Source organism: Curtobacterium sp. MMLR14_010 (genome assembly GCF_001865015.1).
GTDB lineage: Bacteria > Actinomycetota > Actinomycetes > Actinomycetales > Microbacteriaceae > Curtobacterium.
In genome coordinates this window covers 4,182-98,720 of record NZ_MJGV01000002.1, presented here as the reverse complement: position 1 = coordinate 98,720, position 94,539 = coordinate 4,182, and the positions used below count along the sequence as shown (strand labels likewise).

General features: G+C 71.2%; 82 protein-coding genes. 46 read left to right on the top strand and 36 right to left on the bottom strand.

The features are described from left to right. The first annotated feature begins 158 nt into the window (after nucleotides 1-158). Together BIU98_RS00545 and BIU98_RS00540 are read left to right on the top strand one after the other, a co-directional pair. Nucleotides 159-1,901 (top strand): dihydroxyacetone kinase family protein, encoded by a 1,743-nt coding sequence (locus tag BIU98_RS00545; protein ID WP_071269667.1) that lies wholly within the window; start codon nucleotides 159-161, stop codon nucleotides 1,899-1,901. After that, nucleotides 1,898-2,380: a ribose-5-phosphate isomerase gene (locus BIU98_RS00540; RefSeq protein ID WP_071269664.1), complete on the top strand. Its 483-nt coding sequence runs from the start codon at nucleotides 1,898-1,900 to the stop codon at nucleotides 2,378-2,380. Before BIU98_RS00545 ends, BIU98_RS00540 begins: the two co-directional genes overlap by 4 nt. Before the next feature lie 119 nt (nucleotides 2,381-2,499). On the opposite strand, the gene BIU98_RS00535 is transcribed toward BIU98_RS00540, so the two are convergent. Beyond that, nucleotides 2,500-3,972, bottom strand: coding sequence for an FGGY-family carbohydrate kinase (locus BIU98_RS00535; protein WP_071269661.1), 1,473 nt, complete (start codon nucleotides 3,970-3,972; stop codon nucleotides 2,500-2,502). A 160-nt stretch (nucleotides 3,973-4,132) separates the two neighbouring features. Between BIU98_RS00535 and BIU98_RS00530 the strand changes: the two genes are divergently transcribed. From BIU98_RS00530 to BIU98_RS00520, 3 genes are all read left to right on the top strand, one after another. Further along, nucleotides 4,133-5,206: an outer membrane lipoprotein carrier protein LolA gene (locus BIU98_RS00530; protein WP_071269658.1), complete on the top strand. Its 1,074-nt coding sequence runs from the start codon at nucleotides 4,133-4,135 to the stop codon at nucleotides 5,204-5,206. A gap of 77 nt (nucleotides 5,207-5,283) precedes the next feature. After that, nucleotides 5,284-6,207 (top strand): ABC transporter ATP-binding protein, encoded by a 924-nt coding sequence (locus BIU98_RS00525; RefSeq protein WP_071270477.1) that lies wholly within the window; start codon nucleotides 5,284-5,286, stop codon nucleotides 6,205-6,207. Next, complete coding sequence (locus BIU98_RS00520; RefSeq protein WP_071269655.1) at nucleotides 6,194-7,069, top strand: ABC transporter permease; 876 nt, start codon at nucleotides 6,194-6,196, stop codon at nucleotides 7,067-7,069. Before BIU98_RS00525 ends, BIU98_RS00520 begins: the two co-directional genes overlap by 14 nt. Before the next feature lie 29 nt (nucleotides 7,070-7,098). Here BIU98_RS00520 and BIU98_RS00515 read toward each other — a convergent pair whose 3' ends face one another. Together BIU98_RS00515 and BIU98_RS00510 are read right to left on the bottom strand one after the other, a co-directional pair. Continuing rightward, a complete protein-coding gene (locus tag BIU98_RS00515; protein ID WP_071269652.1) occupies nucleotides 7,099-8,130 on the bottom strand; it encodes an NADP-dependent oxidoreductase in 1,032 nt (343 codons plus the stop codon). A gap of 151 nt (nucleotides 8,131-8,281) precedes the next feature. Continuing rightward, nucleotides 8,282-9,196, bottom strand: a complete 915-nt coding sequence (locus BIU98_RS00510; RefSeq protein ID WP_071269649.1) for a metallophosphoesterase — start codon at nucleotides 9,194-9,196, stop codon at nucleotides 8,282-8,284. Between the two features lie 69 nt (nucleotides 9,197-9,265). Between BIU98_RS00510 and BIU98_RS00505 the strand changes: the two genes are divergently transcribed. The 13 genes from BIU98_RS00505 (at nucleotide 9,266) to BIU98_RS00445 (ending at nucleotide 26,754) form a co-directional block, all read left to right on the top strand. Continuing rightward, the gene (locus BIU98_RS00505; protein ID WP_083392837.1) at nucleotides 9,266-10,264 is read left to right on the top strand and encodes a low specificity L-threonine aldolase; all 999 of its coding nucleotides are present in this window, start codon (nucleotides 9,266-9,268) and stop codon (nucleotides 10,262-10,264) included. A gap of 131 nt (nucleotides 10,265-10,395) precedes the next feature. Beyond that, complete coding sequence (locus BIU98_RS00500) at nucleotides 10,396-11,835, top strand: DUF4832 domain-containing protein (protein ID WP_071269647.1); 1,440 nt, start codon at nucleotides 10,396-10,398, stop codon at nucleotides 11,833-11,835. 151 nt (nucleotides 11,836-11,986) lie between these two features. After that, nucleotides 11,987-12,493 (top strand): hypothetical protein, encoded by a 507-nt coding sequence (locus tag BIU98_RS00495; RefSeq protein ID WP_071269645.1) that lies wholly within the window; start codon nucleotides 11,987-11,989, stop codon nucleotides 12,491-12,493. A gap of 36 nt (nucleotides 12,494-12,529) precedes the next feature. Continuing rightward, on the top strand, nucleotides 12,530-13,540 hold the full coding sequence (locus tag BIU98_RS00490) for a LacI family DNA-binding transcriptional regulator (RefSeq protein WP_071269643.1): 1,011 nt from the start codon (nucleotides 12,530-12,532) through the stop codon (nucleotides 13,538-13,540). Between the two features lie 73 nt (nucleotides 13,541-13,613). Beyond that, nucleotides 13,614-14,723 (top strand): LacI family DNA-binding transcriptional regulator, encoded by a 1,110-nt coding sequence (locus tag BIU98_RS00485; protein WP_071269641.1) that lies wholly within the window; start codon nucleotides 13,614-13,616, stop codon nucleotides 14,721-14,723. Nucleotides 14,724-15,042: 319 nt separating this feature from the next. Further along, entirely contained in the window at nucleotides 15,043-16,365 is a 1,323-nt protein-coding gene (locus tag BIU98_RS00480) for an ABC transporter substrate-binding protein (RefSeq protein WP_071269639.1), read from the top strand. A gap of 79 nt (nucleotides 16,366-16,444) precedes the next feature. Then, a complete protein-coding gene (locus BIU98_RS00475; protein ID WP_083392867.1) occupies nucleotides 16,445-17,299 on the top strand; it encodes a carbohydrate ABC transporter permease in 855 nt (284 codons plus the stop codon). Beyond that, nucleotides 17,296-18,174: a carbohydrate ABC transporter permease gene (locus tag BIU98_RS00470; protein WP_071269637.1), complete on the top strand. Its 879-nt coding sequence runs from the start codon at nucleotides 17,296-17,298 to the stop codon at nucleotides 18,172-18,174. The genes BIU98_RS00475 and BIU98_RS00470 overlap by 4 nt, the downstream gene beginning before the upstream one ends. Nucleotides 18,175-18,334: 160 nt before the next feature. Beyond that, nucleotides 18,335-20,632: a family 78 glycoside hydrolase catalytic domain gene (locus BIU98_RS00465; protein ID WP_071269635.1), complete on the top strand. Its 2,298-nt coding sequence runs from the start codon at nucleotides 18,335-18,337 to the stop codon at nucleotides 20,630-20,632. A 49-nt stretch (nucleotides 20,633-20,681) separates the two neighbouring features. Then, on the top strand, nucleotides 20,682-21,854 hold the full coding sequence (gene rhaI, locus BIU98_RS00460) for an L-rhamnose isomerase (protein ID WP_071269633.1): 1,173 nt from the start codon (nucleotides 20,682-20,684) through the stop codon (nucleotides 21,852-21,854). Between the two features lies 1 nt (nucleotide 21,855). Then, on the top strand, nucleotides 21,856-23,940 hold the full coding sequence (locus tag BIU98_RS00455) for a bifunctional rhamnulose-1-phosphate aldolase/short-chain dehydrogenase (RefSeq protein ID WP_083392866.1): 2,085 nt from the start codon (nucleotides 21,856-21,858) through the stop codon (nucleotides 23,938-23,940). Nucleotides 23,941-23,944: 4 nt separating this feature from the next. Further along, a complete protein-coding gene (locus BIU98_RS00450) occupies nucleotides 23,945-25,435 on the top strand; it encodes a rhamnulokinase family protein (protein ID WP_071269631.1) in 1,491 nt (496 codons plus the stop codon). 86 nt (nucleotides 25,436-25,521) lie between these two features. Next, nucleotides 25,522-26,754: an alpha-hydroxy acid oxidase gene (locus BIU98_RS00445; RefSeq protein WP_071270465.1), complete on the top strand. Its 1,233-nt coding sequence runs from the start codon at nucleotides 25,522-25,524 to the stop codon at nucleotides 26,752-26,754. A 27-nt stretch (nucleotides 26,755-26,781) separates the two neighbouring features. Here the strand turns inward: BIU98_RS00445 and BIU98_RS00440 are convergent, their stop codons facing one another. Together BIU98_RS00440 and BIU98_RS00435 are read right to left on the bottom strand one after the other, a co-directional pair. Beyond that, nucleotides 26,782-27,372: a hypothetical protein gene (locus BIU98_RS00440; RefSeq protein ID WP_071269629.1), complete on the bottom strand. Its 591-nt coding sequence runs from the start codon at nucleotides 27,370-27,372 to the stop codon at nucleotides 26,782-26,784. After that, on the bottom strand, nucleotides 27,372-27,989 hold the full coding sequence (locus BIU98_RS00435) for a hypothetical protein (RefSeq protein ID WP_071269627.1): 618 nt from the start codon (nucleotides 27,987-27,989) through the stop codon (nucleotides 27,372-27,374). The genes BIU98_RS00440 and BIU98_RS00435 overlap by 1 nt, the downstream gene beginning before the upstream one ends. Nucleotides 27,990-28,097: 108 nt before the next feature. On the opposite strand from BIU98_RS00435, the gene BIU98_RS00430 reads away from it, so the two are divergent. Next, the gene (locus BIU98_RS00430) at nucleotides 28,098-29,030 is read left to right on the top strand and encodes an ABC transporter ATP-binding protein (RefSeq protein WP_071269625.1); all 933 of its coding nucleotides are present in this window, start codon (nucleotides 28,098-28,100) and stop codon (nucleotides 29,028-29,030) included. Next, complete coding sequence (locus tag BIU98_RS00425) at nucleotides 29,027-30,238, top strand: ABC transporter permease (RefSeq protein ID WP_071269623.1); 1,212 nt, start codon at nucleotides 29,027-29,029, stop codon at nucleotides 30,236-30,238. The genes BIU98_RS00430 and BIU98_RS00425 overlap by 4 nt, the downstream gene beginning before the upstream one ends. Nucleotides 30,239-30,330: 92 nt before the next feature. On the opposite strand, the gene BIU98_RS00420 is transcribed toward BIU98_RS00425, so the two are convergent. From BIU98_RS00420 to pnuC, 5 genes are all read right to left on the bottom strand, one after another. Further along, complete coding sequence (locus BIU98_RS00420) at nucleotides 30,331-30,660, bottom strand: transcriptional regulator (RefSeq protein WP_254787745.1); 330 nt, start codon at nucleotides 30,658-30,660, stop codon at nucleotides 30,331-30,333. After that, a complete protein-coding gene (locus BIU98_RS00415) occupies nucleotides 30,642-31,082 on the bottom strand; it encodes a chemotaxis protein CheY (protein ID WP_071269621.1) in 441 nt (146 codons plus the stop codon). Before BIU98_RS00415 ends, BIU98_RS00420 begins: the two co-directional genes overlap by 19 nt. Nucleotides 31,083-31,173: 91 nt before the next feature. Then, complete coding sequence (locus tag BIU98_RS00410; protein WP_071269619.1) at nucleotides 31,174-31,845, bottom strand: hypothetical protein; 672 nt, start codon at nucleotides 31,843-31,845, stop codon at nucleotides 31,174-31,176. Between the two features lie 61 nt (nucleotides 31,846-31,906). Beyond that, nucleotides 31,907-32,602 (bottom strand): hypothetical protein, encoded by a 696-nt coding sequence (locus BIU98_RS00405; RefSeq protein WP_071269617.1) that lies wholly within the window; start codon nucleotides 32,600-32,602, stop codon nucleotides 31,907-31,909. A 52-nt stretch (nucleotides 32,603-32,654) separates the two neighbouring features. Continuing rightward, nucleotides 32,655-33,320 carry a nicotinamide riboside transporter PnuC gene (gene pnuC, locus BIU98_RS00400; protein WP_071269615.1) on the bottom strand — a complete coding sequence of 222 codons (666 nt, stop codon included), beginning with the start codon at nucleotides 33,318-33,320 and terminating at the stop codon, nucleotides 32,655-32,657. A gap of 361 nt (nucleotides 33,321-33,681) precedes the next feature. Between pnuC and BIU98_RS00395 the strand changes: the two genes are divergently transcribed. From BIU98_RS00395 to BIU98_RS00380, 4 genes are all read left to right on the top strand, one after another. After that, a complete protein-coding gene (locus BIU98_RS00395; protein WP_071269613.1) occupies nucleotides 33,682-34,236 on the top strand; it encodes an alternate-type signal peptide domain-containing protein in 555 nt (184 codons plus the stop codon). A gap of 79 nt (nucleotides 34,237-34,315) precedes the next feature. Continuing rightward, nucleotides 34,316-34,909 carry a TasA family protein gene (locus BIU98_RS00390; RefSeq protein WP_139200486.1) on the top strand — a complete coding sequence of 198 codons (594 nt, stop codon included), beginning with the start codon at nucleotides 34,316-34,318 and terminating at the stop codon, nucleotides 34,907-34,909. Next, nucleotides 34,906-35,799, top strand: coding sequence for a hypothetical protein (locus BIU98_RS00385; protein WP_071269609.1), 894 nt, complete (start codon nucleotides 34,906-34,908; stop codon nucleotides 35,797-35,799). The genes BIU98_RS00390 and BIU98_RS00385 overlap by 4 nt, the downstream gene beginning before the upstream one ends. Continuing rightward, a complete protein-coding gene (locus BIU98_RS00380; protein ID WP_083392836.1) occupies nucleotides 35,787-36,431 on the top strand; it encodes a signal peptidase I in 645 nt (214 codons plus the stop codon). Before BIU98_RS00385 ends, BIU98_RS00380 begins: the two co-directional genes overlap by 13 nt. Here BIU98_RS00380 and BIU98_RS00375 read toward each other — a convergent pair. Continuing rightward, the gene (locus BIU98_RS00375) at nucleotides 36,398-37,972 is read right to left on the bottom strand and encodes a Mur ligase family protein (protein WP_071269607.1); all 1,575 of its coding nucleotides are present in this window, start codon (nucleotides 37,970-37,972) and stop codon (nucleotides 36,398-36,400) included. The genes BIU98_RS00380 and BIU98_RS00375 overlap by 34 nt on opposite strands. A gap of 152 nt (nucleotides 37,973-38,124) precedes the next feature. Here BIU98_RS00375 and BIU98_RS00370 point away from each other — a divergent pair, with 152 nt between their 5' ends. Both BIU98_RS00370 and BIU98_RS00365 read left to right on the top strand, forming a co-directional pair. After that, nucleotides 38,125-38,652 (top strand): hypothetical protein, encoded by a 528-nt coding sequence (locus BIU98_RS00370; protein WP_071269605.1) that lies wholly within the window; start codon nucleotides 38,125-38,127, stop codon nucleotides 38,650-38,652. Nucleotides 38,653-39,082: 430 nt separating this feature from the next. Continuing rightward, the gene (locus tag BIU98_RS00365; protein ID WP_071269603.1) at nucleotides 39,083-40,591 is read left to right on the top strand and encodes a cryptochrome/photolyase family protein; all 1,509 of its coding nucleotides are present in this window, start codon (nucleotides 39,083-39,085) and stop codon (nucleotides 40,589-40,591) included. Nucleotides 40,592-40,685: 94 nt separating this feature from the next. Here BIU98_RS00365 and BIU98_RS00360 read toward each other — a convergent pair whose 3' ends face one another. Beyond that, the gene (locus BIU98_RS00360) at nucleotides 40,686-41,090 is read right to left on the bottom strand and encodes a VOC family protein (RefSeq protein WP_071270459.1); all 405 of its coding nucleotides are present in this window, start codon (nucleotides 41,088-41,090) and stop codon (nucleotides 40,686-40,688) included. 81 nt (nucleotides 41,091-41,171) lie between these two features. Between BIU98_RS00360 and BIU98_RS19200 the strand changes: the two genes are divergently transcribed. Both BIU98_RS19200 and BIU98_RS00350 read left to right on the top strand, forming a co-directional pair. Further along, entirely contained in the window at nucleotides 41,172-41,840 is a 669-nt protein-coding gene (locus tag BIU98_RS19200) for a hypothetical protein (RefSeq protein ID WP_071269601.1), read from the top strand. Nucleotides 41,841-41,889: 49 nt separating this feature from the next. Beyond that, nucleotides 41,890-43,221, top strand: coding sequence for a GNAT family N-acetyltransferase (locus BIU98_RS00350; RefSeq protein WP_083392835.1), 1,332 nt, complete (start codon nucleotides 41,890-41,892; stop codon nucleotides 43,219-43,221). 201 nt (nucleotides 43,222-43,422) lie between these two features. On the opposite strand, the gene BIU98_RS00345 is transcribed toward BIU98_RS00350, so the two are convergent. The 5 genes from BIU98_RS00345 to BIU98_RS00325 all read right to left on the bottom strand — a co-directional run bounded on the left by BIU98_RS00345 (nucleotide 43,423) and on the right by BIU98_RS00325 (nucleotide 49,553). Beyond that, nucleotides 43,423-44,421 carry an ABC transporter permease gene (locus BIU98_RS00345; protein WP_071269599.1) on the bottom strand — a complete coding sequence of 333 codons (999 nt, stop codon included), beginning with the start codon at nucleotides 44,419-44,421 and terminating at the stop codon, nucleotides 43,423-43,425. After that, complete coding sequence (locus BIU98_RS00340; protein ID WP_071269597.1) at nucleotides 44,418-45,353, bottom strand: ABC transporter permease; 936 nt, start codon at nucleotides 45,351-45,353, stop codon at nucleotides 44,418-44,420. Before BIU98_RS00340 ends, BIU98_RS00345 begins: the two co-directional genes overlap by 4 nt. Next, nucleotides 45,350-47,134: a dipeptide ABC transporter ATP-binding protein gene (locus tag BIU98_RS00335; RefSeq protein ID WP_071269595.1), complete on the bottom strand. Its 1,785-nt coding sequence runs from the start codon at nucleotides 47,132-47,134 to the stop codon at nucleotides 45,350-45,352. Before BIU98_RS00335 ends, BIU98_RS00340 begins: the two co-directional genes overlap by 4 nt. Beyond that, complete coding sequence (locus tag BIU98_RS00330) at nucleotides 47,131-48,798, bottom strand: ABC transporter substrate-binding protein (RefSeq protein ID WP_071269593.1); 1,668 nt, start codon at nucleotides 48,796-48,798, stop codon at nucleotides 47,131-47,133. Before BIU98_RS00330 ends, BIU98_RS00335 begins: the two co-directional genes overlap by 4 nt. A 173-nt stretch (nucleotides 48,799-48,971) precedes the next feature. Further along, a complete protein-coding gene (locus tag BIU98_RS00325; protein WP_071269591.1) occupies nucleotides 48,972-49,553 on the bottom strand; it encodes a TetR/AcrR family transcriptional regulator in 582 nt (193 codons plus the stop codon). 77 nt (nucleotides 49,554-49,630) lie between these two features. Between BIU98_RS00325 and BIU98_RS00320 the strand changes: the two genes are divergently transcribed. Further along, on the top strand, nucleotides 49,631-50,371 hold the full coding sequence (locus tag BIU98_RS00320; RefSeq protein ID WP_071269589.1) for an SDR family NAD(P)-dependent oxidoreductase: 741 nt from the start codon (nucleotides 49,631-49,633) through the stop codon (nucleotides 50,369-50,371). Nucleotides 50,372-50,461: 90 nt separating this feature from the next. Here BIU98_RS00320 and BIU98_RS00315 read toward each other — a convergent pair whose 3' ends face one another. The 6 genes from BIU98_RS00315 to BIU98_RS00290 form a co-directional block, all read right to left on the bottom strand. Further along, nucleotides 50,462-51,343: a DUF3106 domain-containing protein gene (locus BIU98_RS00315; RefSeq protein ID WP_254787744.1), complete on the bottom strand. Its 882-nt coding sequence runs from the start codon at nucleotides 51,341-51,343 to the stop codon at nucleotides 50,462-50,464. A gap of 509 nt (nucleotides 51,344-51,852) precedes the next feature. After that, on the bottom strand, nucleotides 51,853-53,151 hold the full coding sequence (locus BIU98_RS00310) for an FAD-binding protein (RefSeq protein ID WP_071269587.1): 1,299 nt from the start codon (nucleotides 53,149-53,151) through the stop codon (nucleotides 51,853-51,855). 11 nt (nucleotides 53,152-53,162) lie between these two features. Further along, complete coding sequence (araA, locus tag BIU98_RS00305; protein ID WP_071269585.1) at nucleotides 53,163-54,710, bottom strand: L-arabinose isomerase; 1,548 nt, start codon at nucleotides 54,708-54,710, stop codon at nucleotides 53,163-53,165. Beyond that, nucleotides 54,707-55,423, bottom strand: a complete 717-nt coding sequence (locus BIU98_RS00300; protein ID WP_071269583.1) for an L-ribulose-5-phosphate 4-epimerase — start codon at nucleotides 55,421-55,423, stop codon at nucleotides 54,707-54,709. The genes araA and BIU98_RS00300 overlap by 4 nt, the downstream gene beginning before the upstream one ends. Continuing rightward, on the bottom strand, nucleotides 55,420-57,090 hold the full coding sequence (locus BIU98_RS00295) for a xylulokinase (protein ID WP_071269581.1): 1,671 nt from the start codon (nucleotides 57,088-57,090) through the stop codon (nucleotides 55,420-55,422). Before BIU98_RS00295 ends, BIU98_RS00300 begins: the two co-directional genes overlap by 4 nt. Nucleotides 57,091-57,714: 624 nt before the next feature. Further along, nucleotides 57,715-58,752 (bottom strand): LacI family DNA-binding transcriptional regulator, encoded by a 1,038-nt coding sequence (locus tag BIU98_RS00290; protein WP_083392833.1) that lies wholly within the window; start codon nucleotides 58,750-58,752, stop codon nucleotides 57,715-57,717. 174 nt (nucleotides 58,753-58,926) lie between these two features. Between BIU98_RS00290 and BIU98_RS00285 the strand changes: the two genes are divergently transcribed. Beyond that, on the top strand, nucleotides 58,927-61,023 hold the full coding sequence (locus tag BIU98_RS00285) for a glycoside hydrolase family 127 protein (RefSeq protein WP_071269579.1): 2,097 nt from the start codon (nucleotides 58,927-58,929) through the stop codon (nucleotides 61,021-61,023). Between the two features lie 109 nt (nucleotides 61,024-61,132). On the opposite strand, the gene BIU98_RS00280 is transcribed toward BIU98_RS00285, so the two are convergent. Then, a complete protein-coding gene (locus BIU98_RS00280) occupies nucleotides 61,133-62,188 on the bottom strand; it encodes a substrate-binding domain-containing protein (RefSeq protein WP_071270450.1) in 1,056 nt (351 codons plus the stop codon). A gap of 187 nt (nucleotides 62,189-62,375) precedes the next feature. On the opposite strand from BIU98_RS00280, the gene chvE reads away from it, so the two are divergent. The 3 genes from chvE (at nucleotide 62,376) to mmsB (ending at nucleotide 66,442) form a co-directional block, all read left to right on the top strand. Beyond that, entirely contained in the window at nucleotides 62,376-63,509 is a 1,134-nt protein-coding gene (gene chvE, locus BIU98_RS00275) for a multiple monosaccharide ABC transporter substrate-binding protein (protein WP_071269577.1), read from the top strand. 214 nt (nucleotides 63,510-63,723) lie between these two features. Continuing rightward, on the top strand, nucleotides 63,724-65,286 hold the full coding sequence (gene mmsA, locus BIU98_RS00270; protein WP_071269575.1) for a multiple monosaccharide ABC transporter ATP-binding protein: 1,563 nt from the start codon (nucleotides 63,724-63,726) through the stop codon (nucleotides 65,284-65,286). Continuing rightward, the gene (gene mmsB, locus BIU98_RS00265) at nucleotides 65,261-66,442 is read left to right on the top strand and encodes a multiple monosaccharide ABC transporter permease (protein ID WP_071269573.1); all 1,182 of its coding nucleotides are present in this window, start codon (nucleotides 65,261-65,263) and stop codon (nucleotides 66,440-66,442) included. Before mmsA ends, mmsB begins: the two co-directional genes overlap by 26 nt. A gap of 100 nt (nucleotides 66,443-66,542) precedes the next feature. Here the strand turns inward: mmsB and BIU98_RS00260 are convergent, their stop codons facing one another. Continuing rightward, nucleotides 66,543-67,880: an alpha-amylase family glycosyl hydrolase gene (locus tag BIU98_RS00260; RefSeq protein ID WP_071269571.1), complete on the bottom strand. Its 1,338-nt coding sequence runs from the start codon at nucleotides 67,878-67,880 to the stop codon at nucleotides 66,543-66,545. 66 nt (nucleotides 67,881-67,946) lie between these two features. Here BIU98_RS00260 and BIU98_RS00255 point away from each other — a divergent pair, with 66 nt between their 5' ends. The 3 genes from BIU98_RS00255 to BIU98_RS18720 all read left to right on the top strand — a co-directional run bounded on the left by BIU98_RS00255 (nucleotide 67,947) and on the right by BIU98_RS18720 (nucleotide 69,767). Next, nucleotides 67,947-68,345 (top strand): DUF3253 domain-containing protein, encoded by a 399-nt coding sequence (locus BIU98_RS00255; RefSeq protein WP_071269569.1) that lies wholly within the window; start codon nucleotides 67,947-67,949, stop codon nucleotides 68,343-68,345. Between the two features lie 38 nt (nucleotides 68,346-68,383). Continuing rightward, nucleotides 68,384-69,484 carry an SDR family oxidoreductase gene (locus tag BIU98_RS00250; protein WP_071269567.1) on the top strand — a complete coding sequence of 367 codons (1,101 nt, stop codon included), beginning with the start codon at nucleotides 68,384-68,386 and terminating at the stop codon, nucleotides 69,482-69,484. 106 nt (nucleotides 69,485-69,590) lie between these two features. Then, nucleotides 69,591-69,767 carry a CsbD family protein gene (locus tag BIU98_RS18720; RefSeq protein ID WP_139200483.1) on the top strand — a complete coding sequence of 59 codons (177 nt, stop codon included), beginning with the start codon at nucleotides 69,591-69,593 and terminating at the stop codon, nucleotides 69,765-69,767. 60 nt (nucleotides 69,768-69,827) lie between these two features. On the opposite strand, the gene BIU98_RS00245 is transcribed toward BIU98_RS18720, so the two are convergent. Next, complete coding sequence (locus tag BIU98_RS00245) at nucleotides 69,828-70,901, bottom strand: spore photoproduct lyase family protein (RefSeq protein WP_071269565.1); 1,074 nt, start codon at nucleotides 70,899-70,901, stop codon at nucleotides 69,828-69,830. Nucleotides 70,902-70,946: 45 nt separating this feature from the next. Here BIU98_RS00245 and BIU98_RS00240 point away from each other — a divergent pair, with 45 nt between their 5' ends. Together BIU98_RS00240 and BIU98_RS00235 are read left to right on the top strand one after the other, a co-directional pair. Further along, nucleotides 70,947-71,246, top strand: coding sequence for a biopolymer transporter Tol (locus tag BIU98_RS00240; protein ID WP_071269562.1), 300 nt, complete (start codon nucleotides 70,947-70,949; stop codon nucleotides 71,244-71,246). Nucleotides 71,247-71,255: 9 nt separating this feature from the next. Next, the gene (locus BIU98_RS00235) at nucleotides 71,256-71,711 is read left to right on the top strand and encodes a hypothetical protein (RefSeq protein ID WP_071269560.1); all 456 of its coding nucleotides are present in this window, start codon (nucleotides 71,256-71,258) and stop codon (nucleotides 71,709-71,711) included. A 144-nt stretch (nucleotides 71,712-71,855) separates the two neighbouring features. Here the strand turns inward: BIU98_RS00235 and BIU98_RS00230 are convergent, their stop codons facing one another. The 4 genes from BIU98_RS00230 to BIU98_RS00215 all read right to left on the bottom strand — a co-directional run bounded on the left by BIU98_RS00230 (nucleotide 71,856) and on the right by BIU98_RS00215 (nucleotide 77,190). Further along, nucleotides 71,856-73,703: a beta-galactosidase family protein gene (locus BIU98_RS00230; RefSeq protein WP_071269558.1), complete on the bottom strand. Its 1,848-nt coding sequence runs from the start codon at nucleotides 73,701-73,703 to the stop codon at nucleotides 71,856-71,858. A gap of 108 nt (nucleotides 73,704-73,811) precedes the next feature. Further along, nucleotides 73,812-75,146 (bottom strand): sugar ABC transporter substrate-binding protein, encoded by a 1,335-nt coding sequence (locus BIU98_RS00225; RefSeq protein ID WP_139200482.1) that lies wholly within the window; start codon nucleotides 75,144-75,146, stop codon nucleotides 73,812-73,814. Nucleotides 75,147-75,280: 134 nt separating this feature from the next. Further along, nucleotides 75,281-76,090 (bottom strand): carbohydrate ABC transporter permease, encoded by an 810-nt coding sequence (locus BIU98_RS00220; protein ID WP_139200512.1) that lies wholly within the window; start codon nucleotides 76,088-76,090, stop codon nucleotides 75,281-75,283. A 164-nt stretch (nucleotides 76,091-76,254) separates the two neighbouring features. After that, nucleotides 76,255-77,190 carry a carbohydrate ABC transporter permease gene (locus BIU98_RS00215; protein WP_071269552.1) on the bottom strand — a complete coding sequence of 312 codons (936 nt, stop codon included), beginning with the start codon at nucleotides 77,188-77,190 and terminating at the stop codon, nucleotides 76,255-76,257. Nucleotides 77,191-77,356: 166 nt separating this feature from the next. On the opposite strand from BIU98_RS00215, the gene BIU98_RS00210 reads away from it, so the two are divergent. Continuing rightward, entirely contained in the window at nucleotides 77,357-78,388 is a 1,032-nt protein-coding gene (locus tag BIU98_RS00210) for a LacI family DNA-binding transcriptional regulator (protein ID WP_254787743.1), read from the top strand. Nucleotides 78,389-78,879: 491 nt separating this feature from the next. Here BIU98_RS00210 and BIU98_RS00205 read toward each other — a convergent pair whose 3' ends face one another. Then, on the bottom strand, nucleotides 78,880-80,382 hold the full coding sequence (locus BIU98_RS00205) for an alpha-N-arabinofuranosidase (RefSeq protein ID WP_071269550.1): 1,503 nt from the start codon (nucleotides 80,380-80,382) through the stop codon (nucleotides 78,880-78,882). 235 nt (nucleotides 80,383-80,617) lie between these two features. On the opposite strand from BIU98_RS00205, the gene BIU98_RS00200 reads away from it, so the two are divergent. The 3 genes from BIU98_RS00200 to BIU98_RS00190 are packed head-to-tail and all read left to right on the top strand — an operon-like array spanning nucleotide 80,618 to nucleotide 83,921. Then, nucleotides 80,618-81,985, top strand: coding sequence for an extracellular solute-binding protein (locus BIU98_RS00200; RefSeq protein WP_071269548.1), 1,368 nt, complete (start codon nucleotides 80,618-80,620; stop codon nucleotides 81,983-81,985). Nucleotides 81,986-82,039: 54 nt separating this feature from the next. Beyond that, nucleotides 82,040-83,005 (top strand): carbohydrate ABC transporter permease, encoded by a 966-nt coding sequence (locus BIU98_RS00195; RefSeq protein WP_083392830.1) that lies wholly within the window; start codon nucleotides 82,040-82,042, stop codon nucleotides 83,003-83,005. Nucleotide 83,006: 1 nt separating this feature from the next. Further along, a complete protein-coding gene (locus tag BIU98_RS00190) occupies nucleotides 83,007-83,921 on the top strand; it encodes a carbohydrate ABC transporter permease (RefSeq protein ID WP_071269546.1) in 915 nt (304 codons plus the stop codon). A 212-nt stretch (nucleotides 83,922-84,133) separates the two neighbouring features. On the opposite strand, the gene BIU98_RS00185 is transcribed toward BIU98_RS00190, so the two are convergent. Beyond that, nucleotides 84,134-84,877 carry a hypothetical protein gene (locus tag BIU98_RS00185; RefSeq protein WP_139200481.1) on the bottom strand — a complete coding sequence of 248 codons (744 nt, stop codon included), beginning with the start codon at nucleotides 84,875-84,877 and terminating at the stop codon, nucleotides 84,134-84,136. Nucleotides 84,878-84,921: 44 nt separating this feature from the next. Beyond that, nucleotides 84,922-85,752: a siderophore-interacting protein gene (locus tag BIU98_RS00180; protein WP_071269542.1), complete on the bottom strand. Its 831-nt coding sequence runs from the start codon at nucleotides 85,750-85,752 to the stop codon at nucleotides 84,922-84,924. Nucleotides 85,753-85,811: 59 nt separating this feature from the next. On the opposite strand from BIU98_RS00180, the gene BIU98_RS00175 reads away from it, so the two are divergent. Then, on the top strand, nucleotides 85,812-86,834 hold the full coding sequence (locus BIU98_RS00175; protein WP_071269540.1) for an ABC transporter substrate-binding protein: 1,023 nt from the start codon (nucleotides 85,812-85,814) through the stop codon (nucleotides 86,832-86,834). 53 nt (nucleotides 86,835-86,887) lie between these two features. Here BIU98_RS00175 and BIU98_RS00170 read toward each other — a convergent pair whose 3' ends face one another. Further along, a complete protein-coding gene (locus BIU98_RS00170; RefSeq protein WP_071269538.1) occupies nucleotides 86,888-87,154 on the bottom strand; it encodes a hypothetical protein in 267 nt (88 codons plus the stop codon). A gap of 132 nt (nucleotides 87,155-87,286) precedes the next feature. Here BIU98_RS00170 and BIU98_RS00165 point away from each other — a divergent pair, with 132 nt between their 5' ends. Further along, a complete protein-coding gene (locus BIU98_RS00165; protein WP_071269536.1) occupies nucleotides 87,287-88,273 on the top strand; it encodes an alpha/beta hydrolase in 987 nt (328 codons plus the stop codon). Here BIU98_RS00165 and bla read toward each other — a convergent pair. Beyond that, nucleotides 88,239-89,243: a class A beta-lactamase gene (gene bla, locus BIU98_RS00160; protein ID WP_083392827.1), complete on the bottom strand. Its 1,005-nt coding sequence runs from the start codon at nucleotides 89,241-89,243 to the stop codon at nucleotides 88,239-88,241. The genes BIU98_RS00165 and bla overlap by 35 nt on opposite strands. Before the next feature lie 170 nt (nucleotides 89,244-89,413). Then, entirely contained in the window at nucleotides 89,414-90,895 is a 1,482-nt protein-coding gene (locus BIU98_RS00155) for a mannitol dehydrogenase family protein (protein ID WP_071269534.1), read from the bottom strand. Nucleotides 90,896-91,031: 136 nt separating this feature from the next. Between BIU98_RS00155 and BIU98_RS00150 the strand changes: the two genes are divergently transcribed. Both BIU98_RS00150 and BIU98_RS00145 read left to right on the top strand, forming a co-directional pair. Then, the gene (locus tag BIU98_RS00150) at nucleotides 91,032-91,673 is read left to right on the top strand and encodes a TetR/AcrR family transcriptional regulator (RefSeq protein WP_071269532.1); all 642 of its coding nucleotides are present in this window, start codon (nucleotides 91,032-91,034) and stop codon (nucleotides 91,671-91,673) included. 73 nt (nucleotides 91,674-91,746) lie between these two features. Continuing rightward, nucleotides 91,747-94,503 (top strand): MMPL family transporter, encoded by a 2,757-nt coding sequence (locus BIU98_RS00145; protein ID WP_071269530.1) that lies wholly within the window; start codon nucleotides 91,747-91,749, stop codon nucleotides 94,501-94,503. Nucleotides 94,504-94,539: the final 36 nt, after the last annotated feature.

The window sequence follows — 94,539 nt, the reverse complement described above, 5'->3', positions numbered from 1 at the left end:
CGTCAAGGTCTCCATCATCCCGAGCATGCGCAGCTGAGTCCCGAGCACGCACGAGTGCAGGCCGACCATGCACGAGTGCAGGCCGACCATGCACGCCTGACCCTCTCGCTGCAGCGGCAGGCGCACACTGAACACCCGAGACGAAGGACAGCGCTGTCATGACCACGATCCACGACCACCCGGAGGACTTCGCCGAGGACCAGCTCGCCGGCTGGCTCGCCCTCTACGCCGACCGCGTGCGCGGCGTCCACGGCGGCGTCGTCGGCCTGCCGACCAGGGGCGCCGAGCCGCAGGTCGCGGTCGTCGTCGGCGGCGGCTCCGGCCACTACCCCGCGTTCTGCGGCGTCGTCGGCCCGGGCTTCGCCACCGGCGCCGTCGTCGGCAACATCTTCACCTCGCCGTCGACCGCCCAGGTCTACGCGGTCGCGAAGGCCGCTGACCAGGGCAAGGGCGTCGTGCTCTCGTTCGGCAACTACGCCGGCGACACGATGAACTTCGGGCTCGCCGCCGAACGCCTCCGCGCCGAGGGCATCGACACCCGCGTCGTCGTGGTCACCGACGACATCGCCAGCGCCGACGAGGAGTCCAAGCGCCGCGGCATCGCGGGCGACTTCTCGGTCTTCAAAGCGATGGGCGCTGCCGCCGCCGAGGGCGCGTCCCTCGACGAGGTCGAGCGGGTCGGGAACGCGAGCAACACCGCCACCCGCACGATCGGCGTCGCGTTCTCGGGCTGCACGATGCCCGGGGCCACCGAACCGCTCTTCACGGTGCCGGAGGGGCACCTCGGCCTCGGACTCGGCATCCACGGTGAGCCCGGCATCGAGGACGTCCCCCTCCTCAGCGCGACCGACCTGGCGAGCCTCCTCGTCGAGCGGCTGCTGGCCGACCGCCCGGACAACGCCGGCACCCGGGTCGCCCCGATCCTCAACGGCCTCGGCGACACGAAGTACGAGGAGCTGTTCCTGCTCTGGGGCCGCGTGCTCCCGCTCCTCGCCGACGCCGGCATCGAGGTCGTCGAGCCCGAGGTCGGCGAACTCGTCACGAGCCTCGACATGGGCGGCTGTTCGCTGACCCTGCAGTGGCTCGACGACGAGCTCGAGCGCCTCTGGCGCGCCGACGCCTACACGCCCGCCTACCGCAAGGTGGCCGCCCCGGTCGACGCGCTCCTGCCGGCCGAGGCCGCTGCTGAGGCCGAAGAAGCGGCGACCGTCGTGCCGGACGCGAGCGGAGCCTCCAGGTCGGCCGCACAGACCGCGCGAGCCGCCGTCGAGGCGGTGGACGCGCTCCTCCGTGAGCACGAGGAGCAGCTCGGCCGCATCGACGCGATCGCCGGGGACGGCGACCACGGTCGTGGCATGGTCAAGGGGATCGGTGCGGCCCGCAAGGCGGTCGACGCGCTCGGGCAGGAGGCCGGGGTCGCCTTCGTCCTCGGACGCGCCGGTGACGCGTGGGCCGAGTTCGCGGGCGGCACCTCCGGGGTCCTGTGGGGTGCGGCACTCGAGGCCTTCGGTCGGTCGCTGCGCGACGACCGCGAGACGATCGAGGCCGCCGACGTCGTCGAGGCAGCCCAGGCCTTCGCCGACTCGATCGTGCACCTCGGCGGGGCGTCCCGCGGGGACAAGACGATGCTCGACGCACTGCTGCCGTTCGTCGACGCGCTCCGGTCGGAGGTGGCGTCTGGACGCGCGCTCACCGACGCGTGGCAGGCTGCTGCCGTCGTCGCCGTGTCGGAGGGCGAAGCCACCGCCGACCTCAAGCCGAAGGTCGGGCGTGCCCGGCCGCTGGCGGAGAAGAGCCTGGGGACGCCCGACGCGGGCGCCACCTCGATGGGGATGATCCTCACGCGCGTCGGCGACGTGCTCGCCGCCCGCGCTGCTGACAAGGAAGGAACACACGCATGACGTACCGTCTCGTGATCGGCTCGGACGATGCCGGGTTCGACTACAAGGAGATCCTCAAGCAGGACCTCGAGGCCGACGAGCGCGTCTCGTCGGTGACCGACGTGGGCGTCGACGCCGAGGGGCACACCGCCTACCCGCACGTCGCCGTCGACGCCGCCCGCATGGTGGCGAACGGTGAGGCCGACCGGGCCATCCTGTTCTGCGGCACCGGGCTCGGCGTCGCGATCGCGGCGAACAAGGTGCCCGGCATCCGGGCCGTCACCGCGCACGACTCCTACAGCGTGGAGCGCTCGATCCTGTCGAACGACGCCCAGGTCCTCTGCATGGGCCAGCGCGTGATCGGCGTGGAGCTCGCCCGGCGCCTGGCGAAGGAGTGGCTCGGCTACGAGTTCGACACCTCGAGCGCCAGCGCCGACAAGGTCAACGCGATCTGCGAGTACGACGGCAGCGCGCCCGCCGGCGTCGACGCGCAGGCGTAGGCGTAGGCGCCCGGATCGCGCGGATCGCGCGGATCGCGCCCCGCTGCAGACATCGCGCCCCGTCACCACGGGGCGCGATGTCCGTCCCGGGGCGCGATGCCCGTCCGCGGGCCGCGCGCTCACCGACTCCGAGCGGCCAGCCGGTGCACGACGGCCTTCGTCGCCTCGTACAGCTCGCGGTAGTCGCGGTACCCGGCCTCGTACGCCGCGGCCCGGTCGGGGTCCGGCTCGATGACGCTCGCGGGCGGGTTCCACACCGCGATGTCGACCTCGGTGACGAGCGCCGCCGCCAGGAACGCCGACCCGTAGGACGCCCCGACGGTCACCGAGGGGATCGTCTGCGGCAGCCCGGTGACGTCGGTGACGATCCGGGGCCACAGCCGCCCGAGCAGCCCCCCGCCGGCACCGACGAGCTCCCGCACGGGCACCCCGGCCGCCCGCAGCGTCTCGATGTTGTGCCGCACCGCGAACGCCGTCGCCTCGAGCGTCGCCCGGTACAGGTCGCCCCGCGTGTGCCGCACGGTCAGCCCGGCGATCACCCCGCGGGCGTCCGGGTCGGCGATCGGCGTCCGCTCCCCCGCGAAGTACGGCAGCATCAGCAGCCCGTTGGCCCCCACGCCCGAGGCGTCCGCCTCCGCGAGCATCGTCGACCAGTCCGCGTCGACCAGACGCCGCAGCCAGTCCGTGACCGCCCCGGAGGTCGCCGTCCCCCCGGACACGCACGGCTGGTCCGGGTGGGTGCCGACCGTCGTCCACATCCCCGGCACGCGCGTCGGCTCGGCCGTCGGCGTGATCATGAACATCGTGGTGCCGTACTGCAGGGACATCCGGCCCGGCACCGACGCCCCGACGCTGAGCCCCTCGGCCCAGGCGTCGATGGTCCCGGCCGTCACGGGGATGCCGGCCGGGAGGCCCGTGGCCGCGGCCGCCTCGCTGGTGACGGCCCCGGCAGCGTCACCGGACCAGAGCAGGCGGGGCATGGGCAGACCGGGTGCGACGAGCGCGCACCACTCCGGGATCCAGGTGTTCGTGTGGACGTCGTAGAGCGGCGTGCTCTGGCTGGCGGAGTGGTGGTCGAGGACGTACTCCCCGGTGAGCAGCTCGACGACCCGGGAGGACGGCATCGTGAACCGCTCGGCTCGCGCCCAGACGTCCGGTTCGTGCCTGGCGACCCAGGCGAGCTTCGCGCCGGCGGCCTGCGTGCTGAGCGCCGAGCCGCACCGGGCACGGACCACGTCCTCGCCGCCGAGCTCCTCGGTGAGGTCGTCGAGCATGTCGGCGGTGCGGGTGTCGACGCCGTAGAGGATCGCGGGGCGCAGGGGCTCCGACGCGGCATCGGTGAGCAGCACGCACGGGCCGATGCCGCTCACGCCGACGGACTCGACCCGGGCGTCGGGCACGATCGCGAGGAGCTCCCGCGTCAGGTCGCAGAAGTCGCTCCACCACAGCGCGGAGTCCATCTCGACGAGACCCTGCTCGGGACGGTCGACCTCGTGGTGGCGTCCGACCTCGGCCAGGATCGTCCCGTCCAGCCGGACGAGGAGCGCCTTCGTGCTCGACGTCCCGATGTCCAGACCGAGCACCGCCCGCATGCCGTCTCCCTCGCCGCCACCGACCGTCGCCCGGCCAGGCCACGAGTCTACGAAGCGACGGCACCAGCCCGAGGACACAGCCGACTGTCGGTTGCCCGACCTAGTCTGCTGACCACCCCGCGCTCCCGCCGAGGGGCTCCACCATCCGAGGAGATGGACGATGAAGAAGTCCGCCTGGCTGCCCGCCGTCATCGCACCGGTCGTCGTCGCCGGCGCCATCGCCGCTCCGACGCTCGCGAGCGCCGCGAACGACCCGATCGCGGGGACGAACCCGACCGCCGCCGACGTCATCGCCAGCGTCGCGAAGTCCTCCGACGCCCAGTACTCCGGCAAGCTCTCGCAGACCAGCGACCTCGGCCTGCCCGAGCTCCCAGCCGGTTCCGGTGGGTCCTCGCTCGAGGGCGACGCCTCCGACGCCCTCTCTCTCCTGACGTCCTCGCACACCGCACGCGTCTACGTCGACGGTGCGACGAAGCAGCGCGTCCAGGTCACCCAGCAGCTCGCCGAGCAGGACCTCGTCCGCAACGGCTCCGACGTCTGGACCTGGGACTCGAAGGCCCGCGAAGCCACCCACGTCACGCTGCCGGACCACGTCAAGGAGTCCTTCCAGGACGGCACCATGACCCCCGCCGACCTCGCGAAGCAGGCGATCGCCGCAATCCGCCCGAGCACCACGATCTCGAAGCCGACCACCACGTCGGTGGCCGGACACGACGCCTGGCAGCTCGTCCTCACGCCGAAGTCGGCCGACACCCTCGTTGGCAGCGTCGAGCTGGCCGTCGACAAGCAGACCGGGCTCCCGCTGCGTGCCGCGATCCAGGCCGACGGCCAGTCCGAGCCCGCGGTCCAGGTCGGCTTCACCAGCCTCGACTACGGCGCACCGGCCGCCCGGCTGTTCGACTTCACCCCGCCGTCCGGGGCTGAGGTCACCACGAAGGACCTCTCCGACGCCGCTGACCACGCGGGCTCGCACCGCGGTGCGCACGGCACGGGCACGGACGACGCCCCGACCTTGACCGGCAGTGGCTGGTCGACGATCGCCGAGCTCCCGGCCGGCACCGCCGACCAGGGGTCGCTCGGTGCAGACGCCCAGGGGCTCCTCGGCCAGCTCACGCGCTCCGTGGACGGTGGCCGAGCCATCCAGACCTCGCTCGTGTCCGTCTACCTGACCGACGACGGCCGCGTGCTCGCAGGTGCCGTGCCGGTGTCGAGCCTGGTCGCCGCCGCGAAGTGAGCACGACCGACACCGCCGACGCCTCCGGCCCGGCGACGCCGGACGCAGCCGCACCGGCGTCCGGCACCGACCTCGCGATCCGCACCACGAGCCTGGCGAAGGTCTTCCGCAAGCAGCGTGCCGTCGACGGGATCGACCTCGTCGTCCCGCGCGGCGCGGTCTTCGGGTTCCTCGGGCCGAACGGTTCCGGCAAGACGACCACGATCCGGATGCTCCTCGGGCTGTCCTCGGCCACGAGCGGCTCGATCGAAGTGCTCGGAGAGTCCATGCCGGCAGGGCTCCACCGGGTCCTCCCGCGGGTCGGGGCCCTGGTCGAGGGACCCGCGTTCTACCCGTACCTGTCCGGCCGGGCGAACCTGTCCCGGTTCGACGCAGCTGACCCGACCTCGGACTCCCGCACCCGCAAGGACCGAGTCGCCTCCGCGCTCGACCGCGTCGGGCTGTCGCACGCGGCCGATAAGAAGGCGCACGCGTACTCGCTCGGCATGAAGCAGCGCCTGAGCCTGGCGAACGCCCTGCTCACCCCGCGCGAGCTCCTGGTGCTCGACGAGCCGACGAACGGCCTCGACCCCCAGGGCACGCGCGAGGTCCGCAACCTCATCCGTTCCCTCGCCGACGACGGCACCACGGTCTTCGTGTCGAGCCACCTGCTCGCCGAGATCGAACAGGTCTGCACGCACGCCGCGGTCATGCGCACCGGCAGGATCGTCGCGCAGGGCACGCTCGACGACCTCCGCTCAGCCGGTGCCCGCACGGTCACGGTCCGCACGCCCGACCTCGGGCAGGCCGGCACCGTGCTGACGCGCCTCGGGCTCACGCCGCGGCACGACGGCGGCGCGGACGTCCTGGTGGCGGACCTGCCCGCCGAGGTGCTCCCGGAGACCATCGCCGCCGAGCTCGTCCGGGCCGACGTCCGGATCCGCGGGCTGACCGTCGGCGGCGGCACGCTCGAGGACCTGTTCGTCGCACTCACCGGAGAGGGATTCGATGTCGCAGCCTGACGCGGCCGTCGTACCGACCACGCCCGCCGTCGACGCCGAGCCCCGCCGCGCCCGTCCGTTCGCCCTGCTCGGGTCCGAGATCGCGCTCGTGTTCCGCCGTCGCCGCACCTGGGCGATGCTCGGGGCGCTGGCGCTCGTGCCGATCCTCATCGCGGTGGCGGTCCGACTGACCACCGGCGGGGACTCCGGAGGCCCGGCGTTCCTCGGCGACATCACGAACAACGGGCTGTTCGTGTCGTTCACGGCACTGACCGTGTCGATCCCGCTGTTCCTGCCCCTCACCGTCGGGGTGGTGGCGGGCGACACCGTCGCGGGTGAGGCCAGCCACGGCACCATCCGCTACCTGCTCGTCGCCCCGACCGGGCGCCTGCGGTTCATCCTCGTGAAGTACGCGGGAGCGGTCGCCTTCTGCCTCGCGGCGACGCTCGTGATCGTGCTCGTCGGTGCCGCGATCGGTGCCGCCCTGTTCCCGATCGGCCCCGTCACGCTGCTCTCGGGCACCCAGGTCGACGGCTGGTCCTACGCCGGCCGCGCCCTGCTGCTGGCGCTCTACGTCACCCTGTCGATGCTCGGGCTGTCCGCGATCGGGCTGTTCGCGTCGTCGCTGACGAACGTGCCGGTGGGCGCCATGGCGTCGACGGTGGTGCTGGCCGGGGCGTCCCAGGTGCTCGACCAGCTCCCGCAGCTCGACTGGCTGCACCCGTTCCTGTTCTCGCACCAGTGGCTCGGGTTCGGCGACCTGCTGCGGGACCCGATCGCGTTCGACTCGTTCGGCAGCAACGCGCTGCTGCAGCTCGGCTACGTCGCGGTCTTCGGCACCCTGGCGTACGGGCGCTTCGCCACGAAGGACGTCCTGAGCTAGACGCTGCAGGACGCCCTCCGGGTGGGCGCCTAGGACGCCTCGGGGTGCGGAACGGCGCGCTCCACGGGGTCGTGCAGGTCGCGGGACTTCTCCGACTTGTACCAGTGCAGGCGCGACCCGGTCTCGACCGGCTGCATGCCGACGACGACCTTGCCGCGGGAGTGCATCTCGGCCAGGTCCTCGTACGCGTCGACGATGTACTCGAACGGGTAGTACCCGGAGATGATGAACTGCACCTTGTGCCGCTGCACGAGGTCGCCGAGCCGCGTCAGCATCTCGGATGCTTCCTGGTCGTCACCGGGGGCCCGGAGGAACCGGATCTCCAGGTCACGGCGCTGCTCGCTCGTGACGAAGCGCTTGTCCCCGACACCGAGGTCCGCGGCGAGGGCGACGTTCTCGTTGTGCTCGCGGTTGTCGATGAACGCGGTGACCGGGCGTCCGTCGGCGATCTCGCGGATGCGGTCGAGCTCGCCCTCGCCGTAGGACACCGGGAGGACGCCGATCTGCCGCAGGGCGTCGTGGTTGCGGGGGCTGCCGAGGCCGATGACCGTCGCCCCGGTCTCCTTGGCGAGCTGGCACTCGATGTGCCCGACGCCGCCGGCGGCCGCGCTGATCACGACGGTGTCGTCCGGGCCGAGCTTGAGCGACCGGACGATGGAGAGCGCGGTGCACCCGGCGAGGTACAGGCTGCCGGCGACCTCGAACGTCATGCTCGAGGGCTTCTTCACCACGGCGCCCCGCGGGACGGTCACCCAGGTCGCGTGCGACCCGCCGTGGGGCGCGTGGCCCATCACCTCGTCGTTGACGTGCAGGTCGCGGACCTCGGAGCCGCGGGCGACGACGACGCCGGCGAAGTCCACGCCCTGGCGGGCCGGGAAGTCGAGGTCGACGAAGTCCTTGAGCTTGCCTTCGCGGAGGAACCGCTCGATGTGGTTCAGGCCGGCGACCGAGACCTCGACCACGACCTCGCCGGGTCCTGGCTTCGGACGTTCGATGTCGACGAGCTGGACGACGTCGAAGTCGCCGTACCGGTCGTACTGCACAGCGTTGCCGTGTCGCATGGGGCACTCCTTCGTTTCCTTGCGCTCCGGCTTACACGAGAACCGGGCCGTCGTCCCGGACGCCCGGGGTCCTCACGGGCGCGCCGCGCGTCCGTCGAGGACCCGCAGCGGTCGGTCCGGCGTGCGTCGACCACCCCGCGGCCGACGCGGGTCAGCGCGCCCCGGCCACGTCGATGATCCGCGCCACCGAGGCCGCGTCGTGGTGCACGGCGATCGTGTCCGAGTCGGGCATCGGCACCCGCACCGGCGTCGACCAGAGCGTGCCGTCCTCGGCGAGGTCCACGACGAGCGCTCCGGTGCCGACGTAGGCCGACTCCTCGCCGTACGGACCGATGACGTCGGTGTCGTTCGCGACGCCCGGCGCGACGAGCACTGGCACGCCCCCGACCGAGCCGGCGGAGTGGTGGTGGTAGTGGCCGGCGAGGACGACCCGCACGTCGCTCCCCCGCACCGCGTCGGCCAGGTCGCCCGGGTTCTGCAGCCGCAGGGCCGCGTGCAGGGCGGTCGGGGCCGGCAGCGGCGGGTGGTGCAGCACGACGACGGAGCCGTGCGGCGCGGGGTCCCCGGCGAGCGCCGTCCGGAGGTGGTCGAGCGACTCGTCGCTGACCGCCCCGTACCCGGCGCCGGGGACGCTGGTGTCGACGGTGACGACCCGACGACCGGCGACGACCGACTGCCCGCGGACTGGGACCGTCGGCGGCTGGTACTCGAGCGTGTGCATCAGCGGCGAGCCGCCCTCACCGAGGACGTGCCCGTTCGCCAGCACCTGCCGGAAGCCCTCGCGCTGGTCGTGGTTGCCCGGCACGACCACGAGCGCGGCACCGTGACGTGTGGCCCAGTCCCCCACCCGGTCGCGCAGCGCTTGGTACGACGCCGGTGAGCCGTCCTCGGACAGGTCACCCGAGACGACGACGAGTCCCACGCCCTCGACCACCTCGAGCCGGTGCAGCAGCGTGTCGAGCGCCGCGGTGGTGTCGACGGTGCCCTGGTGCAGGGCGCCGTCGCCCGTCAGGTGGGTGTCCGACAGGTGCAGGATGCGGAGGGTTCCGGGAGCGGGTGGCTGCATGGCGCCAACGCTAGCCGCGGTGCCCGACGCCAGCCCGCGGTGCACGACGCCAGCCGCTAGCGTTGTCGGGTGATCGACCTGCGCTCCGACACCGTGACCCGCCCCACCCCCGAGATGCGCGCCGCGATGCTCGACGCCGAGGTCGGCGACGACGTCTACGGCGAGGACCCCGAGACCACCCGCCTCGAGCAGGACGTCGCCGCCCTGCTGGGACACCCGGCGGGGCTCTTCACGCCTTCGGGCTCGATGGCGAACCAGCTCGGGCTCCGGCTGCTGGTCGGTCCCGGCGAGGAGCTCGTCGCCGACGTGCAGGCCCACGTGGTCCGTGCCGAGCTCGGTGCCGCCGCGGTCTTCTCCGGCATCACGACCCGCACCTGGGCGTCGGAGCACGGCCGTCTCGTGGCCGACGCCGTGCGGGACATCGCCGAGCCGAACGCCGGTGCCTACTCGGTGTCGACGACCGCGATCGCCCTCGAGAACACGCACAACTTCGGCGGCGGGACGGTGCAGCCGCAGGACGAGGTGCTCGCCGTGCAGGCCTTCGCGCAGGAGCACGGCATCGCCCTGCACCTCGACGGCGCGCGGCTGTGGAACGCGCACGTCGCCTCGGGCCGTCCACTCCACGAGCTCGCCGCGGGCTTCGACACGGTCTCCGTGTGCCTGTCGAAGGGCCTCGGGGCACCCGTCGGGTCGGTGCTGGTCGGCTCCGTCGAACACATCGCCGCCGCGCGGCTCTGGCGGAAGCGCTACGGCGGGGGCATGCGGCAGACGGGCATGCTCGCCGCTGCCGGGCGGTTCGCCCTGCAGCACCACGTCGGTCGGCTCGCGGACGACCACGCGAACGCGCGGGTGCTCGCCGGCGCGCTCGGGGTCGAGCCCGCGACGGTCGACACGAACATCGTCTTCGCCGACGTCGCCGACCCGCCCGCGTTCGTCGCCGAGGCCGCTGCCCGTGGCGTGCGGCTGATGCAGCTCGGCCGGACGAAGGTCCGCGTCGTCACGCACCTCGACGTCACGCGGGAGGACACCGAGCGCGCCGCGGAGGCCCTGGCGACCATCGCACGCTGATGACGGGTCCGCGCACTGCTCTTGCGCACTTCTGATTGCTTCACGTACCTTCACATCAGAATCACGCAGGATCGCCGCGATCAGGGGTCGCGGTGTCGAGGTCCACGCGTGGCCGAGAGAGGGACTCCTCCATGCTCCACCACCGCATCGTCGCGGGGGCTGTCGCAGCCGCTGCCGCTCTGACGCTCGCCGTCCCGACCGCCGCCTCCGCCGCGACGGCGACACACCGCCCACCGTCGCACTCGACGACGATCTCCTACACGGCGAGCAACGCCGTGATCCCGAACCCGGAGCGTGGCTTCGACCACACGACGGCGACGCACTACCGCGCGGACGGCACCGGCTACACGCCGCTCGACCTCGCGACGCTGCGCTCCTACCGCGCCGACGGCGTCACGCAGATCGTGCGCGTGTTCTACATGGAGAAGTTCGTCGACCAGGCCCGGCTCGACCCCGCGTGGCTGAAGCTCGTGCAGCGGGACTACGACACCGCGCGCCAGGCCGGCGTCGGCGTCATCACCCGCTTCGCCTACGTCCAGGGCGGCGACTACCCGTACACGGCACCGTACGGCGACGCCGACCTGCCGACCGTGCTCGGGCACATCAAGCAGCTCACGCCGCTCCTCCGCCACAACGCCGACGTCATCCCGACCCTGCAGGAGGGCTTCATCGGCCTCTGGGGCGAGGGCTACTACACCGACCACTTCGCCAGCGACCCGACGAACCCCGGCGTCCTGACCGAGGCCGACCAGGCCGCACGCCGCCAGGTGCTGCGCGCCGAGCTCGCCGCGCTGCCGAAGAGCCGCTCGGTGCAGGTCCGCACGATGGCCACGAAGCAGGCGGCCCTCGGTCTGCCGTCCGGCACCGCCGGTGCACTCACGCCGGCCCAGGCCCACGACGGCTCCGCGAATTCCCGCGTCGGCCACCACAACGACTGCTTCCTGGCCTCGCCGGACGACTTCGGCACGTTCCTGTCCGACCCGCTCTCGCTCGACCAGGACTACCTGGCGGCGGACTCGCGGTACGTGCCCGTCGGTGGCGAGACCTGCACGGTGAACCCGCCGCGGTCCGAGTTCCCGTCCGCCTCGGCCGAGATGGCGAAGTACCACTACAGCTACCTCAACCTCGACTACAACCAGGACGTCCTCGCCACGTGGGGTGACGCCGGGATGACCGAGACCGCCAAGCGTCTGGGCTACCGCTTCACGATGACGAAGAGCACGGTCACCACCGGCCGCACGCCGTCCGTCTCGGTCTCCGTCCGCAACGACGGCTGGGCCGCCCCGTACAACGCCCGACCGGTGCAGGTCGTCCTGACCAACGGCAAGCGCACTGTCTCGGTGCCGGTGCGCACGGACGTCCGCTCCTGGCAGCCCGGCAAGACCGTCACCGTCTCGGCACCGCTGCGCGGTCTGCCGAAGGGCACCTGGTCCCTCGCGCTGGCCCTGCCGGCAGCCGAGCGGAGCACCTCCCGCAACCCGGACTTCGCGGTCCAGACCGCGAACGTCGGCACCTGGGACGCACGGACGGGCCGCAACCAGCTGGACCAGACCGTCACCGTCCGTCGCTGACGGCCGACCACCGGACTGGAGGCGCGCCTCCAGTCCGGTGGGACCGTCCCGCCACCGGGACGGTCACCGCACCCAACGGGGGGACAACCCCACCCCCGATCCGGGTGAGGGCCGTATTTCACCGGCTGCATCCCGGAGCGACGATGGGTGCATGACCGAGAACGCATCCCCCATCACCACCCGTTCCGAGCGCTCCGCCCTGACCTCCGGGCTCGCCGTCCTCGGCATGGGCCTCATCGTCGCCACCCTCACCGGGTGCAGCCTGCTGGAGCCGTACCAGAAGGAACAGCAGCACCACTACGCCACGTACTCCGACGCCCCGTCGAAGGCGAACTCGGAGGACCTGGCGTGGTTCATGCCGACGTGGGTCCCCGAGGACGCGAAGGACATCGACGTCCGCCTCGACACCGAGGAGCCCGGGTACGTCATCGCCTTCGACTCCGCGTCGGGCGTCGACACCACTGCCTGCACGCCCCTCGACGGCCCCCACGGCGGACCCGCGATGTCCGCCGGGTTCCTGCCCGAGACCCTGCCGACGACCGGCCTCATCACCTGCGGCGACGGTCGCGCCACCGCCGAGGTCGACGGCCGCTGGTACGGGTGGACCACGAAGGAACCCGTCGCGACCGACACGAACGACACCCTGCGGACCGACTGACGGCCCACTGGACCCTCCGACTGTCAGGATGACCGCATGACGGTGAGTGTTCGAGAGGTCGCGGCGCTCGCCGGCGTGTCCCTCGGCACGGTGTCGAACGTGCTGAACCGCCCCGAGAAGGTCGCCCCCGGCACCGTCGTCCGGGTGCAGAACGCCATCGCCGAGCTCGGCTTCGTGCGGAACGACTCCGCCCGCCAGCTCCGTGCCGGGCGGAGCTCGACGGTCGGGCTCATCGTGCTCGACGGCGGCAACCCGTTCTTCACGGACGTCGCCCGCGGAGCGGAGGACGCTGCGATGTCGAAGGGCCTCGCCGTCCTGATCGGCAACTCGGACGAGTCCACCGACCGCGAACGCACCTACGTCGACCTGTTCGAGGAGCGCCGGGTCGCCGGGCTGCTCATCTCCCCCGCCGGTGACGACCTCTCCCGGCTCGCACGGCTCCGCGACCAGGGCACCGCCGTCGTGCTCGTCGACCGCCGGGCCGACGACGAGCCGTTCGCCTCCGTGTCCGTCGACGACGTCGCGGGTGGCCGGATCGCGGTCGAACACCTGCTCGCGATCGGTCGGCGTCGGATCGCGTACGTCGGCGGCCCGTTCGGCATCCGCCAGGTCGTCGACCGGCACGCGGGAGCCCTCGCCGCGACCACCGCAGCGGGTGCGTCCCTCGAGGTGCTGGCGACGACGTCCCTGTCCGTGCTCGAGGGCCGTCGCGTCGGCGAGGAGCTCCAGCGCCGTCCCGCGTCCGAGCGCCCGGACGCCGTGTTCGCCGCGAACGACCTGGTCGCGGTCGGGCTCGAGCAGGCGTTCGTCATGCGTGGCTCCGTCGCCGTCCCGGACGAGATCGCCATCGTCGGCTACGACGACATCGCGTTCGCCGAGGCCGCCGTCGTGCCCCTGACGTCGGTCCGGCAGCCGGCGCAGGACCTCGGACGGCGGGCGATCGACCTGCTGGTGCGGCAGGTCGAACAGGGGCAGGACATCGACCTCGAGCAGGTCGAGTTCACCCCGGAGCTCGTCGTCCGGCAGTCGACCGTCCGGGACCGCTGACCCCTGCGGCCGCGGGTGCCCGGCTGCGGCCGCGCTGCCTGGCTGCGCCGCGCGCTCCGTCTACGATCAGGGGATGGCCCACCCCCCGCGTCGCGACGGGCCGCCGAGCGTCCACCACGTCGCCGCGCGCGCCGGGGTGTCGCTCGCCACGGTCTCCAACGTGCTGAACCACCCGGAACGTGTCCGCCCCGCCACGGCCGAGCGCGTGCACGCCGCCGTCGCCGAGCTCGGGTACACGCCCAACCGCAACGCCAGCGCCCTCGTCTCCGGCAGCAGCAGCGCGATCGGCCTCGTCGTGATGTCGCTCCGCAACTCGCTGTTCAGCGACATGGTCAGCGGCGCCCAGCTCGCTGCCCGCGCGCAGGACCGCACCCTGCTCATCACCAGCAGCGAGGACGACCTCCGCGCGCAGGGCGACCACCTCGCGTCCCTCGAGAGCTCCCGCGTCTCCGGGATCCTGCTCGCCACGATGACCGAGTCCCGGGACCAGGTCGAGCTCACCCGCCGCCACGGCCGACCCGTCGTCTACGTGAACTACGAGCCCACTGAGGTCGACGCCTGTTCCGTCGTCGTGGACAACGAGCAGGCGGGCTTCATCGCCACCGAACACCTCATCTCCCAGGGGTGTCGACGCATCGGGTTCGTCAGTGCCCGGCTCGACCTCCAACCCGTGCGCCGTCGGCGGGCGGGGGTCCTCCGTGCCGTCGCCGCCCACCCCGGGGTGACCCTGGTCGACGTCGACGCCGGGGACATCGACCCTCCGGGCGGCACCGACGCCGGAGCCCGGATCGCGCGGATGCCGGCGGACGAACGGCCCGACGGGGTCCTCGGGGTGACCGACCTGCTCGCGATGGCGGTCGTGACCGAGCTCCGGGCCGCGGACATCCGGGTCCCCGAGGACATCCCGGTGTCCGGCTGCGACCACAACTCGATCGCCTGGGGCGGGGCGGTGCCGCTCACCTCGGTGACGATGCACGGCGCCGAGATGGGAGCCACGGCCGTGGAACTGCTCCTCGCCGAGCTCACCGACGCACCCGACACGCACGTGCACCGGACCGTGGTGATCGGCAGCGAGCTGGTCCCCCGGGAGAGCACCATCGGGCGCTCGGCTGCGGCGGCGGCTGCCGGTGCTGCCCGTGCGGAGGCCGCCTGCTCGAGCGACCTGCGGCGCTCGGAGCCCTGACCGCGGATCACAGGCTGGTCCCGCGCGCGTTCCTTCCCCTGGCGCCTGCGATGGGAAGCGGTTCCGCGCGTCGGTGGTGGGAACGAACGACCATCCAAGCGCGATCCGACCTCCTCAGCACGATTCGACCTCCCATGCGGGACTCACCAACACCGCGCCGCCGAAGCCGATCTCGCCCGACCGATTGACACGCTTCAATCCACGTGGTTCCATTCCGATTGAAACGTTCTAACAGCACCACCCGGGCACCGCGACGATGCGCTCCCCGGTCCGTTCCACCCGGGCGTCCCACCACCCGGGCCCTTACGAGGAGGTAAGGATGTCAGCTCGTTCCCTGACCACCCGGTTGCTCGCCATCGGCGGCGCCACGGTCCTCATCGGCGGTCTCGCCGGCTGTTCGTCCGGCGGTTCGGCCGACACCGGCGGCGGCGGCGACGTCGAGATCACCTACCAGGCGGACAACTCCCCGGCGACCGCCGCCACCGCGAAGCCGCTCATCGCCGCGTTCGAGAAGGCGAACCCCGGCGTCACGGTCAAGTTCGACACCCGACCGCAGGGCACCGAGGGCGACAACCTCGTGAAGACCCAGCTGTCGACCGGCGAGATGGCCGACGTCTTCAACTACAACTCCGGGTCGCTGATGCAGGCACTCAACCCGGACAACACCCTCGTGGACCTCTCCGACCAGAGCTGGACGAAGGACGTCGACGAGCAGTTCACCAAGGTGGTCAGCACCGACAAGGGCGTGTACGGCGCCCCGATCGGCACCAGCTTCGGCGGCGCGGTCATGTACAACAAGAAGGTCTACGCCGACCTCGGGCTGAAGGTCCCCACCACGTGGGACGAGTTCATCAGCAACAGCGAGGCGATCAAGGACGCGGGCAAGGTTGCCCCGATCATCCAGACCTACGGCGACACCTGGACCAGCCAGCTGTTCGTGCTCGGCGACTTCGCCAACATCACGGCGCAGCAGGCGAACTGGGCGTCGAAGTACACCGCGAACAAGGAGTCCTACGCGAAGGACCCGGCCCTCGCGGGCTTCGACCACCTCGCCGAGGTCAAGGAGAAGGGCCTCGTGAACGAGGACTTCGCTTCGGCCACGCAGGCGAACGGCCTGAAGATGCTCGCCGACGGCACCGGGGCGCAGTACCCGATGCTGACGAACGCCATCTCCACGCTGCAGCAGGACAGCCCGGACGCGGTCGACGACATCGGCGCGTTCGCCCTGCCGGCCGAGGACGCCGACGACACCACGCTGACGATCTGGGAGCCGAACGGCCTGTACATCCCGAAGACGACCGAGGGCGACAAGCTGGCGGCCGCCAAGAAGTTCATCGCCTTCGTCAACTCCTCGAAGGGCTGCGCCATCCAGAACGACACCGGCACGCCCGGCGGCCCGTACGTCATCTCGACGTGCACCCTGCCGGACGACGTGCCCGCGATGCTCGATGACCTCCAGCAGTACATCGACGAGAGCACAGCCACGCCGGCCCTCGAGTTCCTCTCCCCCATCAAGGGCCCGAACCTCGAGAAGATCTGCGTGCAGGTCGGCTCCGGGATCTCGACCGCCGCCGCCGGCGCGAAGCAGTACGACCAGGACGTCGTGCAGCAGGCGCAGCAGCTCGGCATCAAGGGCTGGTGAGGACGTGACCGCGACGCTCACGACGGCGGTGGCCCCACCGCAGACGACGAAGGCAGGACCGGGCCCGGCACGCGGGAAGATGCGGTCGTTCTACCCCGCGTGGTTCTTCATCCCCGCGATCGCGCTGTACGTCGTGTTCTTCGCGGTCCCGACCTTCGCCGGGTTCTGGTTCTCGCTGACGCGCTGGACGCTGTTCGACCAGACCTTCATCGGGTTCGACAACTTCGTCCGGTTCTTCCAGGACCCCCAGCTCGTCTCGGGGTTCATCCACACGTTCGAGTACGGGTTCGTGACGAGCGCGGCGAAGGTGGTCCTCGGACTCGCCCTCGCCCTGCTCCTCACGTCCCCGGTGCTCGGGCGCGGCTACCTCCGGGCGGTCGTGTTCTTCCCGGTGCTCGTGTCGACCATCGGCATCGGCATCACCTTCAAGGCCCTGCTCGACCCCTTCCACGGGATCGTCAACGGGCTCCTCGGTTCGGTCGGGCTCCCCACGCCGGGATGGCTGACCGACCCCGCCCTCGCCCTGTGGAGCGTCGCGGCGGTGGACGTCTGGAAGGGCGTCGGCATCGCGACCCTGATCTTCATCGCGGGCATCGTCGCGATCCCGCAGGAGTACTTCGAGGCCGCGCGCGTCGACGGTGCGAGCGCGTGGACGATCTTCCGGAACATCACCCTGCCGTTGTCCCGACCGGCGATGGGCACCGTCATCATCCTGTCGCTCATCGGTGGCCTGCGGTCCTTCGACCTCATCTGGGCGATGACCGGCGGCGGACCCGGCTTCACGAGCGACGTGATCGCGAGCGTGATCTACAAGCAGTACCAGGCGGGCTTCTACGGCCTGTCGACCGCCGGCAACGTCGTGCTCTTCGTCGTCGTCACGGCGATCATGGTGCCGGTCTCGTGGCTGCTGAACCGGAAGGAGCCGGAACTGTGAGCGCCGTCACCGCAGCACGCCCCACACGACAGCCACGGAGGCGCCACCCCGGCACCGTCCGTCGGTGGATCATCGGCATCGTCGCCATCGTGGTGTCGTTCGTCGTGTTCCTGGTGCCGTTCGTCTTCGTCCTGCTGCAGGCGGCGAAGTCCCCGGCCGAGGCGAACCAGCTCGGCTTCACCCTGCCGACGGACTGGCAGCTGTGGCAGAACCTGCGGGCGGTGTTCCAGAGCGGCGAGTCCGGCATCGTCCGGGCGTTCGTGAACAGCGCCGTGCTGACCGTCGGCAGCGTGCTCATCATGGTGGTCTTCTCCGCGATGGTCGGCTACGTGCTGCAGCGTCGTCCTGGCCGGTGGAACGGGCTGATCAACTTCTTCGTCCTGGCCGGGCTCATCGTCCCGCCGGCGATCGTCCCGACGATCTGGGTGCTGCAGGGGCTCAACCTGTTCAAGACCATGGGCGGGATGATCCTCATCGAGGCCACCTTCGGCCTGTCGTTCTGCATCCTGCTGTTCCGGGCGTTCGTGGCGACGATCCCGAAGGAGCTCGACGAGGCCGCCGTGCTCGACGGCGCCGGCCCGATCCGCCTGTTCTTCGGGGTGGTCCTGCCGCTCCTCAAGCCGGTCATCATCACGGTCGTGCTCGTGCAGTCCGTCGCGGTGTTCAACGACTTCGCGAACCCGCTGTACTTCCTGCCCGGGTCCGAGAACGCCACGGTCCAGCAGACGCTCTACGCGTTCCAGAGCCAGTCCGTCAGCCAGTTGAACCTGCTGTTCACCGACGTGCTCCTCATCACGATCCCGCCGCTCATCCTCTACGTCTTCTTCCAACGCCAGATCGTCGCCGGCATGACCAGCGGCGCCGTCAAGGGCTGACGCCCACCCCGGCCAGGAGGCCCGACCCGCCCCGCGCAGGTCGGCCCACCACCGCCAGCCCCACGGACACACGGACACACGGACACACGGACACACGGACACACGGACACACCGACTCAACGACGCGGCCGTCGACGACGACGACCGCCGGAAGGACACCATGACCACCTGGACCGCACCCTTCATCGCGGCCGACGCCGACGCCGCCTTCGGCAGCGCGCCGATCCTCCGTCGGGAGTTCACCCTCGACGCGGGCCACGGCGCCGTGACCGCTGCGACCCTCGACGTCAGCGCCCTCGGCGTCGTCGAGGCCTGGCTCGGCGGCACCCGCGTCTCGGACCACCTGCTCCAACCCGGGTGGACGAGCTACGAGTGGCGCATCCGCGTCGTCTCGCACGACGTCACCGAGCACCTCACCGCCGCACCGGGCAGCGCCGCCGTGCTCGCCCTGGTCCTCGGCCGCGGCTGGGCAGCCGGTCGGCTCGCGTGGGGCGGCGGTGGCGGCTGGTACACGGACGAGCGCGCCGGGTTCGCCGAACTGCACGTCACCTTCGCCGACGGCCACGAGCAGACCCTCGCGACGGACACCGACTGGCAGGCGTTGCCGAGCCCGATCACCGACGACCAGCTCTACGACGGCCAGGACGTCGACGCCCGGGTGGACGACACCACGTGGAAGCACCCCGGGCAGGTCCAGCACGCAGCCGGCGTCCACACGGTGTCGATCGGCGACCGCGAGCTCGTGGACGACACCGTGCCGCCCGTCCGGCCCCTGGCGGAGATCGCCCCGGTCGACGTCTGGACGAGCCCGTCCGGCGCGACCCTCGTCGACTTCGGCGTGAACCTGGTCGGGTGGGTGCGAGTCACGGCGAGCGGCCCCGCCGGCACCGTCCTGACGCTCCGGCACGCCGAGGTGCTCGAGCACGACGAGCTCGGCACCCGCCCCCTGCGCACCGCGAACGCGACGGACCACTTCACGCTGAGCGGCAGCGGCGCCGACGCCCCGGACGTCTTCGAGCCCCGCTTCACCTTCCACGGCTTCCGGTACGCCGAGGTCGACGGGTGGCCGGGTTCGCTCGACGACCTCCGCGCGGCCGTCACCGCCGTGCAGGTCGGCAGCGACCTCACCCGCACGGGCAGGTTCACGTCGAGCCAAGAGCTGCTGAACACCTTCCACGAGAACGTCGTGCGGGGCATGCAGGGCAACTTCCTCAGCGTCCCGACGGACTGCCCGCAGCGCGACGAGCGGCTCGGGTGGACGGGCGACATCGCCGCGTTCGCCCCGACGGCGTCGTACCTGTTCGACACCAGGGCCTTCCTCGGCGACTGGCTCCGCGACGTGTGGCTCGAGCAGCAGCACGCCGACGGGGTCATCCCGTTCGTGGTGCCGGACGTGCTGAAGTACTCCCCCGCCGAGGACTTCGGCGTCCCCGACGCCACCGCGATCTGGTCGGACGCCGGGGTCTGGGTGCCGTGGACGCTGTACCAGGCGTACGGCGACACCGCGGTGCTCGAGGAGCAGTTCGACTCGATGACCGCGCACCTGCGTCGGATCCGCGACCACCTCTCGCCGCAGGGCCTCTGGGACACGGTCTTCCAGTTCGGCGACTGGCTCGACCCCGACGCCCCGCCGGAGGACGCCGCGAAGGCGAAGGCCGACCCCGGCGTCGTCGCGACGGTCTGCGCGTTCCGGTCGGCGACGCTCGTCGCCGAGGCGGGCGCCCTGCTCCCCGGCCACGAGGCGGAGACGAGCGAGGCCCGGGAGATGGCCACGAGCCTCCAGGCCGCGTTCCGGGAGCACTACGTGACGGACGGACGCATCCGGTCGGACTGCACCACGGTCTACGCGCTCGCGATCGTGTTCGGGATCCTCTCCGACGAGGACACCCGTGCGGCCGGCGACCGGCTCGCCGAGCTGGCGGCCGAGTCCGGGTACCGGATCTCGACGGGCTTCGCGGGGACGCCGTTCATCACGGACGCGCTGACGCAGACCGGGCACCTCGACGACGCGTACCGGCTGCTGCTGCAGACGGAGTGCCCGTCGTGGCTGTACCCGGTGACCATGGGCGCGACGACGGTGTGGGAGCGCTGGGACTCGATGCTGCCCGACGGCACGATCAACCCGGGCGAGATGACCTCGTTCAACCACTACGCACTCGGTGCCGTGGCGGACTGGATGCACCGGGTGGTCGGTGGCCTCGCGCCGCTGACGCCCGGGTACGAGACGGTGCTCGTCGCGCCGCAGCCCGGTGGTGGGCTGACCTGGGCGGAGACCTCGCTCGACACCGTGCACGGGCACGTCGCCGTGCGGTGGGAGCTCGTCGACGGGGAGCTGCTCGTCCGGGTGACCGTGCCCGAGGGCGTCACCGCGGTGGTCCGGCTGCCCGGGCTCGCAGAGCAGCAGCTGGCGGGTGGCACGCACGAGCTGCGCGCGCCGGCCGCGGTCCCGGTGCCCTGATGTCCCGGCCGCAGCAGCACGAACCACTCGCACACGAGGAAGTGACACGATGACATCCACCCCGAGCTTCGCCGGCATCGCCGACCAACTGGCACGACAGCAGATCGAACTGCCGTCATGGGCCTTCGGCAACTCCGGCACCCGCTTCAAGGTGTTCACCACGCCGGGCACCCCGCGGGACCCGTACGAGAAGATCGCCGACGCCGCGCAGGTGCACCGGTACACCGGGCTCGCCCCGACGGTGGCGCTGCACATCCCGTGGGACCTCGTGGACGACTTCGCTGACCTGCGACGCCATGCCGAGGAGCAGGGTGTGCGGCTCGGGACGATCAACTCGAACACGTTCCAGGACGACGACTACAAGTTCGGCGCGCTGACCCACACCGACGCGGTCGTCCGGCAGAAGGCGATCGACCACCACCTGCGCTGCATCGACGTGATGGACGCCACGGGCAGCCGCGACCTGAAGATCTGGCTCGCGGAGGGCTCGAACTACCCCGGCCAGGCCGACATGCGCGAACGCCAGGACCGCCTGCACGAGTCGCTCAGCACGATCTACGACCGTCTCGGCGACGACCAGCGCCTGGTGCTCGAGTACAAGTTCTTCGAGCCGGCGTTCTACCACACGGACGTCCCGGACTGGGGCACCAGCTACGTGCAGACACTCGCCCTCGGCCCGAAGGCGATGGTGTGCCTCGACACCGGCCATCACGCCCCCGGCACGAACATCGAGTTCATCGTGATGCAGCTGCTGCGCCTCGGGAAGCTCGGGAGCTTCGACTTCAACTCCCGCTTCTACGCCGACGACGACCTGATCGTCGGCGCAGCCGACCCGTTCCAGCTCTTCCGCATCCTGGTCGAGGTCATCCGCGGCGGCGGGTACGACAACGCCGACGTCGCGTTCATGCTCGACCAGTGCCACAACGTCGAGGACAAGATCCCCGGCCAGATCCGCTCGGTGCTGAACGTGCAGGAGATGACGGCGCGCGCGCTGCTCCTCGACCGCGTGGCCCTGACCGCGGCGCAGGAGGCCCACGACGTCCTCGGCGCCAACGAGGTCTTCATGGACGCCTTCCAGACGGACGTCCGAGCGGACCTGGCGCGCTGGCGCGAGTCGCGCGGGCTGCCGGCGAACCCGATGCGCGCCTACCTCGACTCCGGCTACCAGCAGTCGATCGCGGCCGACCGCGTCGGTGGCGTGCAGGCCGGTTGGGGTGCGTGAGATGACAGACACGCAGGAGGCACGGGTCGACCCCGCCCCGCAGCCCACGACCGCAGACGCGACGGTCACCGCGCTCATCGCGCGCTCGAACGCGCTCGGCTTGGACCCGCGCATCACGAACCACGCCGGCGGCAACACCTCGGCGACGGGCACCGACACCGACCCCGTCACGGGCGACCCGGTGGAGCTGCTCTGGGTGAAGGGCTCCGGGGGCGACCTCGGCACGCTGACCCCGACGGGCCTCGCCGTTCTGCGGCTCGACCGGGTCCGGGCGCTCCGGGGCGTCTACCCGGGCGTCGAGCGCGAGGACGAGATGGTCGCCGCGTTCGACCACTGCCTGTTCGGGAAGGGCGGCGCTGCCCCGTCGATCGACACGGCGATGCACGCCCTCGTGCGGGCCCCGCACGTCGACCACCTGCACCCGGACGCCGGCATCGCGATCGCCACCGCCGTGGACGGCCCGGCCCTGACCGAGCGGATCTTCGGCGAGCAGGTCGTCTGGGTGCCGTGGCGTCGACCAGGGTTCCAGCTCGGGCTCGACATCGCCGCCGTTGAGCGCGACCACCCCGAGGCGATCGGCACGATCCTGGGCGGCCACGGCATCACGGCGTGGGGCGCCACGAGCGACGAAGCCGAGGCGAACTCGCGCTGGATCATCGACACCGCCGAGCGGTACATCGCCGCGAACGGGAAGCCGGAGCCGTTCGGCCCCGTGCGCCCGGGCTTCAGCGCGCTCCCGACCGAGGAGCGCCGGGCGCGTGCGGCCGCCCTCGCCCCCACGATCCGCGGCATCGCCGGCCACGACAAGCCCGTCGTGGGGCACTTCACCGACACGGACGTCGTGCTCGACTTCCTGGCGAGCGAGCAGGCGCCGCGCCTGGCCGCCCTCGGCACGAGCTGCCCGGACCACTTCCTCCGCACGAAGGTGGAGCCGCTGGTCCTCGACCTGCCCGCCACGGCCTCCGTCGAGGACGCGATCGAGCGACTGAAGGTCCTGCACGAGCAGTACCGCGCGGACTACCAGGCCTACTACGACCGGCACGCCGACCAGACGAGTCCGGCGATCCGCGGTGGCAACCCGCTCATCGTGCTCGTGCCCGGCGTCGGGATGTTCTCCTACGGCAGGGACGCCCAGACCGCCCGGGTCGCCGGCGAGTTCTACACGAACGCGATCAACGTCATGCGGGGCGCCGAGTCGCTCAGCAGCTACGCCCCGATCGACGAGGCCGAGAAGTTCCGCATCGAGTACTGGGCGCTCGAGGAGGCGAAGCTCCAGCGGATGCCGGCCCCGAGGGTGCTCGCGACGCGCATCGCCCTGGTGACCGGTGCCGCGTCGGGCATCGGCAAGGCCATCGCGACGCGCCTGGCGGCCGACGGCGCCGCGGTCGTCATCGCGGACCTCGACCTCGGGAAGGCCCAGGCCGCCGCCGCCGAGATCGGCGACACGGACCGCTGCGTCGGCATCGCCGCGGACGTCACGAGCGCCGCAGCCATCGAGCGGGCGGTGCAGGAGACGCTGCTGCACTTCGGCGGCCTGGACCTCGTCGTGAACAACGCCGGGCTCTCGCTGTCCAAGAGCCTGCTCGACACCACCGAGCAGGACTGGGACCTGCAGCACGACGTCATGGCGAAGGGCTCGTTCCTGGTGTCGAAGGCGGCCGCGAAGGTGCTCATCGAGCAGGGCCTCGGCGGCGACATCGTGTACATCTCGTCGAAGAACGCGGTGTTCGCGGGGCCGAACAACATCGCGTACTCCGCCACGAAGGCGGACCAGGCGCACCAGGTCCGACTGCTCGCGGCCGAGCTCGGCGAGCACGGCATCCGCGTGAACGGCATCAACCCCGACGGGGTCGTCCGCGGCTCCGGCATCTTCGCGAGCGGCTGGGGAGCGAACCGCGCGGCGACCTACGGCATCGACGAGCAGGACCTCGGGGCGTTCTACGCCCAGCGCACGATCCTCAAGCGCGAGGTCGTGCCCGAGAACGTCGCCAACGCCGTCGCGGCCATCTGCACGGCGGACTTCTCCCACACCACGGGGCTGCACGTGCCCGTCGACGCCGGCGTGGCCGCCGCGTTCCTCCGGTGACCCGGTGAGCACGGGCGGCAGCGTCGCGGCGGTGGACCTCGGTGCGACGAGCGGGCGGGTCGTGGTCGGCCACGTGGACGCCGACGGGGTGCGGACGGAGCAGGTCGCCCGGTTCCCGAACGGCCCCGTCACGCGGACCGAGGGCGGTCGGGACACCCTGCACTGGGACGTCGAGGAGCTGTCCCGGCAGATGACGCTCGGTCTGCGCGAGGCCTTCCACCGCCACCCGGCGATCGCCAGCATCGGGATCGACTCGTGGGCGGTCGACTACGGGCTGCTCCGCGACGGGCGACTGCTCGGGCCACCGGTGCACTACCGCGACGACCGGCACGAGCGCGGCGTCGGGATCGTGCACGCCCGGATGGGCCCTGCGGAGCTGTACGCCCGCAACGGCCTGCAGCAGCTGCCCTTCAACACGCTGTTCCAGCTCGCGGCCGACCCCGCGCGCGGACGTGCCGACCGGGCGCTCCTCGTCCCCGACCTGCTCGGCTTCCGGCTCACCGGGGTCGAGGCCGCCGAGCGCACGAACGCGTCCACCACCGGGCTGCTCAGCGCGACCACGCGTGGGTGGGACCCGGCGCTGCTGGCTGCTGCGAGCCTCCCGGCCGAGCTCCTCCCCACCCTGCGCGACCCGGGCGACCGACTCGGGCCCCTGCTGCCGTCCGTGGCGGCCGCCATCGGCGCCGGGACCGGTCCACACGGTGCCGCGGTCACGCTCGTCGGGTCGCACGACACCGCGAGCGCGGTCGTCGCGGTCCCCGCGACAGCACCCGACTTCGCCTACATCTCCTCCGGCACCTGGTCGCTCGTCGGCGTCGAACTCGACGCCCCGGTCCTCACCGACGCGGCGCGCGCAGCGAACTGCACGAACGAGGGCGGCGTCGACGGCCGGGTCCGGTTCCTGAAGAACGTGTCCGGCCTGTGGCTGCTGTCCGAGAGCGTCCGGACCTGGGAGCAGGACGGTTCCACGATCGACCTGGAGGCCCTGCTCGCCTCAGCCGCGGCCGTCACCACCGCGGTCCCCGTCTTCGACCCCGCGGACGCGTCGTTCACGCCGCCGGGTGACATGCCGGCACGCATCGCCGCCTGGTGCACCGCGCGCGGGCTCGCGGCCCCGGTGGCCCGTGCCGAGGTCGTGCGGTCGATCCTGGAGTCACTCGCTGCGGCCTACGCCGACACGCTGCGGACCGTCAGCACCGTCACCGGCACGGACGTCCGACAGGTCCACGTCGTCGGCGGTGGCTCGCAGAACCGTCTGCTCTGCCAGCTCACGGCCGACCGGACGGGGCTGCCCGTCCTCGCCGGGCCCGTCGAGGCCACGGCACTCGGCAACGTCCTGGTGCAGGCGCGGGCCGTCGGGCTCGCCGGACTCCGTGGGGCGTCGCTGGAAGCCCTCCGAGCGCTGGTCGCCCGGACCGTCGACCCGGTTCGGTACCTCCCGAAGCGCGAATCGCCCGCTCATCCATCCGCCACGAGACATAGGATGTCTGCATGACCTCGACCGACGACCAGCACCGCGTCGACCCCGCGACGGGAGCACCGGCAGCGACTCCGGGCACGGCCTCGAGCGCGCGGACGCGGATGAAGCGGCAGCTGCCGACCGTGCGCGACCTCGCGCCGCTCATGCAGTTCAAGAAGCCGGACCTCAACGCCCGTCGGCGTCGGCTCGACCAGGCGCTGACGATCTGGGACCTCCGGGCGATCGCCGAGCGACGGACCCCGCGGGCAGCGTTCGACTACACAGAGGGCGCCGCCGAGGCCGAGATCTCCCTCGCCCGCGCGCGACAGGCGTTCGAGGACATCGAGTTCACACCCGCGGTCCTCCGCGACGTGTCGACCGTCCGCACTGACTGGGACGTCCTCGGCGCTCCGGTGGCGTACCCGTTCGGCATCGCGCCCACCGGCTTCACGCGGATGATGCAGACCGAGGGCGAGCGCGCCGGGGCCCGAGCCGCAGGCCGCGCGGGCATCCCGTTCGCCCTGTCCACGATGGGCACCACCGCGATCGAGGACGTCCGCGACGCCAACCCCCACGGACGCAACTGGTTCCAGCTCTACATGTGGAAGGACCGCGAGAAGTCGATGGCGCTGGTCTCCCGCGCCGAGGCGGCCGGCTTCGACACGCTGCTCGTCACCGTCGACGTGCCCGTCGCGGGAGCGCGCCTCCGCGACAAGCGCAACGGGTTCTCGATCCCGCCGCAGCTCGGCGTGAAGACGATCGTCAACGCGATCCCCCGCCCGTGGTGGTGGTTCGACTTCCTGACGACCGAGCCCCTGGCGTTCGCATCACTCGACCGCTGGTCCGGGACCGTCGGCGAGCTCCTCGACCACATGTTCGACCCGACCGTCACGTACGAGGACCTCGCCTGGATCCGCACACAGTGGAAGGGCAAGATCGTGGTCAAGGGCGTGCAGTCCCTGGCGGACGCCAAGCGCCTGGCCGCGATGGGCGTCGACGGCATCACCCTGTCGAACCACGGCGGACGCCAGCTCGACCGCGCGCCGGTCCCGTTCCACCTGCTGCCCTCCGTGGTGAAGGAGGTCGGCATGGACACCGAGGTGCACCTCGACACGGGCATCATGTCCGGCGCGGACGTCGTCGCGGCCGTCGCACTCGGCGCCCGGTACACGATGGTCGGGCGGGCGTACCTCTACGGGCTGATGGCCGGGGGCGAGGCCGGCGTCGACCGGATGATCCAGATCCTGTCCGAGCAGATCGAGCGGACCATGCGGCTGCTCGGCGTCGCGTCCCTCGAGGAGCTCGAACCCGGCCACGTCACCCAGCTGCAGCGCCTGGCCCCGATCCCCCGCTGACGGAGACGAGTCCTAGGGTCGGGGTGCCTAGTCGCGGGGCAGGGTCCAGGCGGTGCCCGCGGTCGGCGGGAGTCCGTCAGCGTGGGTCCCGGTCCGCGCGCGGTGGCGCAGCTCGGCGAGGACGACCGGGATGGTGCGCAGCCCCCGCCGCACGTCGATCGTCGTCACCACGAGCAGGCCGACCAGGAACACGACGCCGATCCACCAGATCGCGGTCTGGGTCAGGGCGAGCCCGACGCCGAGCAGCGTCATCACCCCGAAGAGTGCAGGCCCCAGCCATCGGAAGCGACGGTACTGCCGGTGCCACTGCTCGAACATGGCGGTCCACGGCTCCGTGGCGACGTCAGCCGGCACCACGCCCGACTTCATCGCGCGCTGCATCCGCACGAGTTCCGAGGGTCCTCCGGACCGGCGCCGCGCTCGACCGATGTACACGCCGAAGAACACCGTCATGGCGCCCGCGTAGAAAAGCGTGCCGATCAGCCGCGCCACGAGCGGCTGATCGGCCGGGAACACGACGTACCCGATCCCGAGCCACAGTGCTGCGAGCACGACGAAGAGGACCGGGAGCAGCACCGGCATGGGCATGCTGCGGAACCGCTCGAGCGCGGCTGACATCAGCTGGCGTCGTTCGGTCGGGGTGCCTCGTCGCCGGGCAGGGTCCAGGTGGCACCGGCGGTCGGCTGCGGCGTCCCGGGAGCCGAGCCCGCCGGCGCCGAGGTGATGGGGCGACGACGCAGCTCGTCGAGCGAGGAGTCCAGGTTCCGGAGCGCTCGACGGGTCTCCCAGACGGAGTAGGCGCAGAGCCCGGCGAACAGCACGAGGAACAGCCACCAGACCGGGCTCACCGAGAACGCCAGGGTCACACAGAGCGCAGCGAACACGACGAACATGATCGGGACGGCCCAGCGGTTGCGGCGGTACCGGACCCGGTAGCGCTCGAGTTCCGGGATCCACGTCGCCGTGTCAGCGTCGGCCGGGACATCGCCGGTGCGGATCGTGCGCTGCATCGCCGTGACGGCATCCGCCCCGCCGGCCTTCCGGCGACGCACGGCGATCAGGATGCCGAACACGACGGTCATGCCCGTCGCGTAGAACAGGGCACCGATCAGTCGCGCGACCACGTGCTCGCGCGACGGGTTCCCCGCCAGCCCGAACAGGAAGTACAGCCCGCCCACCACGACGAACAGGATCGGCAGCAGTGCCGGGAGCGGCAGACGCCGGATGCGGTCCATGTGAGTTCCTCTCAGTCAAGGACAGCCTGCCCGTGCCGGGTCGGCGGTGCCTGGGAAGCTGAGCCACACGCGGGGCCGGTAGGGTCAACGCAGCGGGAAGGGGGCTCCATGGCCGGGGCGAGCATCAGCGTGCAGGACTTCGTGATGCGGTTCGGGGACCGCGCCGTGGTGGACGGTCTGTCGTTCGACGTCACCCCCGGTGAGACCTTCGGGCTCCTCGGCAGCAACGGCTCGGGGAAGACCACGACGATCCGCGCGCTCCTCGGCATCACCGCTCCGACGTCCGGCACGCTGACGATCGACGGGCACCCCTACCGTCCGGCCACCGGCGGCATCGGGTACCTGCCCGAGGAGCGCGGGCTCTACCGCAAGGAGTCCGTCCTCGACGTGATGACCTACTTCGCGGCCCTCCGCGGGATGAAGCGCCCGGCCGCGACCGCGTGGTCGATGGACTACCTCGCCCGGGTCGGTCTGGCGGACAAGGCCAAGCTCCGGGTCGACAAGCTCTCCGGTGGGCAGCAGCAGAAGGTGCAGCTCGGTATCACGATCATGGACCGCCCGCGGCTGCTCATCCTCGACGAGCCGACGAAGGGCCTCGATCCGGTGAACCGCCGGCTCCTGCTCGACCTGGTCGACGAACGGAAGGCCGACGGCGCGACCGTCGTCCTCGTGACGCACCACATGGACGAGGTCGAGCGGCTGTGCGACCGGATCCTGCTCCTCAAGGACGGTGACGCCGCGGCGTACGGCACCATCCCCGAGGTGCAAGACGCATTCGGCGGTGCGGTCGCCAAGGTCTCCCTGAGCGGTCCGGTCCCCCGCTCCCCCCTCTACAAGCTCGCGCGGCACGAGGGCCACGTCGCCTACCTCGTCCCGTCGACGACCGCGGCGGCGGACGGGTCGGACATCCTCGCCGCCCTGGTCGGCGCCGGCGTGCACGTGACCGGCTTCGAGATGCGCCGGATCCCCCTCGACGAGATCTTCGTGCAGGTCTACGGCCACGACGCCCTCGCCGACGAGACCGCCAGGAGCACACGATGAGCCGCATCGGCACCGTCATCCGGTTCGAGTTCACCCGCGCGGTCAAGAAGCCGGCGTTCTGGATCGGCACGCTCGCGCTGCCCCTGGTCGTCGTCCTCGTGTCGCTGCTGGTCGGCGTCGGACAGGCCGCCGGCACCGACTCCGCACTCTCGCGGTCCTCGGCGACGAAGACCCCGTTCCACTACGTCGACCGGTCGGGCCTCGTCTCCGAGTCCGTCGCCGCACGGTGGGGCGGGACCCCGTCCGACGACGAGTCCGGGGACCGCGCTGACGTCGTCGCCGGCCGGCTCGACGCCCTCGTCGTGTTCCCGGCGAAGCCCTCGACCGAGTCGATCCGGATCACCGCGACGGACCGCGGGCTGTTCGAGAACACCGCGTACGCGGACCAGGCGCAGCGGGTGCTCGAGCAGAGCGTGGCCGCGGGCATCGACGACCACGAGGCCGTCGAGCTCCTGCGCTCACCACCGACGACGGACGTCACCGCCTACGCCGACGGCCGGGTCGCCCCCGGGTGGCTGTCGATCGTGCCGCCGCTGCTGTACGTCGCCGCGTTCTTCGGGCTCGTGATCCTGCTCGCCGCCCGCATGGTGACGGTCGTCGTGGAGGAGAAGGAGAACCGGATCTCCGAGATGATCCTGACCACGGTGACCGCCGGTGACCTCATCCGCGGCAAGGTCGTGGCGATGCTCCTGGTCTGCCTGGTGCAGATCGGCGTCTTCCTGGTGCCGGGGCTGCTGTCGCTCGTGGTGGTGGTGCCCCTGCTCGCCGGTCGGGTCGGGCACGTGACGATCGACCCGTGGCGGATGCTCGTCGGAGCCCTGCTGCTCGTCGGTGGGGTGCTGCTGGCCTCGGCGCTGTTCGTCGCGGTCGGCGCAGCGGTCCCCTCGATCAAGGACGCCTCCGCCCTGCAGTCCACCGCCATCTTCGCCCTGGTCATCCCGGTGTACGCGGCGTTCTTCGTGATGACGAGCCCGTCCAGCCCGGTCGTGGCCTTCTTCACGTACTTCCCCACCTTCACCCCCATCACCGCGATGGTCCGGAACGCCGTCGGGGCGCTGTCCCCGCTGGAGTCCGTCATCTGCATCGTCGAGGTCTTCGGGGTGGCGGTCCTGCTGCTCTGGTTCGCGCAGTACCTGTTCCGGCACTCCGTCGCCCAGTACGGCTCCAAGGTGACGCTCCGCCAGATCGCGTCCTGGCGACGCTCCTGACCGGTCACGTCACCGACGTGACCGGATGACGGACGGGAGGCCCGGTGCCAGCTGGCACCGGGCCTCCCGTCCGTCACGTGGTGACCCGAGCGCTACTGGTCGCTGCCCGCGATCTGCCGCAGGGCGTCCAGGTGGCCGCGCCAGGCGGCGCGTCCGTCGCGGGTGAGCGTGAGCGACGTGCGCGGTGTCCTGCCGACGAAGGCCTTGCCAACGGCGACGTACCCGGCGGACTCGAGTGCGGCGACCTGCTTGCTGAGGGCCGAGTCGGTGATCTCCACGGCGTCACGGACCTCGCGGAACCCGAGCGTGCCGGCGCGGTCGAGCGCGGCGACGATCGAGAACCGCACGGCGTTCTGCAGCAGGTCGTCGAGCCGGTGCCGCGGGTGGGTGCCCTGCTCGAGCGTCACGAGCGGGACTCCCACGCGGCGCAGGCGAGTGCGACGACGAGCACCAGGCCGGACGTGATGCCGGACCACAGCACCGAGCCGTGGACCCAGCCGACCACGGCGATGGCGGCGCAGTACGTGAGCGCCCAGCTCGCGATGTAGACGGTCCATCGCCGGCTGCTGGCGAAGGCCGAGCGGCCGCGGATCGCGAGCATGAAGCCGATGAGCACGGCGAAGAGCGCCGCGAGCGTGCCGACGTAGACCGCGGCGAACGCGGTGCCCGTCGTGAGCCCCATCGCCAGCGTGCCGAGCGAGGTGGTGACCCCGAGGGCCGTGATGAACGCGATGTACGGCCAGCGCACGGCGTCGTGCGCTCGGCGGCTGAGGCGGTCTGCACGGTCGAGCATCGCGCGGGCGCCCGCCGGGTCGATGCCGCCGGTGGTGGTGGTGTCGGTCATGGTGTTCCCTCCCGTTGCCACCAGTCTGGCAAGTACTTTCCGATTTGGCAAGTACTTTCCGGTTGGCGGTTCTTCTTCGGGGAACGCGGGGTCAGACCGGGAGGATCGGGGACGTCGGGACGGAGCCGAGGTCCCATGCCGGCACGTGGCGCCGACCCCAGCCCGACCGGAGCGCACGGACGGCGTGGTCGAACTCCGCCAGGGCGTCGAGGTGCGGACGGACGAGCAGCTGGATCTGCAGGCCCTCGTAGACCGCGAGCAGCTGTGTCGCCGCGCGTCCGGCCGGGACGACGATCGTCTCGATGCCGGCGTCGAGGTCCCGCTGCAGCCCGACGGTGAGCCCGACGACGTAGTCCTGGTAGCGCTTCCGGAACAGCTCGGCGAAGCTCGTGCCGGCCCCCGCCATGTTGATCACGCCGGCCAGCACGCGGACGCGGCCCGGGTCGGCGACGTCCTCGGCGAGCATCTGCCGGACGTGCTCGATGGTGCAGGTCGGGGTGCGACGACGGGTCGAGACGCGCATCGCGGTCCAGTGGTCGTACGTGACGAGCAGCAGCGCGTCCCACGTCGGGAAGGCCCGGGAGACGGCGTCGAGCGGCAGTCCGGCGACGTCCGCCACGACCGCGGCGTCGACGTCGTTGAACGGGTGCAGCCGGTAGGCGCGGATCGCGGCACGGACGAGGCGCTCGGCGATGGTCTGTTCTGGCAACGGCTGCTCGGCGTCGAGCGTCCCGTCGGCGAGTCCCTCGGTGAGTGTCTGCACCCGATCATCACACCGCATCCCGGGGGGTGCCGTCGTGTCCCAGTGCGGGGGGTGTTGTGCCTCAGCTGTCGGGCAGGCCGAGCTTCGAGCCGCGGGGGTCGCGGTTCCGGGTGGGCGCTGCTGGCGGTGGGTCGTACGGGGGCGTCGCCTCGGCTCGGCGGCGGGCGGCTTCGGCGCGAGCCAGGCCGAGCAGCGCGTTGATCGCGGTCGACGACTGCATGAGGGCGAGCACCGACGGCAGCAGCAGCAGCAGCACGAGGTGGTCGGTGGACGCCTCGCCGACGACGAGCAGGCCCACCCAGGCGATCAGCCAGCCGACGGGGAGCCACCGCGTCCGGTCGAACACGACGACTCCGACGCCGACCGACCCCTCGACCTGTCGGTGCACCAGGTCCCGGTCCTCGGGGAGCATCGCCGGCGGTCGCGGACCGAACTGCTGACCGATGCGCTCGGAGCGTCGCCAGTCACCGGTCAGGGCCGCGGGCTGGGAGGCGTCCGGGGTCGATGCCGTGCGCAGGAACGTGGCGGCGAGGCAGCCCACGGCGGCGGCGAAGGCCACGATCGCGACGAGGGCGAGGGCGAGCGGTGCCTCGAGCACGGAGTGCCAGAGCAGCTGCGCGACGACGCCGACCGTGCCGAGCGCCGTGGCGACGACGCCGCAGACACGGGTCCGGCGGCGGACGCGCGCGGGGTCGAGGAACTCGGTGCGGCGTGCGCGGTACACGCGCCACCCGGTGACGACGGCTGGCTCGGTCATGCCGCCATCATGCCCTGCGGGTGGCCGGTCGCTCCGGCGGCCTGCTCGCTCGTCAGCCGACGGTGACCGGGGCGGCGGACGGGCGGGTGCGTTGCCGCATCCAGACGAAGAACCCGGTGAGGGTGAAGACGCCGTAGACGACGTACATCAGGCCCGAGGCGTAGTAGCCGGCCGAGAACAGCAGCGGCACGCCGACCAGGTCGACGGCGACCCAGACGAGCCAGAACTCCACCCAGCCCTTCGCCATGCCGTACGTCGCGAGCAGGGACCCGACGAAGATCCACGCGTCGGACCACACGGGCTCGTAGGACCCGAGCGCGCGGAACACGGGGGTGAGCAGGGCCGTGCCGCCGACCAGGGCGACCACGAGCAGCCCGCGCGTCCGCCACGAGGCCCAGCGCGGGTCGATCACGGTGACCGACTCCGCAGGGCGGTGCGTCCAGCGGTACCAGCCGTAGACGCTGACGATGATGAACATCACCTGGCGGCCGGCCTGGCCGAGCAGGTTGACGGGGTTCGGGGTGTCGAAGAGCGCGCCCATGAAGACCGTGAAGAGCAGGGCGTTCCCGACGATGCCGACGGGCCACGCCCAGATGCGACGGCGCATCCCGCCGAGCGCGCTGAGCAGCCCGAAGACGTTGCCGATCACCTCGCGCCAGAGCACCGTCTGGTCCCCGATGACGATCTGCGCGTCGAACAGCCAGCGCACGATGCCCATGGTCCCCTCCTCGTTCCCGGTCGATGCAACCGCATGGGCCTGAACGGCATTCCTCGGCGATCGGTGTCAGAACGGGGTACAAAGTACGTCCGCACTCCTGGGGACGAAAATCACCCCCGTTTTGGGTCCATTCGGACGCATCGTCTTTGTTGTCAGCACTTTGGGGGACGGGTAGCGTCCATGTCAGACGGAATCCAGCCCGCCCGAGCCGCCCTGAGCTCCGGAGCTCGGCGGTCCCGCTCGGCACCGGTCAGCCGCGGCCCTCGTACCACGGGGTCGATGACACCGTCCCGCCTGCACGCAACCCGAACCACCGTGCCGGCGGCCTCAGCGCTTCCCGGAGCGCAGGAACGGATCCACCATGCACAAGATCGTCACCGGTGCCCTCGCAGGCGCCGCCGGCATCGCGCTGCTCCTCGGCGGCGCGGGCAGCTTCGCGCTCTGGAACGCCAACGCCTCGAGCGCCGCGTCGTCCATCAGCTCCGGCACCCTGACCCTGACCGCGGCGAACGACGGCGTGTGGACGGACCTGACCAACGGCCGCTCCGCCACGATCAACCCCGCCTCCGTGCTCATGGTCCCCGGCAACAAGTACCAGTTCACGCAGACCCTGAACATCGCCGCGACCGGCCAGGACCTCAAGGCGAACCTGACCTACGCGAACCAGAGCATCACGGGCGACTCCGGGCTGATCGCGGCGACGACGAAGACCCTCGCGGTCACGTCGTCGAGTGCGTCGGTCGTGCAGGCGACGTCCCCGGCCAACACCTTCGTGGTCTCCCCCGCCGCCGGCACCTCGGCGGTCAAGGTCGTCTTCACGATCGAGCTGCCCCAGTCGGCCACCACCGGCCAGAACGGCACCGTCAACGTCGGTGCGCTCGCGTTCACGCTGACGCAGACCGCGATCGGCTCCTGACCACCGGCGCGGTCGGTCCCTGATCCGTCGACCGCGCCGGTCCCACCACCACGACCACGTTCACCGGGGGGTGACGGAGATGACCAGTCCGACCGCACCGCGCCGTCGCCACCGTGCGCCGGCCCGGCACCGCTGGGTGTGGGTCACAGCACTCGCGCTGGCGGTCGCCGTGGTCGCGTCGGTGCTCGGCACCGGCGGGACCTACGCGCTGTGGAACGCCTCGGCGAGCACGAAGTCGTCCGTCGTCAGGTCGGGCACCGCGACCATCACCGTGAGTCCCCTGTCGCCGATGTACCAGACCGCGATCGGCCCGGGGTCGAGCACGACGGGGACGTTCACCGTGCGGAACACCGGGACGGTGCCGCTCTCGATGCGGGTGGCCATCACCGCGACGAAGGTGTCCTACGCCGACACCACGGACGCCGTCGTCCTCGGCGCCCAGACGCTCCGACTCGCCTCGATCGGCTCGGCCTCCGAGTGCCACGCCGGGATCTCCGGTGCCACCGGCCCGCTCGCCACCTTCGACACCGGGAGCGGCTACTTCACGCTCCCCGCCGGCGCGTCCGGCATGGGCTGCATCGAGATCGTGCTGGCGACGGACGCGCCGCAGAGCGTGTCGGGCGCCGTCACCGACTTCACGATGACCGTGACCGGGACGCAGGTCGCGCCGTGAGCCGCCGTGTCCGCGTGCTCCTCGCCGCGATGCTGAGCCTGGCGCTGGTGGTCGGCGGTTCGAGTGCCGCGTGGGCGCTGTGGTCCGCGAGCGCGAAGGCCACGTCGAGCACGACGATCGGCAAGCTCGCCGCCGGGATCAAGGGCGCCGAGGACCTCACGACGACGTTCTCCAGCACGGTGACCTCGCTGACCAAGCCCCTGACGTTGATGAACTCGGAGAACCTCCGGGGGACCACGACGACCTCCGTGCGGGTCACGAGTGACAGTTCCTCCGCACTCGCGCAGGCCATCGACGTCGTCGCCTGGCCGGTGCCCACGACGGCGGACTGCACGGACGGCGCGACCGTCGGCAGTGGATCGATCTCCGGGACCTGGGCGTCGCTGCCGAGCATGACCACGACGCTCGCCGCCCACTCCGAGGTGGTGTGGTGCACCAGGAGCACGCCGCGGGCATCAGCTCCGGCCTCGGCGACGGCCAACGTCATCGTCACCCTCACGACGAGCTGGGGCCCCTGGGTGTCCGCACCGTTCTCGGGCGGCTTCTACCTCAACACCTCGGCGGCGACCGCTGCGACCCCCGCTCTCACCTGCACGGACCACGACGACAACTACGTCGACCTGACGTGGCCCGCGTCCTCGCGACCGCCCGACACCTGGTACGCCGCCTACGTGGGCGACACGAGGGTCGGTCAGCCGTCGCAGGAGTACTCCGCTGCCGCGATCCAGCTCGCGCCGAGCGACTTCCCCGCCTCCGTCCCCACCGGCACCGCGACCGTCGTGGTGAAGGTGATCGACAGCTCCGGGGCCCCGACCACGACCGTCGCGGGCAGCGGACCGGTCACCCGCTTCACCAAGAACGACGGGGCGGCGATCCGATGCGGCGCCTGACCCCGGCCCGACGGCGCACCGGCTGGCGTGCCGTCCTCCATGCGCTCGCGCTCGGCCTCAGCACCGGCCTGCTCCTGGTGGTGGTCGGGCTCGCCCTCGTGGTGATCGTCATCCCGAAGGCCACGGGGTCCACCCCGCTGACCGTCCTGACGCAGTCGATGGAGCCGACGCTCCCCCCGGGCACACTGCTCGTCGTGCGGCCGACCCCGGTCCAGGACATCCGTGTCGGCGACGTCGTGACCTACCAGATCGCATCGGGACAGCCCGAGGTGGTCAGTCATCGCGTGACGTCGATCGCGACCGCGTCGGACGGCACCAGGAGCTTCGTGCTGCGGGGCGACAACAACGCGGTCGCCGACGCCGCCGCCGTGGTGCCCGGCCAGGTGCGCGGTGTCGTCTGGTACAGCGTCCCCGGGATCGGTTGGGTCAACCAGCTCGTCAACGGGTCGCGGACCTGGCTGGTCCCGACGATCGCCGCCGTCCTGCTCACCTACGGCGCGGTGATGATCATCACCGGCACGGTCTCGGCGGCCCGGCGTCGTCGGCGCCGCGCTCGACGCTCAGGGCCGCGGCACGTCGCGGGGTACCGGCGGACGGGTCAGCCGCACGGGACGGTGTCCTCCGCGGGGTGACCCGCCTCGGCGAGCGCCACGCGGGCGTCCTCGAACGACGAGTACGGCACGTGCTCCCCGCGGACGTCCCGGTAGTCGGTGAGGCCCGGGCCTGCCCAGTAGACGACCCCGTCGTCCCCGATCGCGGCGAGCGCCGTCCGGATCGCGGTCGCGGGGTCCGGCTCCTCGACGATCAGGGCGTCCGAGCCGACCGAGCGCGCCCCGGCCAGGATCGCGGCGCGGATCGGGGCAGGGTCCTCGAAGCGCGGGTGGTGGTCGGCGACCACGACGACGTCAGCCGCGGTCGCCGCGACGACGCCCATGCCGTGCCGCTTCGTCGGGTCACGGTCCCCGTCGGCGCCGAGGACGATCGCCACGCGGGCGGGTGCCACCGCGCGGACGGCCTCGAGGCTCTTCGCGAAGGCGTCCGGCGTGTGCGCGAAGTCGACGAACACCCGCGGGCCGGTGGGTGCCGAGGCGTCGGACATCCGCCCGGGGACGACGACCTCGAGCCGGTCGCCGACCGCGGCTCGGAGGCGCTCGGGCTCGACGCCGGCGCGGATCAGCATCGCCATCGCGAGGCCGGTGTCCGCGGCCATGTGCCGGCCGAGCAGCGGCACCTCGGTGACGATGTCCGCGCCGCCCGGCCCGGTCAGTCGGAAGCGTGTGCCGTCCAGCCGCTGCTCGAGCACGGTGACCCGCCAGGTCGCGTCCTGCTCGGGCAGCGACGTGATCGTCTCGACGGGGACACCCGCGTCGCGGACGATCGTCCGGCCTGCGGCGCTGTCCACCGAGACCACACCGCGGTGCGCGTGCTCCGGCGTGAAGAGCGCCGCCTTCGCCCGGAGGTACGTGTCCATGTCACCGTAGTCGTCGAGGTGGTCGTGGCTGAGGTTCGTGAACCCGGCGACGTCGAACCGCACGCCGTCGAGCCGGTGCCGACTGAGGCCCTGCGCGCTGGCCTCGACCGCGATGCCGAGGACTCCCTGCTCGGCGGCCCTGGCCAGGAAGGCGTGCAGCTCCGGCGCTTCCGGGGTGGTCAGGCGCGAGGCGACCGCGTCGTCCCGGATCCGGCGGTCCGCGGTCGAGGTGAGCGCGGTGGGCCAACCGAGCCGGCGCATGATCGCATCGAGCACGTACACGGTCGAGGTCTTGCCGTTCGTGCCCGTCACCCCGAGCATCGGGACGCCGAGGTCGCCCGTGCCGTACACCGCGCGGGCCGCGGCGCCGAGGACTGCCCGGACATCGGGCACCACGACGACGGGCAGGCCGCTCGCCGCCGCGGTCGGCTCCCCCGCCGTGTCCGTCAGGACCGCGACGGCCCCGGCACGACGGGCTTCCTCGACGTGGTCCGCTCCGTGCTGGTGGCGGCCGGGCAGTGCGGCGAAGAGCACGCCTGGCCGGACGTCCGCGGTGCTCACCGTCATCCCCGTCACGAGGGTGTCGCTCCCCGGCTCGCTGGTCCCGACCGCGGCGGCTCCCGCCGCGGTGCCGCCGACCGCGTCGGCGACGGAACGCAGGGTGACAGGGCGGAGGTGCTCGGGGTCGAATGCGTGGGGCACTGGGACGTTCCTCGTCGTCGGGTCGGCGTCCCCGGTGCGGGCGACGCTGCCCGTTCATGGAACGCCGCGCCGTCCGCGTGCCGGTCCAGTCGCACGTACCCCACCCGCTCGCTGGGGCCGGTGCGGGACCCGCGCGTCTAGGCTCTGGGGTCGTGACGGACGGTGTGGCACGGGCCCAGGCACTGCTCGACGACGCCGCCCGACGACTGCGCACCGCCGACGTCCGGGACGAAGCCCTCGGCGAGTACGTCCGCCCGAAGGCGGTGCTCGGCATCCGTCGCGAGCCGACGATGCGCCCACTCGGCCGGGTCTGGCGGGTCGGGGCGCTGCTCCTCGGGTCGTCCCTCGAGAGCGGTGGCCGGGTCTGGGCGACGGGCACCATCACCCGGGTCACCGACCCCGGGCGGGCGCAGTTCGTCTCCGTGTCCGCCGAGACCCGTCGTGCCTACCGGGCGGCCGCCGTCCGTGGTCGCTTCGACGCGGGCGACACGGTGAACCACGGCGCGACACCGATCCCCCTCGACGAGACGCTCGTCGACGCCGACGGGGTGCTGTTCGTGCGCGACGGCGAGCCGTTCGTCCGGTGGTCGCCGACCGCTGGCGCTGCCGTCCCCCTCGTCGACTACCTGACCGACCGCGTCGCGCTGCTCGTCGACCCCCCGGCCGGCGCGACCGGCTGACCCGGCCACGCCGCTCAGGTCGCAGTTCGTGTCGGCTCCGGCCCGCACCAAGCGACACGAAGTGCGACCTCACCGTCCTCGCGGGCGCGGCAGACAGCCGGGAGGCTCGACCCCGGACCACCAGGCCATGTCCGTCCGGCACATGGTCGACCCCCGCCCGCCCCGCTGGGCCCCACCGGTCACGACTCCCCGCTCACGTCCGGCGAACGGTCACGAGACGTCGGCCCGAGACCGCCGGACCGACGCTCCCCGACCACTCGGCGTCGTGCACGCGGGGTGTCCTGACCGCTCGACGGGCCAGCGCGCTCACCGCACCACCCCGCCACGCCGCTGAGGTCGCTTCGCTGAGGTCGCAGTTCGTGTCGGCTCCGGCCCGCACCAGGCGACACGAAGTGCGACCTCACCGCGGCACGCGCGTAGCGTCCGCGCAGTGACCGACTCGCCACGCCGCCGTCTCGTCCTCCCCGGCCAGTACGGCCCGCTCTTCGACGACGGCGGACCGATGGTCGTCGTCGAGGCCCGCGAGTTCTTCACCGCCCGTCCCGTGCACTGGGCCAAGGCGCACCTGTGGCTGAGCGCGCTCCGACACCGGGTGCGCGAGCTCGGCGACCGGGCGGACCACGTGCAGGTCCTCCGACTGGAGGATGTGCTCGCCGGACATGATGACCTCGAGGTCGTGGACCCGCCGTCGCGGACCCTCCGGGCGCAGGTGCGGCAGCACGGGGTGACGGTCCTGCCGAGCCGTGGGTTCATCACCTCCGAGGAGGACTTCGGCGCCTGGGCCCGGGGCCGCGGCGGACGGTTCCTCATGGAGTCCTTCTACGAGCAGGTGCGCCGCCGCGAGGGCTGGCTGATGGACGGCACCGCCCCGGTCGGCGGGGTCTTCAGCCACGACGCCGACAACCGGCAGCCCCCACCACGTGGGGCGACCACCCTCGGGCTGCCCGGACCGTGGTCGCCGACGGAGGACGAGGTCGACGACGAGGTCCGCGCCGACCTGGACCAGTGGGAGCGCGACGGGCTCGTGCAGTTCGTCGGACGGGACGACCGCCGCCGCTTCGCCGTGACCGCGGACGAGGCCAGGGCAGCCCTCGACGACTTCCTCGAGGTCCGCCTCGGCGACTTCGGGCCGTACGAGGACGCCGTCCTGACCAACGACCGGACGATGGCGCACTCGCTGCTGAGTGTGCCACTGAACCTCGGCGTGCTCGACCCGAGAGACGCCGTCACGGCAGCGGTCCGGGCGTACGAGACCGGCGGTGCCCCCATCGGCAGCGTCGAGGGCTTCGTCCGACAGGTCGCAGGCTGGCGCGACTACGTCTGGCACCTCTACTGGTGGCTCGGGGACACGTACGGGGCCGAAGCGTCAGCACTCGGGACGCAGAAGGACGGAGCGCGACGGGACGGTCCGTCGGGTGGGTCCTCGCTCCCCCGCTGGTGGCGGGAGCTCGACTCGACCGAGGTCGACGCCGTCTGCCTGTCCACCGCACTCGACGACGCCCGGGACCACGGCTGGCTGCACCACATCCAGCGGCTGATGGTCCTCGGGAACTTCTCGCTCCAGCGCGGCTGGGACCCCGTCGAGCTGACCGAGTGGTTCACCGACGTGTTCGTCGACGGCACCGACTGGGTGATGCCCGCCAACATCATCGGGATGTCGCAGCACGCGGACGGCGGGGTCGTCGCCACGAAGCCGTACGCGGCGGGCGGGCGCTACATCGACAAGATGACCGACCACTGCGGCGGCTGCCGCTTCGACCCGACGAAGCGGCTGGGCGAGGACGCCTGCCCGTTCACCGCCGGGTACTGGGCCTTCCTCGACCGCGCGGAACCCGCGCTCCGCAGCAACACCCGCATGGTGCGCCCGCTGCAGCAGCTCCGGCAGATGCCGGACCGCGAGCAGGTGGTCGCCCAGGAGGCCGCCCGCCTGATGCCCTGACGGCGCGCGCGTGGTCGCGACCACCCACCGGACGGGAGGCTCGGGGTGCGCTGGCACCGAGCCTCCCGTCCGGTGGTCCGCGCGATCAGCGCGATCAGGGTGCCGCAGGCTCCTTCGGCTTCATCCAGAACGGCGACCAGTGGTAGCCGTCCGGGTCGTCGAACTGGCGCTGGTACATGAAGGGGTACTCGTCGGTGTCGCCGACGCGCCCGCCGGCCGCGGCGGCGCGATCGAGCAGGTCGTCGACCGCCTGACGGCTGTCGAGGTCGAACGAGACGGTGACCTTGGACGGGGTGTCCGGTCCGCCCACGAGCTCCTCGGTGCCACCGACGCTGGCGTACACCTCGCGGCTGGTGAGCATGACGTACTGCTCCGGGGCGATGGCGAAGCACGAGGTCTGGTCGCTCGACATGGCGGGCTGGATGGTCCAGCCGAGGGCCCGGTAGAAGGCCGTCGCACGCTCGACGCTGTCGACCGGGCAGGTGATGAAGAGGCTCATGCGGGTGATCGTCCTCGTGTCGGGCGTGCTGGTCAAGGGTCCCGAGCGCCGTCGTGCTGCCCACGTGGCAGGCTCTCGGACATGGGCGCACGGAGCAGGACGATCAGCATCCTGATGGCGGTGCAGGCCGTGGGCGCGCTCCTGGTGGTCCTGCTCGGCGAGCGGACGCTGCGGGCCGTGACGGTGACGCTCCCCGGCCAGCCGACGAGCACGCTCTCGCACGTGGACCTCGGCGCCGCGATGGTCGTGGTGCTCGCGCTGTCGGCCGCGGCGTGGGCGCTGTCGGCCGGGGCCGGGGCGCGGTCGTCTGGGGCAGGTGCGCGGTCGTCGTGGTGGTCGGGCGCGCTCGACCCGCTGCTGACCACGCCGATCACCCTGTTCGTCGTCGCGCAGCTCAACGGCATCCGGGACGTCGGCGCGCTGGTCGGCGTCTACGCACTCGCGTCCGCTGGTGTGCTGTTCGCGGTGGTCCAGCGGCGTGACGACCGTGCGACCGGCGGGTCGCGCGTGCCGCTCGGGCTCGGGTCGGCGGTCGGGATCGTCCCGTGGGGCATCGTCGCGTTCCACCAGGTGGGCGCCGGGATCGTCGGACACCCGCTGCCGGGGATTGTGGTCGTGATCACGCTGACGGCACTCGTCGCCGCGGTCGCCGAGTTCGTGGCGACCTGGCGCCGGCAGCTGGTCGCGGCGGCGGTGCTGCGCACTGCGGGCTTCGCGCTGGTCGCGTGGCTCGTCGTCGCCGCGCTCTGACCCCGGTCGCCCGGGCCGTCACCGGACACGGCCCCGATAGGGTCGGAGCGTGGCACCGATCAACGACGACTTCAGCGACCGCTTCGACCTGCGCGAGTTCACCCCCGGCACCGACGCCGACGGGGCGCCCGACGCCCGCACCGCCTCGTGGATGGAGGCCGTGGGCATGGGCTTCCACGAGGGCACCCTGTCGCCCGAGTCCGCCGCACGCATGGCTGCGGACTTCGTCGCGGACGGGGAGACCTTCCTCGGCGTGCACCTCCGCGACCCCTTCCCCGGCTCCGTCGACGAGACCTGGCCCGTCGGCACCTTCACCTGGCTCCGCAAGGAGCTGAGCTGGGGCGACGGTGCCGCCGTCGACACACAGGCCATCACCGGGGTCACGGTCCGACCGACCGAGCGTCGCCGCGGGATCCTCCGCGCGATGATGTCCCACGCGCTGGACCGTGGGGTCGAGGAGGGCTACGCGCTCGCCTCGCTCACCGCGTCCGAGGGCACCATCTACCGCCGCTTCGGCTTCGGCTGCGCGATCCGCGAGCGCGCCGTCAGCGTGCGGCGCAACCGGGCGCTGCCGTTCCTGGCGCCGACCTCGGGCACCGTGACCGTCGTGCCGCTGGCCTGGCTGGCAGACGGAGTCGGACGCGGGGTCTTCGACCGCTTCCACGAACGCACACCCGGTTCGATGGTCCGGAACGCCGGCACGTGGCCGGTCGTCTTCGGAGCGCTGACCGGCGACGGCGAGAAGGCGAAGGACGTCCGCGCCGCCGTGCACCGCGCCGCTGGCACCGACGAGATCGACGGCTACGTCACCTGGAAGGTCAAGGACAGCGGCGGCGACACCACCGTCGAGATCGTGGACATCGTCTACACGGACGACGCCGCCTACCTCTCGATGTGGGAGTTCCTGCTCTCCATCGACCTCAACGACGTGGTGCAGTACAAGCGCTCGCGGCTCGACGACCCGATCGTGGCCGCGCTCGGCGACAACCGGGCGTACGACGTCGACCACGAGGAGGACCACGTCTGGCTGCGCGTGCTCGACGTCGCGGCGACGCTGTCCTCGCGGCCGTACGCGGTCGACGGCTCGGTGACGCTCGCCGTGTCCGACGCGATGGGGTACGCGACGGGCACGTACCGGCTCGACGTGGTGTCCGGCGCCGGCACGGTCACACGGCTGTCCCCGGACGTCCTGGGCGAGGTCGACGGGGCCGGTGTCGACGTCACGCTCGACGTGGCCGACCTCGGCGCGCTGCTGATCGGCTCGGTGTCCCCGGTGACGCTCGCCGCCGCTGGGCTGCTCCTGGCGACGGACGAGGCCGCACTCCGGCTCCGCGCGATGCTGCTGCCCCCGCGGACGCCGCACGGCATCACGTACTTCTGAGGCGGGCGCGGGCGCGCGGCGGCGCCGGCGCAGGCACCGGCGCGCGTGCGCGGGCTCGCACCGTGCGCGTTCTCCCGGCCGGTGCGAGGTCGTACACCCCGTGCGTGCCGACAGCGCCGCACGGGGTGTACAACCTCGCACGGAACGACCCGACCCTCGCACGGGACCCGCCCGACCCGCACGCGCCGACCCGCCGCCCGCCTACCCCCGCCGGCGCACGCGGGGGTCGACCACGCTGTAGACCACGTCGACGACGACGTTCGCCGTCACCACGAGGAACGCCGCGAACAGCGTGAAGCCCACGACCACCTGCAGGTCGAGCGTGTGCACCGCGTCGATGAGCAGCGCCCCGAGGCCCTGCATCGAGAACACCTTCTCGGTGATGACCGCCCCGCCGAGCAACGACCCGAGGTCAAGCCCGAACAGCGTCACCACGGGCAGGATCGCCGTGCGCAGCCCGTGCCGCACGACGACCTGCCGCTCGCGGAGGCCCTTCGCGCGGGCCGTCCGGACGAAGTCCTGCGACATGGACTCGAGCATCTCGCCCCGGGTCAGGCGGGCGTAGATCGCGGCGCTGATGAAGGCGAGCACGCACCACGGCAGCACCAGGTGGGTGAACCAGCCGACGGGGTCCTCGGTGAAGGGCACGTAGCCGCTGGTCGGCAGCACCCCGAGCACGAACCCGAACAGCAGGATCGCGAGCAGCCCGACCAGGTACGACGGCGCGGACACCCCGGCGACCGCGATGCCCATCACGGTGCGGTCGAGCAGGGACCCCCGGCGGAGGGCCGAGGCCGCTCCCCCGGCGACACCCGCGACGAGCCACAGCAGTGCGGCACCGACGGCGATCGAGGCCGTGACCGGCAGACGCGTCAGGATGAGCGAGGTGACGCTGTCGTGCAGCTGGAACGAGTACCCGAAGCACGGTGCCGCGCAGTGGATGACCGAGGCGCCGGTGCCGAACGTCCGACCGGTGAAGATGCCGCCGAGGTACGCGCCGAACTGGGCGATCCAGGGCTTGTCCGTGCCGAGGAACGCCTGCACCTCGCGGAGCCGGTCCGGCGTGCAGGGCTTGTCGCAGATGGCGCGTGCGGGGTTCGTCGGCAGGAGCATGAACAGCGCGTACGTCACCGCGGCGACGACGAGCAGCACGACCACGGCGCCGAGCACGCGGAACAGGACGAAGCGGAACGCGGTCACCTGGTGCCTCCACGCGGGTCGAGGGCGTCGCGCAGGGCGTCGCCGAGCACGTTGAACGCCAGGGTCACGAGGAACAGCGCGATCCCGGGGAACAGCAGGTACATCGGGTCGGTCTGCACCCAGCCGATCGCGTCGCCGATGCTGCGCCCCCACGAGGGCGTCGGCGGGGTGACGCCCACGGCGAGGAACGACAGCGCGGCTTCGGCACCGATCATCGACGGGATCGAGATCGTCGCGTAGACGGTGATCGTCGCGGCGAGGTTCGGCAGCAGCTGCGTCCGGATGACGTGCCAGCGCCCGGCGCCGAGCGCGGTCGAGGCGACGACGTAGTTCCGCGTCCGCAGCGACAGCGTCTGCCCGCGGATGACCCGCGCGACGGCCGGCCACCCGAAGAACCCGATGACGAGCACGACGAGCAGCGGCTTCGGGAACGACGTCGGCACGATGGCGGTGAGCGCGATCATGAACACGAGCGACGGGAACCCGAACATCACGTCGACGACCCGGCTCAGCACGCGGTCGTACCAGCCGCCGAAGAACCCGGTCGTGACACCGACGAGCACCCCGATGACGATCGACATCGCGGTCGCCGCCAGGCCGATGCCGAGCGAGGTCCGCGCCCCGTACGTGACGATCGCGAAGAGGTCGCGCCCGGTCAGCGGCTCGACGCCGAACCAGTGCGTGCCGCTGACCCCGCCGAGCGCTCCCCGCGGAGCCCCGAAGGAGTTGAGCGCCCCGATGTGGTAGCTGTACGGGTCCTGCCCGCTGATGCCCGCGATCACGGGGGCGAGCACGGCGACGAGCAGGAAGACCGCGATGACGACGGCCGAGGCCAACGCCGCGCGGTCCTGCCGCACGCGGCGAACCACCGCGCGGAACCCGGTCGACCGACCGGACGCCGCGACGGGCCGCTCCACGACGTTCGCGGTCACGATCCCACCTCCACGAGACGACGCCAGGCGGCACGGCGGGCGGCCTGGCGTGCAGGGTCGGCCACGGGGGCGGCGGCGAGCAGCATGCGCGTGTAGTCCTCCTGCGGGTCGTCGAGCACGGTCTCGGTGCGGCCCCGTTCGACGACCCGGCCGTCGTGGAGCACGACGACCTCGTCCGCGAGCTGGCGCACCACGGCGAGGTCGTGGCTGATGAGCAGCATGCCGAACCCGAAGTCGTCCTGCAGCGCGGAGAGCAGGTCGAGCACGGCTGCCTGCACCGTCACGTCGAGCGCGGAGGTCGGCTCGTCGGCCACGACGAGCGCCGGGCGGAGGGCGAGCGCCCGAGCGACCGCGACCCGCTGGCGCTGCCCGCCGGAGAGCTCGTGCGGGAACCGTTCCGCCCAGGTCGGGTCGAGCTGCACGGCCTCGAGCAGGTCGCGCACGCGCGTGCTCCGCTCGGCGGCCGTGGAACCGTGCACCAGCAGCGGCTCGGCGATGCTCCACCCGATCGTCTGTCGCGGGTTCAACGAGGACGCCGGGTCCTGGAACACGATCCCGACGCGGCTCCGGATCTCCCGCAGCCGTCGTCCCCGCGCAGTCCGGAGGTCGCTGCCGTCCACCTCGACGCTGCCGGCGACGACCGGCACGAGGCCGGCGAGCGCCCGCCCCACGGTCGACTTGCCAGACCCGGACTCGCCCACGAGCCCGAGCGTCCCCCCGGCCCGCAGCTCGAGGTCGATGCCCGAGACGGTCGGCGCGCCGCGCCGGTCGTACCGCACGCTCACGTCGCGCAGGCGCGCCACCACCGGGAGGGAGGCTCGGCTCGGCCCCGCCGTGCCGGTCCCGTCACCGAGACTCGCCACCCCGACCCCGCTCCCGCGGTCACCGAGACTCGGCTGGGCGGGCAGATCGCGGCCTGCGCGGCCTGCATCCTGTCCGGAGGGGCGAGACTCGGCCGTGCCGTCGGCGGACCGGGCGGGCGGGGCGGACGCGGGACGAGCCTCCAGGCTGGGGACGGCGGCGAGGAGGGCGCGCGTGTAGGCGGCCTGCGGAGCCGCGAAGAGGTCGGCGACCGCGCCGTGCTCGACGGGCTCGCCGCGGCGCATGACGAGCACCTCGTCGGCGACGTCGGCCACCACGCCCATGTCGTGCGTGATGAGCAGGACGGCGAGGTCGCGCTCGTGACAGAGCTGCCGGAGCAGGTCGAGGATGCCCGCCTGGACGGTGACGTCGAGGGCGGTCGTCGGTTCGTCCGCGATGAGCGCGACGGGGTCGCCGGCGAGCGCCATCGCGATCATCGCGCGCTGCAGCTGCCCGCCGGAGAGCTCGTGCGGGTACGCCCGCCGGATGCGTGCCGGGTCGTCGAGGCCCGCTGAGCGCAGCAGCCCGTCGATGCGTGCGGACACCCCCGCGCGGTCGAGGCCGCTCGGGTGCGCGCGGACGGCCTCGGCGATCTGCGTGCCGATCGACAGGACGGGGGTGAACGAGTTCATCGGCTCCTGGAAGACCACGCCGATGCCCGCACCACGGACCGCACGCAGGGACTCGACGGACGCGCCGACGAGCTCCTCGCCGCGGAAGCGGGCGCTGCCGGAGACGCGGGCCTGCGGCGGCAGGAGCCCGAGCACGCTCATGGCGCTGACGGACTTGCCCGAGCCGGACTCCCCGACCAGGGCGAGCACGCGGCCGGGCGTCAGCGCGAAGGAGACGTCACGCACGACGGGCTCCGCATCGCCGAACGCGACGCGGAGCCCCTCGACCTGCAGGATCGGGTCGCTCACTGGGCGAGCGAGACCTTGAGGTAGTTCGGGTACGCGGGGAAGTCCGCGATGCGGAAGTCCTGCACGTTCGACCCGGCCAGGAACGACTGCTTGGCGTAGGTCAGCGGGACGACGGGTGCGTCCTCCATGATCCGCTTGTCGGCCTCGGCCCAGAGCGCCTGCGCCTTCTGCTGGTCGATGGTCCCCGTGGCCTTCTCGATCAGTGCGTCCACCTCCGGGTTGCTGTACTTCGACACGTTGTAGCGGCCGCCACCGACCTCCGACGAGGCGAAGAGCGGCTGGATGTTGGCGTTCGCGCTCGGGAAGTCGGGCTGCCAGCTGAACAGCGCCAGGTCGAAGTCGGTGCCGTCGGTCGTCGCCGTGTAGAACGAGTCGATGTCGAGCGGCTTGAGCGTGACCGCGATGCCCGCGCGCTTGAGGCCGGCCTGGATCGCCTGCGCCTCGGCGAGGTTCGCGGGGTCGTTCTGCGACACGAGCGTCAGCTTCAGGTCGGTGACGCCGGCCTTCTCGAGCAGCTGCTTCGCCTTCGCGACGTCGCCCGTCGAACCGGGCTCGTACAGGTCGTAGTCCTGGCGGCCGGCGATGCCCGGCGTGATGAGGGTGGAGGCGTAGCTCCCGGCGAGGGCACCGCCCGCGGCGATCCGGTACGACTTCCGGTCGACCGCGTACTGCAGCGCCTGACGCACCTTGAGCTCCTTGAGCGAGCCCTTCTGCGTGTTGATCGCCACGTACTGCAGCGGGCCGGCCTTCGACGTCGCGAGGCGGTCCTGCGCGGACGGGTTGGCGCGGACCTGGTTCAGCTCCGCGGCACCGAGGTAGGTCGCACCGAACGAGTTCTTCGCGTCCCCGTTGTCGGCGATGAGGGTCTGCGTGACCGTGGACGAGTCCTGCGACTCCTTGAAGACGACCTTCGACGGGCCGGCGGTGCGGACGGCGTCGGTCTTCGCGCTCCACGCCTTGTTCCGGACCAGCGTGACCTGCGAGCCCTCCTGGTTGCTCTGCACCTGGTACGGGCCGCTGGCCACCGGCTTGGCGTCGTAGGCGCCGATGTCGGTCCCGTCGCCCTCGGGGACCGGGGAGAACGCCGGCATCGACACGATCCACGGCCAGTCGCCGTAGGCAGCGTTGAGCTTGAAGACGATGGTCGAGTCGTCCGGCGTCTCGATGCTGTCGAGGGTCTTGCCGTCGAACGGGCCCTTGTAGTCGTCGCCGCCGACCAGCAGCGACTTGTGGTAGCTCAGGCCACCGGGCAGGGTCGGCGCGAACGAGCGCTCGATGCCCCACTTGATGTCCTTCGTGGTGATGGCCGAACCGTCCTGGAACTTGAGCCCCTTCTTGAGGTGGTACGTCCAGGTCTTGCCGCCGTCGCTCGAGTCGCCGGTGTTCGTCGCCAGGTCCGGGACCACCTTCGCGGTCTTCCCCGGCTCGACATCCCAGGCCGTCAGACGACGGAGCACCAGGCCGAGCGACGTGATGCCGAGGCCCTGGCTGGTGGCGGGGTCGAGGTGGAACGACGTCGCCGTGGTCAGGATGTTCAGCGTCCCGCCCTTGTTCGTCCCCGACGAAGCGTCGTCCGAAGCGCCACCGCCCGAGCAGCCGGTGAGGACCAGGGCTGCGGCTGCGGCGACGGCCGCGGTGATGGTCAGTCGGTTCGAGCGTCTCATGACGTGGTGCTCCTCGAGAGGTCGGTGCTGCGGGGCTCACGGTCGATCCAGGCCGGGCGGCGTCCATCCTGGCACCGTCCGGATGCGCACGGAGACAGCCGGTGACGCACGACGCAACAATCCACGGAGCGGGTGGACCGGTCGTTCTCTCTCCGTACGCGAGCGAGCGCGTCTCAGCGCGGTTCGAGGAGTCGTCCCGCCGCACGTCGGGCCGCGGCTGCCCAGGGCCGCGACGCATCCGCCTGGGCGCTCGCCATGGCACCGTCGTACAGCAGGCAGAGCTCGAGCGCGGTCGACTCGGCGTCCGCTGCCCCGGCCTCCACCAGCAGTGCCGTGAACAGGTCGCGGACCCAGTCGCGGTGCTCCAGGGTCACCTCGTGGGTCGGGTGGCCTGCGCCGTACTCCGCCTCGACGTTGATGAAGGGGCAGCCGCGGTAGCCGGGCTCGTCGAACCACTCACCGAGCAGGTCGAAGACAGCGAGGACCCGCTCGGTCGCCGTGCCGCCGCGAGCGGGGAGCTCGACGGCGACGTGCTCCTGCCACGACGCGCTGCGCCCGCGGAGGTACCCGAGCACCAGGTCGTCCTTCGTCCGGAAGTGCGTGTAGAGGCTCGCCTTCGAGATGTCGGCCTCAGCTGCGACCTGGTCCACCCCGACGGCATGGATGCCCTGTTCGTAGAACAACCGGTCAGCGGTGGCGACAGCGCGCTCGTAGGCCGGGCGTCGACGGGTACGGGGTTCCGGCGGTGTGGACATGGTTTGACTTTACTGCACTGATCTGTACAGTTACCAACTCCGCAAGCCAAACCGATCTGTTCAGTCAGGAACACACCATGACCACGACCACGACCGCTCTCGTCACCGGGGCCACCAGCGGCATCGGGCGCGCAACCGCCGAACTCCTCGCCACACAGGGCCTGCACGTCGTCGTCTCGGGCAGGGACACCACCCGCGGTGAGGAGGTCGTCCGGTCGATCCGTGCATCCGGCGGCCGGGCGGAGTTCGTCGAGGCAGACCTCCGCGACGAGTCGAGCACGGCGCACCTCGCCGCCGAGGCGCTGCGCATCGGCGGCGGCACGGTCGACGTGCTCGTCAACAGCGCCGGCATCTTCCCCTTCGGCGCCACGGCCGACACGACCTCGGCAGGCTTCGACGAGGTCTTCGACATCAACGTCAAGGCGCCGTACTTCCTCGTCGCGACCCTCGCCCCCGCCATGGCCGCGCGAGGCGGCGGAGCGATCGTCAACGTCACCACGATGGTGGCCGAGTTCGGTGCTGCCGGCATGGGACTCTACGGCTCCACGAAGGCCGCACTCGTGCTGCTGACGAAGTCGTGGGCCGCGGAGTTCGGTCCGGCCGGGGTCCGCGTCAACGCCGTCAGCCCCGGTCCGACCCGAACCGAGGGCACCGCTGCGATGGGCGAGGCACTCGACCAGCTCGCCGCAGCGGGCCCCGCAGGCCGACCGGGGACGGCGGAGGAGGTCGCACAGGCGATCGTCTTCCTCGCCACGGATGCGGCGTCCTTCGTGCACGGTGCCGTCCTGCCCGTCGACGGCGGCCGCATCGCCGTCTGATCGATCCCGCTGCCACATCGCTGAACGGACACGGCACCGTGCAGATGCACGATGCCGTGTCCTGTCCGTGGTGCCCCGCGCCGGCGCGGGTCAGCGGTCGAAGAGCCCGCCGAGGAAGTCGTTGCCGAGGTTCGACGCCTGCTCACCGAGCCCGGAGGCCTGCTCACCGAAGCCGGACACGTGCTCGCCGACACCGCCGAGGAGCTGCTCCCCCTCGGCTGCGAAGCCCTCCACGCCACCACCGAGGTCAGCGAGCCCGAAGTCCCCGATGCCCGACGCGATGCCCTCGAAGTCGACGCCGAGGTCGGCGGCCCCGGCCAGGACCGGGGCTGCGGCGGCGCTGACCACCGCTCCCCCGGCGACCGCGACCGCGATCCCGCCGAGCGCCATCGCCCCGGCACCCACCGCGGCGCCACCAGCCATCGCACCCATGCGGCCGCGGTTCCCCGAACCGCTGCCGTTCCCGCCGCCGAGGACCCGACGGATGAGGCCGGGACGACCGACCTCGCCGCGCGTCATGGCACGGGCCATCGGGCCCGCCGAGTCGTCTGCGACGCGCTCGTGCGGCGGCAGCTCGGCGTTCATGCGCTGCAGGACCTGCTGGCGCTGCTCGGGCGTGAGCCGGGCGAAGGCGTCGTGGTGGACCTGCTCGAGCTGCTCCGGCGACGACGTACGCAGGAGGTAGTCGTACTTCGCGAGCGCGACCTTGTCGTGGTCGGCAGGGCCGGTGCCGCGCGATCGGTCGTGCTGCTGGGGCTGCTGGCCGTACTGCTGCGGCGCGTGCTGCTGCGGCGGGCGCTGCTGGCCGGTGCGGTCGTCCCCGGTGAGCTTGTCCGCTGCGCTGCGCACGACGCTGCGCCAGTCCGTGCCGCCCAGCTGCTGTCCACCGGCGGGCTCACCCTGCCCGCGCTGCTGCAGCTTCTTGTCGATGACCTTCGAGGCCATGCCGATGATCCGAGAGAGGTTCGCCATGGGCCGACCTTTGCGTCCTCACATGTGAACGCTCAGCATCGGAGCAGTGCAGCGCCCCCGGAACCCATCCGGATCCCCTGGGAGAAGCACTGACGCTTCTCTGATACTCCAGTATCGGTAGGCGTGGAAGTGGAGCAGCGCGACCGCCGGACCGCTGCCCCAGGGCGAACGAGTGAAGCCCGGAACTGCGACAACAGTTCCGGGCTTCGGTTCGCTCTCCGAGTGGAAAGCCAGGGGAACCAACACTTCCCCGAGTCACCGCTCGGGTAGAAGTCTAGCCGAGCCCGCTCGGCTTCACACCCCTGGCCGACTGCTCCTCGTGTCCACCGGCGACGACACCAGGAGGTCCTCGATGTCAGACGACGACGAGCGCCGGCCCAGGCGTCAGGTCCCGTGGTTGGGGATCGCGAGCTTGCTCGTGACCCTCGCCCGCTTCCTGCACGACCTGTACCGCAGAGGTCAGTGACCAGGTGCTCCGCGCCGCAGCCAGCGGCGCGGAGCACTCCTCGTCAGCCCAGCGTGCGGTCGAGGAACCCGTTGCGGAAGCGCCCCGTCGGGTCGAGCGACCGAGCCAGCTCCGCGAAGGCCGCCAGCTGCGGGTAGGCCTCGTGCAACCGCGAGGGTGAGGCCGCGGAGACCTTCCCCCAGTGCGGCCTCGGGTCGAACGGGGCGAGCACGCCCTCGATCCGCAGCACCGCCGCTGCCACGGCGGACGGGTCCCGACGGAAGGTGAAGTGCAGCCCGACCGACTGCCGACCGGACGAGGGCGCGAGCCAGGCGGTGTCGGCCGCGATGGTCCGGACCTCAGCCGCGATGAGCAGCGGTGCGAACAGGTCGGCGAGCGGACGCAGTGCCCGGAGCGCCGGGACCGCGGACGCCGCGGGGATCAGGTACTCGGCCTGGATCTCCGCGCCGGTGGACGGCGAGAAGGTCGATCGGAAGTGCGGCAGGCGCTCCGACCAGGGACCGGGGACGCCGCCCTGCTCGGTGACGCTGGCCGCGTCGTTCTCGCCGGGGTGGACGGCCTCTGTGGCGCGGCGGGCGCCGAGCGCGACGAGGTCGACGCTCGGTGCGGGCTCGTCCACGCGGTGCTTCGTCCAGACCTGTCGTGCGCCACGGTCGTCGAACGCCGTGAACATCGACACCGAGTAGGCGTCGGCCATCACCGCGTCGAAGTGCTCCTCGACGGCGTCCCACGGCAGGTCGAGGTGCACGGTCGTGGCGACCTCGAACGACGGCTCGATCGCGAGCTCCAGCGCCGTGACGACGCCGAGCGCACCGAGCGCCACACGATGGGCATCCAGCGACCCGGATCCAGACCCAGACGCGGCATCAGACCCAGACTCGGAGCCGGCGGACACGTGCTCGACCTCCCCCGAAGCACGCACCACGTCCAACCCGACCACCGCCTGCGCCAGCGAGGGGTTCCGTACACCGGAGCCGTGCGTGCCCGTGGCGACGGCCCCGGCCGTGGAGATGTGCGGCAGGGACGCGAGGTTCCCGAGCGCCCAGCCACGAGCCTCCAGGCCGGCCGCGACCTGCGCATGCGTCATGCCGGCGGCGACCCGCACCGTCCGACGAGTCGTGTCGATCTCGAGCGACGGCGGCATCTCCGTCAGCGTGAGCTGGACGGCGTCGGTATCGGCGACCTCGTTGAACGAGTGCGTCGACCCGAGCGCCGTCAGGCGCGGTGTCGACGTGACGAGGTGCTGGACCTCGCCCACCGAGGTCGGGCGCAGCAGCGCCGTCGCCCGGTAGGTGACGTTGCCCGCCCAGTTGGTCCGCTGCTCCGCGATCACGTCGGTCATCGTACGGCCGCTCAGAAGCCGCGGTCGAGACGGTGCCAGGTCTGCTGCCCGCGCACCTCGTCGCGGAAGCCGCGCGAGGTCGTGTGCTCGTCGATGACCAGGAACTCGGTGCCGAGCATCGTCGCGAGGTCCTCGACCACCTGCAGGCCCACGGCCGTCGTCATGACGGTGTGGTGGGCAGCGCCGGCGGTGAGCCAGGCCTCGGCGGCGACGGGGAACGACGGACGGGGCTCCCAGACGGCGCGGCCGACGGGCAGCTTCGGCAGGGCCTCGGTCGGCGGGACCACGTCGACGACGTTCGCGGTGAGGCGGAAGCCGTCGCGGGTGTCGGAGAGCGCGACCACGACGGCCTCGCCGGAGTCGGCGGTGAAGACCAGGCGCACCGGGTCGTCCTTGCCGCCGATGCCGAGCGGGTGGATCTCGAGCGTCGGACGCGTCGAGGTGAGCGTCGGGGAGACCTCGAGCATGTGCGCGCCGAGGATCTTCTCCGCGCCGGGGGTGAGGTCGTAGGTGTAGTCCTCCATGAGCGACGCGCCACCGGGGAGCCCGGCGCCGGCGACGTTCATCGCGCGGACCAGCACGGCGGTCTTCCAGTCACCTTCGGCACCGAAGCCGTAGCCGTCGGCCATCAGGCGCTGCACGGCCAGGCCGGGGAGCTGCTTGAGCGTGCCGAGGTCCTCGAAGTTCGTGGTGAACGCGGCGGAGCCGTTCTGCTGCAGGAGCGCACGGAGGCCGAGCTCGATCGCGGCGCCGTCGCGGAGCGCGCCGTGGCGGTCGCCGTCGCCACGCAGCGACGGGTCGACCTCGTAGGCCTGCTCGTAGGACGCGACGAGCGCGTCCACCGCAGCTGTGTCAGCGGCGGCGGCGTCCACCGCAGCGGCGAGCTCGTTCACGGCCCAGGTGTTGACCTGCACGCCGAGCTCGATCTCCGCCTCGGTCTTGTCGCCCTCGGTGACGGCGACGTAGCGCATGTTGTCGCCGAAGCGCGTCAGCTTGAGCGAGCGGATCGCGGCGGCACCGGCTGCGGCACGAACCCAGTTCGACACGCGCTGCTGGACACGCTCGTCGGACACGTGGCCGATGGCGGTCGCGTGCCGGACGCCCATGCGGGCAAGGGCGTAGCCGAACTCACGGTCGCCGTGGGCGGCCTGGTTCAGGTTCATGAAGTCGAAGTCGATCTCCGACCACGGCAGCGCCACGTTCGCCTGCGTGTGCAGGTGCAGCAGCGGCTTGGTCAGGGCGTTCAGGCCGCCGATCCACATCTTCGCGGGGCTGAAGGTGTGCATCCAGGCGGTGACGCCGATGACCTTGTCGTCGGCGCTGGCCTCGATGAGCGCGCGGCGGATGCCGTCGGCGTCCTTGAGCACGGGCTTCCACACGAGCGTCACCGGCAGCGCTCCGGCGAGCGTCTCGTGCACGGCGCGGCTCTGGGCCTCGACCTGGCGGAGGGTCTCCTCGCCGTACAGGCCCTGCGAGCCGGTGAGGAACCAGACCTCGTAGCCGTCGAGCGTGGCCTGGGGGTCGACGGCGTCCGTCGTGGTGGGGGTGTCCAGCGTCATCGCATGGCTCCTTCGGGGTTCTGTCCGTAGACGTTCTGGTAGCGATCGAAGAGTCGATCGATGTCTGCTTCCGCGATCGGGACGACCTCGCCGCCCTGCTTCGCGATGTGGACCGTACGGGCGACGTCCTCGGCCATCACGGCGGCCTTGACGGCGTCCTTCGCGTCCTTGCCGATCGTGAACACGCCGTGGTTCTGCATGAGGACGGCGCGGGAGCGGTGCCCGGACAGCGTCTCGACGATGCCGTGGCCGATCGAGTCGTCGCCGATGATCGCGAACGGGCCGACCGGGATCGGTCCGCCGAACTCGTCCGCCATGGCGGTGATCACGCACGGGATGGCCTCGGCGCGGGCAGCCCAGGCGGTCGCGTAGGTGGAGTGCGTGTGCACGACACCGCCGACCTCCGGCATGTTCCGGTAGACGTAGGCGTGGGCCGCGGTGTCGCTCGAGGGGCCGTGCGCGTTGCCCCAGCCCTCCGCGGGGACGCCGTCCAGGGTGCAGACGACCTGGTTCTCGGGCGTCAGGTCGTCGCTGGACACCCCGCTCGGCTTGATCACGAAGAGGTCGGTGCCGGGCACGCGCTCGGAGACGTTGCCGCCGGTCCAGATCACGAGGCCGTAGCGGACCAGCTCGCCGTGCAGGGAGGCGACGCGCGCACGCGTGGCGGCCACGGCCTCCTGGGTGGGCTGGTCGTGGTGGGTCGCGTCGGTCATCGGGTCGGCTCCTTCTCGGTCTGGAGGCTCGGCTCGGCTCCGGCCGTCGTCTCGGGTTCGTGCGTGGTGGCGGCGACTGCCGCTGCCTGCAAGGGCAGGCCGGCTCGGAAGCGCTCGAGGTAGGCGCGGAACCCGGCGACGTCGTGCTCGTCGGGTTCGGCCACGTGCACGGCGTCCCCGCCGAACACGTGCTCTGCCAGGTACGTCGTCAGGTCGGTGTCGCTGACGTGCTCGAGGTACGCGGCCAGCACGGCGATGCCCCAGGCGCCGCCCTCGCCGGCGGTCTCCTCGAGGGCGACGGGCACGCGGAGCGCGGCGGCGAGCAGGCGCTGCGGGGCGCCGGGCGTCCGGAAGAGCCCGCCGTGCGCGGTCATCCGGTCGACGCGGACGTCCTCCTCGGCGAGCACGTCCATGCCGATGGCGAGCGTCGCGAAGGCGCCCTGCACCTCGGCACGGACCAGGTTCCCGAGCGTGAACGCGCTGCCGGCCCCGCGGACCAGGAGCGGGCGGCCGGCCTCGACGTGGGTGACGGGCTCGCCCGCCAGGTAGTTGTAGGAGAGCAGTCCGCCGGCGTCCGGGTCGGCCTGCTCGGCCTCGGCGAGGAGCGTCGCGTACACGTGGTCGATGTCGAGCGGGGTGCCGGCGGCCTCGGCGAAGCGTCCGAACACCCGGGCCCACGCGGCGATCTCGCTCGCGCCGTTGTTACAGTGCACCATCGCCACGGCGTCGCCGGCGGGCGTGGTGACGACGTCGAGCTCCTCGTGCGCCTGTGCCATCGCACGCTCGAGCACGACCATCGCGAAGATGCTCGTACCGACGCTGACGTTGCCGGTGCGGGGAGCGACGGCGTTCGTCGCGACCATGCCGGTGCCGGCGTCGCCCTCGGGCGGGCAGAGCGGGACGCCGGGCTCGAGGGAGCCGGTCGGGTCGAGCCACGCGGCACCCTCCGGCGTGAGCGCGCCGGCGTCCTGGCCGGCGACGAGCACCTCGGGGAACAGGGCGCGGATGCCGGTGCTCGTGCCTGTGCCTGTGCCTGTGCCTGTGCTGATCAGCTCGTCCGCTGTCTCGAGCATGGCGGCGTCGTAGTCGCGGGTCGCCGGGTCGATCGGGAACATCCCGCTCGCGTCCCCGACCCCGAGGACGGCGTGCCCGGTCAGGCGGTGGTGGACGTACCCGGCGAGGGTGGTGACCCGGGCGACCTCGGCGACGTGGGGCTCCTCGTCGAGGACGGCCTGGTACAGGTGCGCCACGGACCAGCGCAGCGGGATGTTGAACCCGAGGCGCTCGCTCAGGGCCTCGGCGGCGGGGCCGGTGGAGGTGTTGCGCCACGTGCGGAACGGCACGAGCAGCTCCCCCGCGGCGTCGAACGCAAGGTAGCCGTGCATCATCGCGGAGACGCCGAGCGCGCGGAAGCTGGTGGGGCGGACGCCGTACTGCGACTCGACGTCGGCGACGAGGTCGGCGTACGCGGCCTGGAGGCCGGTCTCGACGTCCTCGAGCGAGTAGGTCCAGCGGCCATCGACGAAGGCGTTCTCCCACTCGTGGTCGCCGCTCGCGAGGGGCACGTGGTCCTCGCCGATGAGCACGGCCTTGATGCGGGTCGATCCGAGCTCGATCCCGAGGGTCGCGCGACCGTCCTCGATGCGCTGTCGGCGGTCGTCGCCCATGCTGTCCTCCCGAGACATCGTCGTCCGTGCACGCTGCGATGCGTGAGCGCTCACATCCTGGCACGTGAGCGCTCACTCTCGCAATGCGGCCGCGTGACCGGGCGTTGGGCGCTCGCACGGTGCGAGTTCCTCGGTGCGTCTGGTTCGCACCGTGCGAGTTCTTCGCCGCGTCTGGTTCGCACCGTGCGACTTCCTCCGCCCCGTGCGAGTTCGACCACCCCGTGCGCGCCCACGACCTCGCACCGAGTGGCCAACACCGCACGAGGCCCTCGAGGCCCGAGTGGTCACGACACCCCGCATGCTGCCCGTCGACCGGTCGCTCGTCGTCGCTCCCCGGCCGTCCGGCCGACGACTCGTGGCCGCTCGGGGAACGTGAGCGGGGAGTCGTGACCGGTCGCGCCCCGAGGCACTCGCGGAACCTCGCTGAGATCGCACTTCGTGTCGGGTCGGCCGCGGTGGAGGCGACACGAAGTGCGGTCTCACCGGAGGACTCGGGCGGCAGGTCACGAGACAGGACCGTCTCGCGGCCAGACAGGACCGTCTCACCGGAGGACTCGGGCGGCACGCCGCGAGGCAGGACCGTCTCGAGGCCGACACGGGACCGTTCGCCGCAGGGGCTGGGCCTCAGGTGCCGATCGTGCTGCCGCGGATGACGAGGGAGGGGATCACCACGGCCGACACGGCGGACGAGCCCTCGATGAGGTCGAGCAGCGCCTGACCCGCGACCCGGCCGAGCTCCTCGAGCCGCAGGTCGACCGTGGTCAGCGGCGGACGGCTCGCGAGCGCCATCACGTCCCAGTCGTCGAAGCCGGTGACGGCGACGTCCTCGGGCACGGACCTCCCGAGCTCCCGCAGCCGGTCGCACACGCCCCGCGCGATCTGGTCCGACCCGCAGACGACCGCGTCGACGTCGACCTCCCCGCGCGTGAGCACGTCGACGGCCTGCCGCCCCCAGCGTTCCGACCACTCCCCGTACAGCGGCGGCGACACGAGCGCGTCCCCGAGCACCGAGGAGGCCCCGGTCACACGGCGGGACGCGGACCGGTGCCACGCGGGACCGGTCACGATCGCCATCCGCCGTCGTCCGAGCGTCACCAGGTGGGACGCGACGAGGCTGGCGCCGTGCTCGTCGTCGAGCGTGACCGAGACGTCGTCGGGGTCGGTCGACGGGGTGAAGGCGTAGACGACGGGGATGGACACGTCGATCGGTGGGCGCGGGTCGGCCGACCGGCCGGTGACGATGATGCCGTCGACCCCGCGGGCGGCGAGGGAGCGGAGGTAGTGCTCCTCGCGGACGTGGTCGTCGCGGGTGTCGCAGAGCAGCACCGCCATCCGCCCGGCGGAGAGCACGTCCTCGGCACCGAGCAGCACGGGGATCGAGAAGCGGCCGAAGGAGTCCGTGGTGATCATGCCCACCGTGTACGAGCGACCGGACGACAGGGCCCGGCCTCGGGCGTCCCCGACGAACCCGAGCTTCGCCGCAGCGTCGCGGACGCGGGCTCGGGTCTCCTCGCGAAGCTGCCCGGTGTCGTTGAGGGCCTTCGACGCGGTGCCGATCGACACCCCGGCGAGCGCCGCGACGTCCGTGATGCGGACGGGCGCACTGGCGGACCGGCCGGACTGACCGGACTGACCGGACCGGCCACCTCGTGCAAGCGCCACGGCAATCCCCTTTCCGGTCGTCGAGCTGCCAACCGGTCGTCGAGCTACCACCGGTCGTCGAGCTGCCACCGAGCATAGGACGGATCCTCGACGACCCCTTGCACCAGCGCCGATCGTGTCGTAGCGTCGCGATCCAGAAACCGTTTTCCGACAATGCCGTCACCAGGAGCTGTCATGCCCACCACGCTCGCGACCGACACTCGTCCGTGCACCGCGACCCCGGTCCTCCCGACCGCCGACGCGCACCTCACGTACCGCCCACTCGGAACGGGAACGAAAGCCGGCACCGGAGACGGAACCGCCACCGCCACCCCCCGCATCACCGGCGGCTTCTGGCACCTCCGCCAGGAGCGCAACGGCCGCGACGCCGTCCGCGACGGGTACCGCCAGCTCGACACCGCCGGCAACTTCCGGAACCTCCGCATCGCCGCGGGGACGGAGCAGGGCGAGGTCGTCGGCCCCATCTTCATGGACTCGGACGTCTACAAGTGGCTCGAGGCCGTCGCCTGGGAGCTCGGCCGCGAACCCGCCGACGACCTCCGCGACCTGCAGCGGGAGGTCACCGCCCTCGTCGCCGCTGCCCAGGCCGACGACGGCTACCTCGACTCCGTGCAGCAGGTGCGCGGCAACGGCGAGCGGTACACGGACCTCAAGTGGAGCCACGAGATGTACTGCGCCGGCCACCTCATGCAAGCGGCGGTCGCACAGTCCCGGGCCACGGGCGACACCGGCCTGCTCGAGGTCGCCGTCAAGAACGCGGACCACCTCGTCCGCACGTTCGGCGACGGCACCGCACCGGACGGCAGCCCGAAGAAGCACGACATCGACGGCCACCCGGTCGTCGAGATGGGTCTCGTCGAGCTGTACCGGGAGACCGGTACCCGCGCCTACCTCGACCTGGCGCACTGGTTCGTCGACGCCCGCGGGCAGGGCATCATCGAGCGTGCCGGCGGCGAGCCGACCTACTTCTCCGACCGTGTCCCGGCGCGCACCGCCACCACGGTCGAGGGCCACGCCGTCCGCGCCGTGTACCTGGCCGCTGGAGCCGTCGACGTCGCGATCGAGACCGGCGACACCGAGCTCCTCGCCGCGAGCGAGCACCAGTTCGCCGACATGATGGCGACGAAGGCGTTCATCACCGGTGGCCTCGGTGCCCGCTGGGACTGGGAGGCCTTCGGCGACCCGTACGAGCTCCCCACCGACCGCGGCTACGCCGAGACCTGCGCCGCGATCGGTGGCGTGCAGTGGGCCTGGCGACTGCTCCTGGCGACGGGGAAGCCCGAGTACGCCGACGCGATCGAGCGCCTGCTCTACAACGCGTTCCTGCCGGGGGTCAGCCTCGCGGGCACGGAGTACTTCTACGTCAACCCGCTGCAGCACCGCGACGCCGCCCTCGCGGACGAGAACCGCTCCCCCGCCCACGGCCGCCGCGGCTGGTTCGACTGCGCGTGCTGCCCGCCGAACATCATGCGCACCTTCGCGAGCCTGGACGGCTACCTCGCCACCGCGACCGACGGCGGACTCCAGGTGCACCAGTACGCGACCGCCGACCTCGGCCCGGTGTCCGTCGAGACGGGGTACCCGCATGACGGCCACGTCCTGGTCACCGTGACCCAGGACGGCCCGCTCGCGCTCGGCCTGCGGATCCCGGCGTGGTCGGACACGACGACGGTCACGGTCGACGGCACCGAGGCCCACCCGACCGCCGGCTCCCTGCACACCATCGACCGTGCGTGGCACGCCGGCGACACGGTCGAGCTCGCCTTCGACACCACGCCCCACCGGTTCGTGGCGGACGCCCGCATCGACGCCGCCCGAGGCCAGGTCGCGATCGAACGCGGCCCCCTCGTCTACGCCGTCGAGCAGCCCGACCAGGACGGCTTCACGGTCGACGACCTGACGGTCGACGCCGACGCGGTGATCACCGAGGAACCCCGCGAGGACCTCCTCGACGGCATCGTCACGCTGCGCGTGCCGGCCCACGCCCCGACACGGCACGAGCAGGCAGCCTGGCCGTACCGCCGTCTCGACACGGCGACCCAGCCGGGAGGCCCTGGTGCTGCCCGTACCGCGACCAGCGTCGACGACGGAACCGGTGACGGCGGGGCCGAGCCGAGCCTCTCCTCGTCGGCTCGGCCGGACCGCCGCTGGCGCGTCGCTCCGGAACCGGCTCCATGGGCCCAGGCCGTGAACGCGGTCGCGATCCCGTACTACGCCTGGGCGAACCGCGGCGCGGTCCCGATGCGCGTCTGGCTGCCGCTCGCCCGCTGAGCACTCTCGTGCGAGGTTGCGCACCCGGTGCCCGGCCACAGGCCGGCACGGTGTGCGCAACTTCGCACCGGGCGGAAACGGCAGCCGCTGCAGCCGCAGTAGCCCAGCCTCAGGCCGAGCGGCGCACCACGAGCTGCGGCTGGATGAGCGTGTCGTCGAGCGGACGCCCCTCGACGAGCGACCGCACCGAGGCGAGCACCCGCTCCCCCATCGCCATGAAGTCCTGCCGCACGGTGGAGAGCGGCGGGGTGAAGTGCGCCGCCTCGGGGATGTCGTCGAACCCGAGCACGGCGATGTCGTCCGGCACGCGGAGCCCGTCGTCCGCGAAGGCGTGCAGCACCCCGAGCGCCATCTGGTCGTTCCCGCAGAAGACCGCGTCGACCGCCGTCGCGTCGATCATCCGGCCGGCCGCGAACCCGCTCGCCGGGGTCCAGTCGCCGTCGAGCACGACGGGGTCGAGCCCGGCCTCGACCATGAGCCGCGTGTAGGTGGTCCGGCGCACCTCGGACTCCTGCGAGACCGACGGTCCGGAGATGTGCACGATGCGCCGGTGCCCACGGTCGAACAGGTGCCGCATCGCCAGGGTCGTGCCGACGACCTGGTCGATCGCCACCGCTGCGACGCTCGGCAGGAGCTGTTCGGCGCGCGACGCAGCCGGGATCGCGTCCCCCTGCATCGCGTTCGAGACCACGACGGGCACGGTCACCGGCACCGTCAACGACGCGAGGGCGTCGAGCACGCGGTTGTCGGCGGCGACGAGCACGACGGCGGCGACGTCCTGCGCGAGCAGGCTGACGAGCGCGCCGGACAGGTCGGCCGGGCGCGGGTCGTCCGGCAGGGTGGAGAGCAGCACGTGGTAGCCGGCCGTGCGGGCCGCGCGTTCAAAGCCGATCGCGGTGCTCGACGGGCCGTAGAGCGCGTCGCCCGCTGTCACCAGTCCGAGGGCCTTGCTGCGACCGCCGGCGAGCGCCCTGGCAGCGGCGCGCGGACGGTAGCCGAGCTCCCCGATGGCCGTCGTGACCCGGGAGCGGAAGTGGTCGCGGACCGTCGGGTCCCCGTTGATCACGCGGGAGACGGTCTGGTGGGAGACCCCGGCACGCTCGGCGACGTCGAAGATGGTGGGGGCCTTGCGCCCCTTGCCGTTCGTCGTCGATGCGGTCGTCACGTGCACACCGTACCGCTCGGTGGGAGAACCGCACGGCCCGCACGAAACGGCTGAGCGAGTTGACACGGCGTCGTGAGCAGCCCAAGATGTGAGCGCTCACTCAGAGCATCACACTCCGACACCGGCACAGCAGCCGAGGTCACACAGCTCACGTCGACGTCGACGTGGCGGGAACAGAGGTACTTCGATGATGAAGCGCAGGATCGTCGCGGGCGTCGCAGCCCTCGGCATCGCCATCGCACTCGCCGGCTGCTCGGCCGGCGGTCGCGCCTCCTCCGACGGTGGCGGCAGCGGCAGCACCGACAACAAGGGCGCCCTGGTGGGCGTCGCCATGCCGACCAAGGTCTCCGAGCGGTGGATCAAGGACGGCAACGCCGTCAAGTCCGACCTCGAGAAGGCCGGCTACAAGGTCGACCTGGAGTACGCGGACAACAAGATCCCGCAGCAGGTCCAGCAGGTCAGCAACATGATCACCAAGGGCGCGAAGGTCCTCATCGTCGCGTCCATCGACGGTGGTTCGCTCTCCGACCAGCTCGACGCCGCCGCCAAGGCCGGCATCAAGGTGATCTCCTACGACCGCCTGCTCACGGGCAACAAGAACGTCGACTACTACGTGTCGTTCGACAACGAGAAGGTCGGCGTCGACCAGGCCACCTCGCTGCTCACCGGTCTCGGTGTGCTCGACGAGGACGGCAAGAAGACCGGCAAGAAGGGCCCGTTCAACATCGAGGTCTTCGCCGGTTCGCCCGACGACAACAACGCCACGTTCTTCTTCAACGGCGCGATGAAGACCCTCAAGCCGTACATCGAGGACGGCACCATCAAGATCGGCTCCGGCCAGGACGGCTTCACGCAGGCCGCCACGCTGCAGTGGGACCCGGCGACCGCCAAGTCCCGCATGCAGAACCTCGTCGCGAAGTCGTACTCCGGTGGCACCACGCTGAACGGCGTGCTCTCGCCGTACGACGGCATGTCGATCGGCATCATCTCGGCACTCCAGGGCGCCGGCTACGGCACCTCGAGCCGTCCGCTCCCGACCATCACCGGTCAGGACGCCGAGGCCGCCAGCGTGAAGTCGATCATCGCCGACCAGCAGTACTCGACGATCTACAAGGACACGCGTCAGCTGGCCGAGAAGTCGGCGAGCATGGCCGAGGACCTGCTGTCGGGCAAGAAGCCCGAGGTCAACGACACGAAGACCTACGACAACAAGGTGAAGGTCGTCCCGACCTTCCTCTTCCAGCCGACGGTCGTCACGAAGGACAACTACAAGAAGGTCCTCGTCGACTCGGGCTACTACTCGGACGCCGACCTCAAGTAGGTCCAGCTCCGCACCGGACAGGAGGCGCGGTGCCAGACCGCACCGCGCCTCTCCCCACCGGCACGGCCCGGACACCGCTTCGCGTTGTCCGGGAACCGGCGGCGTGGGCCCAGTCCGCCCCCACTTCCAGAACGGGAGGCACGGTGCCAGACCGCGCCGCGCCTCCCGTTCGTCTCACCACGCGCGCTCGCGCGCACAACGGAAGGCAGTCCACGTGACGGACACCATCCTCGAGATGCGGGACATCACCAAGACGTTCCCCGGCGTCAAGGCCCTGCAAGGCGTCTCCATCGAGGTCGAACGCGGCCAGGTCCACGCGATCTGCGGCGAGAACGGCGCGGGCAAGTCCACGCTGATGAAGGTGCTGTCCGGGGTCTACCCGGCCGGGTCCTTCGAGGGCGAGATCCTGCTCGACGGCAAGCCCGTCCGGTTCGCGAACATCAACGACTCTGAAGAAGCGGGCGTCGTGATCATCCACCAGGAGCTCGCGCTCAGTCCGTTCCTGTCGATCGCCGAGAACATCTTCCTCGGCAACGAGCGGTCCAAGGGCGGCTTCATCGACTGGAACAAGACGAACCTGGCGGCTGCCGAGCTCCTGCAGCGCGTCGGCCTCAAGGACAACCCGATCACGAAGATCGTGGACATCGGCGTCGGCAAGCAGCAGCTCGTCGAGATCGCCAAGGCCCTGTCGAAGAAGGTCAAGCTCCTCATCCTCGACGAGCCGACCGCGGCGCTGAACGACGACGACTCGGCGCACCTGCTCGAGCTCATCCGCTCGCTGCAGGCCGAGGGCATGACGGCGATCATCATCAGCCACAAGCTCAACGAGATCAAGGCGATCGCCGACAAGGTGACGATCATCCGCGACGGGCAGACCATCGAGACGCTCGACATGCACGCGGACGACATCTCCGAGAACCGGATCATCCGCGGCATGGTCGGCCGCGACCTGTCGACCCGCTACCCGGAGCACGAGTCGGACATCGGCGAGGAGCTCCTGCGGATCGAGGACTGGACCGTCCACCACCCGCTCGACGGCTCGCGCGAGATCATCCACCAGGCGAACCTCAACGTCCGCGCCGGTGAGATCGTCGGCATCGCCGGGCTGATGGGCGCCGGACGCACCGAGCTCGCGATGAGCGTCTTCGGGCACTCGTACGGCACCGGCATCTCCGGCACCGTCTACAAGCGCGGCGTCCCGATCAAGACGAACACGGTGACCGCGGCGATCGACAACGGCATCGCCTACGCCACCGAGGACCGAAAGCGCTACGGCCTGAACCTGCTCGACGACATCAAGCGGAACGTCTCCGGATCGGCACTCGGCAAGCTCGCCAAGTGGGGCTTCGTGAACGGCTCAGAGGAGACCACCGTCGCGCGGCAGTTCCTCAAGAACATGAACATCAAGGCACCGACCGTCAACGCGGTCACCGGGAAGCTCTCCGGTGGCAACCAGCAGAAGGTCGTCCTGTCGAAGTGGATGTACGCCGACCCCGACGTGCTCATCCTCGACGAGCCCACCCGCGGCATCGACGTCGGCGCCAAGTACGAGATCTACACGATCATCAACGCGCTCGCGGACCAGGGGAAGGGGATCATCGTGATCTCCTCGGAACTCCCCGAGCTGCTCGGCATCTGCGACCGCATCTACACCCTGTCCGAGGGTCGCATCACGGCGGACGTCCCCCGCTCCGAGGCGACGCCGGAGACCCTCATGCAGTACATGACCCAGGAACGGGAGACCCCAGTCAATGAACGCGCTCAAGTCCGCAGCTAGTTACCTCACCGGGCAGCTCCGGCAGATCGGCCTGTTCATCGCGCTGATCGTCATCGTCATCTTCTTCCAGGTGACGACCGGCGGGATCACCCTCGCCCCGATCAACGTCTCGAACCTGGTCGTCCAGAACAGCTACATCCTGATCCTCGCCATCGGCATGGTGATGGTCATCATCGCCGGCCACATCGACCTGTCGGTCGGGTCGGTCGTCGCCTTCACCGGCGCGATGGCGGGCGTCATGATCACCCAGTGGCACGTGCCGTGGCCGATCGCGGTCGTCCTCTGCCTGGTCATCGGTGCCCTCGTCGGCGCCTGGCAGGGCTTCTGGATCGCCTACTTCGGGATCCCGGCGTTCATCGTGACGCTGGCGGGCATGCTCGCGTTCCGTGGTGCGGCCCAGATCGCCCTGCAGAACCAGCAGATCTCGCCGTTCCCGGAGGGCTTCCGCTCGCTCGGCTCCGGCTTCCTGCCCGCGTTCGGCAGCTCGGGCTACGAGCCGCTGACGATGATCCTCGGCTTCGCGGCCGCCGCGATCCTGGTCGTCACCGCGTTCCGTGGCCGTGCCACCCGTCGCAAGTACCAGCTCGAGGACGAGCCCTTCGCCTGGTTCATGACGAAGCTCGTCTTCACCGTCGCGCTGGTCATGTACGTCGCACTGCTCCTCGCCAGCTACAACGGCACCCCGATCGTGCTCGTCATCCTCGGCGTGCTCGTGGTCGTGTACTCGCTCGTCATGCGCAGCGCCGTGTTCGGTCGCCACATCTACGCGATCGGCGGCAACGCCCTGGCGGCGCAGCTGTCCGGCGTGAAGACGAAGCGCGTCACGTTCCTGCTCTTCGTCAACATGGGTGTCATCTCGGCCCTGGCCGGCGTGGTCTTCACCGGCCAGCTCAACCTCGCCTCGCCGAGCGCGGGCAACGGCTTCGAGCTCGACGCCATCGCCGCCGTGTTCATCGGTGGCGCAGCCGTCACCGGTGGCATCGGCACCGTGCCGGGCGCCATCGTCGGTGGTCTCATCATCGGCATCCTGAACAACGGCATGTCGATCCTCGGTGTCGGCACGGAGTTCCAGTCCCTCATCAAGGGCCTGGTGCTGCTCGCCGCCGTCGCGTTCGACGTGTTCAACAAGCGCCGGGCGGCCTCCGCCCGCAAGTAGCGGCGCGTTCGCGATCGTCGTTTCCTCGAGGGAGCAGAAATCGTCGGGTACCACTTGGGTATCCGACGATTTCTGCTCCCTCCGTGCGTTGGAGGGCGCGTCAGCTGGACAGGACGGCCCAACCGGCGGCCGGGAGGCTCAGGGTGCCGTTGTGCAGGTCGCCTGCGCCCGCCTCGACCCGGGTCGCGTCGGCCGCGGGCACCTCGACCGGGGCGTCGGCCAAGTTCAGGGCGGTGACCACCGCGTCGTCCCCGGTCGCCGTCCGCAGCACGACGACGGTGTTCTCCAGGTGCACGACGTCGGTGTGCGCCCGGTGCAGCCAGGGGTGTCGACGGCGGAGGGCGATGAGCGCCTCGTACGTGTGCGTCAGCGCCGTCGGTTCCGGGGGCGTCGGCGGGAACTCGGGTCGGACGGCGTCGTCGCCACCGAGCCGCTCCTCCTTCTCCCCGGTCCACCCGTACTCGTCGCCCGCCCACACGCTCGGGGTGCCGGCGACGGTGAACAGCACCGCGGCAGCGTGGCCGGCGAACCGCTCCCCCACCGCGCTCGCGATGCGGGTCACGTCGTGGTTGCCGATGAACGTGCTCGGGGCCGACGTCGCGAGCAGCGCGTCGTGGCGTTCGATCGCGTGCGCCAGCTCGAAGCAGTTGCGGTCGGCGATCCCGTGCCAGACCGCCTGCCACAGCTCGTACTGCGTGGTCGAGTCCATCGTCGACTCCGTGACGATCGCGGCGGTGTCGCCGTGGATGACCTCGCCGGTGAACCACGCGTCCGGGAACCGCTCCCGCACGCGCGGCAGCACCCGCGCCCAGAAGGCCGGCGGCACCGCGTAGGCCGCGTCGAGGCGCCACCCGTCCACGCCGCGCTCCAGCCAGTGGGTCATCACGTCGAACACGAGGTCCTCGGTGGCCTGTGCTGTGTGGTCGAGCGCGACCAGGATGTCGTGGCCCTCGAACAGCCCGACCGGCACCGGGTCGCCGGGGTTCCAACCGGTCCAGTCGATGCCGAACAGCGGCGCAGACGCCGCCGAGGGCCCGTCGGTCTCGAGCGCCCGGAACGCGGGGTGCTCCCGGCCGACGTGGTTGAAGACGCCGTCGAGCACCACCCGGATGCCACGCTCGTGCGCCGCGGTCACCAGCGCATCGAAGTCGCCGTCGTCCCCGAGGCGCGGGTCGATCCGCAGGTGGTCGACCGTGTCGTACCCGTGCGTGCTGCTCGCGAAGACGGGGCCGAGCAGCAGTCCGTTCAGCCCGAGGTCGACGACGTGGTCGAGCCAGCCGCTGAGCCGGTCGAGCCGGTGCTCCACCGGACGGTCGCCGACGGACGTTGCGGGGCGGACCTCGGCGCCGACGAAGCCGAGCGGGTAGACGTGCCACCACAGCACGTGCTCGACCCAGGCGGGCTCGGACGGTCGGGCGGGGGCGCTGTCGGGAGTCACTGATCCGATGGTGCCAGTTCGGCGTCGGCTGGGTACGGGAGTGCGCTTCCGGACGATGATGGACGCATGGGACGAGCGATCCGCACCGAGGACGACGCACGCCGGGCGACGGCGGCGCAGGCCGAACGGACGTGTGCGTCCTGCGGGCGTCGCATGCCCGAGTCGGCCTCGCCGGATGCGAAGTGGTGCTCGGACGCCTGCCGTCGGCACAAGCTCGACGACACCGACCGGACGCTCGAGCGCACCATCGACGACCTCCTCGACGCCCGGGCACTGACGTCGAGCATCTGCCCCTCCGACGCCGCGCGGGCCATCGGCGGCGAGGACTGGCGCGACCTCATGGAACCCGCTCGACGAGCCGCTCGGCGGATGGTCGCCAGGGGCGAGGTCGAGATCACCCAGGGCGGGAACGTCATCGACCCGTCGACCGCCAAGGGCCCGATCCGGATCCGCCGTCCTCGCTGAGGGAACACCCGCGCGACGACAGGTGTTGGCTACCAGCGATGACTCCCGACGGAACCACCACACAGTCCACCGACCAGCGCAGTGCCCTCGTCGTGGGTGCCAGCGGCATCACCGGCTCGGCCCTCGTCGAGCGCCTGACCCGCGACGGGTGGGAGGTGAGTGCGCTCTCGCGCCGAGCAGGGACCCGCGACGGCGTCCGTGGCATCGCCGCCGACCTCCGCGACCCCGAGGGGCTCCGTAGCGCACTTGCCGACGAACGCCCCACGCACGTGTTCTTCACCGCCTGGCAGCGGCAGGCGACCGAGGCCGAGAACATCGCCGTGAACAGTGCGATGGTGCGCGACCTGCTCGCCGCCCTCGACCACGCGCCGCTCGCCCACGTCGCCCTGGTGACCGGGCTGAAGCACTACCTCGGCCCGTTCGAGGCGTACGCCGCCGGCGAGATGCCCGACACCCCCTTCCACGAGGAGGAGCCGCGGCTCGACACCCCGAACTTCTACTACGCGCAGGAGGACGAGCTCTTCGCCGCCGCCGAGCGTCAGGGCTTCACCTGGTCCGTGCACCGCTCCCACACGGTGATCGGGCACGCCGTCGGCAACGCCATGAACATGGGCCTGACCCTCGCGGTGCAGGCGACGTTGGCGAAGGAGCTCGACCTGGACTTCGTCTTCCCGGGCAGCGAGGCGCAGTGGAACGGCCTCACCGACATGACCGACGCCGGGCTGCTCGCCGAGCACATGGTGTGGGCGGCGACCTCGCCCGAGGGTGCCGACGAGCCGTTCAACATCGTCAACGGCGACGTCTTCCGCTGGCGCTGGATGTGGCCGCGGCTCGCCGCACACCTCGGGGTCGACCCGGCGCGCGTCGTCGGGTTCTCCGGCGAGGCCCGACCGCTGGAGCAGCAGATGGCCCCGCACGAAGCCGCGTGGGCCGGCATCGCCGAGCGGCACGGCCTGATCGAGTCGGACATCACCCGCGTGGCATCGTGGTGGCACACCGACGCCGACCTCGGCCGCGCGATGGAGGTCGTGACCGACATGGGCAAGAGCCGTGACGCCGGGTTCACGGGCTACCGCCGCACCGAACAGGCCTTCGCCGACCTGTTCGCGCGCTACCGCGCAGACCGACTGATCCCCTGATCAGCCCGCACCTGTCCCACCGCAGTGAACGGGGTACAGAGGCGTCCGTAGTGTCGGTGGCACACCATCGGGACCACCGGTGATGCCCCCACCGGAAGGAATCACCATGTCGCTCGGAGACAAGGCCAAGGACGCCACCCAGAAGATCGTCGGCAAGGTCGAGGAGACCGTCGGCGAGCACACCGACGACCAGGAGCTGCACGCCCAGGGCAAGAAGGACCAGCACATGGGCGAGGCGCGCATGGAGACCGAGAAGGCGAAGGACGCCGTCGACGGCAAGTGAGCACCTGCTCCTGAACACCTGAACGGCTCGGCATCCTCGGATGTCGGGCCGTTCGTGTGTTCAGAAGGCGTAGCGGATGCGGCAGGACGGCAGGTGCTCGGTGACGAGCTCGCGGAACCGCTCGACGAGCTGCCCCTTCATGCCGGAGCGGTACCGGACGTTCACGGCGCCGTTCTGCGACACCTTCTGCTCCTGCAGGTCGGGACGCCAGAGCAGGTCCTCGGCCTTCGGGTGCCACCCGAGGTTGACCTGGTGCAGGGGTTCGTTGTGCGTGAGGAAGATGACCTCTGCCGCGAGCTGCGCCTTCGCCCGCGGGGACAGGACGTCGTCGACCTGCCGCAGGAGCTCCGCCCAGTCGGACTCCCACGTCGGCGTGAGGATCACGGGCGAGAAGTTCAGGTGGACCTCGTACCCGGCGTCCACGAAGTCGTTGACCGCCGCGATCCGCTCGGCGATCGGGGACGTCCGGATGTCGGTCACCTTGGCGGTCTCGTGCGGCATGAGGGAGAACCGGATGCGCGTGCGCCCCATCGGGTCCCACTGGAGCAGCTCACGGTTCACGTACTTCGTGGCGAAGGACGCCTTGGCCGTGGGCGTCATGCGGAACAGGTCGCAGAGGTCGCGCACGTTGTCGCTGATCATCGCGTCGACGGAGCAGTCGCTGTTCTCACCGATGTCGTAGACCCAGGCGTCCGGGTCGCACTGGTTCGGCTCCGTCTTCGGCCCCTGCTTGTGGATGTTCCGAGCGACGTGCTTCGTGATCTGCTCGATGTTGGCGAACACCGTGACGGGGTTGCTGTAGCCCTTGCGGCGCGGCACGTAGCAGTACGCGCACGCCATCGCGCAGCCGTTCGCCGTCGACGGCGCGATGAAGTCCGCCGAGCGACCGTTCGGCCGGGTGACGAGCGACTTCTTCACGCCGAGCACCAGCGCCTCGGTCTTGATCCGGACCCACCGCGACACGTTGCGCTCGTCGCCGTGGACCTCCGGGATGTTCCAGTGCGACTCGACGGGGACGACCTCGGCGTCGGGCCACCTGGCGATGACATCGGCTCCACGGGGCAGCTCGAGCGCAGCGGGTTCGGCGTAGATGCGGTGGACGTCGAGCATCGGGCGCACGCGGTGTTCGGTCATCGTCCCCTGTCTACCGGGCACCACCGACGGTGCAGAATCAGAGGCATGAGCGAGCCGGACGACCACTTCTTCGTCGTCGACGGCCGTCGCTGGCGCCGCACCGACCCGGTGATCCCCGAGGAGACCGCCGCGGCGCTCCGGTCACACCTCGGTCGCGGGCGGAACGCGGTCAAGCAGGCGAAGCGCTCGGGCGACGACACGGCGCTCGAGGCTGCCCGGCACCGGAACGGGCTCGCCAAGCACGGCCTCGGCGAACGCGGTCCTGCATGGTGGGAGCGCCCGGAGGCCGACCGCATCGCCGATGCCGAGCGCGCCCGCGCCGAACTCGACGCCCTCGACGACTGACCGCTGCCCGTGACGACCACGATCCGCCCGCCGAAGCTCGACCGCGTCCTGAACGGGATCCTCATGGGCCCGGTGTTCATCGGCACCGGGATCGTGATCGCCCTCGCCGCGACTGCCCCGGACGCGTCGGCGCGGGTGTTCCTCGTCATGCTCGGCGCTGTCTTCGTCGCGACGGGAATCTGGCTCACGAGCCGGCTGCCACGGGTCGCGGTCCACCTCGCCGATGACGAGCTCCGGTACGACGGCTTCCTCGTCTCGTGGACGCTCCCCCGCGCGGGCATCACCGCCGTGCTCGACGACGCCTGGGTCGAGTGGCGAGACACCGCCGGGCGGGAACGCCGTCGTCAGATCGGGCTGCTCACGCGGGCCTGGGAGGACGACGGCACGAAGTTCGCACCGTACTGGCGCTGGCGTCGGGAGGCGCTGCTGCAGGTCCGGGAGTGGGCAACCGGTCCCGACGCCTGACCCCCGCGCGCGGTCCTTCCCATGACGCCCGCGATGGGGAGTGGGAACGCGCGTGGGAGGTCGGAACGAACGACCCGCGACGCGCGATTCGACCTCCTGAGCGCGATCCGACCCGCGGCAGGACCGCTGCGCGCACCGACCCGCTCAGGCCTCGGTGTGGCCGAGGTCGGGCTCGACGCGCAGGTGCACCGTGCGGGACGCCGATGCGTGCAACTCGAACACGACGACCTCGTTGTGACCCGCACGCAGGACCGGCCCCGGCACCGCCAGGGTCTGCTGCGGCCCGCGCGACCAGTACCGCCCGAGGCAGAACCCGTTGACCCAGGCGACGCCCTTCCGGAAGCCGTCGAGCGCCAGGTACCGGTCGGAGACCACGTCAAGCTCGAACGACCCGAGCGCCACGACGGGCCCGGCGAGGACGTCGGCAGCACCCGAGGAGCCGACGGGCTCCAGCGCGCGCAGCACGTCGAGCGCCACGGACGGCATGGGGGCGAGCGCGAGCGGCGACGCCGTCCACCGGGACAACGGCACGCCGTCCACCGCCACGCCGCCGATCAGGCCCTTCGGCTCGCCGATCCGCGTGCCGTAGTCGACGCGGCCCTGGTCCTCGACGAGGAGCTCGAGCGTCCCGGTGACCGGCGGGAGCGCGATCGCCCGGTCGTGGTGCTCGCGCTCGAGGACGCCGACGGATCGGCCGTCGACGCTGACGAGGACGCGGTCGCGGACCTCTCCCCCGATGGTGAGGACGCCGCCGGAAGGCAGGTCGACCTCGGTCCGGTACAGCACGAAGCCCGAGGCGGCACCGAGCTCGTCGAACGTCGGGGTCGTCTCGTGCGTGGTCCAGGACGTGAGCTGCGGGAGCAGCGTGCGCAGGGCCGTCGACCGGTCGAGCTGGACGGCGAGGTCCGTGGCGGGGGCGATCCGAGCCTCCTGGCCGGACGTGCCGTCGGGTCCGGGACCGTCGTGCAGGACGCCGGACCCACCGGGCTCCATCGATGCCGGCAGCGGGGGCACGGGCGCGTAGCGCTCGATGACGGAGCGGAACGCGTGGAACTTCGGCGTGGGGCGGCCGGCCTCGTCGAGCGGGGCGTCGTAGTCGTAGGACGTCGCGATCGGCCGGTACACGCCCTTGTCGTTCGCGCCGTTCGTGAAGCCGAAGTTCGTGCCGCCGTGGAACATGTAGACGTTCACGGAGCCACCCGCGGCGAGGAGCACGTCGAGGTCGGCAGCGCTGTCCGACGCCGAGGTGGTGTGGTGGTGCTCGCCCCAGCTGTCGAACCAGCCGTCCCAGAACTCCGAGCACATCAGCGGCCCGGTGGGCTGCGCCTGCCGGAGACGGGCCAGCCGCTCGGTCGACCGCGAGCCGAACGACCCGGTCTTGTGCAGGGAGGGCAGCGAGCCGTCCTCGAGCATGGTGCCCATGGGCTGGTCGACGCTCGTGAACGGGACGGTGAGCCCGATGTCACGGTGCATCGCCTCGAGCTTCGCCAGGTAGACCGGGTCGGAGCCGTACGCGCCGTACTCGTTCTCGACCTGCACGAGGACGATCGGACCCCCGGCGTCGATCTGCCGCGGGACGAGGATCGGCGCGAGCGCGTCGAGGTACCGCGACACGGCGGCGAGGAACTGCGGCTCGTCGCGGCGGATGCCCACGGTGCCGTCGGTGAACAACCAGTACGGCAGCCCGCCGTTGGTCCACTCGGCACAGATGTACGGGCCGGGACGGACGATGGCGTGCATGCCCGAGGCTTCGACGAGGTCGAGGAACCGGCCGAGGTCGAGTCCGCCGGTGAAGTCGAACTGCCCGGGCGAGGCCTCGTGCGCGTTCCACGCGACGTAGGTCTCGACGGTGTTGAGGCCCATCAGCTTGGCCTTGCGGATGCGGTCGGCCCACAAGTCCGGGTGGACGCGGAAGTAGTGGATCGCGCCGGAGAGGACCCGGTGCGGCTCGCCGTCGAGCAGGAAGTCGGTGTCGCCGATCGCGAAGCGCATGGGCAGAGCCTTTCAGAGCAGGGCCGCGCGGACGGTGCCGACGCGACCCGAGACAGCGGGGCCGTGCGGACTGGTGTCCGCACGACCCCGGGGATGGTGGAGCTGCAGCTACTTGGTCGAGACCGTGAAGCCCTGCTGCTTGCCGTACTTCACGAGCGCGTTCTGCCAGGCCTCGAGACCGGACTCCAGCGAGGTGCCCTTCTCGTAGGACTGCCCGACCGTGTCGGCGTAGACGCTGTTCGCGTACACCTGGTACGGCAGGTAGGTGAAGTCGTTGTCCGACGACTTCGAGGCGTCGACGAGGACCTCGTTGATCTTCTGGCCACCGAAGTACTCCGGCTCCTCGTTGAGGAAGGCCGAGGACTCCAGGTCCGCGGTGGTCGACGGGAAGCCGCCGGACTCCATGAAGATCTTCGTGGAAGCCTTCGACGAGTTCAGCCACTTGAGGAAGCCGGCGGCGAGGGCCGGGTTCTTCGTCTGCTTCATGACGACCTCGGCGCTGCCGCCGTTGTTCGCGGTGACGGCCTTCGAGCCGTCGTAGGTCGGCATCGGGGCGACGCGCCAGTCACCCTTGGCGTCGGCGACGCTCGCCTCGAGGTTGCCGGGCATCCAGGCGCCGGTGATGAGCGTGGCGATCTGGCCGTTGCCGAGCTGCTTGTACCAGTCGTCGGTCCAGCCGACGGTCTTGGCGAGGAGCTTCTTCTCGACGAGCTCGTTCCAGGTCGAGGTCCATTTCTCGGTGCCCTCGTCCTGCAGGTTGACGGTCACCTTGTCGCCCGAGGTGGTGAACGGCGTGCCACCGGCCTGGGCGATCATGCTGGTCGTGAAGCCGGCGTCGCCGGAGTCCGCCGCGATGTACGCGTCGGGGTCGGACTGGTGCAGCTTCTCGGCCGCGGTGACGTACTCGTCCCACGTCTTCGGGACGGTGATGCCGTTCGCGTCGAAGACCTTCTTGTTGTAGAACAGCGCCATGGGGCCGGAGTCCTGCGGCAGGCCGTAGACCTTGTCCCCGTTCGTCACGGAGCTCCAGGTGCTGGCCGCGAACTTGCTCTCCAGGCCGTCGAAGCCGTAGCTCGACAGGTCGAGGAGCGACTCGGACAGCGAGAACTGCGGGATGGCGTAGTACTCGACCTGCGCGACGTCGGGGGCACCCGAGCCGGCCTTGATCGTGTTCTGCAGCTTCGTGTACTGGTCGGCACCGGTGCCGGCGTTGACGAGCTTGACGTCGACCTTCGGGTACTGCTTCTCGAACGCGGCGACCTGGGCCTTCGCGGACGGGGTCCAGGACCAGTAGGTCAGCGTGCCACCCTTGGCGAGCGCCGAGTCGATGTCCGAGGCGGAGCCGCCGGAGGACGAGCCGCCGGACGAGCAGGCCGCCAGGGCGATGGCGGCGGTGACGCCGATGGCGAGGGCGCTGAGTCCGCGCCGGGCCTTCGTGTTCATGGGGGTGCCTTTCACTTCTTCGTGTTGGGAGGTGCTGCTGTGGGGCTGGAGGCGCGTGGCGGGGTGGCCCCGAGCCTCCTGGCTGGCGGGCTGGAGGCGCGTGGCGGGGTCGCCTCGAGCCTCCCGGCCGTGGGTCAGGCCTTGACGGACCCGGCGGCGAGGCCGGACTGCCAGAAGCGCTGCAGGAAGAGGAACGCGACCACGATCGGGATGATCGTGAGGAGCGAACCGGTGACGACGAGGTTGTAGATCGGCTGCGCACCGGAACCGGTGGCCTGCGCGTTCCACTGGTTGAGGCCGACGGTGAGCGGGTACCACTTCGGGTCGCTCAGCATGATGAGCGGCAGGAAGTAGTTGTTCCACGTCGCGACGACGGCGAAGAGCAGCACGGTGACGACACCGGGGGCGAGCAGGCGGAGCGCGATCGTGAAGAAGATCCGGAACTCCCCCGCGCCGTCCATGCGGGCGGCCTCGAGGAGCTCGGACGGGATCGCGTCGACCGCGTACGTCCACACCAGGTACATGCCGAACGGGCTGATCAGCGAGGGCAGGATGATCGCCCACGGGGTGTTGGTCAGGCCGACCTGCGAGAAGAGCAGGAAGGTCGGGACCGCGAGGGCCGTACCGGGCACCGCGATGGCGCCGAGGACGATCGCGAACACGGCGCGGCGGCCGGGGAACGCGAACTTCGCCATGCCGTAGCCGGCGACGGTCGCCAGGAGCGTCGCTCCGCCGGCACCGACGACCACGTACAGCAGCGTGTTGCCGAACCACTGCAGGAAGATGCCGTCGTTGTACGTGACGGTGTCGACGATGTTCTGCCAGAGGTTGAAGTCCCCGCCGAACCAGAGGCCGAACGTGGACAGCAGCGACGACTGCGTCTTCGTGCTGTTCACGAGCAGGTAGAACAGCGGCGCGAACGAGTACACGACGAAGACGATCATCACGGCGGTCAGGAGACCGGACCGCTTCGGCTTGCGGCCGTCGACGGGCTGCTTCGCCTTCCTGGAGGCTCGTCCCGCGCCGCCACGGCCGTCGCGGAGCGTCGTGGTCGCCTCGGTCACCGTGGCCGGCCCGGCGGGACCGGTGGCGGGGTGCTGCAGGGTGCTCATCGGTTCTCCTGTCGGGTGCCGCGGACCTGCACGACGTAGGCGATCACGGCGGTGATGACGCCCATCACGATGGCGACGGTGGCGGAGTAGTTGAACTGCTGGCCGCTGAAGGACAGCGAGTAGGCGTACATGTTCGGCGTGAAGGAGCTGCCGATGACGTTCGGGGCGAGGGTCTTCAGCAGGTTCGGCTCGTTGAAGAGCTGGAAGCTGCCGATGATCGAGAAGATCGTGGCGATGACCATCGGGCCGCGGAGCGCGGGGAGCTTGATCGAGAAGACCGTGCGCAGGGGTCCGGCGCCGTCGAGCTCGGCGGCTTCGTACAGCTCGCCGGGGACGGTGCGGAGGGCCGCGTAGAAGATCAGCATGTTGTAGCCGAGGAACTCCCACGTGACGACGTTGCCGATCGACGTGAGGACCCAGGTCGGGCTGAACGGCTGCAGCAGGTCGATGCCGAGGGCGTCGTTCGCCGCACCGGTCAGGCCGAACTGGTTGCCGTAGATGAAGCCCCAGATGAGCGCCGCGACGACGCCGGGGACCGCGTAGGGCAGGAACACCGCGATGCGGAAGAACGACGTCCCCCAGAGCCGCGCGCTGTCGAGCGTGAGGGCGGCCACGAGCGCGAGCCCGAGCATGATCGGCACCTGGATGACCAGGAACACGACGACCCGACCGAAGCCGGACCAGAACTGCGAGTCCTGGAGGAGCTGCACGTAGTTGGCGAACCAGACGAACTGGTTGCCGCCGACGAGCTGGTCGCGGAACAGGCTGAGCCAGAGCGCGTACCCGATCGGCACGATGAGCATGAGGACCAGGACGACGACGAACGGGCCCACGAAGAGCCACCCGGTGAACCGGCCCCTCGGCTTCGGCCGACGTCGCGGTGGCGCTGCCGGCGACCCGGCCGGGGCCGTGCGCGCTGCGAGCGTGCTCATGTGACTCCTTCGTCTGCTGCGTTCGGGGACGTCGATGTTGACGTCAACATCGAACGAGCCGACGATAGCATGGCAACGTCAACATGCGTTACCGTTCGGAGCGGCCGGCTCCCTGTCCGGCTGTCCCCCGGGCGTTCGTCCCGGCCACGCCCGACGAAGGAGCGACGTGACGACCGACCTGTCCGCCACCGGCCGCCGCTCGCCGTCGATGGCCGCCGTCGCGGACGCTGCCGGCGTCTCGATGCAGACGGTGTCGCGGGTTGCACGTGGCTTCGACAACGTCAGTCCCGACACCCGTGAGCGCGTCCAGCAGGCGATGGCCTCGCTCGGCTACCGGCCGAACCGGGCAGCGCGGGCCCTGCGTTCCGGGCGCTTCCGCACGATCGGCGTGATCATGTTCACGCTGGCGTCCTTCGGCAACATGCGCACGCTCGAGGCCATCGCCGACGCCGCCGGAGCCGCTGACTTCACGATCACGCTGCTGCCGATGGCCTCCCGCACCGAGGAGGGCGTCCGCTCGGCTTTCTCCCGCCTGCACGAACAGGCCGTCGACGGCGTGGTGATCATCATCGAGTCGCACGTCATCGACACCGCCGAGGTCGCCCTGCCCGACGGCGTCCCGATGGTGGTCGTCGACTCCACGGGCACGACCGAGCACCCGGCGATCGACACCGACCAGACCGACGGCGCCCGGCTCGCCACGCAGCACCTGCTCGACCTCGGCCACGACACCGTGTGGCACGTCGCCGGGCCGTCGTCGTCGTACTCGGCGGCGCGACGGCTCGCCGCGTGGCAGACCACGCTCGAGCGTGCCGGCCGGGTCGTCCCGCCGGTGTTCCACGGGGACTGGAACACGTCCTCCGGCTACCGCGCCGGCCTCGAGATCGCCCGGCGCCCGGAGATCACCGCGGTGTTCGCCGCGAACGACCAGACCGCCCTCGGGATCCTCCGCGCGTGCCACGAGCTCGGGCGCACCGTGCCGGAGTCCCTCAGCGTGGTGGGCTTCGACGACTCGCCGGAGTCCGACTCGTTCTGGCCGCCGCTGACCACCGTGCACCAGTCCTTCGACGAGGTCGGTCGCCGCGCCGTCTCGACCCTGCTCGCCCAGATCGAGGGCGCGCCCGTCGTCGCCACGACGGACCTCGTCCCGGTGCGCCTGGTCGAGCGCGCGAGCACGGCGCCGCCGCCGGCGCGGTAGCGCGGGCGGGCGCGCGGGCGGTGGCGGATGGTGCGAGGTTGCGCACCTCGTGCGCTCCTGTGTCCCCGCACGGAGCGATCAACCTCGCACCGGCCGAGGGCCCCCGCACCGTGCAGCCTGGCCCACCGCGCGCTACCGCCCGCCGGACTGGAGGCTCGTGGCGGCCCGGTACCGAGCCTCCCGGCCGCCCCGTGGTGCGTTCCGTTCCCGTCGTGCGAGGTTGCGCACCTCGTGCACTCCTGTGTCCTCGCACGGAGCGATCAACCTCGCACCGGCCGAGAGACCCCGCACCGTGCAGCCTGGCCCACCGCGCGCTACCGCCCGCCGGACGGGAGGCTCGTGCCGCCCCGGCACCGAGCCTCCCGTCCGCCCCGTCGTGCGTTCCTTCCCATCGCGCCCGCCCTGGAACGACGGAACGCGCGGAGGGCGTCGACAACTCGACCACCTCCGCGCGTTCCGACCTGCTCAGCGGGGAACGACCCCATGCGGGACTAGCCGATCGACAGCGCCGTCCAGCTCACCGGAGGGAGCTCGATCGTGACGGTGTCGCCCTCGCGGCGAGCCGACTCGTTCGTGCGGAGGCCGACGCGCGACGTGTTCGTCAGGTCGTTGACCGCGTGCAGGTCGTCGTCCCAGACGCCCTCGGCGTGGACGTCACCCGTGACGTCGAGCCCGGACAGGTCGATGGTGACCGTCGTGCTCTCCGAGGGGTGGCGGTTGACCAGGAACACGGCGGCCTTGCCGTCCTCGATCGTGGCGGCGGAGTCCACGACCGGGACCTCGCCGTACGTGCCACCGTCGACGGTGTCACCCGACGCGATGACCTGCAGCGAGGTGCCGTGTGCGAGCCGCGACGTCAGCGAGAACGGGAAGAAGGTGGTCTGGCGCCAGGCCTCGCCACCGGGCTCGGTCATGATCGGGCCGATCACGTTGACGAGCTGCGCGATCGAGGCCGACGCGACGCGGTCCGCGTGGCGCAGCAGCGAGATGAGCAGGCCACCGACGACGACGGCGTCCGCCACCGTGTAGACGTCCTCGAGCAGACGCGGGGCGACGGGCCACTCGTCGAGCGTGAACTCCTTCTGCTGCTCGTTCCACTTCGAGATCGACCAGACGTTCCACTCGTCGAACGAGATGTCGATGCGCTTGTCGGACTTCTTGTGCGCCTTGACGTGGTCGGCCGCGGTGGTGACCGTGTCGATGAAGCGGTCCATGTTGACGCCGGACGCCAGGAAGGTCGGCATGTCCGTGCCCTCTTCGTAGTAGGCGTGGGCCGAGATGTAGTCGACGTCGTCGTAGGCGTGCTCGAGGACCGTGCGCTCCCACTCGCCGAACGTCGGCATCGACGCACCGGAGGACCCGCAGATGACGAGCTCCAGGTCGGGCTGGATCTGCCGCATGCCCTTGGCGGTCATCGCCGCGAGCTTGCCGTAGTCGTCGGCGTTCTTGTGGCCGAGCTGCCAGGGGCCGTCCATCTCGTTGCCGAGGCACCACATGGTGATGCCGAAGGGCTCCTCACGGCCGTTCGCACGACGCTGGTCGGCGAGCGCGGTGCCGCTGCGGATGTTCGCGTACTCGAGCAGCTCGATGGCGGCGTCGGTGCCGCGGGTGCCGAGGTTGACGGCGAGCATCATCTCGGAGCCGACCGAGTCGAGCCACTGCTGGAACTCGTGCAGGCCGACCTCGTTCGTCTCGGTGGAGTGCCACGCGAGGTCGAGGCGGCGGGGACGCTGGTCGACCGGGCCGACGCCGTCCTCCCACTTGTAGCCGGAGACGAAGTTGCCGCCGGGGTAGCGGATGGTGGTGACGCCGAGCTCCTTGACGAGCTCGATGACGTCCTTGCGGAAGCCGTGCTCGTCGGCGCTCTCGTGAGCGGGCTCGTGGATGCCGTCGTAGACGTGGCGACCGAGGTGCTCGACGAACCCACCGAAGATGCGGCGGCGCACCGGCCCCACGGTGAACGCGGCGTCGAGGACGAGGTGTGTGCGGGGCATGGATCTCCTTCGATCATCTGCTGGCTCGTGGGCTCCGGGCGCACTGCACCCGGTGCGGCAGGTCGCGCTCGGTCTCGAGTCGTTCCGGAGAGTGAGCGCTCACCTGTTCCGTAACGCTACCGGTATCCATGTCGTGACGAAAGGGGTGGCGCGCCGCGGACAGCGAGGCTAATGTGAGCGCTCACGGAGCACTGACCCACGTGTTCCGCAGCCCGGCCCACGATGGAGTGATGCCATGCCGATCCGACCCGTACCACCCGTCTCGCAGTCACGGGGCGCCGGTTTCACCCGGCGGAGCCTCCTGGCTGCCGGAGCGGCGGCCGCGACCGTCCTCCCCCTCGCCGCGTGCTCGAGCCCGCTCTCCGCCGGCCTCGCCGGCAGTGCGCTCAACCCGGAGACGCTCGTCTTCTGGAACCTCTTCGGCGGCGGCGACGGTCTCCGCATGCAGGAGATGGAAGCCGGCTACGCCAAGCAGCACGGCGGCTCCAGTTCCCTGCAGGCGACGACGTTCGCCTGGGGCAACCCGTACTACTCGAAGGTCACACTGGCCACCGTCGGGAACAAGCCGCCGGACGTCGCGATCGCCCACCTGACCCGGGCGAAGCCGCTCTGGGACGGCGACCTGCTCGACCCGATCACCTCCGAGGACCTGGCCGGGGTCGGGCTCAGCGCCAGCGACTTCAACCAGAAGGCCTGGACCGCGCAGAAGACCGACGGCAAGAACATCGCCATCCCGCTCGACACGCACCCGTTCGTGCTGTTCTACAACGTCGACGTCTGCCAGAAGGCCGGCCTGCTCGACGGCGACGGCAACCTCAAGGACCTCACCGGCATCGACGCCTTCGAGAGCGCCCTCGCCGCGGTGTCCAAGGTCACCGGCGGCACGGCCCTCAACGTGGCGAACGTCAGCGAGATCGCGACCCCGTGGCGCTTCTTCTGGACGATGTACAACCAGATCGAGGGCGCGACGCCGTTCATCAGCGACGGCGGCGCGAAGCTCACCGTCAACGAGGACGCCTACACGAAGGTCACCGAGATGACCCAGAAGTGGGTCAAGAGCGGCTGGCTCAACAAGGGCCTCGACTACGCCACCGCGCAGACGCTGATGTTCACCGGCAAGGCCGGCTTCTTCATGCAGGGCGAGTGGGAGATCAGCACCGCGCAGTCGATCAAGGGGCTGAAGTTCGGCATGGCGCCGATCCCGCAGCTCTTCGACAAGCCGGCGGCCCAGGCCGACTCGCACACCTTCATCCTGCCGCGGAAGGACCGCACGCCGGAGCAGAAGAAGGCCGCGATGCTCTTCATCAAGCAGATGCTCGACCAGAGCCTCACGTGGGCTCAGGGTGGTCACGTGCCGGCGTACATGCCGACGTTCGACAGCTCCGCGTACGAGAAGCTGACGCCCCAGTCGAACTACGCCTCGGCCGCCGCGTCCGCCGTGTTCGACGACGCCGCCTGGTACGGCGGGTCCGGTTCCACCTTCGAGAACACCGTCGGCGCCCAGCTCGCGCTCGTCCAGCAGGGCAGCAGCTCCCCCGCCGCCGCCATGAGCGCGATCAAGTCCCAGCTCTCGACCTACCTCAACACGCCGAGCCCGCTGTGATCGGCCCGACGACCACCACGAACGCCGTGAACACCCTGCGAAAGGCACGATGACGTGACCACAGCACCTGTCCTCGACCGGCCCACGGACGCGGCGAGCGCGCCCCGCAAGCTGCGCACCTACCGCACCAGCCTGACCCGTGGCCAGGGCCGCAGCGGTTGGCTCTTCCTGGCCCCCTTCGGCCTGTTCTACATCGCCTTCCTGCTCGGCCCGACGGTCTGGATGATCGTCACGAGCTTCTTCAACACGTCGACGGTCCGCACCGGGCTCGGCACCTTCGCCGGGTTCGCGAACTACGCGGAGATGCTCGGACGCGACGACTTCTGGTCGTCGCTGTGGCACACCCTGCAGTTCACGCTCTACACGACCCCGCCGCTGGTGATCCTGGCGTTCGTGTTCGCCGTGCTGACGAACCGGATGAACAAGGGCCAGTGGTTCTTCCGCCTGGCCTTCTTCCTGCCGTTCATCCTGCCGTCGGCGACCATCTCGCTGATCTGGGTGTTCATCTTCACGCCGAGCACCGGCCTCTTCGCGAGCATCCAGTCGCTGCTCGGGATGACCCCGGGTGCCGGCATGCTGGCGAGCCCGAACACGGCGATGATCGGTGTCGCCATCGCCACCGTCTGGTGGACGCTCGGGTTCAACTTCGTGCTCTACCTGGCCGGCCTGCAGGAGATCCCCCGCGAGCTGTACGAGGCCGCTGCGGTCGACGGTGCCTCGAACTGGCAGCAGATCAAGTCGATCACCCTGCCGCTGCTCGGCCGCACCACGACCCTGGTCATCCTGCTGCAGATCATCGCGTCCCTGAAGATCTTCGACCAGGTGTACCTGATGACGAACGGCGGTCCGGGCATCTCGACCCAGGTCTCGCTGCAGCTCATCACCGGCGTCGGCTTCACCGACAACCGGTTGGGTGCCGCCTCGGCCGCGTCCGTCCTCCTGTTCATCGTGATCGTCGCGATCGCCGTCATCCGGCAGATCGTCGAGCGGGTCGCCGCCAAGCGTGAGATCGGAGCCTGAGATGACCACCACCGAGAGCATCACCACGGACCGCCCCAAGTTCCGGTCCGGCGTCTCGTCAACCGCCCCCACCAGCGCCGCCAAGATCGGCGTCAGCGGCCGCGGCTTCACGATCGCGTCGGGCATCATCCTGACGGTCTTCGCGATCATCTGGCTCATCCCGAGCGTGTTCGCCCTGAAGACGTCCCTGTCCGACAACGGCGTCGCGGCGCTCGGCGCGAACTCGATCCTGTCGAACTGGAACCCGACGCTGCACTCCTACGCGGCACTGTTCCAGGCCGGCGACATCTGGAACTGGTACCTCGCCAGCGCCATCACGAGCATCGTCACCGCGGTGCTGACCGTGCTGTTCGCCTCGATGGCGGCGTTCGCGCTGTCCCGCCTGGTGTTCCGCGGCCGGAACGTCGCGTTCCTGCTCATCATCCTGGGCATCATGATCCCGACCCAGGTCCTGATCATCCCGATCTTCCAGGAGCTCAACGCCGTCGGCCTGCTCAACACCTACTGGTCGGTCATCTTCCCGCAGGTGCCCGCCGTGATCGCGGTGTTCATCTTCAAGCAGTTCTTCGACGGCATCCCCCGTGAGCTCGAGGAGGCGGCCCGCATCGACGGCGCCGGCATCTGGAAGGTCTACTGGTCGGTCATCCTGCCGCTGTCGCGTCCGGTGATCGCGGCCGTCACGATCCTGACCTTCGTCGGGGTGTGGAACAACCTGCTGCTGCCGCTGTTCGTGCTGTCGAACCCGGACCTCATGACGATCCCGGTCGGGCTCGCCACAGTCCAGGGCAGCTTCGGTCAGCGTTACGCCGACATCCAGGCGGGTGCGCTGCTCGCGGCGCTGCCGCTGATCATCCTCTACCTGATCTTCCAGCGGCAGATCGTGGAGGGCGTGACCGGTTCCGGCCTGAAGGGCTGACGCCACCACACGACGGACGGGAGGCTCGGTGCCAGCTGGCACCGAGCCTCCCGTCCGTTGCGTGGTGCGGATGCACCGCCGGTCGCGCGTGGTGAGTCGAATCGCGCGTGGTAGGTCGAATCGCGCGTAGGCGGTCGTTCGCTCCGACCTGCAACGCGCGGAACCACATCCCATCGCACGTGTCATGGGACGGAACGACCACCGGGCCCGGGTCAGGGAACGGGCGTGACCGTCCAGGTGCCGTTCGTCTGGATCGCCATGACGCCGGGCAGGTCGACGTCGAACTGCTCCGCGAAGGCCTCGGTGTTGCCGAAGATCTTCGGCTGGTCCGACGTCGTGAAGACCCGGCCGCTGAAGGAGTCGTCGGCGTCCGCGGGCGTGAAGTCGACCGACACGTGCGGGACGTCGTCGCTGAGGAACAGCACGGCCGGACCGGTGCCGGACTGCGCTCCTGAGACGGACGGGATGTCGTTCCAGCTGCGCATCGTGGCGGACCACGGGCCCTGCGCGTCGACGATCACCGTCTGGTCCGGTGCGTCGTCGCGCATGACCGCCGTCAGGAACGAGCCCTTCAGCGGGGCGGTCGCACGGCCGAACGGGGACATCCGCCCCGGCGCGGTGACCGTCGCGGTCCCGGTGCACGCCGAGCAGTCGAGCTCGATGACGACCGCGAACGCGCCCTCGGTGTGGAAGGCGACGTTCGACGGGCCGGTCGCCGACGCCGTCGCCGAGACGCCCGAGGACACCGTGCCCGCGTCGACCGTGTCCGGGAGCGCCCGGGCGATCGGCGGCGTCGTCGCCGTCGGGGTGGGGGTCGGGGTCGACGTGTGGGTCGGTGTCCGGGACGCCGTCGGCTCGGGTGGTGCCGCGTCGTCCATCTCCTGCGCGCACCCCGTCATCAGCAGCACCGCTGCCACGACCGCGCCGACCGTCACCGTTCCCCGTACCGTCCCCATGCGACCACCCTGCCACGTCGACCGGTTCGCGGACGCCGGACGGGTCAGGCGTCGACGCGGATCTTCGCCTCGTGCTTCCAGAACCCGGAGAACGTGATGCGGGACTTCGGCAGGCCGGCGCGGTGCAGGTGACGGCGTCCCTCGGTCGCGAGGGTGGACTCTCCGACGACGAAGGCGTAACCGCGGTCGTCGGAGAGCGTGTGGCGGCGGAGCTCCTCGAGCGCGGCCGTGCCGGGCACCGCGGAGGGGTCCTCGTGCTCGCGCACGACCCAGGTCACGGTGACCCCGGCCGGGGCGTCCAGGTCGCGGACGTCGGCGGCGGTCGGGACCTCCTGGATGATGCGACCGACGGTGTCGCGCGGCAGGGACGCGGCGATGCCGACGACGCCGGGCAGGCCGGTCTCCTCCGCGACGACGAGCACCTCGCTGGCGTCGGGCGGGCAGTCGAAGATGCGGCCCTGGTCGAGCACGGCGAGCTCGTCGCCTGGCTGCGCGGCGCAGGCCCAGATCGCGGCGCGGCCCTCGGGGGCGCCGTCAGCGCCCGTGTGCACGACGAAGTCGATGTCCAGCTCGCCGACGTCCTGGCGGTGGGCGGCGACCGTGTAGTTCGCGCAGTGCGGGCGGACGGCCTCGGGGATGGCGAGGAACGGCGGCCACCACTTCGCGCCGTCGAGTTCGGGCAGTTCGAAGGCGTCCTGGTGCGGCAGCTGCACGAACAGGCGGAACCAGTGGTCGTAGCCGAGGTGGTCGAACTCGTGCAGGTCGAGCCCCGTCACCGTGACGCGGTGCATCGACGGGGTCAGACGGACGGACCGGACGACCTGGGCGCGGAAGAGCCGCGGGTTCGTGGGCATGAGCCGCGGGGTCTTCGCCATGAGGCAAGGCTAACCTAAGTCCTCGGTCATGCAAGGAGTGTCGGATACGCTCTCGTGCCGTGGAGCTCCCCCGATCCGGCACCCGTCGCGCCGCCCTGCTGACCGCCGTGGTCGTCGGGCTGATGCTGCTCGCGGGCTGCACCGGCGGGACCACGGTCACCGGCCCCACGAGCCGCGCGGACGCCCCTCCCCGCCCGGCTGCTGACGCCTGGTCGTTCGAGGACGCGACCGGCACCACCATCGAACTCGACCACCGGCCGGAACGCATCGTCGTGGTGGACGACCTCGCCGTCTCCTTCCTGCACTACGGCCTGCACCCGGTCGGCACGTTCGGGACGGTCCCCCTGTCGGAGGATGCCCGGTTCGACGGCCTCGACACCACGGGCATCACCGAGGTCGGGACGGACGACGGCGACGTCGACCTGAACCGACTCGTGGACCTGGAGCCGGACCTCGTCGTGACGTCGGTCTACCCCACGGACGGCTCCGTGGACACGGACGACCTCGGCACCGGGTTCGCGAGCCGCACCCGGCAGGACCAGATCGGGAAGATCGCACCCGTCCTCCGCGTCGAGTGGGGCGGGAAGGGCCTCGACGCCGTCCGACAGGTCACCCGGTTGGCGGAGTCGCTCGGCGCCGCGAGGTCGACCGTCGATCGGGCTGAGCGTGCGTTCGACACCGCTCGCTCGGCGCTGTCCGACGCCGCAGACGGTCGCGACCTCCGGGTCGTCTCGATGTACGCCGACGCCGACGGGGTGTACGTGATGCGTCCCGCCGACGAGCCGACCCTGCAGCTGTACGACAGCCTCGGTGTCGACCTCGTCGACCCGGGTCCGAAGGGCTTCTACTGGGGCGTGTACAGCTGGGCGAACGCCGGCAAGGTGAACGCTGACGTCATCCTGCTCACCCCGGAGGGCTGGCAGGCCCGAGAGCTCCTCGCGCAACCGACCTTCGCCGACGACCCGGCACTCGTCGCCGGGCAGGTGCACAGCTGGCCGGTGCCCGGGCTCGACTACGCGTCGCAGGCCAGTGCGATGACGGAGCTCGCGGGGTGGCTCGAGGACAGCAGGACGGTGTCGTAGCACCGGGCCCCGTTGCGGGCCGGTGCCCGGCGGTCCGCGTCAGGCGGTCCGCGTCAGGCGTCGAGCGGCAGCAGGGGTGCCCAGAAGGCGTCCGGGCCGTCGCCGACGACCGCGTCGGCCTCGAAGCGGAACCCGTACCCGCGGACGAACTCGGCGGCAGCGGCGACCTCGCTCTGCGCGTCGTCCTGGTCGGCGGTGAAGAGGTACTCGCCGTGCCCCATGCGGACGCCGCTGTCGCTGATGACGCTCAGGTCCCAGCGCCCCTCCTCGGCGCGCTCGATCCGGACGACGGCGGCCTGTGCGGCGGTGAAGTCAGACATGACGACGAGCGTACGTGCGACCGCTGAGCGCTGCTCAGGGCCGCGTGTCCCGGTGGACCGTGCTCCTGTCGGTTCCCGGTGGACCGTGCTCCTGTCGGTCCGCGGTGGACCGTGTTCCGGTAGGAACGAGGGATGACGCGATCGGGCTGGGTCCAGGACGTCCTCGGCCCGTCGTACGAACGGCTGGAGCTGCCACTCGGTCAGGACGCCGAGGGCCCCGTCGTGGCGACGCTCGTGCGACGACGGTGGACGCCCGGCGACCTGCTGCACCTGCGCGGGCCGCTCGAGGGGACCGACGTGCTGTACGTGCACGGCTGGTCCGACTACTTCTTCCAGACCGAGCTCGCCGAGCGGGTCGAACGCCTCGGTGCCCGGTTCCACGCCCTCGACCTCCGGAAGTACGGGCGGAGCCTGCGGCCAGGACAGACCCCGGGCGGCACCGACGACCTCGGCGTGTACGACGACGACATCCGCGCGGCCCTCGACGCCATCGCGGCCGAGCACCACGGCCCGCGTCGACGGTTGGTGCCGATGGGGCACTCGACGGGTGGGCTCACCCTCGCGCTCTGGGCGTCGAGGCACCGGGACCTGGTCGACGGACTGGTGCTGAACAGCCCGTGGCTCGAGTTCCAGGGCGACGCGGTCGGTCGCAACCTGGTGGCGCCGCTCATCCGTCTCGGCGCGCGCCGCAACCCGCTCGCCCCGATTCCGGCCGTCGACCCCGGCTTCTACACCCGGACTGTCTCGAGCACCGGCGAGGGCAGCTGGACCTACGACCAGCGGTGGCGTCCGGACCGGGGCTTCCCGCTGCACCCCGGGTGGCTCGCGGCGGTCTTCGCCGGCCAACAGACCGTGGAGCACGGTCTGGGCATGCCCTTCCCCGTCCTCGTCATGCTCAGCGACAAGAGCATGCTCCAGCCACGGTGGAACGAGGGCATGGCGCACGCCGACGTCGCCCTGAACGTCGACGCCGTCGCACGGCGCGCGCTGTCACTCGGCGACGAGGTCACCGTCCGCCGGCTCCGGGGTGCGCTGCACGACGTGGTGCTCTCCGAGCCGGCCGTCCGGGAGCGCGCCTACGACGTCATCGGCCGCTGGGCGGGGACCCTGCTGCGGTGACCGCGGTCCTCGTCGCCGCCGCCACGAGCGCGTCGTCCGGCTCGGCGTCCGCGGTGTCCTTGCTCGTCATCACGACCACCACGATCGGTGCCCGGCCGGTCGGGAAGACGATGCCGATGTCGTTGCGCACGCCGTACGACCCCGTCCCGGTCTTGTCCGCGACCGCCCATGCGGGGTCGACCCCCGCTCGGATCGTCGCGTCGCCCGTGGTGTTGCCGAGCATGCTCTCGCGCAGCATCCTCCGATCGGACGGATCGAGCGCCGATCGGAGGAGGACCTGGCGCAGGTCGGCCGCGAACTGCGCCGGCGTGGTGGTGTCGCGCGCATCGCCGGGGACCGCTTCGTTGAGATCGGGTTCGACGCGGTCGACGTTCGTCGTCCGGTCCCCGAGGTCGCGCAGGGCCTGCTCGACCACGGCCGGTCCACCGACCCGTTCCACGAGCAGGTTCGCCGCGGTGTTGTCGCTGTACCGGAGCATCGCGTCGAGGAGCGCCCGGACGGTCATCCCGGTGTCGACGGACCGAGTCGTCACGGGGGCGTGGGCCAGCAGGTCCGAACGGTCGTAGTGCACCACGGTGTCGAGATCCGCGCCGGAGGACTGCGCGAGCACCACGGCGGCGACGAACACCTTGTTCGTCGAGGCGAACGGGAACCGCTCCCCCGATCGGTAGGTGACCCGCTGCCCGGAGCCGGTGTCGATGGCCGTGACGCCGAGTCGTGCGCCGTGGTCGCGCTCGAGCGTGCGGAAGGCGCGGGCCGTCGCCGCTGCCGAGGAGGCCGTCGGAGTCGCGGTCGGTGTGCCCGACGAGGACGGGACCGGGGACGGCGACGTGGACGCGGACCCGGACGGGGCTGCTGTGGGAGGAGCGGACGTCGGCGCGGGCGGAGCCGTCGTGGCGTCGCACCCGGCGAGCGCGAGCGCCCCCACGAGCACCACGGCGGCAGCGGACACCTTCGACCTCGATCGCATCCCGCCATCCTCTCCCGCACTGTGCGCACTTCTCCAACCCGTGCGAGCTTGTCCCCCCGGTGCGGGCCCGTCGTGCCGCACGGTGTGTGCAACCTCGCACCGAACACCAGCCCGCGCCGCGCCCGCGCCGCGCCCGCGCCGCGCCCGCGCCGCGCCCGCGCCGCCCCGCGTCACCCGCGCGACAGCCGCTCCACCGTGGCGTGCGCGCCGTCGCGGACGAGCCCGTCGAGGGCGTCGCGGTACGCGGCGACGAACCGCTCGTCGTCGACGAGGTCCCCGAAGACCTGTCGGTTCGCGATGAAGGCGAGCGGGTCCTCGCGCTGCGTCCGGGCGATGCGGTTCAGGGACTCGGCCAGGCGGTCGACGATCGCGATCGGCTCCCCCGCCTCGTCCGTGCCCTCGGCGTAGCGCGCCCACGAGGCGACGATCCCGGCCGACAGGGTGACGGGTCCGCCCGATCGGAGGTTGTCCCGCACGACCGGCAGCAGCCACTTCGGGATGCGGTCACTCGACTCGGCGCAGAGCCGGGCCAGGGTGTCGCGGACCTCGGGGTTCTGGAAGCGCTCGATGAGGGTCGCCTTGTAGTCGTCGAGGTCGATCCCGGGCACCGGTTGCAGGGTCGGGGTCGCCTCCTCGTCCATGTACCGACGGAGGAAGGTCGCGATGGCCGGGTCCTGCGTGGCCTCGTGCGCGTAGCGGTGGCCGGAGAGGTACCCGAAGTAGCACAGGCCCTGGTGCGACGCGTTGAGGAGCCGGAGTTTCATCAGCTCGTACGGCTCGACGTCCGCGACGATCTGCACGTCGACGTCCTCGTACGCCGGGCGTCCGGCGGGGTGGTCGTCCTCGAGCACCCACTGGAAGAACGGCTCGGCGACGACGGGCCAGGCGTCCTCGATGCCGAGCTCGTCACGCACCGCGGCCCGGTCCTCGTCGGTGGTGACGGGGGTGATCCGGTCGACCATCGAGTTCGGGAACGCGACGTGCTCGTCCATCCACTCGGCGAAGCGGGGGTCCTGCAGTCGGGCGAAGGCGGTGAACATCGCCCGGGCGACGTGCCCGTTGCCCTGGATGTTGTCGCACGACATCACGGTGAAGGGCTCGAGGCCCCGGTCTCGACGGCGACGGAGCGCGGCCACCACGAGGCCGAAGACCGTGCGTGGCGGGGTGTCCCCGTCGACGTCGGCGACCACGCCGGGCTCGTCCTCGACGAACGCACCGGTGATGTGGTCGAAGTTGTACCCGCCCTCGGTGATGGTCAGGCTGACGATCTTCGTGTCCGGCGACGCCATCTTCTCGACCACGGCGTCCGGGTCGTCGACGGCGAGCAGGTAGTCGACGATGCTGCCGATGACCCTGGCCTCGCGCGTGCCGTCCGGGTGCTTGAGGACGAGCGTGTAGAGCCCGTCCTGCGTCCGCATCGCCTCGGCCATGCGGCGGTCCTGCTCGAGGACGCCGACCCCGCAGATGCCGTACTCGCGGGCCTCACCGCGCTGCAGGAGCCGGTCGATGACCATCGCCTGGTGTGCCCGGTGGAACCCGCCGACGCCGAAGTGGACGATGCCGGCCGTGATCCCGGTGCGGTCGTAGGTCGGGACGGCGACCCCCGCCGCGGCGATCTCGTCGAGTGTGGCCGGGGAGAGGGGGACGGACATCGGTACTCCTTCGTACGGATCGGTCGGCCGGTCACGCTGGCCGTCGCGCCAGTCTTCCACCGTCGCCGGGGGACAAGACTGAGCGTCCGCTCCGCTTCGGTGCACTGAGTGCATCGTTGCACCTAGTGTTTCCTCCGTGACCCTGTCGATCGACCGCCGTGCTGCCCTCAAGGCGAAGCACCGTGCGGCGATCCTGCAGGCCGCCCGCGACCTCGTGGACGAGCGCGGCGGCCGTGGGTTCAGCGTGGACGAGCTCGCCGCCCGCGCCGACGTCGCCCGTCGCACGGTGTTCAACCACTTCTCCTCGCTCGACGAGATCCTGCTCACGGTCTGCGAAGAGGTGCTGTCGGTGATCATCGACCGCTTCCTCGGCGACATCGCCAACACCCCGGTCGGGGACGGCTCCCGTTCCTCGATGTTCGACGAGCTCGAGTCCGCCGCGCGCGGAGCCGACCTGGCGCCGGCCATCGCCCGGATGGCCACGATCCTCGGTGAACCGGACGAGGAGACCGACGCCAAGGCGGCGATCCTCACCCAGACGGCCTTCGCCCGGGTGACGGAACGCCTCCGGGTCGAGGTGATCCGGCGCCACCCGGCGGCCGACGAACTCGACGCCGCGCTGCTCGTCGACTCGCTCATGAGCGGCATCGTCGTCATCGCGGAACACTGGCTCACGACGACCGGGCCGCGCCTCGACCAGGACGCCCTCGACGACTGGGACGCCCTGCTCGCACGACTCGTGCACAGCGTCCGCAGCGGCTACCTGCCCGCCCACTGACATCACCACCAGGGGTCCACCGGCGTACCCCACTCCGCACGCACCACCCACTACGAAAGGAACGGGGCACCCCATGGCCGGTCTGCTCTACCGCCTCGGACGATTCGCCGCCCGACGGCACTGGCTCGTCATCATCGCCTGGATCGTGATCATGGGGATCGCGGGCGGCACGTACGCCCTGTTCGCCGGGACCATCTCCTCGTCGATCACCATCCCGAACACCAAGACCAGCCAGGTGCAGGACCAGCTCGCGGACAAGTTCCCGAGTGCCAACGGCGGGAACGGCACGCTCGTCTTCGAGACGACGAGCGGGAAGGCCTTCACCAGCGCCCAGAAGAGCGGGGTCGACGACTTCCTGACGGACCTCGAGGACCTCGACGGCGTCAAGGGTGCGACGTCCGGGTTCAGCACGCAGGACCGGCTCGACGACCAGCGCCAGAAGATCGTCGACGGCCGCAAGGAGATCACGGACGGTCGCCAGAAGATCGAGGACGGCCAGGCGCAGCTCGACGCCCAGAAGGCCCAGCTCGAGTCCGGCAAGCAGCAGATCGCCGACGCGCAGGCGAAGCTCGACGCCCAGAAGCAGCAGCTCTCCGCCGCGTCCTCGTCCGGCGCCGCAGCACAGGCCCAAGCAGCACAGGCCCAAGCAGCAGCGGCCTCCGCCGCAGCAGCCCAGGCCCAGGCCGCGCAGGCCCAGCTGACGCAGGCCCAGGCGCAGATCGACGCCCAGCAGGCCCAGATCACGTCCGGCGAGCAGCAGCTCACCCAGGCACAGCAGCAGATCGACGAGAACACGACCAAGCTGGACGACAGCGCGAAGCAGCTCGAGCAGGGATCCGACCTGCTCGACCTGTCGAAGGACATCCGCTTCGTCTCCTCGAACGGCAGCGCCGCGATCGGCACCGTGCAGTTCACGAAGTCGACGTACGAGGTCCCGCAGACCACGAAGACCGCGATCTCCGACAAGGCCGAGGCCGCGAAGATCGATGGCGTCCGCGTGTACGTGTCGAACGACATCGCCCAGGGCGTCCCGTCGATCCTCGGCCCGGGCGAGATCGCCGGCGTGATCGTCGCCGCCATCGTGCTGTTCCTGATGCTCCGCACGATCGTCGGCGCCGCGGTGCCGCTCGTCAGTGCCGTGCTCGGCATCGGGGTGGCGTCGCTCGCCGCCCTGTCGTTCTCCAGCCTCGTCGAGTTCATCTCGGTCACGCCGGTGCTGGGGGTGATGCTGGGCCTGGCGGTCGGCATCGACTACTCGCTGTTCATCCTGAACCGCCACCGGACCCAGCTGAAGCAGGGCATGGGCGTGCACGAGTCGATCGGGCTCGCCAACGGCACGTCCGGCAACGCCGTGGTGTTCGCCGGCGCGACGGTCATCGTGGCCCTGCTGGCGCTCAACATCACCGGCATCCCGTTCCTCGGCCTGATGGGCACGGTGGGCGCCGTCGCGGTGTTCTTCGCCATCCTCATCGCCACGTCCTTCACCCCGGCGCTGCTGTCGATCATCGGCATGCGGATCCTCCGGGGGAAGGAGCGCACGCGCATCGGGAACACCGGCTCGACCCGTGTCCCGAACAAGCCGATGTCGACCTGGCGCGCGGTCATCACGCTCGTCGCCGGCGTCGCGGTGCTCGGCACGATCGCGCTTCCGGCAACGCAGATGCGCCTCGGGCTGCCGTCCGGCTCGTCCGAGGCCGTCGACTCCAGCCAGTACAAGGCGTACAAGACGCTGAGCAAGGAGTTCGGCGCCGGGCAGAACGGGCCGCTGCTCGTCGTGGCCACCCTGCCGAACGCGATCAGCAAGGACGACGTCACCGCGACCGAGGTCACCATCGGCCAGGCGATCGCGAAGAACGACGACGTCGACGCCGTGCTGCCGATCGGCGCCTCGAAGGCACGCGACATCATCGCGTTCCAGGTGAAGCCGAACGGCGGCCCGGACAGCATCTCGACCGAGGACCTCGTCAAGGACCTCCGGACGCAGGACGTCACCGTCGACGACGGGAAGGCCACGCTCGGTGTCGCCGGCAACGCGTCCGCGAACATCGACGTGTCCGAGAAGCTCTCGAACGTGCTGCCGCTCTACCTGGCGGTCGTCGTGGGGCTCTCGCTGATCATCCTGATCGTCGTGTTCCGCTCCTTCCTGGTCCCGATCACGGCGACGGCGGGCTTCATCCTGTCGGTCCTCGCGGCCTTCGGCGGCCTGACGGCGATCTACCAGTGGGGGTGGTTCGGCAGCGTCTTCGGCGTGCACGACCCCGCGCCGATCCTGAGCTTCCTGCCCATCATCGAGATCGGCATCCTGTTCGGGCTCGCGATGGACTACCAGCTGTTCCTGGTGTCGGGCATGCGCGAGGCCTACGCCCACGGCGCGAGCGCGAAGGTGGCCGTCCAGCGCGGTCTGCACGCCGGGCGCGCGGTGGTCACGGCAGCGGCGATCATCATGATCTCCGTGTTCGCGGGGTTCATCTTCTCGGACTCCTCCACCATCAAGCCGATCGGGTTCGGTCTGGCGTTCGGTGTCCTCGTCGACGCGTTCGTCGTCCGGATGCTGCTCATCCCGGCCGCGATGCACCTGCTCGGCAAGAGCGCCTGGTGGTTCCCGAAGTGGCTCGACCGCATCGTGCCGGACGTCGACGTCGAGGGCGCCAAGCTCGAGCGGTCGCACCCGGGTGACCGGAACGCCGACCTCCAGCGGAGCAGCGAGCCCGCGACGGTCGGAGCCGCGCAGGCACACGACGACACCCGCACGGGCACCCACGCCCTGCCGGTGGAGCCGGACGCCAACCCGCACGAGTCCGGCCACAAGCCGGCCCACCGCGCGGAGTAGCCCCCACCCCACCCCGAGATCGCAGTCCGTGTCGCC

Bases quoted from the DNA above. Each gene is read 5' to 3' on its own strand.
- BIU98_RS00545 (WP_071269667.1), top strand. From the start codon at position 159: ATGACCACGATCCACGACCACCCGGAGGACTTCGCCGAGGACCAGCTC.
- BIU98_RS00540 (WP_071269664.1), top strand. From the start codon at position 1,898: ATGACGTACCGTCTCGTGATCGGCTCGGACGATGCCGGGTTCGACTAC.
- BIU98_RS00535 (WP_071269661.1), bottom strand. From the start codon at position 3,972: ATGCGGGCGGTGCTCGGTCTGGACATCGGGACGTCGAGCACGAAGGCG.
- BIU98_RS00530 (WP_071269658.1), top strand. From the start codon at position 4,133: ATGAAGAAGTCCGCCTGGCTGCCCGCCGTCATCGCACCGGTCGTCGTC.
- BIU98_RS00520 (WP_071269655.1), top strand. From the start codon at position 6,194: ATGTCGCAGCCTGACGCGGCCGTCGTACCGACCACGCCCGCCGTCGAC.
- BIU98_RS00515 (WP_071269652.1), bottom strand. From the start codon at position 8,130: ATGCGACACGGCAACGCTGTGCAGTACGACCGGTACGGCGACTTCGAC.
- BIU98_RS00510 (WP_071269649.1), bottom strand. From the start codon at position 9,196: ATGCAGCCACCCGCTCCCGGAACCCTCCGCATCCTGCACCTGTCGGAC.
- BIU98_RS00500 (WP_071269647.1), top strand. From the start codon at position 10,396: ATGCTCCACCACCGCATCGTCGCGGGGGCTGTCGCAGCCGCTGCCGCT.
- BIU98_RS00495 (WP_071269645.1), top strand. From the start codon at position 11,987: ATGACCGAGAACGCATCCCCCATCACCACCCGTTCCGAGCGCTCCGCC.
- BIU98_RS00490 (WP_071269643.1), top strand. From the start codon at position 12,530: ATGACGGTGAGTGTTCGAGAGGTCGCGGCGCTCGCCGGCGTGTCCCTC.
- BIU98_RS00485 (WP_071269641.1), top strand. From the start codon at position 13,614: ATGGCCCACCCCCCGCGTCGCGACGGGCCGCCGAGCGTCCACCACGTC.
- BIU98_RS00480 (WP_071269639.1), top strand. From the start codon at position 15,043: ATGTCAGCTCGTTCCCTGACCACCCGGTTGCTCGCCATCGGCGGCGCC.
- BIU98_RS00475 (WP_083392867.1), top strand. From the start codon at position 16,445: ATGCGGTCGTTCTACCCCGCGTGGTTCTTCATCCCCGCGATCGCGCTG.
- BIU98_RS00465 (WP_071269635.1), top strand. From the start codon at position 18,335: ATGACCACCTGGACCGCACCCTTCATCGCGGCCGACGCCGACGCCGCC.
- rhaI (WP_071269633.1), top strand. From the start codon at position 20,682: ATGACATCCACCCCGAGCTTCGCCGGCATCGCCGACCAACTGGCACGA.
- BIU98_RS00455 (WP_083392866.1), top strand. From the start codon at position 21,856: ATGACAGACACGCAGGAGGCACGGGTCGACCCCGCCCCGCAGCCCACG.
- BIU98_RS00445 (WP_071270465.1), top strand. From the start codon at position 25,522: ATGAAGCGGCAGCTGCCGACCGTGCGCGACCTCGCGCCGCTCATGCAG.
- BIU98_RS00440 (WP_071269629.1), bottom strand. From the start codon at position 27,372: ATGTCAGCCGCGCTCGAGCGGTTCCGCAGCATGCCCATGCCGGTGCTG.
- BIU98_RS00435 (WP_071269627.1), bottom strand. From the start codon at position 27,989: ATGGACCGCATCCGGCGTCTGCCGCTCCCGGCACTGCTGCCGATCCTG.
- BIU98_RS00430 (WP_071269625.1), top strand. From the start codon at position 28,098: ATGGCCGGGGCGAGCATCAGCGTGCAGGACTTCGTGATGCGGTTCGGG.
- BIU98_RS00425 (WP_071269623.1), top strand. From the start codon at position 29,027: ATGAGCCGCATCGGCACCGTCATCCGGTTCGAGTTCACCCGCGCGGTC.
- BIU98_RS00415 (WP_071269621.1), bottom strand. From the start codon at position 31,082: ATGACCGACACCACCACCACCGGCGGCATCGACCCGGCGGGCGCCCGC.
- BIU98_RS00405 (WP_071269617.1), bottom strand. From the start codon at position 32,602: ATGACCGAGCCAGCCGTCGTCACCGGGTGGCGCGTGTACCGCGCACGC.
- pnuC (WP_071269615.1), bottom strand. From the start codon at position 33,320: ATGGGCATCGTGCGCTGGCTGTTCGACGCGCAGATCGTCATCGGGGAC.
- BIU98_RS00395 (WP_071269613.1), top strand. From the start codon at position 33,682: ATGCACAAGATCGTCACCGGTGCCCTCGCAGGCGCCGCCGGCATCGCG.
- BIU98_RS00390 (WP_139200486.1), top strand. From the start codon at position 34,316: ATGACCAGTCCGACCGCACCGCGCCGTCGCCACCGTGCGCCGGCCCGG.
- BIU98_RS00380 (WP_083392836.1), top strand. From the start codon at position 35,787: ATGCGGCGCCTGACCCCGGCCCGACGGCGCACCGGCTGGCGTGCCGTC.
- BIU98_RS00360 (WP_071270459.1), bottom strand. From the start codon at position 41,090: ATGAGCCTCTTCATCACCTGCCCGGTCGACAGCGTCGAGCGTGCGACG.
- BIU98_RS19200 (WP_071269601.1), top strand. From the start codon at position 41,172: ATGGGCGCACGGAGCAGGACGATCAGCATCCTGATGGCGGTGCAGGCC.
- BIU98_RS00330 (WP_071269593.1), bottom strand. From the start codon at position 48,798: ATGAGACGCTCGAACCGACTGACCATCACCGCGGCCGTCGCCGCAGCC.
- BIU98_RS00325 (WP_071269591.1), bottom strand. From the start codon at position 49,553: ATGTCCACACCGCCGGAACCCCGTACCCGTCGACGCCCGGCCTACGAG.
- BIU98_RS00320 (WP_071269589.1), top strand. From the start codon at position 49,631: ATGACCACGACCACGACCGCTCTCGTCACCGGGGCCACCAGCGGCATC.
- BIU98_RS00315 (WP_254787744.1), bottom strand. From the start codon at position 51,343: ATGGCGAACCTCTCTCGGATCATCGGCATGGCCTCGAAGGTCATCGAC.
- BIU98_RS00310 (WP_071269587.1), bottom strand. From the start codon at position 53,151: ATGACCGACGTGATCGCGGAGCAGCGGACCAACTGGGCGGGCAACGTC.
- araA (WP_071269585.1), bottom strand. From the start codon at position 54,710: ATGACGCTGGACACCCCCACCACGACGGACGCCGTCGACCCCCAGGCC.
- BIU98_RS00300 (WP_071269583.1), bottom strand. From the start codon at position 55,423: ATGACCGACGCGACCCACCACGACCAGCCCACCCAGGAGGCCGTGGCC.
- BIU98_RS00295 (WP_071269581.1), bottom strand. From the start codon at position 57,090: ATGGGCGACGACCGCCGACAGCGCATCGAGGACGGTCGCGCGACCCTC.
- BIU98_RS00285 (WP_071269579.1), top strand. From the start codon at position 58,927: ATGCCCACCACGCTCGCGACCGACACTCGTCCGTGCACCGCGACCCCG.
- chvE (WP_071269577.1), top strand. From the start codon at position 62,376: ATGATGAAGCGCAGGATCGTCGCGGGCGTCGCAGCCCTCGGCATCGCC.
- mmsB (WP_071269573.1), top strand. From the start codon at position 65,261: ATGAACGCGCTCAAGTCCGCAGCTAGTTACCTCACCGGGCAGCTCCGG.
- BIU98_RS00255 (WP_071269569.1), top strand. From the start codon at position 67,947: ATGGGACGAGCGATCCGCACCGAGGACGACGCACGCCGGGCGACGGCG.
- BIU98_RS00250 (WP_071269567.1), top strand. From the start codon at position 68,384: ATGACTCCCGACGGAACCACCACACAGTCCACCGACCAGCGCAGTGCC.
- BIU98_RS18720 (WP_139200483.1), top strand. From the start codon at position 69,591: ATGTCGCTCGGAGACAAGGCCAAGGACGCCACCCAGAAGATCGTCGGC.
- BIU98_RS00245 (WP_071269565.1), bottom strand. From the start codon at position 70,901: ATGACCGAACACCGCGTGCGCCCGATGCTCGACGTCCACCGCATCTAC.
- BIU98_RS00240 (WP_071269562.1), top strand. From the start codon at position 70,947: ATGAGCGAGCCGGACGACCACTTCTTCGTCGTCGACGGCCGTCGCTGG.
- BIU98_RS00230 (WP_071269558.1), bottom strand. From the start codon at position 73,703: ATGCGCTTCGCGATCGGCGACACCGACTTCCTGCTCGACGGCGAGCCG.
- BIU98_RS00225 (WP_139200482.1), bottom strand. From the start codon at position 75,146: ATGAACACGAAGGCCCGGCGCGGACTCAGCGCCCTCGCCATCGGCGTC.
- BIU98_RS00220 (WP_139200512.1), bottom strand. From the start codon at position 76,090: ATGATCGTCTTCGTCGTGTACTCGTTCGCGCCGCTGTTCTACCTGCTC.
- BIU98_RS00215 (WP_071269552.1), bottom strand. From the start codon at position 77,190: ATGAGCACGCTCGCAGCGCGCACGGCCCCGGCCGGGTCGCCGGCAGCG.
- BIU98_RS00205 (WP_071269550.1), bottom strand. From the start codon at position 80,382: ATGCCCCGCACACACCTCGTCCTCGACGCCGCGTTCACCGTGGGGCCG.
- BIU98_RS00200 (WP_071269548.1), top strand. From the start codon at position 80,618: ATGCCGATCCGACCCGTACCACCCGTCTCGCAGTCACGGGGCGCCGGT.
- BIU98_RS00190 (WP_071269546.1), top strand. From the start codon at position 83,007: ATGACCACCACCGAGAGCATCACCACGGACCGCCCCAAGTTCCGGTCC.
- BIU98_RS00185 (WP_139200481.1), bottom strand. From the start codon at position 84,877: ATGGGGACGGTACGGGGAACGGTGACGGTCGGCGCGGTCGTGGCAGCG.
- BIU98_RS00180 (WP_071269542.1), bottom strand. From the start codon at position 85,752: ATGGCGAAGACCCCGCGGCTCATGCCCACGAACCCGCGGCTCTTCCGC.
- BIU98_RS00170 (WP_071269538.1), bottom strand. From the start codon at position 87,154: ATGTCTGACTTCACCGCCGCACAGGCCGCCGTCGTCCGGATCGAGCGC.
- BIU98_RS00165 (WP_071269536.1), top strand. From the start codon at position 87,287: ATGACGCGATCGGGCTGGGTCCAGGACGTCCTCGGCCCGTCGTACGAA.
- bla (WP_083392827.1), bottom strand. From the start codon at position 89,243: ATGCGATCGAGGTCGAAGGTGTCCGCTGCCGCCGTGGTGCTCGTGGGG.
- BIU98_RS00155 (WP_071269534.1), bottom strand. From the start codon at position 90,895: ATGTCCGTCCCCCTCTCCCCGGCCACACTCGACGAGATCGCCGCGGCG.
- BIU98_RS00145 (WP_071269530.1), top strand. From the start codon at position 91,747: ATGGCCGGTCTGCTCTACCGCCTCGGACGATTCGCCGCCCGACGGCAC.